Raw genomic sequence first — 99,101 nt, forward strand, 5'->3', positions numbered from 1 at the left:
CCCCTTCCCCCGGACCCCCATCCCCTCTCCCTTCCTAAACTTTTTCTATCCGCTTCGCGGGGCGGGTGCCGATAGATATGGGCCTTCGACTCTCATCAAGTCGAAGGCCCTCTTTTCTTTGGAGTGATTCGGGTGCGCAGCACCCGACAGCGGCTCTCATCTGCCGCCGCCAATTCGTCCTCGGAATAGGCTTTCGAGAGTGGTGCAGCTGTGCATTTTTAAGTGAATTGTAGGCGAGTCTTCGAGCCTTACAAGATATTATGCCCCAGGTACAGATCCGGGGGGCTTTCACCGCAGCGTAGCCTTCTACGTGAGGATGAAAGTCCCCCGGAAAAATGTGCAGATGCGCCGCTATCGGAAGCCGCCTAACTCCACCGTATCAATCTAGGATCGCATTTGTTGGCCGTACCGGGGTGGGTGGGGAGGACGCGGACGCCGTAGCGGATGGGGCCGGACTCGGCCGGGCTGTAGGTGGCCCGGTAGAGCAGGGTGGAACCCTCCGTGTGCTTGAGCTGCATGGGGATGCAGTCCACGATGGTCTCCTCGTTCGGGGTGGCGGCCACGAACTCGACCACGATCTCCTCGGTCAAAAGCTGGCCCCGGTCCACCTTGGCGGTCACGGTCAGCCGGTTGCCCAGCCGGAACACGTCGCCGCTGATGCCTTCCACCTGGACCTCCTTGATGTTCACCGTGGCGAAGCGGCCGGGGATGCGCGTGCGCCATTCGCCCAGGCCCATGGCCAGTTCGTTGTTGTCCTTGGCGCGCAGCGTGGCCAGTTCGATGGCGGGCAGGTACATGTCGTCGATGTACTCGCGGACCATGCGGTGGGTGCCGTACTGCCGGAAGGCGGTCTTCATGGACGCCTTCATGCGGTTCAGCCAGGCGTGGGGCACGCCGTCGCCGCCCCGGTCGTAGAACTCGGGGACCACCTCGGATTCCAGGGTGGCGTAGAGGTTGTCCGCGTCCACGATGTCCTGGTTGACCTGGCTCTGGTAGACCAGGCCGCTGCCCACGGCCCAGCCGTTTGAGCCGTCGAAGGCCTCGTCCCACCAGCCGTCCAGGATGGAGCAGTTGGGCACGCCGTTGACCGCGGCCTTCATGCCGCTGGTGCCGCTGGCCTCCATGAGGCGGGTCGGGTTGTTCAGCCAGACGTCCGCGCCGGACACGAGCAGGCGGGCCAGGCGGATGTCGTAGCTCTCCAGGAAGATGACCCGGCCCAGGAAGTCGTCCTGCTTGGCCAGGCGGCAGATCAGGTTGATGTAGCTCGCGCCCATGGTGTCGGCCGGGTGGGCCTTGCCCGCGAAGATGATGTTCACCGGGCGATCCGCGTTGGCCAGGATCTCCTTGGCCCGCTGGAGGTTGTGGAAGAGCAGGGTGGGCCGCTTGTAGGCCGTGCACCGTCTGGCGAAGCACAGGGTCAGGTGGTCCGGGTTGAGCTCGTTCAGGAAGGCGTGCAGCCGGTTGGGCGGCTCGCCCTCGCGGGTCCACTGGCTGGAGATGGACTGGCGCACCTCGTCGTAGAGGCGGTGCTTGAGGGCCACGTGGGTATCCCACAGCCGCCGGTCGTCCAGTCCGTTGAGGGCCTCCCAGTCGTTCTGCTCGATGAGCGCGCGGTGCACGGACAGACTGCACGACTCCTCGATGTCGTGGCGGACGCGCTCATCCAGCCAGGAGGTGATGTGCACGCCGTTGGTCACGTGGCCCACCGGGACCTCGCTCAGGATGAAGCCGCGCCACAGGTCCTGCCACATGCGCCGGGACACGTCGCCGTGCAGGCGGCTGACGCCGTTGCGCTTGCAGGAGAGCTGCAGGGCGAGCACGGTCATGTTCAGGTGGTCCGCCTCCTCGGCGTAGATGTGCCCGAGGTTCCACAGGCCGTCCCAGGGCACGCCCATCTCGTCGGCATAGCCCCGGAAATAGTTCTCCACCAGGGACTTCTCGAACCGCTCGTTGCCCGCGGGCACCGGGGTGTGCATGGTGAACACGGTGTTGCCCCGGACGATCTCCTTGGCCGTGGCGAAGTTCAGCCCGTCTATGAGCATGAGGTGGCGGATGCGCTCGAAGAGCAGGAAGGCGGAGTGGCCCTCGTTGAGGTGGTAGACCGACGGGGCCACGTCCAGGGCCGCGAGCAGGCGGATGCCGCCTACGCCGAGGATGATCTCCTGCTCGATGCGTCCCTTGGAGGTCGGGTCATAGAGCTTGGAGGTGATGTCGCGGTCCGAGCGGGAGTTCTCGACCACGTCCGTGTCAAGCAGGTAGAGCTTGGCCCGGCCCACGTGGACCTCCCATATCTGGGCGTACACGGTGCGGCCCGGCAGGTTCACGGTGATCATGACCTTTTCGGCGTCGCCCTTCTGCAGCGGGGTGATGGGCATGGTCGCGAAGTCGTTCTGGTGGTACTCGACCACCTGGTCGCCGTTGCCGTTGATCCGCTGGTGGAAGAAGCCGTTCTTGTACAACAGGGAGATGCCGATGAACGGCAGGTTCAGGTCGCTGGCCGACTTGATGTGGTCGCCGGAGAGCAGGCCCAGGCCGCCGGAGTAGACCGGGATGGATTCGTGCAGGCCGAACTCCATGGAGAAGTAGGCCACCGGGTTCTTCCAGGTGATGCCCTTGACGTTCGCCTTGGCGCTCTCGGCCATGTAGGCGTCGAACCGCTCCAGGACCGAGCCCAGGCGGCCGATGAACTCCGGGTCCTCGGCCAGTTCGTTGAGCCGGTCGCGGCGCATGGTGTCCAGGAACAGGACCGGGTTGTGGCCGCTCTCGTGCCACTTGTCCACGTCCATCCATTCGAACAGTTCCTGGGAGTCGCGGTGCCAGACCCACCAGAGATTTTCGGCCACCTGGCGCAGCCGGGCGAGCTGGGCGGGCAGTTCGGTGACCACGGTGAAGGAGCGCAGCCGGGGCTGCGTGGTGTTCACGCCCGAGAAGCTGATCTCGGCGCCGGGCGCGGTGGCCATGCGCTGCACGCCGGCGATGCGCTCGGTCCGGATGTCGGCGGCGTACTCGTAGGCCTCCAGGTAGCGGGGGTAGAAATGGGCCCAGGTGGCCTCCTCGGCGATCTTGCGGGCCTCCTGGCTGCGCGAGGCGCGTTCCTCGGGGGTCCAGCGGGTGAAGTCGGCCAGGAAGCGGGTCAGGTTCTCGCGGGTGGTCTCGTAGTCGTCCTCCAGCCTGTTGAGGACGTGCACGCCCGGGTGTCCGTCGGGATGCTTCTCCATGACCCACTGGCCGAATCCGGCCCGGTCCGAGGTGATGGTGGGCACGGCGAAGGCCGCACTCTCCATGGGGGTGTAGCCCCACGGCTCGTAGAAGGACGGGAAGGCGGTCAGGTCCATGCCCGCCAGGGCGTCGTAGTATTCCAGGTTGAGCACGCCGTCGTTGCCGTCCAGGTAGACCGGGATGAAGATGACGCAGCAGCGGTTTGTCGCCGCGTTGTCGAGCTTGCGCTCGCGGCACTTCAGGACCACGGGGTCGTGGTCCGCGTCGCCCAGGTGGTGGGTGCTGATCCCGGCATACTTCTCGATGTCGTAGCGCTCCTGTTTCAGGCGGCGTCGGGCCTCGTCGCTGAAGCCCGCGTAGCCGCAGGAGACGAGCAGGAAGGCGACCACGGTGACGTCGTTGTCGGCCTTGGTCAATTCTTCATCCAGGTCGCCCAGGCCGTCCAGGAGCAGGTCGATGCCCTTGTTGTGGAATTCGTAGCGCCCGCTGGTCGCCACCAGCAGGGTCTTGTCAGGGTCCAGGTCGCGTTCCAGGAACCGGGCGGCCAGGTCCACGAGCCGCTTGCGCGAGCTCTTGCAGGTTTCGGCCACGGCCTTGGGCTCGGCGAACCCCTGGAGATTGAAGCCGTTGACCGTGACCACGGCCGGGTTGGTGCCGAGCAGGTTGGAGGCCTCGCGCCGGGTGATGTTGGAGACCGTTGTGAAGCAGTCCGACTCGCGGGCCGAGACCGACTCCATGGAGTGCTTGGCCGTGACCCCGAAGGCCTTGGCCTCCTGGGACGGCTCGATCTCCTCCAGCCGCTTGTAGATGTCCACGCCCGACCCGGACATGGCCCGGCCGAGCATGGTCGCGTGGGTGGTCAGCACCGTGGACACGGAGGGGGCATGCTTCTTCAGGTAGAGCACGCCCGCGCCGGACATCCATTCATGGAAGTGGGCGTAGACGTCCTCGCCGTCGCCCACGTCTTCGCTGATCTCCTTGATGGCCATGGCCGCGGCCGTGGAGAACAGGACCGGCTCGATGTAGTCCCAGCCGCCCGCCATGGAGTCCACGCCGTAGTCGTTCCACAGCTGGAACAGGAGCTTGTCGTGGTTCGGGAAGGCGTTGCGGAAGCCGATGAGCAGGACCAGGGGCTTGCCGGGGATGTCCCAGTGGCCGGTGGCGGTCTCCACGCCCCAGGCCTTGAGCCGTTCCAGGGCCGGGCGGACCGTCTTGGGCGGCGCGGCCGGGACGAAGCCGGGGTTGCGGTCGAGCAGCGGACCCACTGTCACGTAGCGGTTGTCGAAGGCCGCCTTGGCCTGCGGGGCCTTGCTGCTGATGACGGTGTAGATGCCGCCGACCTTGTTGCACACTTCCCAGGAAACTTCGAACAGCCAACTTGTCTCCATGGTTCTTTCTCCTATCCCTGGCGTCTGTCCGCGCCGTCCAGCCGGAGAGCGAGGTCGTTGAGCACGTTCATGTAGGTGATGAACGCCTGGTGCGGGGTTTCATACGGGTTGAAGTACTTGTGGACGTCGCCGTCGGAAAACCACTTGGTGCACATGTAGTAGAAATGGTCGCTGGTCAACAGCTCGCGCCAGGTGGCGATGATGTCCTCGTCGCCGGAATCCAGGACCTTGTCCTCCAGGGCGTAGGCCAGTTCGGCGGCCTGATCCTGCATGGGGTTGCCCTGCCATGCGGTCACGTCGCGCTCCAGGTCGGCCCAGGAGGTGAAGTAGGGTACGTCGAGCTGGGCCATGGGGTCCAGGTGCCCGGCGGCCTCGCCGGGCGTCTCGAAGGCGAAGTCGCCCCGGGACAGGACCGCCTCGGGCAGCTTCCTGAAGAAATCGAAGATGCCGGTGTCGGCCCACTGGTGCTCGCCGATGGTCTCGTAGTCCATGAAAAGGTTGATGATCTCGCCGCTGCCGGCCACCTTGTGGACCCAGTTCGCGTATTTCTCCACGGTTACGGGCCATTCGCTCCAGCCCCGGTCCGAGAAGCGGAAGGCCACGTCGTCGGACAGCCGGTAGTTCTTGAGCAGGGCCTTGAGCTTGGAGCAGCCCGCGGGCTGGTACACGAAGTTGGGCGAGCGCCAGCCGAGCACCTGGTCCGCGCCCTCGGCCAGGATGGCCTTGTAGCCCATCTTCTCGATCTCGAGCGCCAGGTCGTTGTTGTAGATCAGCTCGGTGTTGCGGAAGGTCACGGGCCTGCTCCCGAAGAATTCCTCGAGAATGCGGCTGTGCAACTTCACCTGGCGGCGGAACTCCTCCCTGGAGAAGAGGAAGGCCAGGGAGTGGTAGTGGGTCTCGCCGATGAACTCCACGCACCCGGTATCGGCCAGGTCGCGGAAGGAGTCCAGGACCTCGGGGCAGAACTCCTGGAACTGCTCCATGGCCACGCCGGTGATGGCGTAGGAGATGCGGAATTTGCCCTTATGCAGCTCGATGAGGTCGAGCATCATGCGGTTGGCGGGCAGGTAGCACTTGTCGGCCACCTTGCGCATGATGTCGCGGTTGGCGACCTCGTCGCGGTAGTGGTGGCTGCGGCCCATCTGGAAGAAGGAGTAATCCTTGTCCAGGCGCATGGGCTGGTGGACCTGGAAGTAGAAGCAGACGGATATCATGAGCGCCCTCCGGTGAGTTGCCGGTAAACGTCGAGGACCTTTTCGGCGGCTCGGTCCCATTGGATCTTCTTGAGGGTTTCCCGGCCTTGTTCGACCAGGGTCCTGGCCCGTTTCCCGTCGGTCAGGATGTCCCCGATCTCGAAGGCCAGCCGGTCCACGTCCCAGAAGTCCACCTTGACCGCGTCCTCCAGGATCTCGGCCACGCCGGACTGCTTGGACACGATGCACGGCACGTCGAAGACCATGGCCTCCAGCGGGGTGATGCCGAACGGCTCGGACACGCTGGGCATGACGTACAGGTCGCTCATGGCGTAGATGCGCTCCACGTCGGTGCCGCGCACGAAGCCGGTGAAGTGGAAGCGGTCGCCCATCCTCAGCTCGGCCATGCGCTCGACCATGCGCGGGAACATGTCGCCGGAACCGGCCATGGCGAAGCGCACGTCGTTGTGCTTTTCCAGCACCTTGGCCGCGGCCTCAACGAAGTAGTCCGGGCCCTTCTGGAAGGTGATCCGGCCCAGGAAGAGGACCAGCTTCTCCTTGAACGGCTTTTTCACGCGCAGGTGGCCCAGGCGCCGGTCCTTTTCCACGGCGTTGTGGACCACGGTGATCTTGGCCGGGTCGATGGAGTAGCGCTGGACGATGGTGTCCTTGGTGAAGTGGCTGACCGCGATGATCCGGTCGGCCGCCTCGAACCCGGCCCGCTCGATGTCGTAGACCCGCTGGTTGACGTGCTCGCCCGAGCGGTCGAATTCGAGCGCGTGGGCGTGGACCACCAGCGGCTTCCCCGAGACCCGCTTGGCCTCGATGCCCGCCGGGGCGGTCAGCCAGTCATGGGAGTGGATGACGTCGAACTTCTCGGTCAGGCCCAGGTGCGCGCCGATGAGGCTGTAGCGCACGATCTCGGCCATGAGGTTTTCGCCGTAGCCGCCCGAGAAATCGTTCTTGAGCTCGCCGAAGATGTCCTCGGCGGTGACCAGTTCGTTCTGCTCCAGCAGGGAGCGGTATTCGGTCTCCGTGAGGTAGGGGCGCAGGGGGGAGAGCACTTCGAGCACGGACAGCCGCTGCTGGAGCTTGCGGATCTCGGACACGCCGACCTTGGTGCGCAGCCGGTTGGCCCCGACCAGGGTCAGGTGGTGCGCCTCCTCGTCGGAGTCGAGCTTGGGCAGGACGAACAGGATGTCGGTGCCGAGGTGGGCCAGCCCCTTGGTCAGGCCGAGGCAGGCCGTGCCCAGGCCGCCCGAGATGTATGGCGGGAATTCCCAGCCGAACATGAGTACGCGCATGGCTACTTCTCCTTGAGGAGCTTGTTCAGGCGGACGGCCTCGGCCATGGACCACGCCTGGGCCACGGCGCCCTTGGGCGCATGCGGCGGGTTGCCCGTGTACAGTTCCGGCACCGCGCTGATGCAGAAGTCCTCGGGGAATTCGCGCAGGATCGGCTTGAAGTACTTGCGCAGGAACGCCTTGGCTCCGGCGCGGTCCTCGGCCTGGCGCAGCAGGGCCTGACCGAAGTGCCCGGCCAGCCAGGGCCAGACCATGCCCTGGTGGTAGGCGGAGTCGCGGGCGTCGGCGTCGCCCTCGTAGTAGGGCGAATAGGCCGGGTCGCGGGGCGAGAGGGTGCGCAGGCCGTACGGGGTGAGGAGGTGCGCCTGGACCACGCCGATGACCGCCCGCATGTGGTGGAAGTCGAGCATGGAGTGGGGCAGGGACAGGGCGAAAATCTGGTTGGGCCGGATGCTCCGGTCCTGGCCGTGGTCGTTGACCACGTCGCACAGGCAGTTGTCGCGGTCGTTCCAGAACCGGGCCGTGAAGTGGGCCTGGAGCCGGTCGGCGGCCTCAAGGGCCCGCGCGGCCAGGACGTCGTCCTCGCTCTCCGCCAGCTCCAGGAAGAAGCGCAGGGCGTTGTACCACAGGGCGTTGATCTCCACGGCCGCCCCGTGGCGCGGGGTGACCGGGCGTCCGTACGCCTGGGCGTCCATCCAGGTCAGCTGGGTGTGCTCGTTGCCCGCGAAGAGCAGGCCGTCCTGGTCGAGCCCGCACAGGGGCACGCGCCCGTCCAGGTGGGCGGCGACGATGTCGCGCAGGGCCGGGTAGACCTTGTCCTTGACGAATTTCCTGCTTCCCTTGGCCTTGAGGTATTCCTGCACGGCCCAGAAGAACCACAGGGAGGCGTCCACCGAGTTGTAGGCCAGGTGATCGGAGTTCTGGTCCAGGTAGTTGGGCAGCAGCCCGTCTCGGGTGAGCCCCGCGTAGGCGGCCAGGACCTCCTCGCCGAACTCCCTGCGTCCTGCATGGAAGGTCAGGCCGGGCAGGGAGATCATGGTGTCGCGGCCCCACTCGCCGAACCAGTGGTAGCCCGCGATGACCGAGGCGAATCCGGAGGCGTTGCGGATGAGGAACTGCCCGGAGAAATATTTGAGCCATTGCACGGACTTGCTGCGGTCCTTGCAGGCTTCGAACTCGGCCTCGCGCCGGGCGATCTCCTTCTTGCGCAGGTGCTCCAGGTTGCCCAGGGGCTCCACGGACGCGGCGAAGATCACGGGCTTGCCCTTTTCCAGGGTCGTCTCGAACATGCCGGGGCAGAACAGGTCCTCCTGGTAGTCGAAGCCGCGCGCCCGCTCCATGAGGTATTCGATGTTGTAGGCCCACTTGGGGCCGGGGAAAAATTCCGAGGCCCGGTTGGTGCCCATGTACAGGGGCGGCATGCCCTCGTAGGGCTGGATCTTGCGGCCGTTCTTCTCGGGGTAGGACTTGGGCCGCAGGAACATGTTCTCGCGGGTCAGCGTATGGATGTCCCTATAGGGAAGGAGCGGGCGCAGGCGCAGTGCGGGCTTGACCTTGCCCTCGAGCAGTTCGAAGCAGACCAGCACGGTGTTCTTGCCGTGGACCATGAGAAAGGACTTGCGGATGAGCGCGTCGCCGATGCGGTAGGTCGTGGACGGGTAGAGGCCCTGGTCAAAGGAGTCCACGAACTGGTGCCCGGTGGGATGATACACGCCCGGATACTTGTTGGACGAGAGCAGGAACTCGCGGTCGTTGGCCAGCACCGAGGTCTCCAGCTTGGAGAGCAGGACGTACCGTCCCTTGGGCTCCTTGAGGGCCGCGACCAGCAGGCCGTGGTATTTTCGGGTGTGGCAGTTGATGATGGTGCTCGACGAGTAGCCGCCCAGACCGTTGACGTCGATCCATTCCTTCCGGGTCGCCGTTTCGGTGTTGACGCAGTCGTCTCTGGAAATGTGCAGCATGATGACCACCTGTGGAAAAGATGTTGCGAAGATGGGAGCTGCCCCGGGAAGGGGTATTTCCGATTTTCCAAGTTGATAGCAAATGTCCGCCACTTGCAAGGGAAAAATGGCGACGGGAAGGAAAATTTTCCCAACGGTGCGGAAATGGGCGACGGCGTGGGGCGAATCGCCCCGCAAGCGCCCGGGATGGGGGGAAAACGCCGGGGCGGCTCCGTTACATGACGGTCCGTCGGATGGCGCTTTCCAGGTCGGTCTTGTCCAGGGGTTTGGCGATGTAGTCGGTCATGCCCTTGCCCAGGAAGTTCTCGCGGTCGCCCTTCATGGCGTAGGCGGTCATGGCGATGATCGGGATGGAGGTCTTGTCCGGGCCGACCTCGCCATCGCGGATGGCCCGGGTGGCCTGGACCCCGTCCATGACCGGCATCTGGATGTCCATGAGAACCAGGTCGAAGGGCTCGCCGCGCAGGGCGGTCAGGGCCATCTGGCCGTTGTCCACGGTCCGGACCCGGTGGCCCATGCGCTTGAGCAGGCCGGCCACGGCCACGCTGTTGACCTTGTCGTCTTCGGCCAGGAGGATGTTCAGGGACGGGGCCGGGGCATCGGAAATCAGTATCGCGGCGTCCGCCGGTTCGTCTTCGGCCGCGCGCAGTGGCACGCACAGGCAGAACGTCGTGCCCAGGCCGGGCATGCTGTCCACGGCCATGGACCCGCCGAGCAGGCCGACCATGCGCTTGGAGATGGCCAGCCCCAGCCCGGCCCCCTGGTAGTGCCGGGTGAAGCCGCTGCTGACCTGGGTGAAATGTTCGAAGATGGACCCCAGCTTGTCGTCGGGGATGCCGATGCCGGTATCCGAGACCGTGAAGAGCACGTGGACCGTGCCCGGCCGCCGCCGGGGCAGGACCGAGACCTCCAGGGCCACTCCGCCCGCCTCGGTGTACTTGATGGCGTTGCCGATGAGGTTGATGAGGATCTGCTGGAGTCGGGTGTCGTCCCCGAAGAGCCGTTCCGGCAGGTCGTCGGGCACCCTGACGTCGAGGGTCAGTCCCTTGGACCGGGCGGCCACGGCGAACATCTGCTCCAGCCCGGCCAGGACGTCCCGGAGGTTCAGGGGGGCCTCGCGGATCTCCAGCTTGCCTGCCTCAATGCGCGACAGGTCGAGGATGTCCGTGAGCAGCCGGGTCAACCGCCTGCTCGCCTCGATGCCGTAGGCCGCGTACTCGGCCTGCTCCTCGGTCAGGCCGTCGGAGAGCAGGAGCTGGAGCATGCCCATGATGCCGTTGAGCGGGGTGCGTATCTCATGGCTCATGTTGGCCAGGAATTCGGACTTCACCCGGCTGGCGGACTCGGCCAGATCCTTGGCCTCCACCAGGGCTTTGGCCGTGTTCACCCGGTCCGTGACGTCCGAGAAGATGGTCGCGAACCGGCCCGGGGTCGGGCAGAACGCGCTGACGTTGAAATACTTGCCCAAGTCCGAGGCGTAGTGTTCGCAGACGATGGGCTCGCCGGTCAGGGCCACCTTGCCGTAGGTCTTGATCCAGTAGGGTTCGATGTCGGGAAAAACCTCGCGGATGGTGCGGCCCAGGATATCCTCGACCTTGACGCCGGTCAGCCGTTCGAAGGCCGGATTGGCGCGCAGGAAGCGGTAGTCCACGGGTTTTCCCGTGTCGTCGCAGATGATCTCGTGGGAGGCGAACCCGTCGAGCATGCCGTTGAAAAGGAGCTGGTATTCCGCTTCCACGTGGTGCTGGTGGGTGATGTCGCGATGGATGGAGGAGACGGTCTGGACCGCGCCGTCCGCATCGCGTTCCGGGAAGAGCCGCCAGTCGAACTGGAACGACCGGCCGTTCCAGTCGACGTGGAGTTCGGTTCCGATGGGCTCGCCGGTCTCGAAGACCTTGGCGATGTGCTCGTCCATGAACCGGGAGAGCTCCTCGGGCATGCCCAGCTCCCGGTTGGTCTTGCCGATGAAATGCTCGGGCGGAAAGCCCGAATACTGCTCGATGTTCTCCGAGACGAAGCGGCGGCGCAGCTGCCGGTCGTAGCGCATGACGATGTCCGGCATGTTGTTGATCAGGGTGCGGTACAGGTTTTCGCTCTCGTTCAGGGCCTCCTCGATGCGCTTGGTCTCGGTGATGTCCATGGCCGCGGCCAGGACCACCGGGGAGCCGTCCATGTCCCGGAACGGGACGTTGTGGACGAGCAGGGCGGTGCCGTCCGGCCCCTGGGTCTCCCAGGTCAGGGACTCGCCCGAGTCGAGGACCTGCCGGACCCGGCACGGGACGCACGGGTCCGGCCTGCCGTACAGGACATCGTGGCAGGGCCGTCCGGTGTCCTTGTCGTGGCCGCAGCGGAAGTGCTCGTTGGCGAAGGTGATCTTGTGATCCCCGGATTGCAGGTAGACGGACAGGGGCAGGTGGTCCAGCAGGGAGTGCATCCACTCCCGGCTCCTGGCCACCTGGGCCTCGGCCCGCTTGCGCTGCTCGACCTCCTCGCGCAGGTGGGCGGTCTTCCGGTTGACCTGGATCTTGAGGAACACCAGGCCGCCCAGGGCCATGAGCAGGGCCACCGGGAGGACGAAGACCAGGGACTGGCGGGCCATCTGCATGAAGGTGGGCTCGGGCCGGGGCAGGATGGGGGCGAACCACTTGATGTACAGCCGGTCGTAGGTGCCGTCGGCGAAGACGATGGACAGCCCCTCGTTCAGCCGGGCCAGCAGGGCGTGGTCGCCCTCGGGGACGGCCAGGCAGAATTTCTGGACGAACCCGGACATGTTCTGGCCCTCGGGCCGCAGGCTCGGGTCCAGGGTGTTGGCGCGCACGTCCTCGATGTTGTTCAGGCCGAGCTTCTTGACGATCTGCCAGCCGACCACCTGCTGCACCAGGACGGCGTCGTACCGCCCCTCGGAGAGCAGGCGCATGGCCTCGCCGTAGCTTTCGGTCAGGATGAGTTTCCCGGCCAGGTGGTTTCGTTCGGCGTATTCCTGGGCCGTGTCCCCGCGCATGACCAGGACCGTCTTGTCCTTGAGGTCCGCTTCGCCCTTGATGCCTTTGGTCCCCTTGCGCACGAAGATGGAGCCGTGCATCTGAAGGTAGGGGATGGAGAAGTCGAAGTAGGCGTCGCGCTCCAGGGAATAGGAAACCAGGGGCAGGACGTCGAGCTCGCGGAGGGTCAGCTCCTGCTTGATCTCGGCCCAGGGCGCTGTCTTGAAGCGGACCTCGAGCCCGGCCTTTTCGGCCACGGCCTTGAGCAGCTCCACGGAGAAACCGTCGGCCGTGCCGTCGGGCAGGGCCAGGGCGAAGGGCGGGTAGTCGAATTCGCTCGCCGATCTGAGGACCGGCGGGATGGTCTCCCGGGCCGGGGCCGCCGGGGCTACCACCAGGCAGGCCAGCGCCGCCAGGAGGGCGGTGAGCAGAATGGAGCGAACGAGGACCATATGGTTTCCGCCGATGCCTTTTGCAGGGTAGAACCTGTCGAGTATCCCCATCATAGAGCATCTTCCGCTCCGGTCAAATGAAAATTGCGTGCGGAAAGATGCCCGTCCGGCGGAACAGGGGCCGGATCCGTGTCCGGCCCCTGTCCGGTTTAACGTATCTTGAACTTCCGTATGCCGCCGCTGCGGTTGTCCACCATGTGGACCGAGCATGCGATGCACGGGTCGAACGAGTGGATGGTGCGCAGGATCTCCACCGGGCGTTCCGGATCCGGGCAGGGACAGCCGATCAGGGACTGCTCGGCGGCGCTGAGCTTGTCGTTCTCGCAGCGGGGGCCGAGGTTCCAGGTGGACGGGACGACCATCTGGAAGTTTTCGATCACCCCTCCCTTGATGCGGATCCAGTGGGACAGGGCGCCCCGGGTGACGCAGCAGGTGCCCACGCCCCTGGCCTCGTCGACCATCTTCCACGGCTTGTATATGTCCGTGTCTCCGGCCTTGATGCGCTTTTCGGTCTCGTCGATCCAGCCCTTCATGCGGTTGATGAGCATGCCCGTCTCGACCACGCGGCAGACCGTGCGGCCCATGGTGGAGAAGAGCTGTTCCGGTTTCATGGACGCGGCCTTGAAAAAGGCGTCCAGCATGGTCCGCGTCTCCTTCTCCTTGCGCGCGTAGGCCAGGGCGCGGCGGGCCAGCGGCCCGGTCTCCATGGCCTCGCCCTTGTAGCGCGGGGCCTTGGACCAGGAGTACTTTTCCTTGTCCTCGTAGCTCGTGTACATGGGCCGGGTTTCGCCGTCGTAGGGTTTGCGCACTCCGTCGCCTTCGTACCAGCTGCGGGCCACGTGTTCGTCGATCAACCCCATGTCCAGGCTCTCGTGTTTGGACAGGTCGTTGCCCCAGAGCACGCCGGACATGAAGTAGGGATCCTTGCCGGTCTCCGGATCGTGGAAATCCGAGAAGGCGAAGAAGTTCGACGTCCTGCCGTAGGTCAGGGCCTCGGGGAACCGCTTGGCCATGAGCAGGACGTCCGGCATCATGGCGTTGTCCACGAACTCCTTGGTCTTGGCCCATATCTGGCGGAAGTGGTCCACTACCTCAGGGCGCAGGCTGTCGTAGCAGGTCACCCCGCCCACGACCATGGACTGGGCGTGGGGGTTCTTGCCCGCGAACAGCGCCATGGCCCGGCCCAGTTCGAGCTGGATGCGCAGCCCCTCGATGTAGTGGGCCGCCAGGATCAGGTTTTCCTCGGGCGTGCACCGGTAGACCGGATTGCCGCCCAGGAAGTAGGCGTTTTCCAGGAACCCGAGCTGGCCGCCGGCCACGAACTCCTTGAGCCGTTTGCGGACGATGAACAGGTCGCTCGGGTCGCTGTTGCGATTGCTGGTGGCGGCCACGATCTTGCCCGCCTCGACCGGGTCGGCGTTCAGGGCCGAGGCCATGTCGATCCAGTCCAGCCCGTGCAGATGGTAGTAGTGCACCAGATGATCGTGGATGATCAGGGTGGACAGGATCAGGTGGCGGACCAGCTGGGCCAGGGGGGGCGCCTTCAGCTTGAGGGCGTCCTCGATGGCCCGGATGGAGGTCAGGGCGTGGGTGTTGGTGCACACCCCGCAGGCCCGTTGGGTGAACAGGGGGGCGTCCTCGGGCGGGCGGCCCTTGAGGATGACCTCGATGCCCCGGAAGAGCTGGGTGGATACCCAGGCGTTCTTGACGCGGTCGTTTTCCAGTTCCACCTCGACCTTGAGGTGGCCTTCGATTCTCGTTACCGGGTCGACGATCAGCCGTTTCCCGGCGGTGGTGGCAGTGGTCTGGCTCATGCGGAATTTCCTCCTTCCAGATGGCGCGGGTTAACCCTTGGGGCCGTCTTCGATGGGGTGGAAGAACGGCGAATAGTCGTCCCAGAAGTTGGGTTCGCTGCAACCGATGCACGGAGCGCCCGCCTTGACCGGCCAGTTGACCTGATTGAACAGGGCCGTGGGGCAGTTGTTGTAGGTGTACGGCCCCTTGCAGCCGAGCTGGTACAGGCACCACCCCTTCTTGGCCTCCGGGCTGTCGAAGCTCGGGGCGAATTCGCCGCGGTTGAAGTGTTCCTGCCTCGGGCAGTGGGCGTGGACCGTGTCGCCGTAGAACATGACCGGCCGGTTCCAATGGTCGAGCTTGGGCATGCCCTTGGTCAGCAGGTGGACCACGGTGCCCACGAAGTTCATGGGGTTGGGCGGGCAGCCGGAGATGTTGATGGCCGAGACGCCCACGGCGGCCAGGGCCTGGTTGACGCCCTTGGCCCCGGAGGGGTTGGGCGCGGCGGCCTGCACCCCGCCGAAGCACGCGCAGGAGCCCATGGCGATGGTCGCCTTGGCCTTGGCGGCCACCCGGGCGCAAATCTGGAACATGGTCTCGCCGCCGACCTTGCCGTACTCGCCCCCGTGGAAGGTGGGGATGCCGCCTTCGATGACGCAGACGTATCCTTCGGGGTTGGCGATGGCCTTTTCAAGGGCGGCGTGGGCGGCGTGGCCGGATGCGGCCATGACCGTCTCGCAATAGTCCAGGGAAATGGTGCTCATGATGATCTCGTCGAAGAACGGCTCGTAGGCGCGCAGCAGCCCCTCGGTGCAGCCCGTGCACTCGGCGCAGTGCAGGTAGACCACCGAAGGCCGCTTCTTGGACATGAGCGCCTCGGCGACGGCCGGGGCGAAGGCCGGGCCCATGCCCATGAACACGGCCATGGCCCCGCAGAACTTCATGAACTCCCGGCGGCTCGGTTTGGGCCCGCCGGCCAGCATCTTGAGTGCGTCGAATCTCTTCCCGTTCGGCATAATTCCCTCCTTGGGGCTACTTGGGCCTGTGGCAGGCCGTGGTGCAGCCCACCGGGTTCTTGCCGCCTTCGGTCCGCATGCGCGTGTGACAGCCCAGGCAACTCGGGGGACCGGGGGAATGCCAGGCGCGGTAGAAGCCCGAGGGCTCGTTGGGATCGTCGTCGGTGTGGCATTGCCTGCACGGGACGAACTGCCCCAGGGTCTTGTCGGATTCCTTGTGGTGACAGTCCCGGCAGGCCCGCCGGATGGCGTGAAAGCCGTGCGGGAATTTGACCGGCGTGACCCAGGTGTTCAGGGCCTGGTTGCCCTTGGGGCGCGTGATGACGATCTGGTCGGGCACCTCATAGGCCAGCGCCGCCGTGACGGTGATGACAGCCAGAGCGGCCGCCGTGGCGAAGAGCAGAATCTTTCGAAGCATAACCCCTCCGGTTCGAATAGGTGGACATACACTATGCCCGACCATACAGGATTCTTCGGAGCGGGGTATTATAGTTTCATGCGTAGTTGCGCCGGGATGCTACTCCCCGGCCCCGGCCTCGGCGCGGCGGGACCGGCCGAAGAGGCGGTTCAGCTTCTGCTGGGCCGCGTCCAGATACATGTAATAGACCGGGGTGAAGTAGAGGGTCAGGAGCTGGGAGACCAGCAGGCCGCCGACCACGGCCAGGCCCAGCGGACGCCGGGCCTCGGCCCCCGCGCCCAGGCCGAGCGCGATGGGCAGGGTGCCCATGAGCGCGGCCATGGTGGTCATCATGATCGGCCGGAAGCGGATGAGCGCGCCCTCGCGGATGGCCGAGGCCGCGCCCTGGCCGTGTTCGCGCTGGGCCTCCACCGCGAAGTCGATCATCATGATCGCGTTCTTCTTGACGATGCCGATGAGCATGATGATGCCCACGAACCCGTAGATGTTCAGGTCCTGGCCGAAGAGCATGAGCGTGAGCAGCGCGCCCACGCCGGCGGACGGCAGGCCGGACAGGATGGTCAGCGGGTGGACGAAGGATTCATAGAGCACGCCGAGCACCAGGTAGATGACCAGGATGGCCATGACCAGCAGGACCCACAGCCCGCGCATGGAATCCTGGAACGCCTGGGCCTCGCCCTGGAAGCTGGTGGACACGGACGCGGGCACGACCTCGGCCGCAAGCGCGGAGACCGCGTCCACGGCCGAGCCGAGCGACTCGCCCGGCTCCAGGTTGAAGGAGATGGTCGCGGACGGCAGCTGACCCGAGTGGTTGACGGACAGCGGCCCCACGCCCAGGCCCCATTTGGCCAGGGTCTCCAGGCGCACGAGCTTGCCGTTGCCCGAGCGCACCGAGAGCATGGCCAGGGCGTCCGGGTTGCTCTGATACTGCGGGGCCAGCTCCATGATCACGTCGTAGGTGTCGGTGGGCGCGTAGATGGAGGAAATCTTGCGGTTGCCGAAGGAGGTCGAGAGGGCGTCCTCGATCTGGTAGGCGGAGATGCCCAGCGCCGAGGCCTTGTCGCGGTCGATGTCGATGTTCAGCTCGGGGTTGTCGAACTCCATGTCCGAGGAGACGTCCTGGATGCCCGGCACGTCCTGCATGCGCTTTTCCATGTCCGCCGCGGCCTGGAAGAGCAGGTCGGTGTCCGGGCTCTGCAGGGTGTACTGGTACTGCCCCTTGGAACTGCGCCCGCCGATGCGGATGGCCGGGGGGTTGGACACGTAGGCCCGGATGCCCGGCACCTGCGAGAGCTTGGCCCGCAGCCGCTGCTGGACCTTGTCGATGGGGCCGCGTTCGCTGCGGGGCTTGAGGTCGACCATCAGCCGCCCGGAGTTGCCGCCCTGGTTGGGGCCGCCTCCGCCGACCACGGACATGTAGTTCTCCACGGCCGGGTCCATGACCAGGATGCGCATGAGCGCCTGCTGGCGCTGTTTCATGATGTCGAAGGCCACGCCCTGCTCGGCCTCGGTGCGGACGATCAGCCGCCCGGCGTCCTCGATGGGCAGGAAACCCTTGGGGATGGCCCGGAACAGGACCACGGTCAGGGCCAGGACCAGGATGGAGGCGAGCATGGTCAGCCGGTGGTGCCTGAGCGTCCAGTCCAGGGTGCTGGCGTAGACGTCGCGCAGTCCGTTGAAGCCTTGCTCGAAGAGGTTGAACAGCCTGCCGTGTCGCTTCTCCTGCGCGTGCGGCCTGATGATCAGGCTGCACAGCATGGGCGTCAGCGTCAGGGAGACCAGCCCGGAGATGAGGATGGAGGCGCAGATGGTCACCGCGAACTCGTGGAACAGGCGGCCGACGATGCCGCCCATGAAGAGCACGGGCAGGAACACGGCGGCCAGCGAGATGGTCATGGACACGATGGTGAAGGCGATCTCCCTGGAGCCGTCCATGACCGCCTCCATGGTCGGCTTGCCCATCTCCCCGTGGCGGACGATGTTTTCGAGCATGACGATGGCGTCGTCCACCACGAAGCCCACGGACAGGGTCAGGGCCATGAGCGAGATGTTGTTCAGGGAAAACCCGTACAGGTACATGACCGCGAAGGTGCCGATGACCGACATGGGCAGGGCCAGGCTCGGGATGATCGTGGCCGACAGCCTGCGCAGGAAGAGAAAGATGACCGTGATGACCAGGGCCACGGTGAGCAGCAGGGTGAACTGGACGTCCTCGATGGACTCCTTGATGGACTCGGAGCGGTCGTAGAGGACGTTGAGGTTGACCGCGGCGGGCAGCTGGGCCTGCATGGACGGCAGCAGGTCGCGCACGGCCTTGACCACGTCCACGGTGTTGGTGCCGGGCTGGCGCTGGATGGCCAGGACCATGCCGGGCTGGCCGTTGTACCAGTTGCGCCTCCTGGTCTGCTCCACGGAGTCGAACACGTTGGCCACGTCGGACAGGCGCACAGGCGCGCCCTTGCGCCAAGCCACCACCAGGGGCTTGTAGTCCTCGGCGTTCATGAGCTTGCCGCTGGACCGGACGATGTACTCGCGCACGGGCCCGGCCACGGTGCCCACGGGCAGGTTGACGTTGCCCTTGCGCACGGCCTCGGCCACCTCGTCCACGCCCAGCTCCATGGCCGAGAGCTTCTCGGGCGAGAGCTGGATGCGCACTGCGTACTTCTGGGAGCCGTAGACCATGACCTGGGCCACGCCGTTGACCATGGAGATGCGCTGGGCCATGAAGTTCTCGGCGTACTCGTTGACGTCGGACAGCCGCATGGTCGGCGAGGAGAGCGCAAGATAGAGGATCGGCGAGTCCGCCGGGTTGACCTTGCGGAAGCTCGGCGTGGAGGTCATGTCGTCGGGCAGCCTCCGCAGGGCCGTGGTGATGGCCGACTGCACGTCGAGGGCCGCGTCGTCGATGTTCCGCTCCAGGTCGAACTGGAGGGTGATGCGCGTGCTGCCCAGGCTGGAGACGGAGGTCATGGAGTCCAGGCCCGCGATGGTCGAGAACTGTTTTTCCAGCGGGGTGGCCACGGACGAGGCCATGGTCTCGGGGTTGGCCCCGGAGAGCTGGGCCGAGACCTCGATGGTCGGGAAGTCCACGCTGGGCAGGTCGGAGACCGGCAGCCGCAGGTAGGCCATGACGCCGAAGACCAGGATGGCGGCCATGAGCAGGGAGGTCATGACCGGGCGGCGGACGAAGATGGCGGACGGATTCATTATTGCCTGTCCTCGGCCGGGACCTTGCCTTGGCCCTGGGCCCGCGCGTTCTTGATGGCCACCTTCGCGCCGGGGTTCAGGCCCACCTGGCCGTCCAGGACCACCAGTTCGCCGGGCTCGATGCCGGAGGCGACGACCGTGCGCTTGCCCACGATGTGGGCGGTGGCCACCTGTCTCGGCTCCACGGTGCCGGAAGTCGGGTCGCCCTCGTCCGTCTTGACCACGTACACGTACGGCCCGTCCATGCCCTGGAGCACGGCCCCGGTGGGCAGGAGCAGGGCGTCCTTGAGGGTGCGCAGGGTCAGCTCCACCCGGGCGAACTGGCCGGGCCAGAAGCGGGTGTCCTCGTTGGGATAGGATGCCAGGAGCCGGATGGTGCCCGTGGTCGTGTCCACGGCGTTGTCCACGGCGGCCAGGTCGGCCTCGACCGGGGTGGAGCTCGCGCCGGACGGGGTGATGGACACGCGAATGGGCCCTTGCCTGCGGCGCTCCATGATTTCGCCCAGGTAGCGCTCGGGCAGGGTGAAGGAGACGGTGATGGGCCGGATCTGGTTGATGACGCAGAGCGTGCGGTCGTCGTTGGCCTTGATGACGTTGCCCACGTTGACCTGGACGATGCCGACCCGGCCGGAAATGGGGGCGCGGATGGCCGCGTAGTCGCGGTCGAGGCGGGCCTTTTCCAGGGCGGCCTCGTCCACCCGGATGGTGTTCTCCAGGGACGTGGCGTCGGTATAGCTGGTGTCGTACTGCTCCTGGGCGACCACGTTCTGGTCGCGCAGCTTGGAGTAGCGGCGCAGGTCTTCTTTGGCCTTGTTCAGGTGGGCGCGGTCCCGGTCGAGCCGGGCCTGGGCCTCCTTCACGGCCAGGTCGAAGGAGCGCGAATCCACCTGGAAGAGCAGGTCGCCCGCCTTCACGTCCTGGCCGTTCTGGACCAGCTGCTTCTCGATGATCCCGCCCACCCTGGACTTGATCTCCACCGAGGCCAGCGGGATGACGTTGCCCACGGCGGACAGGATCACGGGCACGTCCTCGCGCACCACGGCCACGGCCGTGACCGGGACCACCCGTTCGCGCCTGGCCGTCTTGTCGTCGCCCCCGCAGGCCGCGAGCAGGCAGACGAGGAACAGGCAGAGCAGCCCGGCGGACGCCGGGCCGAGGACCCGGCTCCGGGGCCGGTCTCCGTTGCGTTTGAAGAAATGCGAGCGAGGCACAGGTCCTCCCGGTATGGAGCCCCGCGACGAGCGGGCGCCGGATGTCCGTCAAGCCGTCAATAACCGGCGGACGGTTGTTTGATTCACACCGACCGCGGTTATAATTGCAAAGATTCACAAACACAATGGGGGGCCGCGCCGGAATGCGGGCCCGGGCGGCCGGGGGATGTCACCGCGCGGGGAATCGGCGAGTGAATACGGCTGGTTGATGCGGCCGGGACGCACCGTCCCGGCCGCATTTTTTTCGCCGGACACCCGCAGGGCGGCCGCGCCCGCTCGGGAAAATGTTTTGCAAATACTTGATCACGATCAATGTGACGATCGGGAAATTCTCCTACAATTTATGCGTGAATAGCCAATAGTGGCTTGTAATGTAAGGAGGTATAACAATGACAATTTCCCGCAGAGGATTTCTCGGGGCGTTGGGGATCGCGGGGGCGTCCTCAATCATGCCCGTGAATGCGCAGGCGTGGCAATCCAAGGCGCCGCCCGACCCCTACGGCTGCCTGGTGGACCTGACCCGGTGCGTGGGGTGCCGGAAGTGCGAGCAGGCGTGCAAGGAGGTCAACGATCTGCCCGCGCCCGCCGTGAAGTTCGACGACCTGACCGTCCTGGACGCCAAGCGGCGGCCGGACCAGAACGCCTTCACGGTCATCAACCGCTACTATCCCGGCCCCATCGACGACCGCGACAGGCTGGTGCCCACCTACGTCAAGGTCCAGTGCATGCACTGCCAGGACCCGGCCTGCGTGTCGGCCTGCATCACCGGGGCCCTGACCAAGAAGGACAACGGGGCCGTGCACTACGACGAGAACAAGTGCATCGGTTGCCGCTACTGCATGGCCGCCTGCCCTTTCGAGATCCCGGCCTACGAGTATGACCGGCCCATCCTGCCCAGGGTGCGCAAGTGCACGTTCTGTTATGAGCGCATCGAAAAGGAAGGCGGCAAGCCGGGCTGTGCCTCCATCTGCCCGGTGGAGGCCATCACCTTCGGCAGGCGCGCGGAACTGCTGCGCCTGGCCAAAGGCCGCATCGAGAGCGACCCCGGCAAGTACATCGACCATATCTACGGCGAAAACGAGGTGGGCGGCACGAGCTGGCTGTACATCTCGGGCGTGGACTTCGGGAAGGTCGGCTTCCAGACGCTGCCCACGCGGCCCATGCCGCAGACCACGGAGACCATCCAGAGCTCGCTGTTCAGCTACCTGTGGTCGCCGCTGGCCCTGTTCGGGGTCCTGGGGGCGGTCATGGGCGTGACCTCCCGCAGGCATGACGCCGACACGCACGACAAGGAGGACGGCCATGACGCATAAGCCGCAACCGATCGACCGGCCCTTCTGGACGCCGGGCGTGCTGGTCATGCTGGCCCTGATGACCGGGGCGGCCCTGACCCTGGCCGTCCGCTACACCTACGGGCTGGCCGCCGTGACCAACCTGAACAACCACTACCCGTGGGGCATCTGGATCGGCCTGGACGTGGCCTCGGGCGTGGCCCTGGCCGCGGGCGGGTTCACCACTGCCTTCCTGGCGCACATCCTGGGGCGGCACTACTACGAGGCCGTGACCCGGCCCGCGCTGCTGACCGCCGCGCTGGGCTACACCTTCGTGGCTTTGGCCGTATTCTTCGACATCGGCCGGTCCTGGGCCATCTGGAAGCCCGTCATCCACCAGAACCACAATTCGGCCCTGTTCGAGGTGGCCATGTGCGTCATGGCCTACGTGACCGTGCTGTGGATCGAGTTCATCCCGGTCCTGGCCGAGCGGCTGGGCGGCCGGATCAGGCTGCTCGCCTTCCTGGACCGCATCCTGGACAAGACCATGTGGGTCTTCATCATCCTTGGGGTGGTGTTGTCCTGCATGCACCAGTCGAGCCTGGGCACCCTGATGGTCATCGCCCCGACCAAGACGTCGCCCCTGTGGGCCACGCCGCTGCAACCGCTGCTTTTCCTGACCTCGGCCTTTGCCGTGGGCTATCCCATGGTCATCGTGGAGACGACCATCGCCACCTCCTCGCTCAAGCTGGAGTCGGAGATGAACGTGCTCACGCCGCTGTCCCGGATCACCATTCTGCTGCTCGGCGCGTACCTGGCCATCAAGCTGGGCGACCTGGTCTCGCGGGGGGCGTACGCCACCCTGCTGGACGGCTCGGCCCAGAGCAACGCCTTCCTGGTAGAGGTGGGGCTCGGCGTGGTCCTGCCGTGGGTCATGCTCCTCTTCCCGGCGGTGCGCCGTTCGCGGAGGATGCTGTTCATTGCGGCCCTCCTGATCGTCTCGGGCGTGATGCTCAACCGGTTCAACGTGTTCGTGGTCTCGTTCAAGGCCCCGTACGCGAACCATCCGTATTACCCGGCCATCGGCGAGATACTCGTCACCGCAGGGGCCGTGGCCGCGATCTTCTTCCTTTACCGTCTGATCGTGACCTGGTTCCCGGTGCTCTCCGCCCAACGACAGGAGGTGTCCCGATGAGGAAGTCGAGAAAGATGCTCGGGTGGTCGGCATTGGTCGTCGCGGCCATGGTCCTGTGGGCGCTGGTCCCGGCCTGGACCGCCGCGCCTCCGGCCACGCAGGCCGAGCCCGTGGCCAAGTCCCGGAAGGACCTGACCCCCAGGCCCGAGGGCTGGTCCCCGGTGGACGAGGTCAAGGCCGTGGAGATGGCCCGCAAGGCGCACCCCTACGTGGAAAGGGTGCTCATGGAGGACCTGCCCCTGCGCCAGCAGCGGCTGCGCAAGCTGGGCCTCGGGGCCAAGGACATGAAGCAGAGCTACATGCGGCTCGACAGCGGGTTCGTGGACACCTACGAGCCCAAGTACGAGCCCGTGCGTTTCATGCACGCCAAGCACGCGGCCGCCCTGGGCGGCGACTGCGCCTCCTGCCACCACTACCGGCCCGAGGACCCGGCCGCCCCGGAGACCGTGGCCTGCCGCGCCTGCCACCAGGAAGCCTTCTCCGCCAAGGACCCCAAGCGCATCGGGCTCAAGGCCGCCTACCACATGCAGTGCATGAACTGTCATGAGAAGATGAAGAAGGGGCCGGTCAGCTGCGAGGGCTGCCACGCCAAGCGGCCGGTGGACCACAAGGACCTGGTCAGGCTCCCGGAGAACCCCACCCCGCAGCAGGTGACCAGGGAATGCCTGCGCTGCCACGAGCAGGCGGGCGAGGACATGCTGACCACGGCCCACTGGCTGTGGCGCGGCCCGTCCCCGTACACGGTGGAGCACCGCAAGAGCGTCATGGCCGGCAAGGGCACGACCACGCTGAACAACTTCTGCCTGTCGGTCATCAGCAACGAGAAGCGCTGCACCTCCTGCCACGCCGGATACGGCTGGAAGGACAATACCTTCGACTTCTCCAGGCAGGAGAACATGGACTGCCTGGTCTGCCATGACACCACGGGCAGCTACAAGAAGGCCCCGCCCGCGGCGGGCATGCCCGATCCCAAGGTGGACATGGTCTACGTGGCGAAGAACGTCGGCCCGACCAGCCGCAAGACCTGCGGCGCCTGCCATTTCAGCGGCGGCGGAGGCGATGCGGTCAAGCACGCGGACATGTCGGCCCAGCTCTACTGGCCGGACCGCAACTGCGACGTGCACATGGGCGGCTACGACTTCCAGTGCACGGAGTGCCACAAGACCCGGAACCACAAGATCTCGGGCCGGTCCACCTCCGTGCCCGTGACCGAGGGGTCCCGCGCCTGCGAGGACTGCCATACGTCCAAGCCCCACTCCGGCGACAGCCTGCTCGACCATCACCTGAACAAGCACAGCGAGACCGTGGCCTGCAACACCTGCCATTCGCCCATCTACTCCAAGTGCGCGGCGACCAAGACCTGGTGGGACTGGTCCACGGCGGGCGACAAGCAGCGCGAGGTGCACAAGGACAAGTACGGCAAGCCGGACTACAGCTGGATGAAGGGCGACTTCCGCTGGCAGGAGGCGGCCAAGCCCTCCTACGAATGGTACAACGGATTCATGGAGCGCCGCCTGCTGGGCGACGCCATCAATCCCGAGGCCAGGGGGTTCCGCCCCGGCGAGCACCTGACGCCCGAGCAGAAGGCGGCCATGGTGGTCACGGACATCACCCGCCCGGTGGGCTCCATCGGGGACCCGCGCTCCAAGATCACGCCGTTCAAGATCATGGCGGGCATCCAGCCCGCGGACGCGAAGAACCGGTACCTGCTGGTGCCGCACCTCTTCCCGTACGACAAGGAGGATACGTCCGCCTTCTGGAAGGGCACCGACTGGCAGGCCGCGTTCAAGGAAGGCATGGCCAGGGCGGGCCTGCCCTACAGCGGCGAGTACATGTGGGTCGCCACCAACATGTACTGGCGCATCGAGCACGAGGTCATGCCCAGGGAGCACGCCCTGTCCTGCGCCCAGTGCCACGACAGCCTCAAGGGCGACAAGACCTGCGACCGCTGCCATCAGGACTCCCGGAATGCACGGTTCCGCGAACTGGCGGAAAAGGGCGCGGACTTCGAACTGCTCCGGATGATGGGCCGCGACGTGGGCGGGCTGATCGGCAAGTCCGACTACATCGACTTCAAGAAGCTCGGCTACAAGGGCGACCCGGTCCTCTACGGAGGCCGGTTCACCAAGCTGCCCCTCGGCCATGGGCCGGACGACAGGTAGCGGGCGCATACGCACAACCGGCAAGGCCCGGAGTCGCAGGACTCCGGGCCTTTTTGCGCGCCTGCGGCAGTGCCCGCCGGGAGAGCGGACCGTGCGTTGTCACCGACCCGCGGCCTGTCGGAGCATTGCGGGCGGACGGGGGGCGCCTTCTCTGTCGCCCCTTCCGGATTATGTATTAAAGCTGTTATTCAATGCACTATATGGAGGTATTTTGTGTTGTGTATAGCCATTATAGAGATTGTATGTCTTGATATTATGCTATACGAAGTAGAGACGGTATGTTTTTTACGCATTGGGTTTGAATTGTTCATAACCGCAATCGTTGAATAGATATACACATTCCGCATTGCAAGGAGCACGCTGTGAAGATGTTCGAAAAGGTCTCTGTGAAACTCTCCGCCTCATTCGCCTGTATCATTTTGCTGGCCGTTGTGCTCGGGCTCATTTCAATCGTGAATTTGGGTTCCATAAACGACGATTCGACCATCATGGTCGAGAACTGGATTCCCTCCATAATCAACGTCAACAAGATCAATACCGCGACGTCGGATTTCAGGATTGCGGAATTGCAACATACCCTGGCCATCGACGATGCGGGCATGAAGGCGTTCGAAAAGGCCATGGAGCAGCAGGCGGAGAAGATTAGGGAAGCGTCGGAGGCGTATGCGACGCTCATCTCCAGTGAAAAAGAGAGAACGAAGTTCAATGACTTCAAGACGGCCTGGGCGGAATATATGGAGGAGCACAAGAAGTTTCTCGTCCTCTCCAGGGCCAACAAGAACGAAGAGGCCCAGACGCTCCTGCGCGGCAAGTCGGAGAAGGAGTTCACCGAGGCCAGCGCCGCCCTGGAAGAACTCATCGCGGAGAACTTCAAGGGCGCCCAGGCGCAGAGCGCGGCGGGCGACGCCAACTTCGAGAGCGCCGAGGCGTGGATCATCTCGATCCTGGTGGGCGTGGTCGCGGTCAGCGTACTGCTGAGCCTCCTGATCATCCGCAACCTGCTTCGTCAGCTGGGCGAGGAGCCCTCGCTCATCGCCTCCATCGCGCGCAGGATATCCGAAGGCGACCTGACCCTTGATCTGGCCCGGGACAAGCCCGCCGTAGGGGCGTTCGCCGCCATGCAGCAGATGGTCGGGAAGCTCCAGGAGGTGGTCGCCAACGTCCGCGAGGCCGCCGACAACGTGGCCTCGGGCAGCGTCGAGATCAGCTCCACGGCCGAGGAGATAAGCCAGGGGGCCACGGAGCAGGCGGCCGCGGCCGAGGAGGTCTCGGCCAGCATGACCCAGATGGCGGGCAACATCGAACAGAATACCCACAATGCCCGGCAGACCGAGGATATCGCCACCCGGTGCGCGGCCGACGCCACCGAGGGCGGCGAGGCCGTGTCCCAGACCGTGACGGCCATGAAGGAGATCGCCGAGAGGATCACCATCATCGAGGAGATCGCCCGGCAGACCAACCTCCTGGCCCTGAACGCGGCCATCGAGGCGGCCCGGGCGGGCGAGCACGGCAAGGGGTTCGCGGTGGTCGCCGCCGAGGTCCGCAAGCTGGCCGAGCGCAGCGGCACGGCGGCGGCGGAGATCAGCGAGCTGTCCTCCTCCAGCGTGGCCGTGGCCGAGCGCGCCGGGACCATGCTGACCAGCCTGGTGCCGAACATCAACAAGACTTCGGATCTGGTGCGGGACATCGCCGTGGCCAGCGGCGAACAGAACAGCGGAGCCGCCCAGATCAGCGCGGCCATCACCCAGCTCGACACGGTCATCCAGCAGACCGCCTCGGCCACCGAGGAGATGGCCGCCTCCAGCGAGGAGCTGGCCGCCCAGGCGCAGGAGCTGCAAGCCACCATGGCGTTTTTCCAGGTCTCGGAGGACGGCCCCGTCCGTCCGTTCCGCGCCGAGCCCAAGGCGGCCGGGCGGCGACCCGTGCGGCCCCACCCCGCCCCGAAGGTGTCTCGGCCGAAGGCGGCGTCCAGGTCCGTGGACCTGGACATGTCCGATAATTCGGGCCGGGAGTTCGAACAGTATTAGGCGGGGCGTGGCGGAGGGTTCCGCACGCAATTGACCGGGCGCAGGCCCGTCGCACGCAGCCGCCCCCGGCCTGCCCAGGCCGGGGGCGGCTCGCATTGTGTCTTTCAGGAGGCGCGGGCGGACCGGCCGACCTACGGCGCGATCTCGATATCCACGGTCGATTCCAGCAGCGGCCTGGCCGTGACCCCGCCGCAGCTCCCCTTGCTGATCTCGTTGAGCAGGATGAGCGCGCGGTAGGTCCCGGGCTCGGCAAAGGTCATGACCGTCTCGGGATAGCCGGGCCGGACCTCGGGTTTCGCCCCCTCGGGCCGGGCCGTGAACTCCACGTTGATGGCCGCGTAGGCCCCGGCCGGAAGGGCGTACCCCTTGAGGTCGAAGACCGCCTTCACGGGTTGCCCGGCCCTGAGCGGTCCGAGCAGGCGGACCTCGCCGCCGGGCACGGCGGCCTGGCCGGCGAAAACGGGGGCGGACAGGAGCGCGGCCCAGGCGAAAACCAGGGCGGCGCAGGTCGCGGACAGGGCAGGGAAGGGGCGTCGGTTTCTCATGGCTTGATCATACGCCCGGTCCGGTATATTGCAAGGCATGGGTATCCATTGGGTATATACGCGGGAGGCGTCATGAGAAACCGGTCCGGCGAACAGCGGCACCACTGGGACATGCTTTTGGCCATGGAACAGGAGGAGGATTATTTCCTCGAACGCTGGTCCGTGCGCATGGAGCAGGCGGGCTACCTGGAGCACACCACGGCCAAGCGGGCCGACTGCCTCCTGGCCCTGGCCGACTTCCTCGCGCCCATGCGGCTGCACCGGGACATGGGCCTGCCCAACCCGGACTTCCCCTGGCTCATCCGCCACGAGGGCGAGTGGGGCCGCCCGCAGATCGAGTCGGCCCGGCGGCACCGCATGCGCGGCATCACCGCCGACATGTACCTCGGCTGCTTCAAGACCTTCATCCACAGCCTGGTGGACGTCCTCGAGAAGATGGAGGGCTCCTTCGAGAGCAAGGTCCAGGCGCGCCGCCACGTCAAGCTCTACGGCGACGCCCTGGAGGTCCTGTTCGTGCGCGACTGGACGCGCATCCTGCCGGACCTGGCCGCCCAAAAGCTCGATGAGGCCAACCGGCTGCTGACCCTGGAGAAGTGCCGCTACGAGAACATCCTGGACTCTTCGTCCGAACTGATCCTGGTGGTGGACGGAAACGGCCGGGTGATCCAGGCCAACCGGACGGTGCTGGCCGTGCTGGACCGGGCGGACGTCATCGGCGCGCCGGTCTGGGACGTCCTGGCCGTGGAGGGGCAGTCCATGGAGGACATGCTCAAGTACTATCCGGTGGGCATGTCCTGCGAGCTCAGCCCCTTTGACGAGGCCGTGGTCTACCGCATGCAGATCAACTCCATCGGCAGCGTGTCCATGGCCAGCGACGAGTACATGGTCATGCTGACCAACATCACGGCCCAGGCCGTGCAGCGCGAGACCCTGGAGCGGGTGGTCTCCGAGCGCACCGAGGCGTTGCGCCGCGAAAAGGAGCAGCTCGAGGAGATGAACATCACCCTGCGCAACGTGCTCCAGTCCATCGACCGCGAGCGCGAGCAGCTGCTCGGCGAGGTCTCGGCCAAGGTCAACAACCTGGTCCTGCCCGCCCTGGAGCGGATCGAGAACGAGGAGGACGGAGCCATCCGCAAGGGCTACCTGACCGTGGCCAAGGACCAGCTGGCGCGGCTCGCGCCCGGCAGCGGCGGCTCGGACCCGCTGCTCCTCAAGCTGACCCACATGGAGACCCGCGTGGCCCAGTTCATCCAGGCCGGGCACCCCTCCAAGGAGATCGCGGAGTCCCTGAACATCTCGGTGGAGACGGTCCAGACCCACCGCAAGAACATCCGGCGCAAGCTCGGCCTGCACGGCAAGAGCGTCGGCCTGTACGCCCACCTCAAGACCCTGGGGCTGACCGCCTGATCCCGCCACCGAATGGGTAGCCGCGTCTACCCATTCTATCCCCACTTTCCCGTCTGTCGCCCTCCGGCGAGATTATCATACTGATTAATCGTGGATGCAGTATGTATCAAGTGGAGGGAAATAATGGCGGACCATGCACACACCCGTAACGGGGCCCGGGCCCTTCGGGATTTCTTCGCGTCACGCGACGCGGAGGACCTGAAGCGCGCTTCGGCCGTCGTTTCCGAACACTTTCACCTGCCCCTTGCGGCGGACACCGACTGGACCGGCGCGGAGTACGACTTCAACCGGCTCTTCGTCGGGCCCATGGCCGTTCCGGCCCCGCCCTACGCCTCGGCCTATCAGACCGAACCGGCGCTCATGGGCGAGCCGACCCTGGCCGTGCGCGACGCCTACCGCGCCCTGGGGCTCATGATCCCGGACCAGGGGCACACCCCGGACGATCACCTGGCCTTCGAACTGGACCTGGCGGCGGCAATGCCGGGCCCGGAGGAAGGGGAAGGCGGCGACCCGGTCACGGCCGAGGTCCGGGCGTGGCTGCTGGGCGAGCACCTGCCCGGCTGGGTCCCGGCCTTTGTTCAGGCCGTCAAGGCGCAGCCGGACGTGAGCGCGCCGGTGCGCATGGCCGTGGACGCGCTCGGCGACTGGCTTGAATCCACCCGGCCCGAGGCAGGAGCCGGACAGGCATAGGGGAAACTTTCAACGTGATCTGGAGGAGGATCATATGACAGCGAAAAAATGTATGTTCAGCAGGCGGCGATTCCTGCAAGGGGCCGCCGCCGCGGGCGCGGCGGCCATGTTGCCGTGCTCCCTGCTGGTGCCCGGCAAGGCCGAGGCGGCCGCGTTCAGCGAAGGCGACTTTCAGACCTTCCGCAACGCCTGCCCCCGCAACTGCTACGACACCTGCAGCATCAAGACCTACGTCCGGGACGGGGTTGTCCAGTTCATCGAGGGCGCGCCCGAGTCCACCTTCACGGACGGCGGCCTGTGCGTGAAGGGCTACGCCTACACGCGGCGGCCCTACAGCCCGGACCGGGTCAAGTACCCCATGGTCCAGGACGGCCGCCGGTCCGGCAAGTGGCGGCGCGTGTCCTGGGACGAGGCCCTGGACATGATCGCGAAGAAGATGCTCAAGCTCAAGGAGGAGGACGGCAGCCTGCTCGGCCTGGGCATGACAAAGTATTCCGGAAACTTCGGCATCACCAACTACGGCGTGGAAGGGATGATGTCCTCGCTGGGCTACACCACCCGCTTCGTCGGCACCCCGTGCTGGCCCGCGGGCATCGACGCCCAGAACTACGACATGGGCAACATGTGGTGCAACGACCCCGAGGACATGGTCAAGGCCAGGTACGTCATCGTCTGGGGCGCGAACCCGGCCTGGTGCTCGGTCCACTCCATGAAGTACATCATGGAGGCCAAGCGGCGCGGGGCCAAAGTCGTGGTCGTGGACCCGGTCTTCACCCAGACCGCGGCCAAGGGCGACGTCTACTGGCAGCCCAGGACCGCCTCGGACGGGGCGCTGGCCCTGGGCATGGCCCGGCACATCCTGGACATGGGCCTGGTGGACGATGACTTCGTCCACACCTACGGCCTCGGCTTCGACGAGTTCGCCGACTACCTGCGCAACAACGTGACCGTGGACTGGGCCGCCGAACAGTCCGGCATCCCGGCCAAGGATATCATGGAGGTGGCCGAGGAGTTCGCCACGGCCGACCCGGCGACCATCTGGATCGGCTACGGCATGCAGCGCCACACCAACGGCGGGGCGTCCGTGCGCTCCATCGACGCGCTGGTGGCCATGACCGGCAACATCGGCAAGGAAGGGGGCGGCGCGCGCTACGGCCACCTCCAGACCTGGGGCTTCAACTATCACGCGCTCATCCAGAAGCAGCCCGAGGGGTCCAAGGGATTCGTGGGCGGCGCGGCCAAGGGCGAGTTCGACTTCACCAGCGGCTCGGGCGCCAGCTACACCGACCGCACGGTGAACATCAACAAGACCGCCCAGGCCATCCTGGACACCACGGACCCGGCCATCCGCATGCTCTGGGTCTCCTGCAAGAACCCGTTCGGCCAGGACTTCGACCGGCCCAAGCTGGAGAAGGCCTTCGACAAGCTCGAGATGGTCGTCACCGTGGACCAGTTCTTCAACGAGACCGTGGCCAACTCCGACATCGTCCTGCCGGTGACCACCCTGTTCGAGGAATGGACGGTCAACGTCTCCTATTGGCACTACTGGCTGTCCATCAACGAGCAGGCCATCAAGCCCATGTTCGAGACCAAGTCCAACATCGAGATCGCGGCGGCCCTGTCGAAAAAGATGAACAAATTGTCCCCCGGCTCCTGCACCTTCCCCCAGGACATCGACACCAAGGAGTGGATGGCCAAGGAGTTCAACCAGGGCATCTACGACATGTTCGCCATCAGCGACTGGACTGACCTGCGCAACGGCCCGGCCAAGGCCCGGCTCAAGTCCTCGGCGTCGTGGAGCGACCACAAGTTCGCCACCCCGTCGGGCAAGTACGAGTTCAAGTCCGAGCTGTGCGAAAAGAACGGCCACAAGGCGCTGCCCGAGTTCAAGGCCGGGCGCGAGCGCTACGACAAGTTCCGCCTGCTCACCCCGCACACCAAATTCGGGCTGCACTCCCAGTTCGTCAACCTGGACTGGATGCACGAGTACAACAAGGAACCCTACGTCTACATGCACCCCAAGGCGGCCGCCGAGAAGGGCATCGGGGATCTGGACATGGTCCGCGTGTTCAACAAGGTGGGCGAGCAGAAGGCCCGGGTCAAGCTGACCGACAACGTGGCCGAGGACTGTCTGCTCATGTACGAGGCGTGGTTCGGACGGGGCAACGCCTACAACGTCCAGAACCTGGTGGACGACGAGTCCGCCGACATGGGCGCGTTCAAGGCCGGGGCTCCGGGCGTGGCCATTCACGACCAGTTCGCCAACGTCGAGCGGGCCTAGGAGGACAATGATGAAAAAACAATACGCGTTTCTGGTCGATACCGAGCGGTGCATCGGCTGCTTCACCTGCGCCATGGCCTGCCGCAACTATTACCATCAGGTGGAGGGCGTGGTCTGGCGCCAGGTTTACCCGTTGAGCGAGGATATCTATCCCCATCGTGAGCGGGCCTTCCTGTCGCTGTCCTGCAACCATTGCGAGAACCCGGCCTGCCTGAACGTCTGCCCGGTGGAGGCGTACACCAAGCGGGAGGAGGACGGCGTGGTCGTCCACCATCAGGAGAAGTGCATCGGCTGCGGCAACTGCATCCGCTCCTGCCCCTACGGCGCGCCCAAGTACAACCCGGTGGAGAAGCGGGCCGAGAAGTGCAGCCTGTGCCACGAGCGGCTGGATGCGGGGCTCAACCCCGCCTGCGTGCAGGCCTGTCCCACGGACGCCCTGCAGCTCATCGACCTGGCCAGGCTCGAGCGGACCAACGAGGTCCAGTACCCGGCGGGCTATCCCCGGATGGAGGGACTCAACCCGTCCACCCGGTTCATCCTGCCCAAAACCCCGAAGATGGTCAGGAGGTAGGCATGCAGTCCATGGAACTCCCGCTTGTTTTGTTCACCGTATTCTCCCAGGCGGCCATCGGCGTGACCCTGATGCGCGCGGTGCGCACCACGGCCGACGGGGCCGGGGTCGTCGACAACGACGCCCGCCGCGAATGGGGGCTCATCGCCGGGTTCATGGTGCTCGGCATGTTCGGCTCCCTGTTCCACCTGGGCCACCCCCTGTCCGCGCCCACGGCCCTGAAGCACCTGGGCACGGCCTGGCTCAGCCGCGAGGTCCTGTTCGCCGGGCTGTTCACCGGCGTGACCGTACTGGCCGTGCTGGCGGCCGGGAAGGCGGGTAAGCCCGTCCTGGCCTGGCTCGGCACGCTGCTCGGCCTGGGCGTCATCGTGTCCGCGGGCATGACCTACGCGCCCCCGGCCCTGCCCGCCCTGAACAACGCCCTGCCGTTCACCTTCTTCCTGACCTCGGCCGTGATCCTCGGCGCGGGGTTCGGCAGCTGGTTCGCGGACGGCGAGCGCGCGCCGCTCATGGCCCGCATCTTCACCACGGCCCTGGTGGTCGGCCTGGTCCTGAACCTGGCCGCCCCGTGCGTCTGGCTGTCCGGCGGCACGGTCATGAGCATGACCGGCCGGGCTTGGCTCGGCTCGGGCTTCTACTGGACGCACGTGCTCGTTCTGGTCGCCTGCCTGGGCATGGTCTGGAAGGCGCGGACCATCCCGGCCTGGCTGCCCGTGCTCGCCCTGCTGGGCGAACTGGCCGGGCGCGCCGGGTTCTTCGCCGACACGGTCCATATGGCCGCCAACATGGGCGGATTGTACTAGCCACCTCCATACCGGGCGGGACCGTTTCGCCCCGCCCGTCCCCCTGGCCGTGCGAAGCCTCCTATTCGCCCGGCAAAGAAAAGCCCCGCAGCGACATCACGCTGCGGGGCTTCAAATTGCCGGGCGGCCGGGGATCAGGCCTGGATGTCGTAGCGCTCCATCTTGGCGTACAGGGTGTTGCGCCCGATGCCGAGCGCCTTGGCCGTCTTGCTGATGTTGCCCTCGTGGAAGTCCAGGGCCTCGCGGATGGCGTTGGCCTCGCGCTGCTTGAGCTCGAACCCCTTGTCGCGGGAGCGGGCCGCCGCGCCCAGGGCCCGGCCGCCGGTCCGCTCCAGAAGATAGTGGGGCAGGTGCTCGGGCAGGAGCTGGTCGCCGGACAGGTTGTTGGCCGCGTACTCCAGGCAGTTGATCAGCTCGCGGACGTTGCCGGGCCATTCGTGGGCCGAGAGCAGGTCCCTGGTCTGGGCCGCAATCTCCGGGCAGTCGATGCCGAAGGAGGCGCACAGCCGCTTGAGGTGGTATTCGGCCAGCAGGGAGACGTCGTTGCCGCGCTCGCGCAGGGGCGGGATGGCGATGGTGACCACGTTCAGGCGGTAGTAGAGGTCCTCGCGGAAGAGCCCCTGGTCCACCAGCTGGCGCAGGTTTTTGTTGGTGGCCGCCAGGATCTTCACGTCCACGGGCAGGGGGCTGGTGCCGCCCACCGGGACCACGGCCCGCTCCTCCAGCGCCCGGAGCAGGTTGACCTGCTGGGACATGGGCATCTCGGAGATTTCGTCCAGGAAGAGCACGCCCTTGTCCGCCTTCTGGAACTTGCCCACCCGGCCGCGCTTGACCGCGCCGGTGAAGGCCCCCTCGCGGTAGCCGAACAGCTCGCTCTGGACCAGTTCTTCGGAGAACGCGCCGCAGTTCACGGCCACGAAGGGCTGCTTGGCCCTGGGTCCGGCCTGATGGATGCCCCGGGCGAACAGCTCCTTGCCGGTGCCGGACTCGCCGGTCAGCAGGATGGTGGACGGGGTCCGGGCGGCGTTGGCCGCCTGGCGGATGACCTGGCGCATGGACTGGCTCGCGTGGAGCACGTGCTCGAACCCCTTGACCTCCGCCGGTTCCGCCTGGGGGCGGTTCGATGGGCGGGGCCCTGCCGCGAACTGGCGCGAGTGCTGGGTTTCGCTGACCGTGACGATGGTGTCGAGCCACGCGCCGCTGGCGCTGAAGGTCGGCATGACCCGGATGTACAGGTTCGGGTTGACCAGGCACTTGACGATGACCGGTTCGCACAGGGAGGCGTTCTTGGCCTGGGCCAGGTACGGGCCCATGTCGAAGAGATCCTCGGCCTTGCGCCCGCGCAGGGCGCCGCCGGAGCGGCTGAGCAGCAGCTCGGCGGTGTTGTTGGCGCTGGTGATCCGGCCCGACTTGTTCAGGAAGAGCACGCCGGTCATGACCGAGTTGAACATGGACGAGAACAGGGAGGCCATCTGGCCTTCCAGCTCGGAACAATACAGGCGGCTCAGGTTCTGCTCCAGGGCGCGGGCGGCGTGCAGGACCAGGTCCATGGCCCCGGAGTGGTCGGACCAGGTGGGCCCGGAGATGTCGAAGCAGCCCCAGACGTTGCCGCGCGGGTCCAGGATGGGCGCGGCGGTGCAGTTCCAGCTGTGGTGGGACTCGCAGAAGTGTTCCGAGGCGAAGACCTGCATGGGGCGGCCCGTGGCCAGGGCGGTGCCGATGGCGTTGGTGCCCACGCAGGCCTCGGACCAGTTGGCGCCGGGGCCGAAGTTCAGGCGATCCGCCTCGTGCAGGACGTCCAGGTCGCCGCAGGTGCGGGCCACGCGGGCGTCGGCGTTGGCGATGGTCATGAGCAATCCCTTGCCCTTGATGACCTCGTAGGCCGTGGTCTCGATCTCGCCGCAGATCTTTTCCAGTGTGGTGGTGAACTGTTCCAGCTGGTTCATGGGCAGGAAATCCCAGCAGCTGCGCGGGGCCGGGTCCACGGCCATGTCCTTGCAGCGCTGCCAGGAGGCCAGCAGGGCCGGGTCCACGTTCTCGGCCTTCAGCCGCTTGCCTTCGACGAATTGCTTCCAGCTCGAATAGTTCACCTTGACGTCCCGCTGTTCGCGGACGCGCGATACGGGCAACGCCGCATGCGTGTCGGGCGCGTGCGGATCCCGTCGTATTTCAAAACCATTTCCATCTCTGAGGAGCAAATGCATGCCTTACCTCCGGACTGACACAAGAAATCATTTATGACCGCATGGTGTTTGTCCACCAAGGGTAAAAAACTGTCAAGTGTTCCGTTTTCGAACGTCCCACAGGTACAGAGCGATCGAATAATTATTTGATATCGGTGTGATACAGCGTATCGGACAGTTTGGAGGAGAATGGTTGCCAGTTGTTCGTGCACCGAACACTTGGCCCGTATATAGAGTGTAATATTAAATCATCATCCTGAAATCATTGATCTATGGCGCTTGGCACCGCCGTTGCAATCCCCTCCTGAACGTACGCAAAAAAACCAGGAGGACTTGGTTATGGCTCATGATGTGATTATGCCCAAGTGGGGCCTGACCATGAAGGAAGGTAAGGTCGCACGCTGGCTCAAGGGCGAAGGGGATTCGGTCGAAGCCGGAGAACCCCTGTTCGAAGTCGAGACCGACAAGATCACCAACTCGGTCGAGGCGCCCGCCAGCGGCGTCCTGGCCAAAATCATCGTCCCCGAGGGGGACGTCGCCCCGATTCAGGCCGTTCTGGCCATCATCGCCGCGCCGGGCGAGGCAGTCGACACGTCGGCTCCCGCAGGCGCGGCCCAACCCGCAGCCCAACCCGCCGCCGAAGGAGCCCCCGCGCCCGCTGCGGCTCCGGCCGCCGCCCCCGCCGGGGACGGCGCGTTCGTCCCGGCTATGCCCGCCGCGCGCAAGCTGGCCAAGGAGCTGGGCGTGGACCTCTCTACGGTGGCCGGCACCGGCAAGGACGGCAAGATCACCAGCAAGGACGTCCAGGCCCAGGCCGACTCGGCCTTCGCCGGGATCAACGCCAGCCCCAAGGCCATCGAGTTCGCCCGCAAGCAGGGCGTGGACCTCAGCCAGGTCACGGGCTCGGGCGAGGGCGGCAAGATCACCAAAGCGGACATCCTGCGGGCCATGAACCCGTCCGCCGCGCAGCCCGCCGCCGCGCCCCAGGCCCCCAAGGACACCATTGTGCCCATGGACGGCGTGCGCAAGCTCATCGCCGACAACATGCAGGCCAGCCTGCAGAGCGCGGCCCAGCTGACCGTGTTCGTGGAGCTGGACGTCACGGAGATGGTCAACCTGCGTCAGCAACTGCTCGACCGCAACAAGCGCGACAAGGAGTACCGCCTGTCCTACAACGACATCATCTCCTACGCCGTGTGCCGCGCCCTGAAGCGGCATCCGATCATGAACTCCACCCTGCAGGCCGACGGCATCCATCTGCATCCGCACGTCAATCTCGGCATCGCCGTGTCCCTCGAAAACGGGCTCATCGTGCCCAACGTCAAGGAAGCGGACACCTACGGCCTGGAAGAGCTCAAGACCCAGGTGCGGGACGTGGCCGGACGGGCGCGCAAGGGCGGCCTGAACATGGACGAGATCTCCGGCGGCACCTTCACCATCAGCAACGTGAGCATGCTCGGCATGGACGGCTTCACGCCCATCCTCAATCCGCCGGAAACCGGCATCCTGGGGGTCGGCCGCGTCATCGAGAAGCCCGCCGTGCACAACGGCGAGATCGCCGTGCGCCAGATGATGACCCTGTCCCTGACCTTCAACCATATGACCACGGACGGGGCCCCGGCCATGTCCTTCCTGCGCGAGCTGGGAGACATGCTGGAGAATCCCGGCCTGATGATCGTCTAGGGGCACCCCATGGCGCTGAAACGGTTTGCTATCGAACTCGGCTACGCCGCCGACCTGCACGGCGAGGACATGACCAAGGCCGCCGTCCGTGCGGTCCGCGACGCCGTGTCCCGCATATGCCTGTGCGGCATCGTGGAGATCTGCGGCCGTGACCAATTCCAGGGTGTGCACGTCCACGCGGACGTGGCCGTCCCGAACCCGGACGGCGTGGACCGTGACGCGGTCCTCGCCTGCATTCCCATCGGAGAGAAGACCCTGACCCTGACCTCCGGCGGCATGAGCGTGCCGGGGATCGAGGTCCCCTGCTTCGCTCCGGGCGTGAGCAACATCGTCGTGGCCTGCGCCGCACTGACCGTCTCCATCGAGACGGACTTGGGCGCGGGGACGGACGGATCGGAAAAACAGGCCTGCGGATGCGCCGCCAAGGCCATATAACTTACAGGAGAGAAAGCAATGGCTCTCAGCAAGAAGACATTGATTCACATGTATGAAACCATGAACAGGATCCGCCTGTTCGAGCAGAAACTGCAGGAGTTTTTCGCCGCGGGCGAGATTCCGGGCTTCGTGCACCTCTACCTCGGCGAGGAAGCCGTGGCCACCGGCGCCTGCTCGGTCCTGACCGACGCCGACACCATCACCTCGACCCACCGCGGCCACGGCCACCTGCTGGCCAAGGGCGGCGACCTGAAGCTGATGATGGCCGAGATCTTCGGCCGCTCCACCGGCTACTGCAAGGGCAAGGGCGGCTCCATGCACATCGCGGACTTCGACCTCGGCATCCTCGGCGCCAACGGCATCGTGGGCGGCGGCGGTCCCCTGGCCGTGGGCGCGGCCCTGGCCTCCAAGTACCGGAAGACCAAGGACGTGACCGTCTGCTTCTTCGGCGACGGCGCCTCCAACCAGGGCACCACCCAGGAAGCCCTGAACGCGGCCTCCGCCTGGAAGCTGCCCCTGGTCTTCGTCAACGAGAACAACGGCTACGGCATCTCCTGCCCGCAGTGCAAGTCCATGGCCGTGGTCGACATCGCCGACCGCGCCGCCGCCTATGACATGCCCGGCGTGGTGGTCGACGGGAACGACGTGCTGGCCGTGTACGAGGCCGTCACCGAGGCCGTCAAGCGCGCCCGCAGGGGCGAGGGCCCCTCGCTCATCGAGTGCAAGACCTACCGCTGGCGCGGCCACTTCGAGGGCGACGCCTGCACCTACCGCTGCGTGGAGGAACTGGAAGAGTGGATGGCCAAGGATCCGATTCCCCGTTTCGAGGCCAAGCTGCTGGAAAGCAAGACCCTGACCCAGGCGGAAGTGGACAAGATCAAGGCGAGCATCGCCAAGGACATCGACGAGGCCGTGGCCTTCGCCAAGGAAAGCCCGATGCCCAAGACCAGCGCGCTCATGGACGACGTTTACGCCTAAACGGCGGTTCACCTTTCACGAATCCATTATAAATCCAACGGAGAATACAATGTCCGAAAAAACATATCTTCAGGCGCTCAATGAGGCTTTGAGGCTCGAAATGGAGCGGGATGAGAACGTCTTCATTCTCGGCGAGGACGTGGGGCAGTTCGGTGGTTGCTTCGGCGTGACCCAGGGACTGTTCGATCAGTTCGGCGAGTCGCGGGTCATGGACACCCCCATCACCGAGAGCACCATCGTCGGCGCGGCCGCCGGCGCCGCCGCCGCCGGGCTGCGTCCCGTGGCGGAGCTGATGTTCGTCGACTTCATCGGCGTGGCCATGGACCAGCTGTTCAACCAGGCCGCCAAGATGCGCTTCATGTTCGGCGGCAAGGCCACCGTGCCCATGACCCTGCGCATGCCCCAGGGCGCGGGCATCGGCGCGGCCGCACAGCACTCCCAGTCCCTGGAGTCCTGGTTCATGAACATCCCCGGCCTCAAGGTGGTCATCCCGTCCACCCCCTATGACGCCAAGGGGCTGCTCATCAGCGCCATCCGCGACGAGAACCCGGTGGTCTTCCTGGAGCACAAGCTGCTCTACGGCGTGTCCGGCGAGGTCCCGGACGAGAGCTACACCATCGAGCTCGGCAAGGGCGAGGTCAAGCGCGAGGGCACGGACGTGACCATCGTGGCCACCTCCCTGATGGTCCACTCGGCCCTGGAAGCGGCCGAACGCCTCAAGGCCGACGGCATCGACGCCGAGGTCGTGGACCCGCGCTGCCTGCAGCCGCTGGACAAGGACATCATCCTGGATTCCGTCAAGAAGACCCACGCCCTGGTCGTGGCCCACGAGGCCGTGCAGTTCGCCGGTCCCGGCGCGGAGATCGCGGCCATGGTCGCCGAAGAGGCGCTTGACTACCTCGATGCGCCCATCAGGCGGGTCGGCGCGCCGTTCTGCCCGGTGCCGTTCTCCCCGCCGCTGGAGCAGTTCTACATCCCGAGCGCGGACAACATCGTCGAAGCCGTCAAGAGTCTTCGCTAATCCCACACCCTGGCGGGAGGGCGGCCTCGGCCGTTCTCCCGCCCCATTCATGAGGGCGCCCCATTGAGCATCGCAGCCATACTGGCCAATCCCGCCTCCGGAAAGGACATCCGCCGTCTGGTGGCCCACGGGTCCGTGTTCGACAACCAGGAAAAAGTGCGCATGGTCCGCCGCCTCATCCTCGGCCTGGAGAAGGCCGGAGTGACCAAGATCCTGTACATGCCGGACGGCTACGCCATCGTGCCCAGGGCGCTGAACGCCATTTCTCCTTCCATCCCCGTGGAGGCGGTGGAAATGCCCATCCGCAACAACCAGACCGACACCACCACAGCGGCGGGCATCATGGAAACCCTCGGCGCGCAGTGCCTCGTCATCCTCGGCGGCGACGGCACGAGCCGTGCGGCCTGCAAAGGTTCGGTAGCCATCCCGGTTCTGCCGCTCTCCACGGGGACCAACAACGTCTTCCCCATCATGGGGGAGGCCACCGTGGCAGGGTTGGCCGCAGGCCTCGTGGCCAGCGGCCGCCTGCCCCGGAAAGCTTGTTGCTACCGGTCCTGCATGTTCGATATCCTGATCAACAACGAGGTCGTGGACATGGCCCTGGTGGACGCGGCGGTGTACGACGACGTCTTCCTCGGCTCCAAGGCCGTCTGGCACATGGAGAAGGTCCCCCAGCTGTTCATGACCCGGTGCAGCGCCAGCGCCATCGGGCTGTCGGCCATCGGCGGCCAGCTGCGCTCCATCCGTCCGGAGGAGCCGCTCGGCCTGGCCCTGCGGCTGGGCGAGGGGTCGCCGGTCGTCGTGTCGGCGGCCATCGCGCCGGGCATGTTCGCCGACGTGCCCATCTGCGGCATTTCGGAGATGGCTCCGGGACAGATTTTCAACATCGAGACGAGCCCCGGCCTGATCGCCCTGGACGGCGAGCGCGAGGTGGAGATCCCGTCCGGGTCCCACGCCTCCATCCGCCTGAACACCGAAGGGCCGCTGGTCATCGACGTGGACAAGACCATGGCGCTGGCCAGGACCGAGGGGTTGTTTCGCCAACCGTCATAACAGAGAGGAACAATCATGAGCGACGTACTGAAGGCCGCATTCATCTTCGTGGCGCCCAACGCCGATCCGGCGCGCAACCGCAACTGGGTCAAGACCGAGGCGGTGGAACTGCTGGCCGTGGCCGTGAAGGACTACGACCAGGCCGAGGCCCTGGCCAGGGACCTGGTCGAAAAGGACGGCATCAAGGCCATCGAGCTGTGCGGCGGATTCGGCGCGGCCGGAACGGCGCGCATCGCTGCGGCGGTCGACGTCCCGGTGGGCGTGGTCCGGTTCGACGTCCATCCCGGACTGGGCAACGTCAGCGGCGACACCCTGTTCGGCTAGCCGAAAGAAAAAGAATCCCTCTCCGCGCCGAAGGCGCAGAAAAGGGATGGAAGGGTGCGAACCCTTCCCCGCCAGAGGCGAAATCACCTGACAAACGCCGCGAAGCGGCTTTCATGATCTGATTTCTCCCCGGCAAGGGGCTTGGGCCTAGCTCCCGGCGAGCACGTGCTGTTTGGTCACGAAGCAGGTGAACGTGCCGCTGAAGACCACGTCCTCTCCGCAGGAGACTTCCACCTTGACCAGGTGCTTGCGCTCCTGCGGGGTCTCGTCCTGCGCCCTGGCCACGAGCACGTCGCCCACGCGGGACGGCTTGAGGAAGCGGGTCTCGGCCGCGCCCAGGACCACGTTGGGATGGTTCACGGAGAGCATGGCCGCGTAATCGGCCAGCCCGAAGATGAAGCCGCCGTGCACCAGTCCGCTGGCGTCGGCGGCCATGTTGGCCGTGCACGTCAGCCGCACGGTGCTGGTTCCTTCCGTTACCTCGACCGGTTCCCCGCACAGGGTCTGGTCGATGCTTTCATGCGTCTTGATTTCCATACATGCCTCGATGGGGAGCGGGCGGTTCGCCCGCCGCTTGGCCCGCGGCGGGACATCGGGACCCGGGGAAGGTACGCATTGACCCCGGGCCCCGACACAATGCCGCCGACCGTTTTAGTCGAAGAGGTCTTCCAGTTCCTCGAAGACGTAATGCATCTGCATGATCTTCGGGGAGCCGCCCATGGCGGTGGCCAGCAGGGCGGCCTGCATGATTTCTTCCTTGGAGGCGCCAAGGCTGGCTGCGGACTGGACATGCAGGGAGATGCACATATCGCACTGGGACATCAGCGAACAGGCGACGTGGATCAGTTCCTGCGTCTTGTGGTCCAGGGGACCAACCTGGCTGATTTCCTTGGTGAAGGCAAGGTAATTGGGGAAGACGTTACCAGCGCGCTGGGTCATTTTTGCCAAGGTCATTGAAGCTTTTTCGGCTGCATCCATGAGAATTTCTCCTGGGTTTTAAAGTTGAGATGCACGGATACAGCAAGGAGCATGCCCTAGCGATTTTCGCTATGAAAATCAGGCTATTCGTCCAGATAATGGATTGCGGGGATGGGAAAAGGGGGCCGGAGCCTGTCCCGGAGGTGAACATTGATCGGATTTCGAACAAGTCCTCCGGGACATGGGGGGAGGTGTCAGAACAGGCAGTTCAGGAGCACGGGCAGGGTGACGTCGTGCAGGTATTCGTCGAGTTCGACGTCGGCCAGGCGGGCCTCAAGTTCGCCGCGCTCGTGGCGGCTGCCGATCAGGCGCTCCTCGAGGCTGTCCACGTCGCGCACGCCGAAGTAGTCGCCGAACAGCCTCGCCTTGAGGATGCGGCCCTTCTTGACGTACAGGTTCACGTCCAGCAGGCCGCCCTCGGTGCGGGTGCGCTTTTCGAAGTTGTAGGCCGGGGAGGAGCCGAAGTTCCAGTCCCAGGTGCGGTATCGCCGGTCGGCCAGCTCCTCGATGATCGCGGCCTCCGCGCCGGTCAGGGCCATGTCCTCGGGCGACGCCCCGCCGGACACGAAGTCCATGAGTGCCTTGATGAACTCCGTGACCTCCATGGGGGCCTTCAGGTGGCTCGAGATGTTGGTCACCCGCGAGCGCACGCTCTTGACCGCCTTGTCGCGGTACTTTTCCGGGTCCACGCGCAGGGCCCCGCTCAGGTCGGCCATGTCCGAGGCGAAGAGCAGGGTGCCGTGGTGGAGGATGCGCCCCGCGTGGAAGTGCTGGGCATTGCCCGAGAACTTCCTGCCGTCGATGAGCAGGTCGTTGCGCCCGCTGAAGACGCACTCCACGCCCATGGAGCGCAGGGCCTGCTGGATGGGCACGGTGAAGCGCTCGAAGTCCAGCCCTTCCGAGGGGTTGCCGTTGTTGATGAAGGTGAAGTTGATGTTCCCGAGGTCGTGGAACACGGCCCCGCCGCCGCTCAGCCTGCGGACCACCGGGATGCCGCGTTCGCGGGTGAAGGCCTCGTCGACCTCGGCCAGGGTGTTCTGGTTCCGCCCGACGATGACCGCCGGGCGGTTGCGCCAGAGCATGAAGATTTCGTCGCCGGATTGGGTCAGCAGCCACTCCTCGGCGGCCAGGTTGAACGCCGGGTCGGTGGAGGGGTTGTATATGTATCGCATGGGTGCTCCTTTCCGCGAGTGATGCAAAAGGCGGGCCTCGAGGCCAAGGCCGCCTATACCCGCCGTTGGGCCGCCCGGCAAGGGGGTGCCGCGCGGGTGGCCTTGCCCCGGCAATGCGGGTATGACCTTTGCACCGTGTGCGGGAAAGGAGGGATCACGTGACCGATTGTATCGATATCGACCTGGTGGCCAATGCGGGCGTCCTGGTCCGGGGCGGGGGCCTGGGGCTGCTCGTGGACGGCATGCACGACCAGGACGGGCACCCGTTCAGCCGGGTGGGGGCGGAAGATATGGCCCGCATGGCCCGGCCCGAGGGGTTGTTCGAGCGGCTCGACTACCTGCTCTTCACCCATGAGCACCCGGACCATTTCACCCCGGACCTGGTCGTGGAGCATCTGGAGCGCAGGCCGGTCAAGGGCGTGTTCCTGCCCGCCCCGGCCAAGGACCCGGCGGGCCGCGACCGGCTCGTCCGCGCCCTCGATGCGCGGGGTGTTCCGCACTGGACCATGGGGCCCGAACCGGGGCGCACGCGCACGGTCTCGCCCGAGCCCGGCCTGTCGGTCACGGCCATCGGCACGGTCCACATGGGCAAGCAGTTCAGGGACGTGCGCAACGACTGCCTGCTCATCTCGCTCATGGGCATGAACCTGCTCTTCACCGGCGACGCGGACCACGTGCCGGAATATTACGAGCAAGCCTTGAAGGGCGTGGACCTGGACGCGGCCTTCGTCAACCCGATCTTCTACCACAATCCGAGCGGGCAGGGGATCATCGACGACATCTTCCGCCCGCTGGAGGTGGTCATCTACCACATGCCGTCTTCGGACAGGGACCCGTTCCATCTGGCCTTCACAGTCAAGCGTTCCCTGGAGCGCTACGCCCGCCCGGACATGCCGGTCCACGTGCTCGACGCGGCCGACCCCCACGTGACCCTCTGCCCGGCCACGTTGTAGCATGGCGAATCGGGATCGCATTGCGGTCACTGGCGAATGCGGCTACTGATGGTGGGAGCGCCCCCGCGCGCCAAGGCCATGACCATGAGCACACCCGCCGCCACGCCCCGCAGCCCGGACTCCCGGCTGTCCGAACGCCTCAAGAAGCGGCTCTTTCTCTACGCCTCCGGGGCGCTCTTGGTGCTCACGCTGGGCGTGGGGTTGTCCGTGGTGGCGACCCTGTTCGGCCAGTTGAAGCAGGCCGAGGAGGCCGGGCTCTCGCACATCGCCGAGACGCGCGGCCTGGCCGTGGGCGAGTGGTACCGCAGGGCGCTGGACCTGGCCCGCCAGGTGACCAGCCGGACCCGCATCCGCGAGGAGCTGGCCGCCTACAACGCGGGGCAACGGTCCCTTGCGGAGCTGGCCGAGTTCACCCGGCCCAAGCTCGAGGACGCCATGAACCTGTCCGGCGAGGTGGTCGGCCTGACCCGCCTGGACGCGGCGGGCCGCCCGGTGACCTCGGTGGGCACGCCGGTCCCGGCCGACCTCGCCGAGGGCCTTGCCGAGCCGTCCGACGCGGTGCGCTTCTCGCGCCCGGCGGTCCTGGACTATACCCCGTGTCTGGTCATCGCCGCGCCCATCCTGTCCCGGACCGGGCGGCGGGTGGGCACCGACCTGGTGGTCATGGACATCTCCCGCCTGCTGGACATCATCGAGCAGGGGCGGAACATCCGGGGCGCGGGCACCGTGGGGCTGGGATACGCCACCGGGCAGGGCGTGGCCCTGTTCCCGGACGGCCCGGACAAGGCGCCCGAGCCAACCCTCAGCCAGGCCGAGGCTCTGAGCCTGGCCGTGGCCGGGGAGACCGGCATCCTCCTGTCCGGCGACGAGGTCACCGCCTACACCCCGGTGAGCGGCTCGGGCTGGGGGCTGTCCGTGTCCGTCAACGAGCGGGAGCTGTACAACCCGCTGCGGCTGCGGCTCATCCAGCTGGCCCTGTACTCCCTGCTCATCTACGCGGTCTGCCTCATCGGCCTGTGGCGGCTGCTGCGACCCCTGACCGGACGGCTGCTGCTGCATGCCTCGGAGCTCGAATCCGAGGTGGACGCCAAGACCGCCACCCTGCAATCCGAGCTGGACGCCCGGCTCAAGGCCGAGCGCGCCCTGCACCAGGCCCACCAGGAGCTGGAGGACCGCGTGCGCGAACGCACCCGCGAACTGGCCCGGGCCAACGAGGAGCTGCGCGAGATCCACACCCGGCTGGAAGGGGAGCACGAACAGCGCAAGATCCTGTCCCGCGACCTGATCAATCTCCTAGAGGAGGACCGCAGGGAGGTGGCCCGCGAGCTGCACGACCACACCGGGCAGTTGCTGACCACCCTGCGCCTGGACCTCCAGGCCGCCCTGGAGTCCCTGGGCTCGCCCGACGGGTGCTGCAAGAGCCAGCTTATGAGCGCGGCGGACAAGATCACCCTGGTCCAGCGGGACATCAAGTCCATCTCCAAGGGGCTGCGGCCCGACACCCTGGAATTCCTCGGCCTGGCCCAGGCCATCGAGGCGTTGCTCGACGAGTACCGCGCGGCCACGAGCCTGGACATCCATTTCTTCCACAAGTCCGTTCCCAAACGCTTTGACAGCCAAAAGGAACTGGCCCTATACAGGATCACCCAGGAGGCCCTGACCAACACGGTCAAGTATGCCGGGGCCAGCCGGGTGCACATCAGCCTGATCAACCGTGACGGGCGGCTGGGGCTGACCATCGAGGACGACGGCCAAGGGTTCTACCCGGCCGCCGTGGCCGAGGCCGCGAGCCGTTCGAGCAGCCTGGGGCTGACCCTGATGAAGGAACGCATGGTCCAGCTCGAAGGGACCTTCCACATCGAATCCGCGCCCGGCCGGGGCACCCAGATCCTGGCCGAGCTGGCCATCGGAGACGAACACGATGCCTAAGACAACCCTGCTCATCGCCGACGACCACCAGGTGGTCATCGCGGGCATCCGCAGCCTGCTCGCCTCCAAGACGGACATCGAGATCGTGGGCGAGGCCGCCAACGGGGCCGAGGCCGTGGAGCTGTCCCGCGAGCTCAAACCGGACATCGTCATCATGGACATCTCCATGCCCGAGATGGACGGGGTGGAGGCCACCGGGCGCATCCGCGAGGTCTCGCCCGAGACGAAGATCATCATCTACACCATGCACTCGGACCAGCGGTTCATCCTGGAGCTGTTCAAGGCGGGCATCTCGGGCCACGTGCTCAAGGAGGGGCCGCCCGCCGACCTGTGCGCGGCGGTGGACGCGGTCAGGGTCGGGAAGACCTGCTTCACGACCATCGACCCGGCCGCGCTCCTGCTCAAGCTCACCCCGGAGCGGCCGGGCAGGGAGGCCCTGTTCGAACAGCTCAGCCCGCGCGAGCTGGAGGTCTTCAAGCTCCTGGCCGACGGCCTGTCGGTCAAGGAGGCGGCGGCCCGGTTGCACATCAGCCCCAAGACCGTGGAGACCCACAAGTACAACCTCATGGAAAAGCTCGATGTCGGGACCATCCCGGACCTGACCAAGCTGGCCATCCGCCACGGGCTCATCTCTGTCTGACACGCCTTCGTAATCCGCTGTGGGGAAATTCCCCATGCCCGCTACGGGGCCGCGCCCGGCCTCATCCACGATGTGACCGACAACCTGCTGTTTTCGTGAAGTAATCTGACGGATCGCCCCTGGCCGGGATGCAAATAAGGAACCGTCGAATCAGAAGGTTCCCGATTGTCGCGGTCGCTGTTTCGTCGCATTCTCCGGGTAAACGCGCGCCAGCGCATTCGGAGGTGTCATGGACAGAAGAAAATTTCTCAAGCTCGCCTGCGCCGGGGTGCCCGCACTGGGCACACTCACGGCGACGACGGCGCGGGCCGGCGGCAAGGGGCCCCGGTACGCCATGGTCATCGACCTGCGGCGGTGCGTGGGCTGCCACTCCTGCTCGGTCTCCTGTTCGGTGGAGAACCGGGTCCCGGTGGGCAAGTTCCGGGCCACGGTGGGCGAGTTCGTCATCGAGGACAAGGGCGCGGCCCCGACCGTGGCCCCGCTGCCCCGGCTGTGCAATCACTGCGAGGAACCGGCCTGCGTGCCGGTCTGCCCGGTGCACGCCACCTACAAGGACGCCAGCGGCCTGGTCCTGGTGGACAGCGACAAGTGCCTGGCCTGCGGCTTCTGCGTCCAGGCCTGCCCCTACGACGCCCGGTACATCAATCCGGTCACCCACACCACGGACAAGTGCACCTTCTGCGTGCACCGGCTCCAGGCCGGGCTGCTGCCCGCCTGCGTGGAGAACTGCGTGGGCGGGGCGCGCATCTTCGGCGACATGAACGACCCGGAGAGCCTGGTCGCCCGGACCCTCAAGGCGCACAAGGGCGACGTCAGCGTCCTGGCCCCGGAGCAGGGCACCAAGCCCAACGTCTATTACATCAACCTGAACGCCTTCCTGGACAGCCCGGCCAACGTGGGGCTGCCCATGGCCGAAGGCGCGATGGCGGCGGGAGGTGAACATGCCTAAGGTCATCGAACTGGTCAACGCGCCCCCGGCGCTCACCTGGGAGATATTGGAACCCCTCGCGCTCACCCTGCTCACGGCGGCGGCCTGCGCCATCCTGCTGGCGGGCGGCCTGACCGTGGCCGGACGCGGCAGGCAGGTGCGCGGCGGGCTGTTCTCCACGGGCATCGCCTCGGCCATCACCGGCCTGGGCGCGCTGACCTTCTCCCTGGGCAACCCCTTCCATCTGTATATGTTCATGGTCTCGCCCTCGTTCAGCTCCTGGACGACCATCGGCACCTTCCTGCTCCCGGTCTTCCTCGGCCTGTCCCTGCTGGCCCTGTACCTGGACAGCCAGGGCGACGGCCGCGCCCGCCCCGTGGCCGGGCTGGCGGTCCTCTTCGCCCTGGGCGTGCTGACCTACGCCTCCCGCGAGATCGGCTACCTCCAGGGTCGGGCCATGTGGCACTCCAAGGCGCTGCCCCTGGGCTTCGTCCTGGCCGGGCTGTCCGGCGGAACCGGGCTGGCCGCGCTGCTCTGCGCGTTCAAGCGCCGGATTGCGCCCGCCTGGCTCCTGCTGGTCATGAGCGGGGCCTCCCTGTGCTGCGCGGCGGCGGGCTTCATGCTCGTGCCGCCCTCGGGCTACGTCCTGGAGGACCCGGCGGCCTGGACCACGCTCTCCCTGATCGGCGTGGCCGGGGGCGTGCTCGGCCTGATCGGCCTGAAGGCGCGCGGGCTCGTCCCGCTGGCCGGTCTGGCCGGTTACGGCGCGGGCCTCGGCTTCTACGTCCGGCTCATCTTCCTCGGCCAGTCCATTCCCCGCAATTCCTTCACCTCCGTGGACGCGCAGGCCGTGGCCCATCTCGTCTCGGCCCAATCCCTGCTGATCCTGGCCGGAAGCCTGGTCTTCCTCGTCGGCATCGGCATGGTCCTGGGCGGTCTTTTCAGCAACGTCGGCATGGCAAGGAGGGAGCATTCCCATGGATAAGAACAGACGCGAACTGGTCAAAAGCGGTCTGGCGGTTGCCGGGCTGGGCGTGCTCGGCGCGGGCGCGCTTTTCAAGGGGACCCGCGCCGACGCGGCTCCCGAGGCCATGGCCGAGGACCCGAAAAAGGTCTCGCCCGAGTCCCTGACCCCGGAATACCGGCGCGCCCCGGACGGCGGGATCGAGCTCGGCGAGAGGCAGCACATCGCCTTCAACCAGTGCTGGGGCTGCACCTCCTTCTGCGGCGTGCGCCTGCACATCGACGACGCCACCGGCGACGTGGTCCGGGTGTCGGGCAATCCGTACAACCCGCTGTCCCACGAGGAACACTTCCCCATGTCCATGCCGGTCCGCGAGGCGCTCGACCGTTTGTCCTCGGACAAGGACCGGGGCTATGCCCAGCGGTCCACGGTCTGCGGGCGCGGGGCGGCCATGTTCGAGGCCGCCGACAGCCCGTTCCGCATCAAGCACTGTCTGAAGCGGACCGGCAGGCGCGGCGAGAACAAGTGGACGCGCATCACCTTCGAGCAGCTCGTGGAAGAGGTGGTCGAGGGCGGCGACCTGTTCGGCGAGGGCGAGGTGGAAGGGCTGCGCGCCATCCGCAACCTCAAGGAACCGGCCAATCCCGGCCACCCGGAGTTCGGGCCGAAGAGCAACCAGCTCCTGCTGACCTACGCCGTGGACGACGGGCGCAGCGATTTCTTCTTCCGCCGGTTCGGCATGAATTCCTTCGGAACCAAGAACTTCGGCAAGCACGGCGCCTACTGCGGCCTGTCCTTCCGCATCGGTTCGGGCATGTTCATGGACGACCTGGCCAAGAACGCCCATATCAAGCCGGACTGGGCCAACTGCGAGTTTGCCCTGTTCTGGGGCACCGCGCCGTCCCAGGCGGGCAACCCGTTCAACCGCTCGGCGCGCATCCTGGCCTCGGCCCGGACCGACGGCAAGCTGCGCTACGCGGTCATCGACCCGGTCCTGCGCATGCCCGCGTGCGACGCGGCCAAAAGCCGCGCCAACTGGGTGCCCGTCAATCCCGGCATGGACTCGGCCCTGGCCATGGGCATGATCCGCTGGATCATCGAGAACGGGCGCTACGACCGAAACTTCCTGGTCCGGCCCAACACGGCGGCGGCCCAAAAGGCGGGCGAGATCAGCATCAGCAACGCCACCTACCTGGTGGCCCGGTCGGGCGAAAACAAGGGCAAATTCCTGCGCGCCGCCCAGCTCGGCTTGGGCTCGGACGAGGCCTTCGTGGTCGTGGACGCGGCCACGGGCAAGCCCGCCCCCTTCGACGCCAGCGACGAGGGCGCGCTGGAATTCTCCGGCGAGATCAAGCTGGCCTCGGGCGAGACCGTGGAGGCGGCCACCGCCTTCATGCTCCTCAAGGAACAGGCCATGGCCGTGGGGCTTGAGGATATGTCCAGGCAGTGCGGCGTGCCGGTGGAGCGGATGATCGAGCTGGCCCGCGAGTTCACGTCCCACGGCAAGAAGGCGGCCGTGGACGTGCACGGCGGCATGATGTCCACCTCGGGCACCAACGCGACCTTCACCATCCTGACCCTGAACACCCTGATCGGCAACATCAACGCCAAGGGCGGCATTTCGGCCACGGCGGGCAGCTTCCACGGCCCGGCCATGGGCGGCCCCAAGTACGACCTGAACAAGTTCCCCGGCCAGATCAAGGCCAAGGGATTTCCGGCCATCCGCTGCCGCGCGCCGTACCAGAAGTCCACGGAATTCAAGCAGAAGAAGGCCGCCGGGGAGAATCCGTACCCCTCGCAATATCCCTGGTACCCGCTGACCCCGCCGAACATGCCCGCCGAGCACCTGCTGACCCACGCCAACGGCCACCCGTTCCGCTACAAGTGCTGGATCAACTGGACCGGCAACGTCATCTACGGCCACGGCGGCCTCAAGAAGGCGGTGGACGAGGTCCTCAGGGACCCCAAGAGCCTGCCGCTGATCATCGGCATCGACACCTTCCACAACGAGACCAACGCCTACGCCGACTACCTGGTCCCCGACCCGTGCATGTTCGAAGGGTGGGGCGGGTTCTCGGGCGCGTGGTCCGGAGTGCTGACCAAGATGTCCACGGCCCGCTGGCCCGCCATAGAGCCCAAGCAGGACAGGACCGTGGACGGCCGCCCGGTGTGCATGGAGCAGTTCCTCATCGAGGTGGCCAGGCGCATGGAGCTGCCCGGCTTCGGCGACCGGGCCATCCCGGCCCGGGACGGTTCGGTCGCGCCCCTGAACGTGCCCGAGGACTACTACCTGCGGCTGGCGGCCAACATCGCCTTCTTCAAGGACCAGGTCCTGCCCGCCCCGAGCGGGGAGGACATCAAACTGTCCGGCATCGGCCGCATCCTGCCCGACATCGAGCGCACCCTGAAGCTCGACGAGCGCGGCCCGGTGGCCGCCATCTACAGCCGGGGAGGGCGGTTCGCCCCATACGGGAAGAGCTACGACGGCGAATGGCTGGGCGGGCGGTGGAAGAAGACCCTGCAGATCTACAACGAGCAGGTGGGCACCGCGATCAACTCCCAGACCGGCGAGACGTATCTCGGGGTGGCCGCGTTCGTGCCGCCCCGGCTGACCGACGGCCGCGAGCTGCGTTCGGTCTGGACCACGAACGAGTATCCCTTTGTCATGACCTCGTTCAAGTCCAACCTGATCAACTCCTACGGCGTGGTCCTGGACCGGTTGCGGGCCATCAAGCCCCTGAACATGGTCATGGTCAACGACCGCGACGCGGCCGGGATCGGCCTGGCCCACGGCGACGAGGTCGAGATCACCAGCCCCGCCGGATCGGCCCGGGCCCGCGTGGTGGTCGGCGATGTGGTCGCCCCCGGCGTGATCGCCGTGGAGCACGGCTTCGGCCACCGGGCCCTCGGAGCCGCCGACGTCGAGGTGGACGGCCTGGTCATCCATGCCAACCCCGGCGCGGCAAACGGCTTCAGCCTCAACGACCTGGTCCCCGCCGACCCCACCCGCCGGGGCGCATCCACCCTCCAGGAACACGAAACCGGCGCGGCCGCCCGCCAGGGCTTCCCCGTGCGCATCGCCAAAATTCGTTGACGCCTCCTCTCCATACCGTGCAAACTCCCCAACCCGCAGGCCCCCGTGGAAACCCCGTTTCCTCGGGGGCCTGCCCCTTTGCGAACGTGTGGGCACAATTTTCGGGCCCGTGTATTTTTCCTGTTGACTCCCCCGGCCGTCAGGTCTAGTTAGTGAGTGACTGCTTACTTATAAACGGAGAAATCATGGCTCGACCGGTAGTGAAGAAACAGGACATTGAGAACGCGGCGATCCACCTGTTCGCCACCAAGGGGCTGGCCCAGACCACGGTCAAGGACATCGCGTCCGAGGCCGGGGTGACCGAGGGCGCTTTGTACCGGCATTATCCGGGCAAGAACGCCATGGCCTGGCAGCTGTTCTGCCGCGAGATCGAGAAGTTCTCCGTGGAGCTGGGCACGCGCATGTTCGAGCAGGGCGCGGGGCTGGTTGTCCGGCTGGAGTCGAGCATCCGTTTCATTTTCGAGTATTACGCCAAGTATCCCGTGCAGTTCGCCTTTATTCTGCTGACCCAGCACGGGTTTCCGGAGGAGAAGATCCTGGACGTGGCCTCGAACCCCGTCGACATGGTCGAGCGGTTCGTGGACGAGGCGGTCCGGGCGGACGAAATCCCGGCCATGAACTCGAAGCTCGCCTCCGGCCTGATCCTGGGCCTGGTCCTCCAGGTCATGGTCATGCACCGCTACGACCGCATCGAGATCGACAACGCCGTGATCGACGACGTGGTCGGGGCGGTCCGGCGCGTCCTGATGCTCGGCTGATTTCCCGGCGCGCGCCCCGGCGGGCGAGCGCCTTTTGTTTAACGCTGTTAATGAGTGAATGCTCACATACAAAAAAGGAGAGGAGCATGGCCAGGACGGACGAAAGAGCGGCGGGAACGGCCTCGCCGGGCAGGGAAGTACCGGTTTCCGCTGGATTCCAGGGATGTTGCCGCGATAGCGGCCTGGCTGTCAGGTCTGCCCTCTCCTCTTCAACCCTTGCGCCCCGCGAGCGGGCATAACAGGAGCGTCTCATGCGGTCTTTGCTGAAAATACAAGGTTTTACCCCGTACATTCTGGTGGTCCTGCTCAACGCCATGACCGATCTCGGGCACAAGATCATCATCCAGAACACGGTCTTCAAGAGTTTCGACGGGCCCCGGCAGATCGCCCTGACCGCCGTGGTCAACGCGCTGATCCTGCTGCCCTTCATCCTGATGTTCACCCCATCCGCGTTCATCTCGGACCGGTTCGCCAAGAACAAGGTCATCAAGGTCTGCGCGGCGGCGTCCATCCCGCTGACCATGCTCATCGTGGTCTGCTACCACGCCGGGCTGTTCTGGCCCGCCTTCGGCCTGACCTTCCTGCTGGCCGCCCAGAGCGCCGTCTACTCCCCGGCCAAGTACGGCTACATCAAGGAGATGACCGGCAACGACAAGCTGGCCCAGGCCAACGCGGCGGTCCAGGCCGTGACCATCGTGGCCATCCTGGCCGGGGCGGTGATCTTCTCCGTGTTCTTCGAGCACTACCTTGCGGGCGCGGCCGGCACGCCGGGCGAGATCCTCCGGCACATCGCGCCGTGCGGCTACATCCTCGTGGCCGGGGCCGTGCTCGAGACGCTGATCACCTTCACCCTGCCCGAGAAGCGGCCCGGCGACGCGGGGCTGACCCTGGACGGGCGCAAGTACCTGCGCGGCGGGTATCTGAAGTCCAACATGAAGCTGGTCAAAAAGAGCGAGGTCATCTGGCTGTCGATCATCGGCCTGGCCATCTTCTGGGCCGTGAACCAGGTCCTGCTGGCCGCCTTCGGCGCGCACCTCAAGGACGTGGCCGGGGAGACCAACACGGTCATCGCCCAGGGCATGCTCTCCCTGGGCGGCGTGGGCATCATCATCGGCGCCGTCATGGCCGGAAAGGTGTCCCGGAACTACATCGAGACCGGGACCATCCCCCTGGGCGCCATCGGCATGACCCTCTGCCTCTTCCTCCTGCCCGTGGTCGAGAGCCGCTACCTCCTGGCCGCGCTCATCTTCGTCTACGGCATCTTCGGCGGCATGCTCATCGTCCCGCTCAACTCGCTGATCCAGTTCACGGCCCGGTCCAGGGACATGGGCAAGGTTCTGGCGGGCAACAACTTCATCCAGAACCTCCTCATGCTCGTCTTCCTGGGGCTGACCCTGGTCATGTCCCTGGCCGGAGTGGGCAGCGTGCCGCTGTTCTACTTCCTGGCCGCAGTGGTCTTCTGCGGCATGGTCTACACCCTGTACAAGCTGCCCCAGTCCCTGCTGCGCTACGTCCTGCACCTGGCCTTTTCCCAGAAGTACAACCTGACCGTGTCCGGCCTGAACAACGTCCCGGCCGAGGGCGGGGTGCTGCTCCTCGGCAACCACGTCAGCTGGATCGACTGGGCCGTGCTCTCCCTGGCCGTGCCGCGCAAGCTCCGCTTCGTCATGGAGCGGTCCATCTACGAGCGCTGGTATCTGAAGTGGTTCCTCAAGCGCCTGGGCGTGATACCCATCTCCTCGCGGGCCAGCAAGACCGCCCTGAAGACCATTGCCGAGGCGCTGGAGAACGGCGACTGCGTGGTCCTGTTCCCCGAGGGCGCCATCAGCCGCAACGGCCAGCTGGGCGAGTTCAAGCGTGGCTTCGAGGGCCCGGCGCGCGCCTCCGGCTGCACGGTCGTTCCCTTCTACCTGCGCGGGCTGTGGGGCAGCGTCTTCTCCTTCGCCACCCCGAGGCTGCGCGAGATGTCCCGCATCCGCAGGACCCGGGACGTCACGGTCTGCTTCGGCGCGCCCCTGCCGTCCGAGGCCTCGGCCCTGGAGGTCAAGCACGGCGTGACCCAGCTGTCCATGGACGCCTGGAAGCGCTACGCCGAGACCTTCGACCCCATCCACGTGGCCTGGCTCAAGACCGCCAAGCGGCGCATGAACCAGCTGGCCGTGGCCGACTCCACCGGGGCGGAGCTGACCCACGCCAGGCTACTGACCACCTGCATGGCCGCTTCCCGCCTGCTCGCCGGACGCACCCGGTCGGCGCAGAACGTGGGCGTGCTCCTGCCCGCGGGCGCGGCCGGGACCATCGCCAACCTGAGCCTGCTCATGCGCGGCAAGACCGTAGTCAACCTCAACTACACGGCCGGTCCCGAGGCCATGCGCAAGGCCATCGGGCGGGCCGGAATCCGCACCGTGGTCACCTCGGAGCAGTTCCTGGTCCGGCTCAAGGCCAAGGGGTTCGACCTGTCCGCCATCCTGGACCGCGTGGACGTGTTCCCCATGGAGAGCCTGCGCGGGAACACCTCCAAGGCCGGTTTCCTGCGGACCATGATCCTGGCCCGCGTCCTGCCCGTGAGCCTGCTGCGGCTGCTGTACTTCCGCAAGGTGCAGCTCGATTCCACGGCGGCCATCCTGTTCAGCTCCGGGTCCGAGGGCATGCCCAAGGGCGTCATGCTGACCCACGAGAACATCGTCGGCAACGTCAAGCAGGTGGCCAGCCTGTTCAACGCCAAGGACGACGACGTGTTCCTGGGCGCGCTGCCCCTGTTCCACGCCTTCGGCCTGACGGCCACGACCTTCATGCCGCTCATCGAGGGCATCCCCCTGGCCTGCCATCCCGACCCCACGGACGCCCGCAAGATCGGCATGACCGTGGCCAGGTACAAGGCCACCTTCCTGTGCGCCACGCCCACGTTCCTCGGCCTGTACGCCCGCAACCGCCGTCTGCACCCGCTCATGTTCGCCTCCCTGCGCCTGGTCGTGGCCGGGGCCGAGAAGCTGAACGAGGAGACCCGCACCGCGTTCAAGGCCAAGTTCGGCCTGGATGTCTACGAGGGGTACGGCACCACCGAGACGACCCCGGTGGCCAGCGTGAACATGCCCGACGTGCTCAACGTCAGCGACTTTACCGTCCAGGTGGGGACCAGGCCCGGCACCGTGGGGCTGCCCCTGCCCGGCAGCGCCTTCCGCATCGTGGACCCGCAGACCCTGCGGGACCTGCCCGAGGGCGAGGCCGGTCTGATCCTCATCGGCGGGACCCAGATCATGAAGGGATACCTGGACGACGAGGCCAAGACCGCCGAGGTCATCGTGGAGAAGGACGGGGCGCGCTGGTACAAGTCCGGCGACAAGGGCCGGATCGACGAGGACGGCTTCCTGGTGATCCTGGACCGCTACTCGCGCTTCGCCAAGCTGGGCGGCGAGATGGTCAGCCTGACCGCCGTGGAGGAGGCCATGCTGCGCGTCGCCCCCGAAGGCGTCGACGTGGCCGCCGTGGCCGTGCCGGACCCGAAGAAGGGCGAGCGCATCGTGGCCCTGGTCAGCGGCATGGACGACCCGTCCGCGCTCAGAGGCGCGCTGCTCGAGGCCGGGACCGACGCCCTGTCCGTGCCCGCCAAGTTCTTCGGCGTCACGGAAATTCCCAAGCTCGGCACCGGCAAGAAGGACCTGGCTGGGGCCCGCAGGCTGGCCCTGGAGTACGCCGGTGCCTAGCGGCCCGCGAACGCGGCGTCCCGGCGGTCATGTTCATCCGGGGCGCGGGAAAGCGGGGCCACTCCCCGCGGGGCGGCATCGAGAGCAATAAAGAGGGCGGCCGCCGGGAGTTCCGGCGGCCGCCCCTGTTGTCGTTTCGGGGCGCGGGCTACAGGGCCTTGAGGGCCGCCAGCACCTTCTCGGGGTAGGCGGGCAGCTCGCGGATGCGCACGCCGCAGGCGTCGTGGATGGCGTTGATGATCGCCGGGTGCGGGCCGCAGAGCGGGACCTCGCCCACGCCGGAAGCGCCGAAGGGACCGTCGGGGCGCGGGGACTCGACGTAGACGATCTCCATGTCGTCCGGGATGTCCTTTATGTACGGGATGCCCGCGCCGGCCATGGTGGAGTGCCTCCTGATGTCCTCGTAGTCCTCGGACAGGGCCAGGCCGATGCCCTGGGCCAGGCCGCCGTAGATCTGGCCGTCCACGACCAGGTAGTTGTTGACCACGCCGACGTCGGCCACCATGGTCATCTTCTCCACGGCGGTCTTGCCGGTGGCCATGTCCACGGCCACCTCGGCCAGGAACACGCCGTACATGTAGCAGCAGAAGGGATTGCCCTGGCCGTTCGCGTCGCAATCGTTGGCCGGTGCCGTGAACTTGCCATTATAGCGCAGGTCCAGTTTCTCGGCCACCATCTCGTCGTGGGTGCGGAAGGAGCCGTCGGGCTTGCGCATGGCCGCGACCAGCTGTTCGCAGGCGTTCTTGGTGGCCCCGCCGACCATGACCTGGGAGCGGCTGCCGCCGGCCGGGCCCGCGTTGGGCGCCAGGCTGGTGTCGCCCATGACCAGGCGGATCCGGTCGGGGGCGAGATTCAGCGGGCGCAGGGCCTCGTGGGCCGTGCCCAGGGTGCCCATGTCGGCCCCTTGGCCATGGTCGCCCCAGCAGGAGTAGATGGTCACGGAGCCGTCCGCGTTGAGCTCGGAATCCACCTCGGCGGTGTCCGGGCCGTCCAGGCCGGAGCCGTAGATGCCGAGCGCCAGGCCCACGCCGCGCTTGACCTCGGCGGTGGAGTCGGCGGCGGCCCGCCTCTTGGCCTCTTCATACTTGGGCCGGGTGATGTCGAGCATCTGGGGCAGGGAATAGACCTCGGGGTCCTGGCCCGTGGGCGTGGTGGAACCCTCGCGGTAGACGTTCCTGCAGCGCAGCTCCAGCGGGTCCATGCCCAGCTTTTCGGCCAGTTCGTCCATCAGCACCTCGGACGGGAATTCCGCCTCGGGCCCGCCGTAGCCCCGGAAGGCCGCGCCCCAGCAGTGGTTGGTGCAGACGGTGCGGCCCTCGCCCCGGATGGCCGGGATGTCGTAGCCCGCGCCGATGAACTGGGCCCCGCGCAGGGTCAGCAGGTCGCCGAACTCGGAGTAGGGGCCGTGGTCCACGGTCCAGTCGGATTCCAGGCCGAGCAGCTTGCCGTCCTTGGTGGCGGCCAGGCGCACGGTGGTGAACTGCGGGGAGCGTTTGCCGGTGTAGGTCTGCTGCTGGTACCAGTTGTAGCGCAGGAACGTCGGCCTTCCGGTGGCCAGGGTGGCCGCGCCGACCAGCGCCTCCATGGTGGGCGAGAACTTGTAGCCGAAGGTGCCGCCCGTGGGGTTCTGGACCAGGACCATGTTCTCGGGCTCCACGCCCAGTCCGGGGGCTATCATATGCATGTGCAGGTGCACGGCGATGGACTTGGAGTGGATGAACAGCTTGCCGTCCTCGTCGGTGTAGGCGAACCCGACGTCCGGCTCGATGGGCATGTGCGGCTGGCGCTGGGTGTAGTAGTCGCCCTCGATGACCACGTCGGCCGCATCGAAGATGGGCTTGGTATCTTCGCCCTTGGCCACCTTCTGGGTGTAGTAGACGTTGGGGGTGCCGGGATGGATCTCGATGGCGTCGTCGGCCATGGCCGCCGGGGCGCTCATGTATTCGGGCAGCTGCTCCAGCCCCACCTTGACCTTGGCCACGGCGTCGTGCGCGTGGTCCTCGGTGTCGGCGCAGACGATGGCGATGGCGTCGCCGAACTGGAAGACCTTCTCGTCGCACAGGATGGGACGGTCCCAGCCGTCGCCCTTGTTGGTCGGGAAGGTGATCAGGCCGGTGATGCGGTTCTTGCCCTTGATGTCCCTGTGGGTGACGACCTTGTACACGCCAGGCATCTTCTCGGCCTCGGTCACGTCGATGGACTTGATGTTGGCGTGGGAGACCTCGGCTTGGACCAGGGCGCAGTGCAGGGTGTCGTCGGGCAGCTTGAGCCCGATGTCCGCGCCGAAGTCCCAGGTGCCGGTGACCTTGGCCACGGCCGAGGGACGCGGATACTTGGTGCCCCAGATGCGCCCGTCCTCGGGGATCTTGAACTCCAGCCGCTCCATGGGGGCGTCGCCGCGCATGACCTCGGCGGCGGCCATGACGGCGTCCACCAGGGGCTTGTAGCCGGTGCAGCGGCAGACGTTGCGGTATTTCTGGAACCAGTCGCGGACTTCCGTGCGCGTCGGGTTCGGGTTGGTCCCGAGCAAGGCGTGGGTGGACACGATGAAGCCGGGCGTGCAGAAGCCGCACTGCGCGCCGCCGTATGCCATCCAGGCTTTCTGGATGGGGTGCAGGTTGCCGGGGGTGCCGATGCCCTCCAGGGTGGTGATCGAGGCCCCTTCGGAAACGCGGCCCATCCTGCGCGTGCACGAGCGGATCAGCTTGCCGTCGAGGATGACGCTGCAGGAGCCGCACTGGCCCTGGCCGCAACCGATCTTGACGCTGGTCAATCCGAGGCTTTTACGCAGCACGTCGGCCAGGAGGTCGGTGGGTTTGGCCACCACCATCCGGCTGACGCCGTTTACCGTCAGTATCTTTTTCATGGGGGTTTTAATCCTCTGTCCGGGTTGCGATCGGAGCCGAGTCCAATCAGTCGTGTTTGCCGAAGGAACAGAGCGGATAGCGGCAAGTATCGCATCCGGCGCAGAAGCCGCCGTGTCCCATGGAAATGATGTCGGAGCGGGAGACCCTCTCGCCGGCCAGCAGTCTGGGAACGACCAGGTCGAAGATCGAGGCGCGGTAATACATGACGCAGCCGGGCAGCCCCAGGATGGGCACGTCGCCGAGGTAGGCGAGGAGGAACATGGCCCCGGGGAAGGTCGGCGAACCGTAGGTCACCACGTCGGCCCCGGTGGCCCGGATGCCCGCCGGGGTCTGGTCGTCCGGGTCCACGGACATGCCCCCGGTGACCATGACCATGTCCGCGCCGTCGACCACGAATTGGAGTATGGCGTCGCGGGTCGCCTTGACCTCGTCGCCGACGAACGTCTGGCCCATGGTCCTGGACCCCAGGAGGTCGAGCTTTCTTTCGAGGACCGGGCCGAACTCGTCCTGTATGCGGCCGTGGAAGATCTCGCTGCCGGTGGTCACGATGCCGACGGACTTGCGTTGCAGGGGGCGGACCTGGATGACCGGGTAGTTGGCGGCGCAGATGGTCTCCACGCGCTCGATCCTGGCCTCGTCCACGACGAGCGGCACCACGCGGGTCCCGGCCACGTCGCGCGGAGCGGTGAAGGCCGTGCCCTTGTGCATGGTCGCCAGCACGACCTCCTCGATGGAGTTGATCTCGTAGAGGGCTTCGACGTTGACGTCGAGCAGGCCGGGGGCGGCGGTCATGTTCACGCGGCCCTCGCACACCGGGGTCAGGGTCAGCCCGGGACCGGCGGCGGCTTTGGCGATGCGCATGGCGGCCTCGTCCTCGTGGATCGTGCCCGGGGGCATGTCCAGGACGTAGACGTGCTCCTTGCCGATGCGCAGCAGGGCGGGGATGTCGCTTTCGGTGACCACGTGGCCCTTGCGGAAGGCCGGCCCCTTGTACTCGTCCGGGACGATGCGCGTCATGTCGTGACAGAGCACCATGCCCACTGCGCTTTCAACCGGAACTACTTTCATGCCCAGGACTCCTTTGGCTGTTACTTGACTATTGACCTGGCTCCAAAAATGTAATACAAAAATAAATTTGAATTTTTTTTGCACTTTCTAAAAAGAAAAAATGCACGATAACCATTTGTTAAAATTGAATATTCTCAGATTTTGAGACAAATTTCACAAACATTTTGGATTTGACGCCCTTTCGGACCTGCGTTACGCCGGACCTGTGGACACCGTGTTACCGGTGTCAGCGGGCCAACGACAGGCAGCGGACAATGGCAATGGCAGCCGCCTGCCGCCGGCCCCACACAACAGTTAAAACGCCGGGCCGCAGGCTGGTCGTGTAGGAACACCGCCTGGGCCGGGGGCGTGAAAACAACCGGAGTAAATATGAAGATAGCTATCGAAATCAACGTGTTCGGCGAGAACATCTCCAAGGTCGTTGAATATCCCGGAACCCCGTCCAGCCAGGGTGAAGTCATCCAGTGGCTGATGAGCCAGACCGACTACAAGTGGGCCGACTACGAGCACGCCCCCCAGGCGGACCGGCTGCTCTATAATTACCGGGACGGTGCCATCAACTAGACCAGGCATCGCCCCTCCCCGTTCCCTCGGGCATTCCGGCTGATCTCGAGCCCGCCTTCGCCCAGGCGCAACCGGTAGAGCTTTACCGATGCGCTCAGGCGATCCAGGGATTCCGCCACCAGGACCGGGACGGCATTGGCATTGCCCGAGAGGGCGGGGAGTCCCGCAAAGGGAATGCAGATATGGTCGCTGTAGTGCATGACCCCATGCAGCCAGCGGTCCATGGAGACCTTGGGCAAACGGAAACGCTCCTGGACAAACCCCTGGAGGTTGTCCACGCATTGCAGCGAACGGAGTATCTCCGGATTCAACTCGATGAGACAATACCCGGCCTTGTCGTCGAACAGGGCCTTCTGAATGGGCTGCAGGTAGCAGGTGAACCGCCCGTCGCGGATCTTGATGCGGCCCGATTCCAGCCTGCGCAGCGATTCGGCCACCCGGCGCCGGTCCACAGTCCCCGCCTTTTTGAGCACTTCCCTTGCCAGACCCCTGAGGTCCATTTTACGGGCGCAGGGAGCCGAGGACTTCTGCCGGGGAAACCTGGCCGCGCAGGCCAGAAAGACGTCCTGGTCGAACTGGTCGAGCCGCACGCCCGTGTAGCGGAGGGTGCGGTGCGCGCAGGTCGACTGAATGGGATAGTCGCGCACGTAGGTCCGGCGCCGTACGTACTGTCCCTGGAACAATTCCGAAGCAAAAAAGAGTTCCGGCGGCAAACTGAGGAATGCGCATTCCTTCTGCGTCAGGTCTTCGGCTCCATCGCCGTTCCCGGAACCGGGGGTCCAGCCCTGTCCCATCCATCCTTCCACCAGCGTGTCGTCGTCGTACATCCTTGCTTCTCCTCTCGCTTGACTGGGTGCGCCCTTTGGGTTCCCGAGGCGTGCCGGGGGTGTGGTCCGGGGACGGCGGCAACCGCCGCCCCGGACCACGGAGGCTAAGGTGATGAGGTGTCTATAATTCGTTCGGCAATTCCTTGAGCTGCGCATTGGTGAAGACCGGGCCGTCCTTGCAGACGTACTTGGTGCCGATGTTGCACCGGCCGCAGATGCCCACTCCGCACTTCATCCGTTTTTCCAGGGTCGTGATGATCTGCTCGTCCTTGAAGCCCAGGGTATGCAGGGCCTCGATGGTGAACTTGATCATGATCGGCGGGCCGCAGGTCACGGCGAAGGCGTTCTCGGCCGAGGGGGCCATCTCCTTGAGCACGTTGGGGATCAGCCCCACGTGGTGCTTCCAGTCCGGGGTGCCGTTGTCCACGGTCAGCTCGGTGGTCATGTCCTCGCGGCCGAGCCAGTCGGGCAGCTCGTAGCTGAAGGCCATGTCCGAGGGGCTGCGCGCGCCGTAGAGCAGCGAGATGTTGCCGTAGTCCGCGCGGTTGTCGAGCATGTACAGGAGCAGGGTCCGTAGCGGGGCCATGCCGATGCCGCCGCCGACGAAGACGATGTCCTTGCCCTTCATCTCCTTGTAGGGAAAACAGTTGCCCAGGGGGGCGCGCACGCCTACCTGGTCGCCGGGGCGCAGCTTGTGCAGCTTCTCGGTCAGCTCGCCCACGCGCATGACGCTGAACTGCAGGTAGTCCATGCGGGTGGGGGAGGAGTTGATGACGAAAGTGGATTCGCCCACGCCGAACACGGACAGCTGCCCCACCTGGCCCGGCTCGAACCGGAAGTTCCGCATGGCGTCCGGATTGTTGAGCGTGATGCGGAACGTCTTGATGTTGGGCGTCTCCTGGATCACCTCCTGGATGGTGGCCATGTCGGGAAGATACAGATTGGTTGCGTCGGTACTAGTCATTGGCGTGTTCCTCTTTGGCCAAGGCGCAGGCTCGCGCTTGGGCGACGATAGCCCGGACGTCCATGGACACGGGGCAATGCACGATGCACCGGCCGCATCCCACGCAGGCAAGGTTGCCGTCGTGCAGTTCGGGGTAGTAGCTGAACTTGTGGCCGATCCGGTTGCGCATGCGCTGGGCCTTCCCGTCGCGCGGGTTGTGGCCGCTGCCCTCCAGGGTGAACTGGAAGGACATGCAGTTGTCCCAGGTGCGTACCCGCACGCCGTCATCGCCGTTGGTCTCATCGGTCATGTTGAAGCAGTAGCAGGTCGGACAGAGGTAGCTGCACGCTCCGCAGCTCAGGCACTTGGCCGCGACCCCTCCCCAGAACTCCTTGTCGTCGAAGAGCTTGAGCACCTCGCCCTGGGCACCGCCCAGGGACTCGCCGCCGGGCATGGCCTCGCTCACGGCCTCGCGGACCTTGCGGGCCTCTTCCTTGCGGTCTTCGGCCTCCACCAGGGGTTGTCCCGCCAGAAACGCCTCGCCCCGTTCGGTCACGGGCTCGATCACGTAGCCGCCGTCCACGGGCGTGAACAGCATGTCCGCGCCGTCCGTGTCGCCGGGGCCGCCGCCCACGCGGTTGCAGAAGCAGGTGTCCGCGGGCTCGGTGCAGGCCAGCACCGCCACCAGGGTCTTGTCCCGGCGGGTGCAGTAGTAGATGTCCCGTCGCGTTCCGGCGTCGTAGACGCGGTCGAACACGGTGAAGCCCTTGGCGTCGCAGGGCCGCGCGCCGAACAGGAAGGTCTCCTGGGCGGGCAGGGTCTCGCGCACCTCGAGCTCGGTCCTGGACGGTATGCCCTCGCTCTTGGAGTAGTGGAATTCGAACAGGGGTTCGCACCGGGGGAGCAGGGCGGCCTTGGCCGAGGCGTCGGCCAGTCCCTTCAGATCCAGTCGGCTGTCCTCGCCGAGGGGGGCGAAAAGGGTCTGTCCGCCCACCTGCACCGGGGCCAGCACCTGCCGCGTCTCGGTCAGGGACAGAAGCCAGGGCAGGAGCTTGTCGTTTGCGATATATCGTGCGGTGAGCATTACCAATCCCTCTCCTTGATGTTTTTCTCCTCTTCACGGAACTCGAACAGGGGCGGGGCCTGGTCCGGATCGGTCCCGGCCCGGTAGTCGAAGAGATTCTGGATGCTGCGGTTGAGGGCCTGCTTCAGGGTCATGATGGGCAGCCCCATGGGGCAGGCCCGTTCGCATTCGCCGCATTCGGTGCAGCGTCCGGCCGTGTGCAGGGCGTGGATGGCCTGGAACATGAGCTTTTCCCGGGGATGGTCGGTCTGGTCCACCCAGTGGGGCTCGCGGCTCTGGGCCGCGCAGTGGTCCTGGCAGACGCACAGGGGGCACGCGGAGCGGCAGGCGTAGCAGCGGATACAGCGGCTCATCTGGTCTTCCCAGAAATGCAGACGCTCCTCCATGCTCATGGCCTCCAGCTCCTCCAGGGTCGTGGCCGGAATCTCGGTCACCTGGGGGGGCTGGCCGTGCTCGCCGATGAAGTGGTCACAGACCTCGGCGTCGGCCCCGACGCAGGTGAAGCACTTCTTCTGGAGCGCCTCGGCCAGGGGAAGGGTCTTGGCCTCTCCGTCCACGGTGAACCGGGCGGCTTTGCCGTCGACGACCACGAATTCCAGGCCTCGGGTCGACCCCAGGGCCTTGCGCACCGGACGGGCGTCCACGGCCCCGGTACAGTGGAGGCCGAAGATGGTCACGTCCTCGCGGTCGATGAGCTTTTCCTGGAGCAGTTCGACCAGGGACCGGGCGTCGCAGCCCTTGACCACGATGCCGACCTTCTTGCCACGCAGGCCGGGCAGGTAGCCCGCCAGGTTCTGGGAACAGCGCGGGTCCCACTCGATGCGCTCGACGTCCGCCTCGTCGGTGATGAACAGCGGCGTGTGGCTCAGCGGGTCGGGCCCGGCCGCCCAGGCAATGACCATGTCGAGGTCGGGCAGCGCCTTCTTTATCGCGGATTTCAAATCATCTATGGATGATGCCATTGCGGGACTCCTTTAAAGAACCTGGGATTGGTCCATGTGGCACAGGCACTTTTCCAGGCTGGTCCCGGACTTGAAGCCGGGCATCGGGCCCAGCGCGTGCACCTGTTCGGTGAAGGTGGTGACCACCGACCGCCAACGCTGACCCTCGGAGGCCGAGACCCAGGTGTATTCGAAGCGGCCGGGATCGACGCCGATGACGGGCAACAGGGCCTTGAGGACCTCGAGCCGTCTGCGGGCGTAGAAATTGCCTTCGGAGTAGTGGCAATCCCGGGGGTGGCAGCCGGAGACGAGCACGCCGTCGGCGCCGTTCATGAACGCGCGGACGATGAACAGCGGGTTGATGCGCCCGGTGCAGGGCAGCCTGACGATGCGCAGGTCGGTGGGCTGGGCGAACCGGCCCACGCCTGCGGTGTCGGCGCCCGCGTAGGAGCACCAGTTGCAAAGGAATCCGATGATGCGCAGTTCCTTTCCTTCTTTTACAGACATAAGGTGTTCACCTCGGCGAGTATCTGGTTGTCGGTGAAGTGGCTGAGCTGGATGGCTCCCTGCGGGCAGGCGGCCGTGCACACGCCGCAGCCCTGGCACACGGTCTCGATGACCGAGGCCTTGGTCATGCCGCGGAAGTCGATCATCTCGATGGCCCCGAAGGGGCAGACCGATTCGCACTTGCCGCAGCCGATGCAGCGCACCAGCTTGACGCCCGAAACCTGGGGATCGCTGGCCAGCTTGTCCTTGGAGAACAGGGCCAGGACCTTGGCCGCGGCCGCGTCGCCCTGGGCCACCGAGGACGGGATGTCCTTGGGACCCTGGCAGGACCCCGCCAGGTAGATGCCCGCGGTGTTGGTCTCGACGGGCTTGAGTTTGGGGTGGCCCTCCAGGAAGAACCCGTAGGGGTCGTAGGAGATGCGCAGCTTCTCGGCCAGTTCGCCCGCGCCCTTGGCGGCCTCGGCTCCCACGGCGAGAACGACCAGGTCGGCCTCGATCTCCACCTGCTGGCCCAGCAGCGTGTCCGCGCCCTTGACCAGGTAGCGGCCGCCCTTGGGCTGGATGGCGGAAACCCTGCCCCGGATGTACCGGGCGCCGTACTCCTCCATGGCCCGCCGGGTGAACTCGTCGTAGTTCTTTCCCGGGGCGCGGATGTCCATGTAGAAGACGTAGGACTGGGAGTCGGGCATGTGGTCCTTGGTCAGGATGGTCTGCTTGGCCGTGTACATGCAGCAGAAGCCGGAACAGTAGGGGCGGCCGATGGACTTGTCGCGGGAGCCCACGCACTGGATGAAGACGATGTCCTTGGGCTCGGCGCCGTCGGACGGCCTCTTTATGTGCCCTTCGGTGGGGCCGGAGGCGGACAGCAACCGCTCGTACTGCATGGACGTGATCACGTCCGGGTAACGGCCGCCGCCGTATTCGCCGTACTTGGTGAAGTCGAACAGGTCGTAGCCCGTGGCCGCGATGATCGCGCCCACCTGCTCGGTGACGAGTTCGTCCTGTTGGTCGAAGCGGATAGCCTCGGTGGGGCAGACCTTGGCGCAGACGCCGCACTTGCCCTTGGTCAGCATCATGCAGGCGTCCGCGTTGATGCTCGCCTTCTTGGGGATGGCCTGGGGGAAGGGGATGTTGATGGCCGTGGTCGTGCCGATGAATTCGTTGAACCGGTCCGGAGTCTTCTTGCTCGGACACTTGGTGGTGCATTCGCCGCAGCCGGTGCAGGCGTCCCAATCCACGTAGGCGGCCTTGCGGCGCACGGTGACGTCGAAGTTGCCCACGAACCCCTTGACCGAGTCCACCTCGGACAGGGTGTACAGGGTGATGTTGGGATGCTGGGCCACGTCCACCATCTTGGGGCCCAGGATGCAGCTGGAACAGTCCACGGTGGGGAAGGTCTTGTCGAGCTTGGACATCTTGCCGCCGATGCTCGGCTCGCGCTCCACCAGGATCACTTCGAGCCCGCCGTCGGCGCAGTCCAGGGCGGCCTGGATGCCGGCCACGCCGCCGCCGATGACCATGACCCGCTTGTTGATCTCGAACTCGCCGGCCTGCAGGTAGTCGTTGCGGCGCAGCTTCTCGACGGCCATGTGGACCAGTTCCTCGGCCTTGCAGGTGTTGGCCTCCTTGTCCTTGCCGATCCAGGAGACGTGCTCCCGGATGTTGGCCATTTCGAACATGTACTTGTTCAGGCCCGCTCGCTCCAGGGTGCGCCGGAAGGTCGCCTCGTGCATGCGCGGGGTGCAGGAGGCCACCACCACGCCGTCCAGGTCGTAGTCCCTGATGGCGTCCACGATGCCCGCCTGTCCCGGTTCGGAACAGGCGTACATGGTGTCCGTCGCATAGACCACTTCCCGGAAGTTCAGGGCCGCCTTGGCCACGGCTTCGGTATCCACGGTTCCGGCGATGTTGCTGCCGCAGTGGCAGACAAAGACTCCGATATTCATTAGGCCCCCTCTCCGGTGTGCCCGGCCAGGGCGGCGAGCAGGGGGCGCGGACTGACGCAAAGCTTGTCCAGCATGGTGCTCGTTTCGCCCTGCCCGGCGGCAAGGCCGGCAAGTTGCGAATAATAGAAGACGGGCATGTTGTGCCCGCTGTGATTGGCTTTGTTGATCTGAGACTGGCGCATGTCCAGGTTCAGCTGGCACAGGGGGCAGGCCGTGACGATGGCGTCGGCCCCGGCCTCCTCGGCCGCGTCCAGGATGCGTCCGGAAAGTCTGGCGATGACGTCCTGGCGGGTGGTCCCCAGGGACGCGCCGCAACAGTCGGTCTTCAGGGCGAAGGGCAGCACCTCGGCTCCCAGCTCCGTCAACAGGTTGTCCAGGGCCATGGGATTGTCCACGTCGTCGAACTGCATGATCTGCGGTGGGCGGACCATGATGCAGCCGTAGTAGGGGACCACCTTCATGCCCTTGAGCGGCTCCTTGACCAGCTTGGCCAGGGCCTGGATGCCGAGGTCCTCGACCACCACCTGGAGCACGGATTTGATCGGCAGGTCGGCGCGCAGGGACCGTCCCACCACCAGTTCCACCTTGCGGTGGAATTCGGGATCGGCCAACCGGTGCTGGGTGGTCTTGAGATTCTTCAGGCAGCTGGGGCAGGGCGTGATGATGCCGTCCAGCTTGCGCTCCTCGGCCATGTCGTCGGCGATGCCCAGGTTGCGGCCCACCAGGCAGGCGGACAGCAGGTGGTCGACGGCGTGGGCCGGGGTGGACCCGCAGCAGCTCCAGTCGGGGATTTCCACCAGCTCGATACCGAGGCTGCGGCACAGGGCGCGGGTGGAGGTGTCGTACTCGAGCGAGGTGCCGAGTCCCGAGCATCCCGGATAATACGCGTAACTCAGACTCATTGTTTTTGCTCCCGATAGCGGTCGAAGATCCCACGGATTTCAGCTATTTTCTTGATGTCGTGCGCCTTCAGGCCCAGCTTGCCCTTGCGCAGGGCCATGGGCGCCAGGTCCACGTCGGTGAACATCCGGCCCGTCTTGCTCACGTAGTTGGCCATCAGGCCGAGTTCGAAGACCCGGCCGTGTTTTTCCACGGACTCCAGGAAGGCTTTCCAGAAGGCGCCGACAGCCTTTTCGCTGACGATGTTTTCCCGGCGCGCCATGTGGCGCAGCACGTCCATGATCCTGGCCACGTCGATGTCGTTGGGACAGCGGGTGGTGCAGGTTTCGCAGGAGGAACACAGCCAGATGGCGTGGGAGGACAGGGCTTCCTGTCTCCGGCCGGCCTGGACCAGGCGCATGATCTGGTTGACCGGATAGTCGTAGGCGAAGGAAACCGGGCACCCGGCGGTGCAGTTGCCGCATTGGTAGCACAGGGCGAGGTTCTGCTCGCTTTCCCGCTGCACCTCGTTGATGAAATCTGAATCAAAGGCTTTCGGGCTGGATGTCATGGACACGAATCTCCGTTTTGTTTGCAAACGGGCGGCACTGATGCCGCCCGTTTGTCGAAATGTCTTCCGAACAGGGGCAGGGTCGGAGCCCCACCCCCATCGGAAGGGAGGACCTACATAGCTGCTTCGTAAATGGCCATGACATCCATGTCCTTGGGGCAGCGGGGGTTGGTCAGGCCGCACGCGTCCTTCTGGGCGTTTTCGGTCATGGTCTTGATGTCTTCGACCTTGACGTCCTTGCCGTAACGCTTGCCCAGCTCGACCAGGCCGGCGGGGATGCCGACGTCGGTGGACAGCTGCTTGATGGCTTCCAGGCACAGTTCCGCGGCGTTGCGCTTGCTCATGCCTTCGATGTTCTGGTCCATCATCTCGGCCATTTCGGCGAACCGCTCGACGCGGGCGATGAGGTTGAACTTCTCCACGTGGGGCAGCAGGATCGCGTTGCACTCGCCGTGCGGCAGATCGTAGAAGCCGCCCAGCTGGTGGGCCATGGCGTGGACGTGGCCGAGGCTGGCATTGTTGAAGGCCATGCCAGCCAGGTACTGGGCGTAGCACATGCCTTCGCGGGCTTCAATATCCTGTCCGTTGGCAACCGCGCGGCGCAGGAACTTGAAGACGAGGCGGATGGCCTTCTCGGCGCAGGCGTCGGTCATCGGGGTGGCGATGGTGGAAACATAGGCTTCGACGGCGTGGGTCAGGGCGTCCATGCCGGTGGCGGCGGTCAGCGCCGGGGGCATGCCCATCATCAGCAGCGGGTCGTCCAGGGCGATGCCCGGGGTGACGCGCCAGTCGACGATGGCCATCTTCACCTTGCGGGAGGTGTCGGTGATGATGCAGAAGCGGGTCATCTCGGAAGCGGTGCCGGCGGTGGTGTTCACGGCGATGTACGGGGGCATGGGGTTGGTGGACTTGTCCACGCCTTCGTAGTCGTGGATCTTGCCGCCGTTGGCCACGACCAGGCCGATGCCCTTGCCGCAGTCGTGGGAGGAGCCGCCGCCCAGGGTGATCAGGGAGTCACACTTGTTGTCCTTGTAGACCTTCACGCCGTCGTGGACGTTCTTGTCGGTGGGGTTGGGGATGGTCTCATCGTAGACCACGCAGTTCATCTTGTGGCTCTTGAGCAGGTCGACGATCTGCTGGGTGATGCCGCAGGCGGTGATGCCTTTGTCAGTAACGAGCAGAGGTTTTTTGCTGCCCAGGGCTTTGATCTTGGCCGGGATCTCCTTGTGGGCGCCGATGCCGATAAGGGTCACGCTGGGAATGAAAAAGCCGTTAACTTGTTCGGTGACTGCCATAATGTTCCGTCCTTGTGGTTGAGGGTGACTGAACTCGGGGACAAGTGCCTGCCACATCGTCGTGACAGTCTCCCCTTGAGCAAGGATCGGACCAATTGTATTATGATAAGCATTATAATGTGTTGTGTGGATTTCGCCGAGTGGGCCTTTGTGACCCTTCGCCCTTCACGTTTGGGTCAGCGTGACCCCGCGAGTGCGCGATCGCCCGCTAAACCCTGTTATCTTGAGACGTTATAATGTGTGTCGTTCTGATACATGGAAAAGGGGTAAATGGGTCACAATATCATGGCATGTGTCGATATAAAAAACCCGTTATCGTAACGGGTTTCCATGGGGGCGGCATAGTATAATATAGTATGATCCGAGATGGAGGGGGCTAGCCCAGTCCGAACTTCTCGATCTTCCGATACAGGGTCTTTCGGCCTATGCCCAGGGCCTTGGCCGCCTGGAGCCGGTTGCCGTCGTAGAACTGGAGGGCGCGCTGGATGTGCTCGCGCTCCAGCTCCTCCAGGGAAAAGACGGTGCCGCCCTGGTCCGCCGCATGCTCGACCAGCTCCCGCGGCAGGGCCTGGTTGGTGATCACGCCCCCCTCCGCCAGGATGATGCTCCGCTCGAGCACGTTGCGCAGCTCGCGGATGTTGCCGGGCCAGTCGTAGTTGGTCAGGCACTGCACGGCCTTGTCGGTGATGGTCAGCCGCTCCCGCCGCATGGCGATGCTCATGCGGCCGAGGAAGTGCTCCACCAGCAGCGGGATGTCCTCCTTGCGCTCGCACAGCGGGGGGACCGAAATGTTGAAGACGTTGATGCGGTGATACAGGGCCTCGTTGAACCGCCCCGCCTCGACCTCCTCGGCCAGGTTCCGGCTGGTGGCGAACAGGAAGCGGATGTCCACGTGGCGCTCGTTCTTTTCGCCCATGCGGCGGTACATCTTGGCCTCCAGCACCCGGAGCAGCCCGCCCTGGACCTCGAGCGGCAGCTCGCCGATCTCGTCCAGGAAGAGGGTGCCGGTGTCGGCGTAGGTCATCAGCCCGTCGCGGTTGTCCGTGGCCCCGGTGAAGGAGCCGCGCGTGTGCCCGAACAGCTCGCTGCGCATGAGCTCCTTTTGCAGGGTGGCGCAGTTCTTGACGATGAACGGCCGCTCGTTGCGCTCGCTCTGCTCCTGTATGGTGTGGGCCACCACGTCCTTGCCCACGCCGCTCTCGCCGGTGATCAGCACGGCCACGTCCGTGGGGGCGACCCGGCCTATGAGATATTTTATCTGTTTGATGGGCGCGGAGTTGCCCACCAGCTTGGAGGAGGCGGCCACGGTCTGGTTGGAGTGCCGGAAGCTGCGGTTCTCGCGCTGGAGGCAGACCCGCTGGTAGGCCCGTTCGATGACCAGCTCCACCCGGTCGAGATGGAAGGGCTTGGTCAGGTAGTCGTAGGCCCCGATGCGCATGGCCTCGACCGCGTTGTCGATGTTGCCGTGTCCGGTGATCAGAACCACCTCGATGTCGGGATAGGCGGTCTTGAACTGCACGAGCATGTCCAGGCCGTCGCCGTCCGGCAGGCGGATGTCCGAGACCACGACGTCGTAGTGGCCCTTGGAAAATTTCTCCAGCCCGATGGCGGCCGAGGGCGCCGTGTCCACGATGCGCTCCTCGGTGCTCAGTTCGTGCTGGAGCAGTCTGAGTATCGATTCCTCGTCGTCTATGACCAGGACCTTGTAGGCGTTAGCCATGTCGGCCTCGTTTACCGATGGGCAGGGTGACCGAGAAGCACGTCCCGGTGCCCAGCTCGCTGTTGAAGGTGATTTCGCCGCCGTGGTCCTGGACGATGTGGTAGCAGGTGGCCAGCCCGATGCCGATGCCCTTGCCCACGGGTTTGGTGGTGAAGAACGGCTCGAAAAGCTTGTCCCGGTCCTTTTCCGGGATGCCGCAGCCGGTGTCGCTGACCGACATGCGCACGCCGCCCTCGTAGAGGGTCGTGGATATGCACAGTTCCCCCTCCTCCCCGATGGCGTCCACCGCGTTGGTCAGGAGGTTCAGGGCGACCTGCTTCAGCTGGGCCTCGTCGCCGTAGATCATGGGCAGGACTTCCGCCAGGGACATGGACACCTTGAGCCTCGGGTGGCTCTTGAAGTGGTGCTGGAGGATGCGGATGGTGTCCTTGACCACGCGGTTGACGCTGACCTGGGTGAAATCGGCCACCATGGGCCTGCTGAAGGTCAGGAGGGTCTGGACGATCTTCTGGCAGCGCGAGCACTCCTTGAGGATCGTGTCCGTGTATTCCTTGAAATCCTCGTAGAGGTCGTCGTCCACGACATCTTCCAGCCGGGGAAGGCGGCGCTTGATGCCTTCCGCGAAGCCCGCCACGGCGGTCAGCGGATTGTTGACCTCGTGGGCCACGCCCGCGGCGAGCATGCCGGTGGTGGCCATCTTTTCGGCCTGGTAGAACTTGGCCTGGTATTCCTTTTCCAGGGTCACGTCCCGCTTGAAGATGAGCACGCGATGCTGGGGCAGGTGGGGGTTCTTGAGGGGGGCAGCGACCATCTGGAACTGCCGGTTGCGCCCGCCGATGCGGAAGATGGCGGTTTCCCGGCAGACCGCGTCGGTGCTCAGCGACCGGAAGGCCGGGCATTCGTGGCACGGGTAGTCGGTGTTCCGGAACACCTCGTAGCAGTACCGGCCGATGGGGTTGATGCCCGGGAAAAGCTCCAGGAAGACGTGGTTCACCGAGATGATCTCGAGGTTCTCGGACAGGACCATCATGACGTCGGTGATGCCTTCGAGGATGGCCGCGATCTCGAGGCGCTGGTCCTCGGATTCGCGGTGGCTGGCCGTCAGCTTTTCGATGCTCTGGCGCAGTTCCTGAAAGAAGTTGAGCTTGCTGTGCTCAATGCCCATGAGGTCTTCGAGTGTCGTTTTTGCAGTACTCACCATGCAGCCTCGCATATGCTCATCAGGTCCTCGCAGGTCGCCTCGCGGGGGTTGGTCAGGGTACAGGCGTCGGGCAGGGCCTTGTGGCAGAGCAGTTCGAGTTCACTGTCGTCGGGCAGGATGTCGTTCAGACGGCACGTCGCCCCCAGTTCCAGGAAGAGCCGTTCGAGGTACTCGATGCCCTTCATGGCCTGCTTCTCCTCCGACTTGCATTGTATTCCGGTTATCTGGAAGCCCACCTGGGCCAGCTTTTTCGGTCTGGACGTGAGGTTGAAGCGCATGACCGAAGGCAGCAGCACGGGGTGGACCATGCCGTGCAGCACGTCGAACCGTCCGCCGATGGAGTGGGCCAGGGAGTGGGCGATGCCCAGGCCCGCGTTGCTGAAGGCCATGCCCGCCGCCGTGCTGGCGATGCTCAGGTTCTTGAGGGCCTCCGGGGACTTCGAGTCCACGGCCTCCCGGATGTTCTCCATGAACAGCTGGATGGCCTGCATGGACTGCGGCTCGGAGAAGGGCGACGCCATCCTGGAGACGTAGGATTCCACGGCGTGGGCCAGGGCGTCCACGGCCGAGGCGGCGATCAGTTCCCGGCTCTTGGTCGCCAGGAGCATGGGGTCGATGATGGACAGGTTGGGCACCAGCGAGCGGCTGATGATGGACATCTTCACCTGCCGTTCGATGTCGGTGATGATGCAGAACTGGGAGACGTCCGAGCCGCTGCCCGCTGTGGAGGGGATGAAGATCATCGGGGGGAGGGGGCGCATGATCTTGTTGGCGCCCTCGTAGTCCCTGATCTTGCCGCCGTTGCCCACGATGGTGGAGATTCCCTTGGCCGCGTCGATGGGGCTGCCCCCGCCGATGCCGACGATGACGTCGGCCCCGTTCTCCATGTACAGCTCGGCGCCCTTGTGCACCTGCACGTCGCGGGGGTTGGAGCTGACCTCGTTGAAGTAGACGCATTCGATGGCGTCCTTGCGGAGCAGGTCCATGACGACCTCGACCCAGCCCGCCTTTTCGACCCCGGGGTCGCTGACCAGCAGGACGCGCTTGGCCCCGAGTCGGCGGGCGCAAGGCGCAAGGTATTTTATGCTGCCGTTGCCGAAGATAACTTCCGGAATGGCGAATTTGGTGATGAGCATGACCTCTCCGCGCGTAATTAGGTGTGCCTCAGCGTACCCAGATTCCCTGAACTTAGGCAAGCCCTTTGCCGAGGTTCTCCTTTTGGCACCGGGCGGCTTTTCTGGCGCGCCGTTTCCGGGCCTCGGCGTCGCCCGGAAACGGGAAACGCCCCGGAGCCGTGCGCGGGGCTCGGGGGGACGATCGGCGCGAAGAGGGCCCGCCGCGCGGGAAGGGGCGTCGGGCGGGTCCGGTCCGGGGCTTGAAACAAGAGCGGGCCTTGCCCGAAAGGGTAAAGCCGCGCCGGGGAGAAGGCGGGAGGGCCGCCTATTCCTCCTTCAGGATCGCCCGCATCCTGTGGAATTCCTCGGTGCTGATGTCGCCGTTGGCGTACCGGCGTTCGAGGATCTCCATGGAGTCCCTTCTGTCGCGCCGCGCGTCGCAGCGTGGCGACCTTTGAAGGAACCGGTAGGCGAGGTACACGAGGACGCCGATGAGGAGCAGGTTGAAGAGGGAACCGAAGCCGAAGCCGCCCATTCCCCAACCTCCGCCGAAGCCGTGCATGAATCCCCAGTTGCAATTGAACATGATTTCTCCCGGATGAGTGGTTTCGGCGGGAGGGAGCGCGTCCCTCCCGCCAAATTCATGCCTTCTTCGCGTCTACCAGGCGGGGCAGTTGAAGCCGGGGCCGTTGCCGTTGAAGCCCATCATGCCGTGGCCGCCGCGCATCATGCCGCGTCCCATGTAGCCCCGTCCCATGTAGCCCTGTCCGGGCAGGCCCGCAGCAGCGGCCTTTTCATTGAGCGCGGTGATGTTCTTGTTGATGCGCTCGGTCAGGGCGCGCACCTGCTTGGCGTCCGGGTTCTGGCCGGCCATGAGCGCCGCCACTTCGGCCCTGTCCGCGCTGATCGAGGCGCGCAGGTCGGCGGTGGAGTTCAGGAAGTCCTGGTAGGCCTTGGAGTCAACCTGGTTGTTGGCCTGCATGCCGTAACCATAACCGTTTCCGTTCCATCCGTGCATGCCCCAGGCCATGGCGTTGGCGGAAACCAGGGCGACGGCCGCGACCAGTGCGAGAGTCAAAAAAGTCTTCTTCATGGTAAAAACCTCCTAATGGTTTTTTTCGTGTTGGTACTCTCCCTAAGGCAAGCGGCGTGCCAGAATCTAATAATAAAAATAACATCATGATATTATTGTATATTTGAAACATCCTCACTGATTTGGCCCCGATTTATCCCTTGCCAACACTCCGCCGTATGGTTAATTTTTAACCAGTTGGACAGTCGACAGTCTAAAAAATGATCAACCTCGTCGGGCGGGAACAGGCATGACGTTGAACAAAAGGCTCTTGGGAAGCTCGGCATCCGTCTGGATGGTTCTGGGCATGGCCGTGATCATGACCCTGGTGGTCGTGGTCCTGGCCGTGTTCAACTACAACCGTGAAGTGCGTTACATGGAGAAGGTCCTCAGCGAGAAGGGCGAGGCGCTCATCCGCTCCTTCGAGGCCGGGGCGCGGGCGGGCATGATGAGCTCCTACGGCGCCCAGGACAGGCTCCAGGCCCTGATCGACGCGACCGCCGAGTTGCCGGACATCCGCTTCATTCTCCTGACGGACCGCGGCGGGCGGATCATCGCCCACAGCGACGCCGCGAAGATCGGCGACGTCTTTCTCGGCCCGGACCGGATCAAGGCCCTGGCCCCGGACAAGGACGCTCGCTGGACGATCATGAATGGCGACGGGGACGGTTCCTTCGTGGTCTACAAGGAGTTCGTCGCGCTGGCCAACGGCGGTCACGGCAGGATGCGCGAGATGATGGAACACATGATGGGAGCTCCCTCGCAGGGCCACTCCGGGAATCACCGCTGGAGGATGAACGGAGGCGCCGGTTCCGGGCGGGTCCTGGAAAGGCCGCTGATCTTCATCGGCCTGGACATCGCGCCGTTCGCCGAGGCCCGCCGGGCCGACATCCGGGTGATGATCACGACCTCGGCCGTGCTGCTGCTCGTGGGGCTCGGCTGCATGATCTCGCTCTTCTGGGTGCAGGCGTACCACAAGTCGCGCAGGCAGCTGAAGGACTCGCAGATCGTGGCCTCGGAAATCGTCGCCCATCTGCCCGTGGGCTTGGTGGTGGCCGGTCCCGACGCCGTGGTCACCCACATCAACGCGGACGCCGCCGCCCTGCTCGGCGTGAGGGCGGGCGAGGCCCTGAACCGGCCGGTGGACGGGCTGCTTCCTCCGGCCCTCGTCGAACTGGCCTCGGTGTCCGCCGAGACCGGTCACCCCGTGACCAGGGAACTGCAGGTCACCGTCCGGGGCAGGGAATTCCCGGCCAACGTCGGCGTGGCCCCGGTCGTGTCCGACGACGGCCTTTCCCTCGGCACCATCTTCATCCTGAGCGACCTGACGGAGATCCACCGGCTCCAGGCCGACATGAAGCAGCGGGAGAAGATGGCGGCCATCGGCAATCTGGCGGCGGGCATCGCCCACGAGGTCCGCAATCCGCTCAGCAGCATCAAGGGGTATGCGACCTACTTTGCCGGGCTGTTCGAGGAAGGCAGCGAGAACCGCAAGGCGGCCACCGTGATGATCGCCGAGACCGAGCGCCTGAACCGGGTCATCTCCGAGTTGCTGGACTTTTCCCGGCCCTCGGAAATCAAGTCGCGGCAGGCCGACATGGCTCTGGTCCTGGACACCGTGTCCCGGCTGCTGCGCCAGGACGCGGCGGACCAGGACATCGCCCTCGCCATCGACATCGAGCCGGGCCTGCCCCCCGTGGAGCTGGACCCCGACCGCATGGTCCAGGCCCTGCTCAACATCGGGATCAACGGCATCCAGGCCATGGAGGCCGGGGGCGGGTTGACCCTGTGTGCGCGGCGCTCCGGCCCGGACCTGGTCATCGAGGTCGAGGATACGGGCCAGGGCATAGCCGAAGAGAACCTGGCCACGGTCTTTGATCCGTATTTCACGACCAAGAGCCAGGGGACCGGCCTCGGCCTGGCCGTTGTCCGCAAGATCGTCGAGGGGCACGGCGGGACCGTCGAGGTCGCCAGCGCCGTCGGCCAGGGCACGACGTTCACCATCACCATACCGCAACCCGCATGAGAGCTGAGCCCATGAAGACCAAGATACTCATCGTCGACGACGACAAGGGACACCTGTCCATGCTGGAGACCATCCTCGGCGGATGGGGATACGAGACCGCTGCGGCCATGGACGGGGGCGAGGCGGTGGCTTCCGTCCATGAGCACCCCTACGACGCCGTGCTCATGGACGTCCGCATGGCCCGGGTCAGCGGCATAGAGGCCCTGGAGGAGATCAAGGCGTTCAATCCCGCCATCCCGGTGTTGATCATGACGGCGTATTCGTCCGTGGACGTGGCCGTCGAGGCCATGAAGCTGGGGGCCTACGACTACCTGACCAAGCCGCTCAATTTCGACGAGCTCAAGATCACCCTGGAGCGGGCCCTGGAACACAAGCGCCTGTCCGAAGAGAACCGCCACCTGAAGGAGACGGTCTCCTCCGGGCAGTCCCTGGCGGGCATCATCGGCACCAGCCCGGCCATGCGGGAGGCCATCGAGATGGTCAAGGTCGTGGCCCCCACCGAGGCCACGGTCCTGATCACCGGGGAATCCGGCACCGGCAAGGAGCTCATCGCCCGGGCCATCCACGCCAACAGCGCCCGGAAGACGAAGCAGCTCGTGACCATCAACTGCGCGGCCCTCTCGGAAACACTGCTGGAGTCGGAGTTGTTCGGCCACGAGAAAGGGGCGTTCACCGGCGCGGACAAGCGGCGCGACGGCCGGTTCATGCAGGCCGACAAGGGGACGATCTTCCTCGACGAGATCGGGGAGATATCCATGCCCATGCAGGCCAAGCTGCTCCGGGCCGTGCAGGAGCGCGAGATCCAGCGGGTCGGCAGCGATACGGTGCAGACCGTGGACGTGCGCATCCTGGCCGCCACCAACAAGGACCTCAAGGCTGAGGTGGCGGCGGGCCGCTTCCGCGAAGACCTCTACTACCGGCTGCACGTCATGGTCCTGCGGCTGCCCTCCCTGAGGGAGCGCCGGGACGACGTCCCCCTGCTGGCCAATTTCTTCCTGGAGCGGTTCGCCGAGAAGAACCGCAAGACCGTCAAGGGGTTCACGCCGCTGTCCATGGACATGCTCATCCGCTACCCCTGGCCCGGGAATGTCCGGGAGCTGGAAAATACCATCGAGCGGGCCGTCATCCTCTCCATGGGCGAGTACGTCACGGAGAGGGAGCTCCCCGCCTCCCTGGTCAAGGAATACGAGGAGACCGTCCCGGCCGGAACCGGCAACGGGCAGCTCGGCGGCCAGCCCCTGGAGGACGTCCAGAAGGCGGCCATCCTGGCGACCCTCGAACAGACGAACTGGAACAAGAGCGAAGCGGCCAAGATCCTCGACATCACGAGGACGACGCTGAACAACAAGCTGAAGAAGTACGGCATGTGACCCGGCCGAGGGCCCGCCGTTCCTTTCCGGAGTGGGACGGCCGTCGGCACGGAAAACGGGAAAAGCGTTTATGATCTTTCATAAGCGCTTTTTTCGTGGAGCCGGGGACGGGGGGAAGGCGCGTTGCGGGCCCTCACGGTTGCATGAGGGCCCGCAACGCTCGAAACATTCTTCTAGGTCCACCAGATCATGCGGGCGGGCGGATTGCCGGTCCGGGTGAAGTCGTCGCCGGACTCCTTCAGCACCTCGTCCAGCTCCTCGACCGTGAAATCGTATCCATCCTCGAGGGCGGCGGCCACAAAGGCCTCCTTGGTCGCGATGGTGTTGTACTTGGCCTTTACGGTCTTGTTCTCGCCGCCCGCGATCAGCAGGCGCTCCACTTCTTTCTTGGACATGGCAATGCTCCTTGTTGGCAACAAAATGGGGTATGGCACTATTCGGATCACAAGAACCGGCGCGCATGGAAATGGACAAGCATGGGGCCGACTCGTCGATTCATGAGCCTTAGCGTGGGGTCGAGAGCACCGTCAAGCGCCCGCCACGAGCCGCGTTTCGGGCTTTTTTCCGGAGTGAAGGCCTCAGGAGGGCCGGGTGGCGGAAGCAAGAAGGAAAAAACGACCCATCGGAGGCGGAATTCGCCCGTTCGGCGGCCGCATGGCGAGGAATTCCGCGCCCCCGGCAATAATATTGAGGAAAAGCAATTTGCACATTTTCCCGTCGATCCACGCTCCGCCCGCCCAAGGCATGAAATAGCGCCTAAGCTATCTCACACGCGTTTGATTCCGTGGGGGCCGGAATACAGGAGATCCCAAACTGTCAGAGTGGCGACTTGCTGACTTCCGATCTGCGTTGGGGTAACCTTTTAAAAACGGGAAAAAGCGCTTGAGACAGAGCTTCCCCACATGAAACGGCAAACTTTCTCCGTTCGCCGACGTTCTCACCCCAGCCCCGAATGCCTATACGGAGTGATCGGAATAGGATTGTGCAGGGTATAAACGTGTTGGAGTCGGAAGATCGGACGGAAGTCGGGTCGGCCCAAGAAAGCAAATATTCATCACCTGTTGGAAGGTAGTGCCATGATAAAGAGCAATGGACATATTCCCTTGATCGCCATTGAAGAACATTTTCTCACGGAGGAAGTGATCCAAGCCTGGGATAGGGCGAATCTATCCGCCACCGATCCCAGCCTGGCGCATAATGCCGGCGTCATCGGGCAACGTTTGCTGGATGTGTCCCAAGGGCGTGTCGAATTGATGGACGAAGCCGGAGTCGATGTGCAGGTGCTCTCGCTGACCACTCCGGCTTTGCATGAACTGGGGCCGGAAAGTATCAATATAGCCAAGCGTTGCAATGATGCCATCGCCGAAACCATTGCCCGTCATCCGGGCCGATTCCAGGGTTTTGCCACATTACCGGTGGTTGATCCGGAGGCGGCCGCCCTGGAACTGGAACGTTGCGTCAAGACGCTTGGTTTCAAAGGGACGATGCTGGGGGGGCGCGTCGGGGATCGGAACCTGGATCATCCCGACTTCGCACCGATATTTGAAAGCGCCAGTGCGCTGCATGTCCCGATTGGTCTGCACCCCCGTACACCGCCAATGGCTGTCCGGGAGGCCTACTACAGCGGGGTGGATCCTGATTTGGAGATTGCCTTGGCAACGTATGGTCTCGGCTGGCACTACGATGCCGGCGTGCAATTTGTTCGGCTTCTCGTGTCGGGGCTCTTTGACCGTCTGCCGGAATTGCAGCTCATTCTGGGACACTGGGGAGAAATGGTGTTGTTCTTTTCCGAACGGTTGGCCGCATTGGGACGTACTGCGAAACTGAATAAACCTGTAACGGATTATCTGAAAAGTAACCTGTACGTGACCGCCAGCGGCATGTTTTCAGCCAATTATCTGGCGCGCGCCGCCAGCATTGTGGGTAAAGATCGGTTGCTGTTTTCGACAGATTTCCCGTATCAGTATCGCCCTGGTCATGATGCCCGCCGCTTTTTGCATGAGTGCGGGTTGGAGGGGGATGATCTGGCTGCCTTCGCCCACGGCAACTGGGATCGCCTGACAAAAAACTGCGGCAAATAACTCCGCCGTCTTCCGTCGAGGCCCTGCCTGCCTTGGCTGAAGATGTCGCCTTGGGATTGGAGGGAACTCTGCAATCGCCGGAATGAGCCCCCGAACCATGCCCGAAACAGCCGCAAGCCGGTCTATCCCCTGTCGGCGAAACGCCTGTAGTTCAGTTCGCTGATATCGATGGAGGGCGTTTCATCGCAGGCCATTTCGGACAAGACAGTGCCTACGGAGGGAGCGATCCCGAACCCATGGCCGGAGAAGCCGCAGGCCAGAATCAACCCGGGTACCTCTTCGACATGGTCGAGAACCGGGACTTTATCCTCGCACAGATCAATCAAACCGACCCAGGTCCTGACCACCTTTGCATGCTTCAAGGCGGGGATGTAGCCTAAAATCCCCTTGCATGTCTCTGCGGTGGCCGTGGCGGGGGGATGGCTCGCGAGCACCTTGATCCGGTCGGCATCCAGGGGGGAGCCTCCGCCAAAAACAAAGGACCCATGGGTCGTCTGATGACCGTAGAAGTCGGCCATGGCGGTTCCGAGCATCTGATAGAACATGGGGGGCTGCGCGTCGGTGACCAGGGTGTCCAGCGCAATCCTCTTCATGGGCACGTCCACGCCCACGGTGTTGGCGATGGCGCGGCTTTCGTAGCCTGCGGCCAGGAGTATCCTGTCCGCCTCATACTCCCCGCTAGTGGTCATGACCTTTTTCGCCCGGCCCGCAACCGTTTTTATGGAAAGCACGCTTTGTTCAAAAAGAAAGGTCACTCCAAGCTGGCGTGCTCTGGTATAAAATGCTGAAGTCGTCAGCAGGGGGTTCGCGTGCCCGTCGCTCTGGCACCAACTGGCCCCTATCACTTCATCGGAAAGATACGGGCAGATTTCTCTGACTTCTTCCCCGGTCACCATCCTCACGTTGAGGCCCAAGGACTGCGCGACGTCGGTAAGGCCGCGTAGAATTTTGAGGTGCTCATCGGTTTTGCCCAGCCGGAGGTTTCCCTGCTGGTAGTACTCGACATCCGTCCCCAGCTCTTCGGACAGATGGGGCCAAAGGTGCTGCACTCCGTACATGGCCAGGGGCAACTCTCTTTTGTCCCTGCCGGACTGGCGCACCCCGCCGCCATTGCGGCCTGATCCGCCATATCCGATCCCCTTGCCTTTTTCGAGGACAATGACCGTTCTGCCTTTTTTCGCCAAATAGTATGCGGTCGAACAACCTATGATCCCACCACCTATGATGATTACATCCGCGTTTGTCTTCATGTTCCCTCGATGTCTGCAATAGGCAGATGCCCCAAGCCGGAGCACCGCACAGCAGTATTCTCTGATTTTGTAGTGGCTTCTCTTCCGATTGCGAGTGGTTGGAGCGGCGGGCGTCAGCTCGCTTCTTCAAATTCCAGATTGGCGAGCTGTTCAATGCTCAACGGCTGCAGCGGAGTTCTGACCCGGGGCAAGCCTATGGTCGCGATATCCAGTGAACCACTATCCGCGATGATCTCGGCAATCGTCGATGCGCACATCCGTCCCTGGCAGGGGCCCATTCCGGCCCGCGTCTGTCCCTTGATCTGAGCGGGGTGACGCGCTCCCTGGGCCACCGATTCGCGTATCCGTCCCGCGGTCAACTCCTCGCAGCGGCAGACGAGAGTCGAATCGTCCGGGGGAACCAGTGCCTGTCGGCTTGGCGGAAAGACATGGTCGAGAAAGGGGCGAATCAGCCTCTCCCGCTGCATGTCCTTGAGGTGCCGTTGCGCCAGGCGATCGCGCTCCGTGTCGGTGATCACCTCCAGATCGCAGGCGGTGTTGATGGCGGCGAGATGCCCGGCGATGGCCGCCGCCTTGCCGCCGTCAATGCCCCCGGAATCGCCGGCCACCGAAACTCCCGGAACGCTCGTGCGCCCCCAGCGGTCGAGCCGCGGCCGCCAGTAACGCTGTGGGGCGTACCATTCGTGCTCACAGTTGAGCAGTTGGGTGAGGCGCAGGTTCGGAACCACCCCTTCGTGCAGCAGGACCGTTGCGGCGGCGACTTCATGCTTCCTGCCGCGACAGGTGAAGCGCAACCCTTCAGCCTGCCCGTCGCCGATAACGGCCAGGTCGCGGCAGCCCGTGTACAGGGGAACCTTGGCCCGTTTCACCTTCAGTCTCATCCGCAGGCCCTTGAGCAGGTAGTCGCTTCGGCGCAACGCTCCGGGCAGGAAGGGGATCGCCTTCAGGTAATCCCGCATGCCTGCCGTCTCGACCATTGCGGCGACGGCGACGCCGTTGTCCACGAGGTGACAGGCGGCCAGCAGCAGCAACGGGCCGCTGCCCGCGAGCACGACCGGACCTTCCGGGGTCATGTCCGAGGACTTGAACAGGATGTCCGCCGCCGCGGCGCCCATCACCCCGGGAAGGGTCCAGTTGGGAATCGGCACCGGCCGCTCCACGGCCCCGACGCTGAACACAATCCGGCGGCCGCGCACTCGCCGCAAGGTGTTCGCGGACAGTATGTCCACATGGAAACCGTTCTCTATATTCCAGACGGTTGTGTTCGGCTGATAGGCGACGCCGGATGCCCGAAAATCCTTCACCAGTCGGCTGCCGGCAAAGTAGTCCTCGCCGAGAACATGCGCGTTTTCCGGGAGGCTCCTCTCGATCGAACGATAGATCTGCCCGCCGGGTTCCGGCTGCTCGTCCACCAGCAGCGCCGAAAGGCCCAAGCGGTCGGCAGTGACCGCAGCCGCGAGTCCGCCGGGCCCGGCGCCGACAATCACCAGGTCGTAGAGCTTATTCATTGGTCACATCCTTTGCGCCGCGCTGCCGGTTGACGATCATGCCTTCCTGCACCTGGATTTTGCAGGCTTGCTGATTGGGAACGCCGTTGATCTCCATGAGGCATTCGTAGCAGACGCCCATATGGCAGTATGCCGCCCGATGCGCGCCGCTGATCGGCGAGGACCGGTTGAAGACCGCCCCGGCCGCCATGACCGCGGCAATGACGGTTTCCGTCGCAGGAACCTCCAATCGTTCGCCTTCGAAAATAATGTTCACCCGATCCACTCCGGGCTTGTTTTCATGTAACCTTTTAAGCATCTGGAGCTCCTTGTGGCAGCTGATGGCCTTGCATGTATTGTCCTGGTAAGCGCAGGGATGTCTTGACTGCGCCGCCAGTTAAATTCTCCGAGGATCGGTCATGTTTTCGGGAAGCAGGATCTCGTCCAGCTCTTCTTTGGTAAGCGTCCCCTTGGCCAGGACGATGTCGTACACGCTGGCACCGGTGCCGAGCGCTTCCTTGGCAATCGCCGCGGACTGCTCATAACCGATGACCGGCACCAACGCGGTCACCAGGCCGATGCTGCTCTGGACATAGCTCCTGCATACGTCCCTGTTGGCTTCTATGCCGCTTATGCAGCGCTCCACCAGGGAGATGCAGCCGTTTTTCAGGATCATCATGCCGTGCAGCAGGTCGTATGCGATAATGGGCTCGGCCATGCAGAGTTCCAGCTCGCTGGACTCGGCGGCCATGGAGACCACGGTGTCATACCCCATGACCTGGTAGCATATCTGGTTCATCACTTCGGGGAGTACCGGATTGACCTTGCCGGGCATGATCGAGGAGCCGGGCTGCATTGGCGGCAGGTTGATTTCGTTCAGGCCGCATCGCGGTCCGGAAGAGAGTGAACGGAGATCATTGCATATCTTGGATATCTGCACGGCCACCAGCTTCAGGCTGGCCGACATCCGCACGAATATCCCCGCGTTCTGCGTCGCTTCGACCAGGTTCTTGGCCCTGCGGACCGGAAACCCGCTGATCGCCGCGAGTTTTTTCGCCACCAGGTCGGCATATCCGGGAGGGCTGTTGATGCCGGTGCCGATGGCCGTGGCTCCCAGGTTGATGTCGAGAAACGCTTCGGCGGTTTGCTCCAGGGCGTCGATTGAACTGTCTATCATCACGGCGTAGGCGCTGAATTCCTGGCCAAGGGTCATGGGAACGGCATCCTGATTTTCCGTGCGTCCCATCTTGAGTACGTCCTTGAAGCTCTCCCCCTTGCTCGCCAGCGCGTTCCGCAGAATCCGCAGGGAACGAATGAGGTCGCAGTTGGAAAGCAGCACCGCCAGCTTGATAGCCGTCGGATATACGTCGTTTGTCGATTGGGAGCAGTTCACATGATCATTGGGGTGCAGGTGGTCATACTCCCCCTTGTTGTAGCCCATGATCTCCAGACCACGGTTCGCAATGACCTCGTTGGCGTTCATGTTGGTCGAGGTCCCTGCGCCCCCTTGGAACATGTCGACGGTGAAATGCTCATGCAATTGGCCGTTCAGGATGTCATCACAGGCCTGGCAGATGGCGTTCATCCTGGCGTCGTCGAGCACGCCCAACGCATGGTTGGTCAGGGATGCCGCTTTCTTGACCATGGCCAGGGCGTCGATCATGTGGTCGAAGTTGTTCAGGTGAATCCCGGAAATGGCGAAGTTCTCCATGGCCCGCTGGGTCTGGACGCCATAGTAGACGTGGTCGAAGATATCCCTTGTCCCGAGAGAGTCCTTTTCCTGACGCAATCCGCTGATCAACAGGTTCTCACTGTTCATTTTGTCGTGGACGCTGTCGGCGAGCATGCGCATGCGGCGGTTGATCCCAACCGCAATCTGGGCCACCGTGCGGTAGAACAACTCCGGATTGCTTTCCTTGAGCGCCTGGATTTTCTCCTCGCCGATTTGCCAGATTTTGACCCCGGTTCGCGTGAACGCGCCGTTCGAATGCGAATTGCTCTCGAGAAACGCACCTTCGCTGACCATGGATCCGGACACAATCGTGCCGACCTTCCGGCAAGCGCCGTGGAGGCCGCGCATCAGCTCAAGCTCGCCCTCCAGAATGATCCCCGCCCATCGGCGCGGACTGGATTCATGGAATACCCATTCGTTTTGCGGGTATATTCGCTCCTCGCCCTCGGCGAGCAAGAGGTTCAGGTCCTTTTCGCTGATGCCTGTTGACCTGGCTGCCTGATGGATGACGGACTGTTCATTCTTCATAGTTGCTTACAGCTGTTCGCTTGGAAATCCATGGTTGATGACGAGAATGCCGCCTGGCCGATGATCCTGCCTGCCCGAACACCGTATCCGCGCACATGGCCGCTAGTGGGCGACGCAGAGGGTTTCGCCGCCGCTTCGGCCGCTGATTATCCGCTCCAAACGTTCAAGGGCCCGGGCCGTCATGCTGACCTGATCCGGAGGATAGGCGACGTGGTACTGAAGGGGGGGCAGGGCGAGAAAGGCCAACCCGCCGCCATAGGGGGTGAGCGCGACGGTTGCCTTCCCGCCGGAGATCGAAATGGTGAGGCCCCCCAGGTCCAGCCGCCGAAGCTCCGCCATGAGAGCGGTGTCCGCGTGCAACCGGTCCAGCAGCGGTTGGGCCTTGTCGCCCCTTCCCTTGCAACGGAATTTCCCGTTGCTGAAGTGCAGTACGCAATGGTGTTTCGACTCCACTTCCCGTTCCAAACGAAGGTTGACGGACATGGTCCCGCCCAATAACTGGCGCTGCCAGGTCTGAACCGCCATCAGGCCTTGCAACGTGTTGGGAAGGTTGGTGAAACGAACATCGCCATTGTCCGTCAGCTCCGCATCGCCCCACAGCCCGGCAAAAAGGCGCGAGGTGTGGAGGATAGCCTCGTTGGCGGCGTTGACCCGTTTTCTTCTTGATCGGAACATGGTGGCCTCCGCTTGGCAGTCTAGATGTTCTGGTCGCCCGAACGGATGGTATAGGCCTCGACGACCGGAAGGACGAACACCCTGCCGTCGCCGTGGTTGCCATCCCCTGTCCGCGCCGCCTTCATGATGGTGCTCACGGCCGCGTCTTTCTGATCGTCGTCGACAAAGGTCTGTATCATTTCCTTGGGCAGCTCCTTGTACATGGTGTTGCCGACTTTCAGGCCGCTCTGTTTTCCCCGGCCGATGACCGGGAATTTCGTCATGCCGTACACGCCGATCTCGGCGAGCGCGTCGGTGACTTCACCGATTTTCTCGGGACGGATGATGGACTGTATGAGGTACATGATGTCTCCTTTTGTTTGTGGCTATTCGTTGGTTGAGACGGCAGCCGGCTTGGGGTTGGTCGCGCCGCAGTTCGGGCCGCAGCCGGGATTGATGACAAAGGTGGCCGGTATGCCGTTCTTGTAGAGCTCTTTTTCCACCAGGCCCCATTCCTCCTGGGCCGCCTGGATGTCCATCGGGCGGAACATGGGTTCCTTGACGACGAACCGGAGCCACAGGACGACGTAGAGGAGGGTGCCGGTGACCATGATTGCGACCAGGCGGAATATGGTGCTCTCCATTTCCGGTACCGGAGCGATGTTGACGATGGCGTACCCCATACCCAGGGAGCCGAGGATCTGAGGAATCGGATGGAACGGGGTCTTGTAGGGGCGCTTGTGCTTCGGGTAGCGGCGGCGGAGGATGATGACGTCCATGTGGGCGATGATATAGGCGAAGAGCCAGGAACAGCAGGCCGCCAGGATGTATATGATCAGGTTCGGGGCCTTGTGGATGCCGCCGAAGAAGAAGAGCCCCATGGCTCCGGCCATGAACAGGATGCCGATCCAGGGCGTATGGAAGCGCGGGTGGATGGATCGAAACACCCTGGGCAGTTCCCGGCTGACGGCCATGCCGTAGAGCATGCGGGGAACGACGCCGATGACCGTATTGATCGTGCTCGCACTGGCGAAGATGGAAACTATGGCGATCCAGATCATGCCGGGTCTGCCGAGCATGGCCAGCGCCATGTCGACGTGGGGATGGTTGGAGCTCGCCAGCTGTTCGGCGGGCACGTACTTGAGCGAGGCATATCCATAGACGAGGTTGACGCAAAAGATGGCCAGCAGGCCGTAGAACATGGCTTTGGGAATGTTCTTTTCCGGCTTTTTGGTCTCCTGGGCCATGGGGGTGACGAACTCGATACCGATATACAGCCAGATGGCCAGGGCGGTCAGGCCAAAGACGCCCATGCCCATGGGGTTGAAGGGCTGCTCCGGCAGTACCGGGGCCGGGAGCGTGCCTATGCCGGTAAGGCCGATGATCCCAAGTAACGCCATGGATATCATCATGGTCAGCGTGAACAGGATTTGCAGCTTGGCGAAAATGTCCACACCGATGACGTTTGTCACGGTCAGCACGATCAGAAGCAGGCCGCCCCATACGATGGGCGGGATTCCGGGGGTAAAGGTTTCGGTGATGACCGCTCCGGCCACGGCCAGCTCCGCCGGTGCGGCGACCATGTTGGGAATGACGTACGCCAGGATGACCGCCGCCATGGCGGGCAGGGCCCCCATCGCGACTTTGGTGTATGAACGGAGTCCTCCGGCATGGGGCATCATACAGGCTAGTTCCGAATAACTTTGGGCCGAGAAGAGTTGCAGAATCCAGGCGGTGGCCATGGCGAAGACAAAGCCGCCGCCGGCCAACCCCATGCCCTGGCCGAGCGATACCAGGGTGCTGGAAGCGACCACCAGTCCCACCGCTACGGAAAAGCAGGAGTAAAAGCCGAGTGTCTTCCGTAATTCCGTTTTCATGCTGCACTCCAAGATTATAAGTATTGCCAGTTGGCTGTGACGATTGCCGTCTCGGGCCGAATCATGCCATGCGGCTCATGCGCTGCGCCGGGTCGGGTGAACCCGGGTCCCTTCGGCATGGAGCGTTATCGCAATGAGTTCGCCCTGGTTGCCTCTTCCGGGGGCGGCCTCAGGCCAGAAAGGGCTTTTCCCAGAGGTTGAGCGTCGTGCCTATGCCTTTCTTCAATGCGTTGCGGTAAACAGTGGTTCCCCAGGCCACATCCTCAATGGGCATGCCCCCGACCGAATAGATGATGGTTTCGTCGTCGCTTCCGCGCGCCGGCAGTTTCCCCGTGATGATGTCGCCCAGGTCCTGGAGCTGATGCTTGCCCATCCGTCCATCCGCGATGAGGTCCATGCAGTGCACGGCCGGGATGGGGACGGTGTGATAGGCCGGATACGGCATCTCTTCGGCCCAGGCCTCGTAAAGCCCGACGTAATCCGCGACGTTGCGTGCGCGATTGAGAATGAAGTCGTCGTCGAAGCGTCCTGCCGCCGGGCAGCAGATGACCGCGCCGGGTTTGATCCATTCTTCCTCGATGTAGGGGTATTTGCTGACGTCGCCCGTGGGAGAGGAGGTGGCCACGCAGACGATGTCGGCATCGCGGACGGCTTCCGCAATGCTGTCGACGACCTCGATCGCCGTTACGGACGGGTACTTGCCTTTGACGTAGTCGATGAAGCTGCGGATGGATTTCTCGCCGCGTCCTTTGACCTTGACGCGCTCGATGCCGGGGCGGACCGCCATGAAGGCGTCGAAAGCCGTTTTGCTCATGACGCCGGGGCCGACTATGCCCACGACCCGGCTTTCCTCGCGGGCGAGATGGCGCACGCCGACGCCGGGGATCGCGCCGGTGCGGTAGGCGCTGAGGATATTGGCCGACATGTAGGCCAGCGGGGCGCCCGTGTCCTTGTCGTTCAGCGTCAGCATCAGAATGGAGCGCGGCAGTTCCTTTTCCCTGTTGGCGGTGTTCGATCCATACCATTTCATCCCGACCATATCGAACTGGCCGCCCAGGTATGCGGGCATGGCCATGAACCGCCGGTCGGGGCCGTCCAGCGGCATGTTCGGGAAAGGAGACTCTTCGGGGAAGACCATCATGACGCCATGGGAGTTGTTGCCCGCTCCGCCCATGCGGAAGTCGCCCATCTTGAGCAGGCGGAACATCTCTTCCATTGCGTCCACGCAGCCGGCCATATCGGTCACGCCCGCCTCGATCATGTCGTTTTCGTTCAGGTACAGGAAATCTATCTTGGGATTCGCCATTGTCTTGTCTCCCGAATGGATAAGAGTGTTAATCGAGTTCGCATCCGATGTGTGCTTCGAGCTCTATCTCGACAAGCTGAGTCGGACGGTTCAGTTTGGGGGTTTCAACCATGGTGAAGAGCGGCCGTATGCTTTTGAATCGTTCGCTGTAGGCCGCGCCCACCTCCGGGGCCAGAGCCATGTCCGTCACGTAGGCCTTCACCTTGATGACATCCGAAGCCTTGGCTCCCGCCTGACCCAGCAGATCGATGAACTTGGTGAATATGTATGCCGCCTGTTCCCGGGCGGTCTCCCCGGCCACGGTCCCGTCCGGTTGTACCGCGGTAGTGCCGCCGATGTAGACGTGGTCCCCGACTTTCACCATTCGGGAGTACCCGGCGATGTCTTCCAACGGCGCTCCGGACGAATAGTTGATACGTTGCATGATGCTGTCTCCTTGCAAGCTGAGCTGTACGGTCAACTCCTGTTGAACAGAAAACCGCAGGGTCATATTGGAAAAAACGGAACTGTGCGCGGCACACCGGGCGGGCTGTCGAAAAGGAATTTTGTTTTTTACTTTTATTTCAGCTAGTTGTTCGATTTGTGGCGACATGCTGAAAGTTGATTTTTTAACAAAATCATACAAAGTATTACAATCATCGACTAGTGCCGCATCTTATTCTAACGTTTATGTAAAACAAATGCGGATATTGAATGAGGCCCAAAAAAGATCTGGCTGAATAAACTGACGTGTTTTCGGAGGGTTGCCCGGGGGCGGGGGAGAGAAGCCGTTCGGAGGGCCTGGTCCTGGCGTTGTTGTTGCAGAAGTTGCTCAGCCAGGAGGTGGAATGTGGAGAAAGCCTACATGCCGGAACAGCCCTTTTTCGAACTGTCGACAAAAGCATACGTTTCTCGATTGGCTCTGTGTGACAGGGGATTGGCCCAATACTACAGTTTTGTCGTCGCACTCGATACCGGTAAGAGCATTGTCGCGGTGCCGGACGGAACCGTGGACATTGTCATCCAGTGTTCGGGCAGCCGGCCCGCAGCGCAGGTGTGCGGTTCCGTCAAGAAGGGGACCCTGGTGAAATTCGAGCCGGGGCTACAGTATTTCGGGGCTCGTTTTTTCCCCGGAACGGCGGACGAACTGTTGCGGTGTCCTCTGAATCAATTCACGGACCAGCGCATTCCCCTTGGGGACGTGTATGGGAGCGCGGAGGAGTTGGTGGAGCGCATCTGCACGGCGGAATCGTTTGGGGAGCGCATACGGCTGTTTGAAAAATTTCATGAAAAGCGCATCCGGGAGCGGTCCGGAGTCTCCGCCCTGGTTCTCTCGCTGATCGACAGGATCAACAGGGCGCATGGCGACATCAGGATTGGCGAACTGGCTGAGGAAACCGGTTTCTCGGTCCGCCATATCAGCAATCTGTTTTCGCGAACCGTGGGAATCTCGCCGAAATTCTATTCCCGTATTGTGCGGTTCCAACGATGCTTCGGGTTGCTCCGCAGGCATGACGAACTGTCATACGCCAACCTCGCGCAGGACGGCGGGTACTATGACCAGGCGCATTTAATCAATGAATTCAGGGAATTCTCCCTTTGCACCCCCGCCCAGGCCTTGGGGGCATGCGCGTAGCGGGGGAGTCCCGATTTCCTCTGCGGTTTGGATTTGTTTCAAATTGGCGGACGTCGGCCCCTGTTCTCAGCGTCGTGTTGAAACCGGCATGACGGTGGTTTTGCACTGTACACCTCCGCCCCGGGACATCCCCGCGACCTGATCCATATGCCGGGGCATATGCAGGCACGAGACAAGCGGTTATGATTTCTCATAACCGCTTGTCTTCGTTTCAGGACTCATCGTCAGCGAGTCTCTCGGGCCGCCTGGCGAGGGCATGGCGTCCGGGACGGTGTTTCTCGAGGAATATGCTGAGATGGAGAGGGCGAAACCGGGCCGTTGCGTCCGGCCGGCCCTTTTTTTGGGGCCGGTCCGATTGACACGGGTTTTTCCGTGGGCTATAGCTTTAAAAAACAAAACGTCGTACGACAATGTCGAACGCGAGGGTCCCATGTCCGAAGGCAGAATCATACAGTCCGTAGCAAGGGCGCTGAATATCCTGGAGTTGTTCGAAAGCTCAAGGGATCTCAGCGTCACGGAAATCGCCAGCCGGCTTGATTTGAGCAAGAGCACGGCCTTCGGTCTGATCAACACCCTGGCGCACAAAGGGTATCTGGAACAGAACCCCCGTGATTCGCGCTATTCGCTGGGCCTCAAGGTGCTCCGCCTGGGAGGCGCCGTCCAGCGGCATAACATCATCGCCAGCCGGGCCAAGCCGTTCATGGAAAAACTCGTGCAGGAGTTTTCCGAGACCGTTCACCTGACCGTCGAACGGAACGGCATGGTGGTGTATATTGATAAGATTCGCGGCGACAAGGCCGTTTTCATCCAGTCGGCCATCGGAGCGGAAAACCCGATGTATTGCACCGCCGTCGGCAAGTGCCTGCTGGCCTACATGCCCGAAGCGAAGCTGGAGCGGCTGCTCAGCAAGATGCAGCCGCTGGAGCGCCGAGGACCGAACACCATTACCGACATTGCCGAGCTGCGGCAGGAGCTGCAGGCCATCCGGGAGCGCGGCATCAGCATAGACGACGAAGAGCACGTGCCCGGCCTGATGTGCATCGCCGCGCCGATCCGGAATCACGACGGCGAGGTCGTCGCGGCCATCAGCATCTCCGGGGCCAAGGCGGGCATCTCGTCCAAGCTGGTCGGGCGGATTTCGGAGAAGGTCGCCTGGACCGCGCAGCAGATCAGCGGCGAGATGTAATTTTTTTTCGCTAGTAGCGAGAACGTTGTGCGATAATATCGCACAACGTGGTGAGACTCCGGTACGCGGTTCCCGGCCCAAAAGAACTTTCAAGGCCGCAGGGGCTGGTGACGCCGGTGAGAAGCCGGAACCCGGCTCGCCGTGATCCGTCCGAAGGCGATAGCCGCCCCGACTCGCGGGCGGGCTCGGGGCGGCGCTGACGGTAGAGGCAAGTGTCGCCATATAGGTGAACGCTGTGCGGCAATATCGTACATGCTGGCATCCTCGTTCGTAGCCGGAAAGGCGAAGCGAGGCCGGGCGGCGGGAAAGCGGCGCTGCCACTGCGGGAAGTCCGGGATGGTGGGGTGGAGCTCCAAGCAGCTGATCCGGCTGCACGGGCGTAGCCGTACCTGGAAGACACGATTTTCATTCCTGGTGTGAATGAAGTGCGGCATTGCCGCACATAGCGGTTGCGGTTCAAGAGGTTTAACTCGGCGGCCTCATGACGAGAATTCGTCAACCGAGGGCGGAGAAGCCGCCACGTATTTCGAAAGGAGGAGGACGATCGCTGATTGGAGGTTGATATCTACCGGCATTTTTCCCACCGTTGCCGAAACTTTCGACGAGCAGGGCGCGGGGGCGGAATCGGCCGGGTGTCGGACGGGTTGCCAATCCGGCGGCAGACGGTTCCGACGAGGCTCTCGCCCTCGGGAGCGGTGCATTCAGGATTTCACGCCGGAAGGAAGCTCCTGCCCCTCGTTGTCGAGTCTGTGGGAGGAAACCGGCCCGGTCGGCGGGACAGATGAGAACCATCGTCCGCCGATGCCGGAAGCGGGACAACGGCCCATCGGGCCGAAAGGGCGGCGAGCCCTGTCGTCGCCCACGCCATCGCCGAAAGGTTGGTCCCTGCGTATCGCATCGCGGGCTTCGGCAGTGAGCATTGTCGATGGAATGGAACGAAAATACAAATCGTTGGAACGCGGAAGGCTGGATCGACGCGCCGACAGAGGCGCCCGCCGCTGAACGTCTCCGGCAAAAATAAACGAGAAAGCAATGACTCCAGTACTGTTTTTGATAATCCTCGCGATCGCCATCGTCTTCCTGATGCTGATGATCATGAAGGCCAAGATGCACCCCGTCTTGGCGCTCTTCCTGACGAGCCTCGGACTGGGCCTGGCCTTCGGCAACAATCTCATCGAGACCGTCAATCTGATTAACACCGGCTTCGGCGGGACCCTCAAGGGCATCGGCGTCACCATCATCCTGGGCTCCATCCTGGCCATGGGCATTCAGGACACCGGCGCGGCCACATCCATCTGCAACTTCTTCACCCGCCTGTTCCGCGGCCGGGCGCTCGAGCTCGCCCCGGCGCTGACGGCGTTCATCGTGTCCATCCCGGTATTCGGCGACATCACCATGGTCCTGACCGCGCCGATCGCGTCCATCCTGTCCAAGCGCAAGAAGATTTCGATGTCCTCCATGTCCTCCTTCATCGGCATGGGCCTGGGCCTCACCCACGGCCTGGTGCCTCCCACTCCAGGCATCCTGGCCATTGCCCTGATGTATGGCGCCGACCTCGGGCTGACCATCTTCTGGGGAACGATCATCGCCTTCGTGGCCTTCATCGGCACCTGGGTGGTGCTGCGCAAATGGGCGGCCAAGGAATGGATCGACCCGCGCGAGGATTTCGTGGACGGCATCGAACCGGCCAAATCCGATGCGGTCGAGGACATCATCATTCACGAGAAGGGGCTGCCCAACGCCTTCATGGCCCTACTGCCCGTACTCATTCCCGTGGTGCTCATCACCTTCGCGTCCTTCGCCAAGGTCTACATGAAGGACGGCGGCGCGACCCTCACTTTCTTCACCTCGGTGGGCGACAGGGTCATGGCCCTGCTGCTGGGCGTCGTGTTCACCATCGTTCTCGGCTACCTCAAGGCCGAGAAGGTCAAGGCCCACCACCTGCGCACCGCGGGTGACGACGGCGCGAGCCTGCGGCAGATCATTTTCGGCACCTGGGTGGGACGCGGACTCGTGGTCGCCCTGCTGCCCCTGCTCATCACCGCCATGGGCGGCGCCATGGGCGGCATTCTCAAGAGCGTGCCCGTGGTCAAGGAACTCGGCACCATGGTGGCCGACACGAGCCTGCTCCCGATCATGATTCCCTTCCTCACGGCCTCCATCCTGATGACGGCCGTCGGCTCCATGACCACCGCCGGCCTGACCGCCGCCGCCATCATCCTGCCCATGCTGGATTCCCTGGGACTCTCCCCGGTGGCCGCCACCCTTTCCATCGGCTGCGGCACGATGATCTTCAGCCACCTGAACGACAGCGGCTTCTGGATCATGACGCAGTTCTTCAACCTGAACACGACGCAGGGCTTGAAATACCTGACGCTTCCCCGCGCCGTCAGCGGCGTGATCGGTTTCATCACGCTGGCGATCCTGGTGTCCATGGGTCTGATCTAGCGGGCTGACTTCATTCGACGACAACGGTCCGTCCGGTGGTTTCACCGGACGGACATATAACCGGCCAGGTTCCTGGCCACGATGCAATGCACAAGCAAGGAGCAACAAATGTCTTTTGAGTCTTTCAAGGGAGTCATCCCGCCGGTCCTCACCGTCATGAACGAGAAGGGCGAATTCGACAGCGACGGGATGGGCGTCTTCATAGACCGGCTGGTCGACAGCGACGTCAACGCGCTGCTGTTCCTCGGCAGCGCGGGAGAATTCTCCCAGATGACTTCCGTCACCCGGAAGAAGGTCGCGGAGTACTGCGTGAAGAAGGTGGCCGGGCGCAAGCCGGTGATCATCGGCACCGGCGCCTGCGGCACGGAGGAGGTCGTCGAGCTGAGCAAGCACGCGGAATCCATCGGGGCCGACGCGGTGATCGTGGTCAACCCCTACTACCAGGGCATGAGCGATGCCCGGCTGTACCGGCACTACCGGACCGTCTCGGAGAGCATTTCGATCCCGGTGCTGATGTATAACTTCCCGGCCTTGACCGGCAAGGACCTGTCGCCCGAGCTGGTTACGCGCATCGCCAGGGATTGCCCGAACGTGATAGGCATCAAGGACACCGTGGACTGCATCAGCCACATCCGCGACCTGATCATCCAGGCCAAGGGCGCACGGCCCGATTTCAAGGTCATCTGCGGGTACGACGAATACCTGTTCACGACCCTGGTCCTGGGCGGCGACGGCGGCATTGTCGGCACGTCGAACTTCGCCCCGGAAATCACCTGCGGCATCTACAAGGCCTTCCAGGAGAAGGACATGGCTACCCTCCTGGAACTGCTTCCGCGACTGAGCACCCTGTCCCAGCTGTATGCGCTGGATGTCCCGTTCTCCTGGCTGTTGAAGGAAGGCGTGCGCGCCACCGGGGTGGATATCCCCACCGGCGTGGCCGCCCCGGCCAGCGAGCCCACCGACGACGTCAAGCGGCGCTTTGCGGAAATCCTCAAGCTGGCGGGCTTCTAGGGGAGGAACCGACCGACGCGCAATTCTACTCTCAACCATGAGAAAAGGAGATATGATTTTGTCAAAACAAAGATGTGAACGCGTACGAGATCTATGGTCGCAGGTCGACGCCTTGATGATGGGCATGAACTGGACGCGGGAAGACGTCGAGAAACCGCAGATCCTTGTCGACGACGTCCAGGGGGACAGCCATCCCGGCAGCTACCACCTCGACGTCCTGAGCGAAGAGGCCTCCATTGGCATCTACGAGGCCGGGGGACGCCCGGCGAAGTTCCACGTCACGGACATCTGCGACGGCTGGGCGCAGGGGCATGAGGGCATGAACTTCATCCTCTGCTCGCGCGGCATCATCGCCGATATGGTGGAAATCCACGCCTCGGTCATTCCCTGGGACGGCATGATCCTGCTGTCCGGCTGCGACAAGTCCACGCCCGCCCACCTGATGGCCGCGGCGCGCATGGACATCCCGACCATCCACATCCCGGGCGGCGCCATGCGCTCCGGCCCGGGCAATTCGACCTCCGGTCTGGCCGGGCCGTTGTCCGCGCGCAAGAAAAAGGGACACATCGACCTCGCGGAGATGCGCGACTACAAGCTCACGGGTTGCCCGTCCTGCGGCGCCTGCCAGTTCATGGGCACGGCCAGCACCATGCAGTGCATGTCCGAGGCCCTGGGCATGGCCCTGCCCGGAACCGCGCTCATGCCCGCGACCATGGCTGAAATACGCCGCATGGCCCGGGCCGCAGGCAAGCAGATCCTGTATCTGGCCGACCAGGGCATCACCGCCCGCAAGATCATGACCAAGGCGAACTTCGTCAACGCCATGAAGGTCCACGCGGCCATCGGCGGCAGCACCAACGCCTATATCCACATGCCCGCCATCGCCCATGAGATCGGGCTCGAGCTTGACCCCAGGGAGTTCGACGCCATCGGGCAGGAGATCAAGTACATCACCAACATCCAGCCCAGCGGCAAATACACCGCCGAGCTGTTCTGGTTCGCGGGCGGCATTCCCATGGTCCAGCACATGCTCCGCGACCAGCTCGACCTGGACGTCATGACCGTCACGGGACGCCCGCTGGGCGAATCCCTGGCCATGCTCGAGGAGGACGGCTTCTTCAACCGCTGCCTCGGCCATCTGAAGAGCTACAGCATCCCGCAGCACGACGTCATCCGCACCCCCGAGCAGTCGGACAAGTGCGGCTCCATCGCCGTGCTGGACGGCAACCTGGCCCCCAAGGGCGCGGTCGTGAAATACGCGGCCGTAAAGCCGGACATGCACCGGCATGTCGGCCCGGCCGCCGTGTTCGACAGCGAGGACGATGCCCAGGCCGCCATCATCGCGGGCAAGATCCGTCCCGGTTCCGTCGTGGTCATCCGGTATGAGGGCCCCAAGGGCAGCGGAATGCCGGAGATGTTCATGACCACCGACGCCATCGTCTACGACGAGACCCTGAACGGCACGGTCGCCATCGTGACGGACGGCAGGTTCTCCGGAGCCACCAGCGGCCCGTGCATCGGGCACGTCTCGCCCGAGGCGGTCGACGGCGGTCCCATCGCCCTGGTGGAGGATGAAGACCTGATCGAAATCAACATCCCCGAGCGGGCGTTGCGGGTGGTCGGCGTGAAAGGCGAGAAGAAGACTCCCGAAGAGATGGAAGCGATCCTCGGCGAACGGCGCGAGAACTGGACCCTGCCCGAGCGCCCCGAAAAGCGTGGCGTGCTCAAGCGGTATTCCGACAGCGCCGTCTCCGCCATGGAAGGCGCGTACATGCGCTAGGCTTCCCCGCAGGGAGATTCACGGCAACGCGAAAACCCCAGTATCCCACCCCACAAGGCGTCCGCCCGGGTCCGAGCCCCCGTCCAGGGCCTCGGCGGACGCCCGCAGGAGGGCGGCGGAGGGTTTTGCGACACATTCAGGCCCCGCAAGAGCATTGTGCCCTTGCGGGGCCGGGGATTATTGGGCAGATGTGGCTTGGCCGCCTGCCGCCGGTCAACGGCGGGGCGGTTCGACGGACGGATCCCTGCAACGGCCGCCAACCGTCTCGGCAGGTCCGTTTTTCCCGTCACTTCGACACGTCAGGATTGAAAGTGGAAAATTTCATCGTCATCAGTGTGTTCGTCTGCATCGGCGGGCTGCTCAGGCGGCTTCCGGTCTTCCCGGCCCAGACCGCCCAGGTGCTCAATCTCTTTGCGCTGTATGTGGCGCTGCCCGCCGTCATCCTTCTCAAGGCTCCCCATATCCGGTTTTCGCAGGAAATGCTGCTCCCGGCGGTTGTTCCCTGGGCCATGCTGCTTTTTTCCGCCGCATTGGTCCTGTGGTGCGGGAGGGTCTTCCGCTGGTCGCGGGAAGTGGTGGGCGTGCTGCTGCTGGTCGTGCCCATGGGAAACACGTCCTTCATGGGCGTTCCCATGGTGACGGCATTCTTCGGCGAACAGGGCCTCCCGGCGCTGATCATATACGATCAGGTGGGGACGACGCTCATCTTCGCCGTCTACGGTTCCGCGATCCTCGCCGCCTACGGAAGCAACATGCGGATCCGGCCCGCCCTGATCGCGCGCAAGGCTATCCTCTTTCCCCCCACCTTGGCGCTCTTGCTCGGCTTGGGCCTCTTCCGCACCTGGTCATACCCGGAACCGGTGTTCGGCTTCCTGAAAACCCTTTCGGCCATGCTCACGCCGCTGGTCATGACGGCGATCGGGTTCCAGCTCAAGGTCCGGCTCAGCCCGGCAACGTTGCGGCCCTTGGGCTTCGCGCTACTCGTCAAGCTGATTGCGGCACCCCTGGCGGCCCTGGCGGCATGCCGCCTGCTCGGCTTCGACACCTTGGCCGCGAACGTCTCCGTTTTCGAGGCCGGAATGCCGCCCATGGTGATCGCGGGCACCATGGCCATGGCCGCCGGACTCGCCCCGGAGCTGGCAGCCGCCACCATCAGTTCGGGCATGCTCCTGTCCTTCCTGACGTTGCCGCTGCTGTTCTGGCTCATCTGACAAGAGGCGGCGACCGGAAGCCTGCGCCGCGCGCCCGGCCTCCCCAGGGCGTCCTCTTGCCCCGATTGGTATGCTGGGGCGTATGCCAGGGCATGAAACAAGCACTTCTGAGAAACCATAACCGCTTGTTTTCGTTGGAGCCAGGAATCGGAATTGAACCGACGACCTACTGATTACGAAGAACTTATCTGGAATATATGCGCTGAAATTACTAACTATTTTTGTCATAATTTTGTCGTAGGCAGCAAAATGGCGCACCTTGGTATACAGCGCGTATACCAGAAAATTTATATTTTTCGGGTGGTTACTTTCTTACTATAGTCGTATGGGACGGCGGAGGGTCTTACAGTTTTGCTAAGCTCAGGCCAAAGGCATCGCTGAAGTTGTGTTCAATCGTGCTGTTTGCCACGCCAATCCATATTTTTGCAGTAGCGTTGAGGCGAATCGGACGGCAAGGAGGGGGGCACCTAGGTCTGCGTCGTAGACTCATGGAGGGCAGCGATGCTTCTCATATCTTGCCCACGTATGGCTTCGTAGATTATGAGGCAGGCAAATGGGGAGGTGCACCAGAATCATCCCTGCCTGCAACCCCACCCAATCGGGTTGTGGCTTGGACTTATTTTCCGGATCCCCTCCCTGCTCTCTGCGTCAAAATCTCAGGAAATCTCCGTATGCTCCCAACGTCCGATATCACCGGCCGCCAGAAGCAGCGTGATGTTCCGCTTTAGTATCATAGTGTTTACGTGCTTCTTCGATTTGAGGCAGGTGTTTTATCGCCCAAGTGAAGACGGCCTCTAAAGGTGTCTGCAGCGTTCTGCCAAGCTCGGAGATTGAGTATTCTACGGCGACGGGCGAAGTAGCAATCACCCTGCGTATGATTAACCCATTTCTTTCCAGTCGCCTCAAGGCCTGCGTTAGCTGTGAAGTTATAGGAGGTTGTTCACTCGGCCCTAATCGGTCAAATTGTGTTTACGAAGACGCAATTGCCGAAAGGAGGACCGAGTGAACATTCATGCCAATGCCAGATTGACGCCGATTCGTCGAGT

Annotated in this window: 75 protein-coding genes; 33 read left to right on the plus strand and 42 right to left on the minus strand. The window is 64.5% G+C overall.

All coding sequences use genetic code 11. The features are described from left to right. Nucleotides 1-365: 365 nt before the first annotated feature. The 10 genes from glgP to AB6M95_RS04605 all read right to left on the minus strand — a co-directional run bounded on the left by glgP (nucleotide 366) and on the right by AB6M95_RS04605 (nucleotide 20,144). Complete coding sequence (gene glgP, locus AB6M95_RS04560; protein WP_371385553.1) at nucleotides 366-4,607, minus strand: alpha-glucan family phosphorylase; 4,242 nt, start codon at nucleotides 4,605-4,607, stop codon at nucleotides 366-368. A gap of 11 nt (nucleotides 4,608-4,618) precedes the next feature. Further along, the gene (locus AB6M95_RS04565; RefSeq protein ID WP_371385554.1) at nucleotides 4,619-5,821 is read right to left on the minus strand and encodes a glycoside hydrolase family 57 protein; all 1,203 of its coding nucleotides are present in this window, start codon (nucleotides 5,819-5,821) and stop codon (nucleotides 4,619-4,621) included. Continuing rightward, nucleotides 5,818-7,104 (minus strand): glycosyltransferase family 4 protein, encoded by a 1,287-nt coding sequence (locus tag AB6M95_RS04570; protein WP_371385555.1) that lies wholly within the window; start codon nucleotides 7,102-7,104, stop codon nucleotides 5,818-5,820. The genes AB6M95_RS04565 and AB6M95_RS04570 overlap by 4 nt, the downstream gene beginning before the upstream one ends. Nucleotides 7,105-7,106: 2 nt before the next feature. After that, the gene (locus AB6M95_RS04575; RefSeq protein WP_371385556.1) at nucleotides 7,107-9,065 is read right to left on the minus strand and encodes an amylo-alpha-1,6-glucosidase; all 1,959 of its coding nucleotides are present in this window, start codon (nucleotides 9,063-9,065) and stop codon (nucleotides 7,107-7,109) included. Between the two features lie 214 nt (nucleotides 9,066-9,279). After that, nucleotides 9,280-12,498 carry a transporter substrate-binding domain-containing protein gene (locus AB6M95_RS04580; protein ID WP_371385557.1) on the minus strand — a complete coding sequence of 1,073 codons (3,219 nt, stop codon included), beginning with the start codon at nucleotides 12,496-12,498 and terminating at the stop codon, nucleotides 9,280-9,282. Nucleotides 12,499-12,647: 149 nt separating this feature from the next. Beyond that, nucleotides 12,648-14,312 (minus strand): nickel-dependent hydrogenase large subunit, encoded by a 1,665-nt coding sequence (locus AB6M95_RS04585; protein WP_371385558.1) that lies wholly within the window; start codon nucleotides 14,310-14,312, stop codon nucleotides 12,648-12,650. Between the two features lie 30 nt (nucleotides 14,313-14,342). Next, entirely contained in the window at nucleotides 14,343-15,308 is a 966-nt protein-coding gene (locus AB6M95_RS04590) for a hydrogenase small subunit (RefSeq protein ID WP_371385559.1), read from the minus strand. 16 nt (nucleotides 15,309-15,324) lie between these two features. Next, on the minus strand, nucleotides 15,325-15,726 hold the full coding sequence (locus AB6M95_RS04595) for a cytochrome c3 family protein (RefSeq protein WP_371385560.1): 402 nt from the start codon (nucleotides 15,724-15,726) through the stop codon (nucleotides 15,325-15,327). Nucleotides 15,727-15,825: 99 nt separating this feature from the next. Next, a complete protein-coding gene (locus AB6M95_RS04600; RefSeq protein ID WP_371385561.1) occupies nucleotides 15,826-18,933 on the minus strand; it encodes an efflux RND transporter permease subunit in 3,108 nt (1,035 codons plus the stop codon). Next, nucleotides 18,933-20,144 (minus strand): efflux RND transporter periplasmic adaptor subunit, encoded by a 1,212-nt coding sequence (locus tag AB6M95_RS04605; RefSeq protein WP_371385562.1) that lies wholly within the window; start codon nucleotides 20,142-20,144, stop codon nucleotides 18,933-18,935. Before AB6M95_RS04605 ends, AB6M95_RS04600 begins: the two co-directional genes overlap by 1 nt. Before the next feature lie 389 nt (nucleotides 20,145-20,533). Between AB6M95_RS04605 and AB6M95_RS04610 the strand changes: the two genes are divergently transcribed. The 4 genes from AB6M95_RS04610 (at nucleotide 20,534) to AB6M95_RS04625 (ending at nucleotide 26,799) form a co-directional block, all read left to right on the plus strand. Then, nucleotides 20,534-21,457, plus strand: a complete 924-nt coding sequence (locus tag AB6M95_RS04610) for a 4Fe-4S dicluster domain-containing protein (RefSeq protein WP_371385563.1) — start codon at nucleotides 20,534-20,536, stop codon at nucleotides 21,455-21,457. Next, nucleotides 21,447-22,610, plus strand: a complete 1,164-nt coding sequence (nrfD, locus tag AB6M95_RS04615; protein ID WP_371385564.1) for an NrfD/PsrC family molybdoenzyme membrane anchor subunit — start codon at nucleotides 21,447-21,449, stop codon at nucleotides 22,608-22,610. The genes AB6M95_RS04610 and nrfD (AB6M95_RS04615) overlap by 11 nt, the downstream gene beginning before the upstream one ends. Then, a complete protein-coding gene (locus AB6M95_RS04620; protein ID WP_371385565.1) occupies nucleotides 22,607-24,772 on the plus strand; it encodes a tetrathionate reductase family octaheme c-type cytochrome in 2,166 nt (721 codons plus the stop codon). Before nrfD (AB6M95_RS04615) ends, AB6M95_RS04620 begins: the two co-directional genes overlap by 4 nt. A 368-nt stretch (nucleotides 24,773-25,140) precedes the next feature. Then, nucleotides 25,141-26,799 (plus strand): methyl-accepting chemotaxis protein, encoded by a 1,659-nt coding sequence (locus AB6M95_RS04625; RefSeq protein WP_371385625.1) that lies wholly within the window; start codon nucleotides 25,141-25,143, stop codon nucleotides 26,797-26,799. Between the two features lie 131 nt (nucleotides 26,800-26,930). Here the strand turns inward: AB6M95_RS04625 and AB6M95_RS04630 are convergent, their stop codons facing one another. After that, nucleotides 26,931-27,344: a hypothetical protein gene (locus AB6M95_RS04630; protein ID WP_371385566.1), complete on the minus strand. Its 414-nt coding sequence runs from the start codon at nucleotides 27,342-27,344 to the stop codon at nucleotides 26,931-26,933. A gap of 72 nt (nucleotides 27,345-27,416) precedes the next feature. Here AB6M95_RS04630 and AB6M95_RS04635 point away from each other — a divergent pair, with 72 nt between their 5' ends. The 5 genes from AB6M95_RS04635 (at nucleotide 27,417) to AB6M95_RS04655 (ending at nucleotide 33,096) form a co-directional block, all read left to right on the plus strand. Continuing rightward, nucleotides 27,417-28,751 (plus strand): LuxR C-terminal-related transcriptional regulator, encoded by a 1,335-nt coding sequence (locus tag AB6M95_RS04635; protein ID WP_371385567.1) that lies wholly within the window; start codon nucleotides 27,417-27,419, stop codon nucleotides 28,749-28,751. Nucleotides 28,752-28,874: 123 nt separating this feature from the next. Then, nucleotides 28,875-29,441: a TorD/DmsD family molecular chaperone gene (locus tag AB6M95_RS04640; protein ID WP_371385568.1), complete on the plus strand. Its 567-nt coding sequence runs from the start codon at nucleotides 28,875-28,877 to the stop codon at nucleotides 29,439-29,441. A 34-nt stretch (nucleotides 29,442-29,475) separates the two neighbouring features. After that, nucleotides 29,476-31,722, plus strand: coding sequence for a molybdopterin-dependent oxidoreductase (locus AB6M95_RS04645; RefSeq protein ID WP_371385569.1), 2,247 nt, complete (start codon nucleotides 29,476-29,478; stop codon nucleotides 31,720-31,722). Between the two features lie 10 nt (nucleotides 31,723-31,732). Beyond that, entirely contained in the window at nucleotides 31,733-32,293 is a 561-nt protein-coding gene (locus AB6M95_RS04650; protein WP_371385570.1) for a 4Fe-4S dicluster domain-containing protein, read from the plus strand. Between the two features lie 2 nt (nucleotides 32,294-32,295). Beyond that, a complete protein-coding gene (locus tag AB6M95_RS04655; RefSeq protein WP_371385571.1) occupies nucleotides 32,296-33,096 on the plus strand; it encodes a dimethyl sulfoxide reductase anchor subunit family protein in 801 nt (266 codons plus the stop codon). Nucleotides 33,097-33,230: 134 nt separating this feature from the next. Here AB6M95_RS04655 and AB6M95_RS04660 read toward each other — a convergent pair whose 3' ends face one another. Next, nucleotides 33,231-35,225, minus strand: coding sequence for a sigma-54-dependent Fis family transcriptional regulator (locus AB6M95_RS04660; protein WP_371385572.1), 1,995 nt, complete (start codon nucleotides 35,223-35,225; stop codon nucleotides 33,231-33,233). 393 nt (nucleotides 35,226-35,618) lie between these two features. Here AB6M95_RS04660 and AB6M95_RS04665 point away from each other — a divergent pair, with 393 nt between their 5' ends. The 6 genes from AB6M95_RS04665 to AB6M95_RS04690 all read left to right on the plus strand — a co-directional run bounded on the left by AB6M95_RS04665 (nucleotide 35,619) and on the right by AB6M95_RS04690 (nucleotide 40,773). Further along, nucleotides 35,619-36,962, plus strand: coding sequence for a dihydrolipoamide acetyltransferase family protein (locus AB6M95_RS04665; RefSeq protein WP_371385573.1), 1,344 nt, complete (start codon nucleotides 35,619-35,621; stop codon nucleotides 36,960-36,962). 9 nt (nucleotides 36,963-36,971) lie between these two features. Beyond that, nucleotides 36,972-37,397 carry a Lin0512 family protein gene (locus AB6M95_RS04670; RefSeq protein WP_371385574.1) on the plus strand — a complete coding sequence of 142 codons (426 nt, stop codon included), beginning with the start codon at nucleotides 36,972-36,974 and terminating at the stop codon, nucleotides 37,395-37,397. An 18-nt stretch (nucleotides 37,398-37,415) separates the two neighbouring features. Continuing rightward, entirely contained in the window at nucleotides 37,416-38,375 is a 960-nt protein-coding gene (locus tag AB6M95_RS04675) for a thiamine pyrophosphate-dependent dehydrogenase E1 component subunit alpha (protein WP_371385575.1), read from the plus strand. 49 nt (nucleotides 38,376-38,424) lie between these two features. Then, nucleotides 38,425-39,396: an alpha-ketoacid dehydrogenase subunit beta gene (locus tag AB6M95_RS04680; protein WP_371385576.1), complete on the plus strand. Its 972-nt coding sequence runs from the start codon at nucleotides 38,425-38,427 to the stop codon at nucleotides 39,394-39,396. Nucleotides 39,397-39,459: 63 nt separating this feature from the next. Further along, complete coding sequence (locus AB6M95_RS04685) at nucleotides 39,460-40,449, plus strand: NAD(+)/NADH kinase (protein ID WP_371385577.1); 990 nt, start codon at nucleotides 39,460-39,462, stop codon at nucleotides 40,447-40,449. Between the two features lie 15 nt (nucleotides 40,450-40,464). Then, entirely contained in the window at nucleotides 40,465-40,773 is a 309-nt protein-coding gene (locus AB6M95_RS04690; RefSeq protein ID WP_371385578.1) for a DUF6506 family protein, read from the plus strand. A gap of 147 nt (nucleotides 40,774-40,920) precedes the next feature. Here AB6M95_RS04690 and AB6M95_RS04695 read toward each other — a convergent pair whose 3' ends face one another. The 3 genes from AB6M95_RS04695 to lplA form a co-directional block, all read right to left on the minus strand. Further along, a complete protein-coding gene (locus AB6M95_RS04695; RefSeq protein ID WP_371385579.1) occupies nucleotides 40,921-41,310 on the minus strand; it encodes a PaaI family thioesterase in 390 nt (129 codons plus the stop codon). Nucleotides 41,311-41,424: 114 nt separating this feature from the next. Beyond that, nucleotides 41,425-41,727 carry a carboxymuconolactone decarboxylase family protein gene (locus tag AB6M95_RS04700; RefSeq protein WP_371385580.1) on the minus strand — a complete coding sequence of 101 codons (303 nt, stop codon included), beginning with the start codon at nucleotides 41,725-41,727 and terminating at the stop codon, nucleotides 41,425-41,427. Nucleotides 41,728-41,945: 218 nt separating this feature from the next. Beyond that, entirely contained in the window at nucleotides 41,946-42,923 is a 978-nt protein-coding gene (gene lplA / locus AB6M95_RS04705) for a lipoate--protein ligase (RefSeq protein WP_371385581.1), read from the minus strand. A 158-nt stretch (nucleotides 42,924-43,081) separates the two neighbouring features. Between lplA and AB6M95_RS04710 the strand changes: the two genes are divergently transcribed. The 8 genes from AB6M95_RS04710 to AB6M95_RS04745 all read left to right on the plus strand — a co-directional run bounded on the left by AB6M95_RS04710 (nucleotide 43,082) and on the right by AB6M95_RS04745 (nucleotide 55,893). After that, nucleotides 43,082-43,876 carry an MBL fold metallo-hydrolase gene (locus tag AB6M95_RS04710; protein WP_371385582.1) on the plus strand — a complete coding sequence of 265 codons (795 nt, stop codon included), beginning with the start codon at nucleotides 43,082-43,084 and terminating at the stop codon, nucleotides 43,874-43,876. Between the two features lie 36 nt (nucleotides 43,877-43,912). Then, on the plus strand, nucleotides 43,913-45,805 hold the full coding sequence (locus AB6M95_RS04715; RefSeq protein WP_371385583.1) for a sensor histidine kinase: 1,893 nt from the start codon (nucleotides 43,913-43,915) through the stop codon (nucleotides 45,803-45,805). Then, nucleotides 45,798-46,445: a response regulator gene (locus AB6M95_RS04720; RefSeq protein WP_371385584.1), complete on the plus strand. Its 648-nt coding sequence runs from the start codon at nucleotides 45,798-45,800 to the stop codon at nucleotides 46,443-46,445. The genes AB6M95_RS04715 and AB6M95_RS04720 overlap by 8 nt, the downstream gene beginning before the upstream one ends. 229 nt (nucleotides 46,446-46,674) lie before the next feature. Continuing rightward, nucleotides 46,675-47,394, plus strand: coding sequence for a 4Fe-4S dicluster domain-containing protein (locus tag AB6M95_RS04725; protein WP_371385585.1), 720 nt, complete (start codon nucleotides 46,675-46,677; stop codon nucleotides 47,392-47,394). Then, the gene (gene nrfD / locus AB6M95_RS04730) at nucleotides 47,387-48,358 is read left to right on the plus strand and encodes an NrfD/PsrC family molybdoenzyme membrane anchor subunit (protein WP_371385586.1); all 972 of its coding nucleotides are present in this window, start codon (nucleotides 47,387-47,389) and stop codon (nucleotides 48,356-48,358) included. Before AB6M95_RS04725 ends, nrfD (AB6M95_RS04730) begins: the two co-directional genes overlap by 8 nt. Next, nucleotides 48,351-51,431 (plus strand): molybdopterin dinucleotide binding domain-containing protein, encoded by a 3,081-nt coding sequence (locus AB6M95_RS04735; RefSeq protein ID WP_371385587.1) that lies wholly within the window; start codon nucleotides 48,351-48,353, stop codon nucleotides 51,429-51,431. The genes nrfD (AB6M95_RS04730) and AB6M95_RS04735 overlap by 8 nt, the downstream gene beginning before the upstream one ends. A gap of 185 nt (nucleotides 51,432-51,616) precedes the next feature. Beyond that, nucleotides 51,617-52,189 (plus strand): TetR/AcrR family transcriptional regulator, encoded by a 573-nt coding sequence (locus tag AB6M95_RS04740; protein WP_371385588.1) that lies wholly within the window; start codon nucleotides 51,617-51,619, stop codon nucleotides 52,187-52,189. 251 nt (nucleotides 52,190-52,440) lie between these two features. Then, on the plus strand, nucleotides 52,441-55,893 hold the full coding sequence (locus tag AB6M95_RS04745; protein WP_371385589.1) for an acyl-[ACP]--phospholipid O-acyltransferase: 3,453 nt from the start codon (nucleotides 52,441-52,443) through the stop codon (nucleotides 55,891-55,893). A 148-nt stretch (nucleotides 55,894-56,041) separates the two neighbouring features. Here the strand turns inward: AB6M95_RS04745 and AB6M95_RS04750 are convergent, their stop codons facing one another. Then, nucleotides 56,042-58,759, minus strand: a complete 2,718-nt coding sequence (locus AB6M95_RS04750; RefSeq protein WP_371385590.1) for a molybdopterin-dependent aldehyde oxidoreductase — start codon at nucleotides 58,757-58,759, stop codon at nucleotides 56,042-56,044. 46 nt (nucleotides 58,760-58,805) lie between these two features. Beyond that, nucleotides 58,806-59,828, minus strand: a complete 1,023-nt coding sequence (locus AB6M95_RS04755) for a molybdopterin-binding protein (RefSeq protein WP_371385591.1) — start codon at nucleotides 59,826-59,828, stop codon at nucleotides 58,806-58,808. Between the two features lie 369 nt (nucleotides 59,829-60,197). Between AB6M95_RS04755 and AB6M95_RS04760 the strand changes: the two genes are divergently transcribed. Further along, a complete protein-coding gene (locus AB6M95_RS04760; RefSeq protein WP_371385592.1) occupies nucleotides 60,198-60,392 on the plus strand; it encodes a hypothetical protein in 195 nt (64 codons plus the stop codon). Here AB6M95_RS04760 and AB6M95_RS04765 read toward each other — a convergent pair. The 14 genes from AB6M95_RS04765 to AB6M95_RS04830 all read right to left on the minus strand — a co-directional run bounded on the left by AB6M95_RS04765 (nucleotide 60,389) and on the right by AB6M95_RS04830 (nucleotide 74,514). Beyond that, nucleotides 60,389-61,219: a hypothetical protein gene (locus AB6M95_RS04765; RefSeq protein ID WP_371385593.1), complete on the minus strand. Its 831-nt coding sequence runs from the start codon at nucleotides 61,217-61,219 to the stop codon at nucleotides 60,389-60,391. The genes AB6M95_RS04760 and AB6M95_RS04765 overlap by 4 nt on opposite strands. Before the next feature lie 121 nt (nucleotides 61,220-61,340). After that, nucleotides 61,341-62,183 carry an FAD/NAD(P)-binding protein gene (locus AB6M95_RS04770; RefSeq protein WP_371385594.1) on the minus strand — a complete coding sequence of 281 codons (843 nt, stop codon included), beginning with the start codon at nucleotides 62,181-62,183 and terminating at the stop codon, nucleotides 61,341-61,343. Next, nucleotides 62,176-63,246 (minus strand): 4Fe-4S dicluster domain-containing protein, encoded by a 1,071-nt coding sequence (locus tag AB6M95_RS04775; RefSeq protein ID WP_371385595.1) that lies wholly within the window; start codon nucleotides 63,244-63,246, stop codon nucleotides 62,176-62,178. The genes AB6M95_RS04770 and AB6M95_RS04775 overlap by 8 nt, the downstream gene beginning before the upstream one ends. Continuing rightward, nucleotides 63,246-64,208 carry a 4Fe-4S dicluster domain-containing protein gene (locus AB6M95_RS04780; protein ID WP_371385596.1) on the minus strand — a complete coding sequence of 321 codons (963 nt, stop codon included), beginning with the start codon at nucleotides 64,206-64,208 and terminating at the stop codon, nucleotides 63,246-63,248. The genes AB6M95_RS04775 and AB6M95_RS04780 overlap by 1 nt, the downstream gene beginning before the upstream one ends. Nucleotides 64,209-64,220: 12 nt before the next feature. Then, entirely contained in the window at nucleotides 64,221-64,694 is a 474-nt protein-coding gene (locus AB6M95_RS04785; RefSeq protein ID WP_371385597.1) for a hydrogenase iron-sulfur subunit, read from the minus strand. Further along, complete coding sequence (locus AB6M95_RS04790) at nucleotides 64,685-66,640, minus strand: 4Fe-4S binding protein (RefSeq protein ID WP_371385598.1); 1,956 nt, start codon at nucleotides 66,638-66,640, stop codon at nucleotides 64,685-64,687. Before AB6M95_RS04790 ends, AB6M95_RS04785 begins: the two co-directional genes overlap by 10 nt. Continuing rightward, nucleotides 66,640-67,542: a CoB--CoM heterodisulfide reductase iron-sulfur subunit B family protein gene (locus AB6M95_RS04795; protein ID WP_371385599.1), complete on the minus strand. Its 903-nt coding sequence runs from the start codon at nucleotides 67,540-67,542 to the stop codon at nucleotides 66,640-66,642. The genes AB6M95_RS04790 and AB6M95_RS04795 overlap by 1 nt, the downstream gene beginning before the upstream one ends. After that, complete coding sequence (locus AB6M95_RS04800; RefSeq protein ID WP_371385600.1) at nucleotides 67,539-68,090, minus strand: 4Fe-4S dicluster domain-containing protein; 552 nt, start codon at nucleotides 68,088-68,090, stop codon at nucleotides 67,539-67,541. The genes AB6M95_RS04795 and AB6M95_RS04800 overlap by 4 nt, the downstream gene beginning before the upstream one ends. A 113-nt stretch (nucleotides 68,091-68,203) precedes the next feature. After that, a complete protein-coding gene (locus tag AB6M95_RS04805; RefSeq protein ID WP_371385601.1) occupies nucleotides 68,204-69,385 on the minus strand; it encodes an iron-containing alcohol dehydrogenase in 1,182 nt (393 codons plus the stop codon). Between the two features lie 376 nt (nucleotides 69,386-69,761). After that, a complete protein-coding gene (locus AB6M95_RS04810) occupies nucleotides 69,762-71,105 on the minus strand; it encodes a sigma-54-dependent transcriptional regulator (RefSeq protein WP_371385602.1) in 1,344 nt (447 codons plus the stop codon). Then, nucleotides 71,098-72,306, minus strand: a complete 1,209-nt coding sequence (locus tag AB6M95_RS04815; RefSeq protein ID WP_371385603.1) for a two-component system sensor histidine kinase NtrB — start codon at nucleotides 72,304-72,306, stop codon at nucleotides 71,098-71,100. Before AB6M95_RS04815 ends, AB6M95_RS04810 begins: the two co-directional genes overlap by 8 nt. Then, nucleotides 72,300-73,442 (minus strand): iron-containing alcohol dehydrogenase, encoded by a 1,143-nt coding sequence (locus tag AB6M95_RS04820; protein WP_371385604.1) that lies wholly within the window; start codon nucleotides 73,440-73,442, stop codon nucleotides 72,300-72,302. Before AB6M95_RS04820 ends, AB6M95_RS04815 begins: the two co-directional genes overlap by 7 nt. A gap of 304 nt (nucleotides 73,443-73,746) precedes the next feature. Then, nucleotides 73,747-74,007 carry an SHOCT domain-containing protein gene (locus AB6M95_RS04825; RefSeq protein ID WP_371385605.1) on the minus strand — a complete coding sequence of 87 codons (261 nt, stop codon included), beginning with the start codon at nucleotides 74,005-74,007 and terminating at the stop codon, nucleotides 73,747-73,749. 72 nt (nucleotides 74,008-74,079) lie between these two features. After that, nucleotides 74,080-74,514, minus strand: coding sequence for a zinc resistance protein (locus tag AB6M95_RS04830; protein WP_371385606.1), 435 nt, complete (start codon nucleotides 74,512-74,514; stop codon nucleotides 74,080-74,082). A gap of 229 nt (nucleotides 74,515-74,743) precedes the next feature. Here AB6M95_RS04830 and AB6M95_RS04835 point away from each other — a divergent pair, with 229 nt between their 5' ends. Both AB6M95_RS04835 and AB6M95_RS04840 read left to right on the plus strand, forming a co-directional pair. Further along, nucleotides 74,744-76,519 carry an ATP-binding protein gene (locus tag AB6M95_RS04835; RefSeq protein ID WP_371385607.1) on the plus strand — a complete coding sequence of 592 codons (1,776 nt, stop codon included), beginning with the start codon at nucleotides 74,744-74,746 and terminating at the stop codon, nucleotides 76,517-76,519. Between the two features lie 11 nt (nucleotides 76,520-76,530). Then, a complete protein-coding gene (locus AB6M95_RS04840; RefSeq protein ID WP_371385608.1) occupies nucleotides 76,531-77,889 on the plus strand; it encodes a sigma-54-dependent transcriptional regulator in 1,359 nt (452 codons plus the stop codon). A gap of 173 nt (nucleotides 77,890-78,062) precedes the next feature. Here the strand turns inward: AB6M95_RS04840 and AB6M95_RS04845 are convergent, their stop codons facing one another. Further along, nucleotides 78,063-78,284, minus strand: coding sequence for a Nif11-like leader peptide family natural product precursor (locus AB6M95_RS04845; RefSeq protein ID WP_338669722.1), 222 nt, complete (start codon nucleotides 78,282-78,284; stop codon nucleotides 78,063-78,065). 681 nt (nucleotides 78,285-78,965) lie between these two features. Here AB6M95_RS04845 and AB6M95_RS04850 point away from each other — a divergent pair. Then, nucleotides 78,966-79,970 carry an amidohydrolase family protein gene (locus AB6M95_RS04850; RefSeq protein WP_371385609.1) on the plus strand — a complete coding sequence of 335 codons (1,005 nt, stop codon included), beginning with the start codon at nucleotides 78,966-78,968 and terminating at the stop codon, nucleotides 79,968-79,970. Between the two features lie 122 nt (nucleotides 79,971-80,092). Here the strand turns inward: AB6M95_RS04850 and AB6M95_RS04855 are convergent, their stop codons facing one another. From AB6M95_RS04855 to AB6M95_RS04895, 9 genes are all read right to left on the minus strand, one after another. After that, a complete protein-coding gene (locus AB6M95_RS04855; protein WP_371385610.1) occupies nucleotides 80,093-81,220 on the minus strand; it encodes an NAD(P)/FAD-dependent oxidoreductase in 1,128 nt (375 codons plus the stop codon). Between the two features lie 113 nt (nucleotides 81,221-81,333). Then, nucleotides 81,334-82,728: an FAD-dependent oxidoreductase gene (locus AB6M95_RS04860; RefSeq protein WP_371385611.1), complete on the minus strand. Its 1,395-nt coding sequence runs from the start codon at nucleotides 82,726-82,728 to the stop codon at nucleotides 81,334-81,336. Further along, nucleotides 82,721-83,026 carry a (2Fe-2S)-binding protein gene (locus AB6M95_RS04865; protein ID WP_371385612.1) on the minus strand — a complete coding sequence of 102 codons (306 nt, stop codon included), beginning with the start codon at nucleotides 83,024-83,026 and terminating at the stop codon, nucleotides 82,721-82,723. The genes AB6M95_RS04860 and AB6M95_RS04865 overlap by 8 nt, the downstream gene beginning before the upstream one ends. Before the next feature lie 78 nt (nucleotides 83,027-83,104). Then, on the minus strand, nucleotides 83,105-84,967 hold the full coding sequence (locus AB6M95_RS04870; RefSeq protein ID WP_371385613.1) for an aspartate ammonia-lyase: 1,863 nt from the start codon (nucleotides 84,965-84,967) through the stop codon (nucleotides 83,105-83,107). A 102-nt stretch (nucleotides 84,968-85,069) separates the two neighbouring features. Next, a complete protein-coding gene (locus tag AB6M95_RS04875; protein WP_371385614.1) occupies nucleotides 85,070-85,642 on the minus strand; it encodes a DUF3156 family protein in 573 nt (190 codons plus the stop codon). Between the two features lie 20 nt (nucleotides 85,643-85,662). Then, nucleotides 85,663-85,986 carry a P-II family nitrogen regulator gene (locus AB6M95_RS04880; RefSeq protein WP_371385615.1) on the minus strand — a complete coding sequence of 108 codons (324 nt, stop codon included), beginning with the start codon at nucleotides 85,984-85,986 and terminating at the stop codon, nucleotides 85,663-85,665. 21 nt (nucleotides 85,987-86,007) lie between these two features. Continuing rightward, complete coding sequence (locus AB6M95_RS04885) at nucleotides 86,008-87,498, minus strand: APC family permease (protein ID WP_371385616.1); 1,491 nt, start codon at nucleotides 87,496-87,498, stop codon at nucleotides 86,008-86,010. A gap of 169 nt (nucleotides 87,499-87,667) precedes the next feature. Beyond that, nucleotides 87,668-88,804 carry an ornithine cyclodeaminase family protein gene (locus tag AB6M95_RS04890; protein ID WP_371385617.1) on the minus strand — a complete coding sequence of 379 codons (1,137 nt, stop codon included), beginning with the start codon at nucleotides 88,802-88,804 and terminating at the stop codon, nucleotides 87,668-87,670. A 28-nt stretch (nucleotides 88,805-88,832) separates the two neighbouring features. Continuing rightward, entirely contained in the window at nucleotides 88,833-89,228 is a 396-nt protein-coding gene (locus tag AB6M95_RS04895; RefSeq protein ID WP_371385618.1) for a Rid family hydrolase, read from the minus strand. 405 nt (nucleotides 89,229-89,633) lie between these two features. Here AB6M95_RS04895 and AB6M95_RS04900 point away from each other — a divergent pair, with 405 nt between their 5' ends. The 6 genes from AB6M95_RS04900 (at nucleotide 89,634) to AB6M95_RS04925 (ending at nucleotide 98,055) form a co-directional block, all read left to right on the plus strand. After that, nucleotides 89,634-90,419 carry a helix-turn-helix domain-containing protein gene (locus AB6M95_RS04900; protein WP_371385619.1) on the plus strand — a complete coding sequence of 262 codons (786 nt, stop codon included), beginning with the start codon at nucleotides 89,634-89,636 and terminating at the stop codon, nucleotides 90,417-90,419. A 430-nt stretch (nucleotides 90,420-90,849) separates the two neighbouring features. Then, nucleotides 90,850-91,605, plus strand: coding sequence for an IclR family transcriptional regulator (locus AB6M95_RS04905; RefSeq protein ID WP_371385620.1), 756 nt, complete (start codon nucleotides 90,850-90,852; stop codon nucleotides 91,603-91,605). Nucleotides 91,606-92,637: 1,032 nt separating this feature from the next. Further along, complete coding sequence (locus AB6M95_RS04910; RefSeq protein WP_371385621.1) at nucleotides 92,638-94,053, plus strand: GntP family permease; 1,416 nt, start codon at nucleotides 92,638-92,640, stop codon at nucleotides 94,051-94,053. A gap of 108 nt (nucleotides 94,054-94,161) precedes the next feature. Continuing rightward, nucleotides 94,162-95,064, plus strand: coding sequence for a dihydrodipicolinate synthase family protein (locus AB6M95_RS04915; RefSeq protein WP_371385622.1), 903 nt, complete (start codon nucleotides 94,162-94,164; stop codon nucleotides 95,062-95,064). A gap of 124 nt (nucleotides 95,065-95,188) precedes the next feature. Continuing rightward, nucleotides 95,189-96,844 (plus strand): dihydroxy-acid dehydratase, encoded by a 1,656-nt coding sequence (ilvD, locus tag AB6M95_RS04920; RefSeq protein WP_371385623.1) that lies wholly within the window; start codon nucleotides 95,189-95,191, stop codon nucleotides 96,842-96,844. A 311-nt stretch (nucleotides 96,845-97,155) separates the two neighbouring features. Next, nucleotides 97,156-98,055, plus strand: a complete 900-nt coding sequence (locus AB6M95_RS04925; protein ID WP_371385624.1) for an AEC family transporter — start codon at nucleotides 97,156-97,158, stop codon at nucleotides 98,053-98,055. Nucleotides 98,056-98,745: 690 nt separating this feature from the next. Here the strand turns inward: AB6M95_RS04925 and AB6M95_RS04930 are convergent. Further along, nucleotides 98,746-98,985, minus strand: a complete 240-nt coding sequence (locus tag AB6M95_RS04930; RefSeq protein ID WP_371385626.1) for a winged helix-turn-helix transcriptional regulator — start codon at nucleotides 98,983-98,985, stop codon at nucleotides 98,746-98,748. Nucleotides 98,986-99,101: the final 116 nt, after the last annotated feature.

Origin of the sequence: Pseudodesulfovibrio karagichevae, from assembly GCF_041414475.1 — a bacterium.
GTDB lineage: Bacteria > Desulfobacterota > Desulfovibrionia > Desulfovibrionales > Desulfovibrionaceae > Pseudodesulfovibrio > Pseudodesulfovibrio karagichevae.

What these genes read in the sequence shown, in the direction of transcription:
- glgP (WP_371385553.1), bottom strand. Translation starts at nt 4,607, where the DNA reads ATGGAGACAAGTTGGCTGTTCGAAGTTTCCTGGGAAGTGTGCAACAAG.
- AB6M95_RS04565 (WP_371385554.1), bottom strand. Translation starts at nt 5,821, where the DNA reads ATGATATCCGTCTGCTTCTACTTCCAGGTCCACCAGCCCATGCGCCTG.
- AB6M95_RS04570 (WP_371385555.1), bottom strand. Translation starts at nt 7,104, where the DNA reads ATGCGCGTACTCATGTTCGGCTGGGAATTCCCGCCATACATCTCGGGC.
- AB6M95_RS04575 (WP_371385556.1), bottom strand. Translation starts at nt 9,065, where the DNA reads ATGCTGCACATTTCCAGAGACGACTGCGTCAACACCGAAACGGCGACC.
- AB6M95_RS04580 (WP_371385557.1), bottom strand. Translation starts at nt 12,498, where the DNA reads ATGGTCCTCGTTCGCTCCATTCTGCTCACCGCCCTCCTGGCGGCGCTG.
- AB6M95_RS04585 (WP_371385558.1), bottom strand. Translation starts at nt 14,312, where the DNA reads ATGAGCCAGACCACTGCCACCACCGCCGGGAAACGGCTGATCGTCGAC.
- AB6M95_RS04590 (WP_371385559.1), bottom strand. Translation starts at nt 15,308, where the DNA reads ATGCCGAACGGGAAGAGATTCGACGCACTCAAGATGCTGGCCGGCGGG.
- AB6M95_RS04595 (WP_371385560.1), bottom strand. Translation starts at nt 15,726, where the DNA reads ATGCTTCGAAAGATTCTGCTCTTCGCCACGGCGGCCGCTCTGGCTGTC.
- AB6M95_RS04600 (WP_371385561.1), bottom strand. Translation starts at nt 18,933, where the DNA reads ATGAATCCGTCCGCCATCTTCGTCCGCCGCCCGGTCATGACCTCCCTG.
- AB6M95_RS04610 (WP_371385563.1), top strand. Translation starts at nt 20,534, where the DNA reads ATGACAATTTCCCGCAGAGGATTTCTCGGGGCGTTGGGGATCGCGGGG.
- nrfD (WP_371385564.1), top strand. Translation starts at nt 21,447, where the DNA reads ATGACGCATAAGCCGCAACCGATCGACCGGCCCTTCTGGACGCCGGGC.
- AB6M95_RS04620 (WP_371385565.1), top strand. Translation starts at nt 22,607, where the DNA reads ATGAGGAAGTCGAGAAAGATGCTCGGGTGGTCGGCATTGGTCGTCGCG.
- AB6M95_RS04625 (WP_371385625.1), top strand. Translation starts at nt 25,141, where the DNA reads ATGTTCGAAAAGGTCTCTGTGAAACTCTCCGCCTCATTCGCCTGTATC.
- AB6M95_RS04630 (WP_371385566.1), bottom strand. Translation starts at nt 27,344, where the DNA reads ATGAGAAACCGACGCCCCTTCCCTGCCCTGTCCGCGACCTGCGCCGCC.
- AB6M95_RS04635 (WP_371385567.1), top strand. Translation starts at nt 27,417, where the DNA reads ATGAGAAACCGGTCCGGCGAACAGCGGCACCACTGGGACATGCTTTTG.
- AB6M95_RS04640 (WP_371385568.1), top strand. Translation starts at nt 28,875, where the DNA reads ATGGCGGACCATGCACACACCCGTAACGGGGCCCGGGCCCTTCGGGAT.
- AB6M95_RS04645 (WP_371385569.1), top strand. Translation starts at nt 29,476, where the DNA reads ATGACAGCGAAAAAATGTATGTTCAGCAGGCGGCGATTCCTGCAAGGG.
- AB6M95_RS04650 (WP_371385570.1), top strand. Translation starts at nt 31,733, where the DNA reads ATGAAAAAACAATACGCGTTTCTGGTCGATACCGAGCGGTGCATCGGC.
- AB6M95_RS04655 (WP_371385571.1), top strand. Translation starts at nt 32,296, where the DNA reads ATGCAGTCCATGGAACTCCCGCTTGTTTTGTTCACCGTATTCTCCCAG.
- AB6M95_RS04665 (WP_371385573.1), top strand. Translation starts at nt 35,619, where the DNA reads ATGGCTCATGATGTGATTATGCCCAAGTGGGGCCTGACCATGAAGGAA.
- AB6M95_RS04670 (WP_371385574.1), top strand. Translation starts at nt 36,972, where the DNA reads ATGGCGCTGAAACGGTTTGCTATCGAACTCGGCTACGCCGCCGACCTG.
- AB6M95_RS04675 (WP_371385575.1), top strand. Translation starts at nt 37,416, where the DNA reads ATGGCTCTCAGCAAGAAGACATTGATTCACATGTATGAAACCATGAAC.
- AB6M95_RS04680 (WP_371385576.1), top strand. Translation starts at nt 38,425, where the DNA reads ATGTCCGAAAAAACATATCTTCAGGCGCTCAATGAGGCTTTGAGGCTC.
- AB6M95_RS04690 (WP_371385578.1), top strand. Translation starts at nt 40,465, where the DNA reads ATGAGCGACGTACTGAAGGCCGCATTCATCTTCGTGGCGCCCAACGCC.
- AB6M95_RS04695 (WP_371385579.1), bottom strand. Translation starts at nt 41,310, where the DNA reads ATGGAAATCAAGACGCATGAAAGCATCGACCAGACCCTGTGCGGGGAA.
- AB6M95_RS04700 (WP_371385580.1), bottom strand. Translation starts at nt 41,727, where the DNA reads ATGACCTTGGCAAAAATGACCCAGCGCGCTGGTAACGTCTTCCCCAAT.
- lplA (WP_371385581.1), bottom strand. Translation starts at nt 42,923, where the DNA reads ATGCGATACATATACAACCCCTCCACCGACCCGGCGTTCAACCTGGCC.
- AB6M95_RS04715 (WP_371385583.1), top strand. Translation starts at nt 43,913, where the DNA reads ATGCGGCTACTGATGGTGGGAGCGCCCCCGCGCGCCAAGGCCATGACC.
- AB6M95_RS04720 (WP_371385584.1), top strand. Translation starts at nt 45,798, where the DNA reads ATGCCTAAGACAACCCTGCTCATCGCCGACGACCACCAGGTGGTCATC.
- AB6M95_RS04725 (WP_371385585.1), top strand. Translation starts at nt 46,675, where the DNA reads ATGGACAGAAGAAAATTTCTCAAGCTCGCCTGCGCCGGGGTGCCCGCA.
- nrfD (WP_371385586.1), top strand. Translation starts at nt 47,387, where the DNA reads ATGCCTAAGGTCATCGAACTGGTCAACGCGCCCCCGGCGCTCACCTGG.
- AB6M95_RS04735 (WP_371385587.1), top strand. Translation starts at nt 48,351, where the DNA reads ATGGATAAGAACAGACGCGAACTGGTCAAAAGCGGTCTGGCGGTTGCC.
- AB6M95_RS04740 (WP_371385588.1), top strand. Translation starts at nt 51,617, where the DNA reads ATGGCTCGACCGGTAGTGAAGAAACAGGACATTGAGAACGCGGCGATC.
- AB6M95_RS04745 (WP_371385589.1), top strand. Translation starts at nt 52,441, where the DNA reads ATGCGGTCTTTGCTGAAAATACAAGGTTTTACCCCGTACATTCTGGTG.
- AB6M95_RS04750 (WP_371385590.1), bottom strand. Translation starts at nt 58,759, where the DNA reads ATGAAAAAGATACTGACGGTAAACGGCGTCAGCCGGATGGTGGTGGCC.
- AB6M95_RS04755 (WP_371385591.1), bottom strand. Translation starts at nt 59,828, where the DNA reads ATGAAAGTAGTTCCGGTTGAAAGCGCAGTGGGCATGGTGCTCTGTCAC.
- AB6M95_RS04760 (WP_371385592.1), top strand. Translation starts at nt 60,198, where the DNA reads ATGAAGATAGCTATCGAAATCAACGTGTTCGGCGAGAACATCTCCAAG.
- AB6M95_RS04765 (WP_371385593.1), bottom strand. Translation starts at nt 61,219, where the DNA reads ATGTACGACGACGACACGCTGGTGGAAGGATGGATGGGACAGGGCTGG.
- AB6M95_RS04770 (WP_371385594.1), bottom strand. Translation starts at nt 62,183, where the DNA reads ATGACTAGTACCGACGCAACCAATCTGTATCTTCCCGACATGGCCACC.
- AB6M95_RS04775 (WP_371385595.1), bottom strand. Translation starts at nt 63,246, where the DNA reads ATGCTCACCGCACGATATATCGCAAACGACAAGCTCCTGCCCTGGCTT.
- AB6M95_RS04780 (WP_371385596.1), bottom strand. Translation starts at nt 64,208, where the DNA reads ATGGCATCATCCATAGATGATTTGAAATCCGCGATAAAGAAGGCGCTG.
- AB6M95_RS04785 (WP_371385597.1), bottom strand. Translation starts at nt 64,694, where the DNA reads ATGTCTGTAAAAGAAGGAAAGGAACTGCGCATCATCGGATTCCTTTGC.
- AB6M95_RS04790 (WP_371385598.1), bottom strand. Translation starts at nt 66,640, where the DNA reads ATGAATATCGGAGTCTTTGTCTGCCACTGCGGCAGCAACATCGCCGGA.
- AB6M95_RS04795 (WP_371385599.1), bottom strand. Translation starts at nt 67,542, where the DNA reads ATGAGTCTGAGTTACGCGTATTATCCGGGATGCTCGGGACTCGGCACC.
- AB6M95_RS04800 (WP_371385600.1), bottom strand. Translation starts at nt 68,090, where the DNA reads ATGACATCCAGCCCGAAAGCCTTTGATTCAGATTTCATCAACGAGGTG.
- AB6M95_RS04805 (WP_371385601.1), bottom strand. Translation starts at nt 69,385, where the DNA reads ATGGCAGTCACCGAACAAGTTAACGGCTTTTTCATTCCCAGCGTGACC.
- AB6M95_RS04810 (WP_371385602.1), bottom strand. Translation starts at nt 71,105, where the DNA reads ATGGCTAACGCCTACAAGGTCCTGGTCATAGACGACGAGGAATCGATA.
- AB6M95_RS04815 (WP_371385603.1), bottom strand. Translation starts at nt 72,306, where the DNA reads ATGGTGAGTACTGCAAAAACGACACTCGAAGACCTCATGGGCATTGAG.
- AB6M95_RS04820 (WP_371385604.1), bottom strand. Translation starts at nt 73,442, where the DNA reads ATGCTCATCACCAAATTCGCCATTCCGGAAGTTATCTTCGGCAACGGC.
- AB6M95_RS04825 (WP_371385605.1), bottom strand. Translation starts at nt 74,007, where the DNA reads ATGTTCAATTGCAACTGGGGATTCATGCACGGCTTCGGCGGAGGTTGG.
- AB6M95_RS04830 (WP_371385606.1), bottom strand. Translation starts at nt 74,514, where the DNA reads ATGAAGAAGACTTTTTTGACTCTCGCACTGGTCGCGGCCGTCGCCCTG.
- AB6M95_RS04835 (WP_371385607.1), top strand. Translation starts at nt 74,744, where the DNA reads ATGACGTTGAACAAAAGGCTCTTGGGAAGCTCGGCATCCGTCTGGATG.
- AB6M95_RS04840 (WP_371385608.1), top strand. Translation starts at nt 76,531, where the DNA reads ATGAAGACCAAGATACTCATCGTCGACGACGACAAGGGACACCTGTCC.
- AB6M95_RS04845 (WP_338669722.1), bottom strand. Translation starts at nt 78,284, where the DNA reads ATGTCCAAGAAAGAAGTGGAGCGCCTGCTGATCGCGGGCGGCGAGAAC.
- AB6M95_RS04850 (WP_371385609.1), top strand. Translation starts at nt 78,966, where the DNA reads ATGATAAAGAGCAATGGACATATTCCCTTGATCGCCATTGAAGAACAT.
- AB6M95_RS04855 (WP_371385610.1), bottom strand. Translation starts at nt 81,220, where the DNA reads ATGAAGACAAACGCGGATGTAATCATCATAGGTGGTGGGATCATAGGT.
- AB6M95_RS04860 (WP_371385611.1), bottom strand. Translation starts at nt 82,728, where the DNA reads ATGAATAAGCTCTACGACCTGGTGATTGTCGGCGCCGGGCCCGGCGGA.
- AB6M95_RS04865 (WP_371385612.1), bottom strand. Translation starts at nt 83,026, where the DNA reads ATGCTTAAAAGGTTACATGAAAACAAGCCCGGAGTGGATCGGGTGAAC.
- AB6M95_RS04870 (WP_371385613.1), bottom strand. Translation starts at nt 84,967, where the DNA reads ATGAAGAATGAACAGTCCGTCATCCATCAGGCAGCCAGGTCAACAGGC.
- AB6M95_RS04875 (WP_371385614.1), bottom strand. Translation starts at nt 85,642, where the DNA reads ATGTTCCGATCAAGAAGAAAACGGGTCAACGCCGCCAACGAGGCTATC.
- AB6M95_RS04880 (WP_371385615.1), bottom strand. Translation starts at nt 85,986, where the DNA reads ATGTACCTCATACAGTCCATCATCCGTCCCGAGAAAATCGGTGAAGTC.
- AB6M95_RS04885 (WP_371385616.1), bottom strand. Translation starts at nt 87,498, where the DNA reads ATGAAAACGGAATTACGGAAGACACTCGGCTTTTACTCCTGCTTTTCC.
- AB6M95_RS04890 (WP_371385617.1), bottom strand. Translation starts at nt 88,804, where the DNA reads ATGGCGAATCCCAAGATAGATTTCCTGTACCTGAACGAAAACGACATG.
- AB6M95_RS04895 (WP_371385618.1), bottom strand. Translation starts at nt 89,228, where the DNA reads ATGCAACGTATCAACTATTCGTCCGGAGCGCCGTTGGAAGACATCGCC.
- AB6M95_RS04905 (WP_371385620.1), top strand. Translation starts at nt 90,850, where the DNA reads ATGTCCGAAGGCAGAATCATACAGTCCGTAGCAAGGGCGCTGAATATC.
- AB6M95_RS04910 (WP_371385621.1), top strand. Translation starts at nt 92,638, where the DNA reads ATGACTCCAGTACTGTTTTTGATAATCCTCGCGATCGCCATCGTCTTC.
- AB6M95_RS04915 (WP_371385622.1), top strand. Translation starts at nt 94,162, where the DNA reads ATGTCTTTTGAGTCTTTCAAGGGAGTCATCCCGCCGGTCCTCACCGTC.
- ilvD (WP_371385623.1), top strand. Translation starts at nt 95,189, where the DNA reads ATGAACTGGACGCGGGAAGACGTCGAGAAACCGCAGATCCTTGTCGAC.